The 115343-nt window shown below is 40.2% G+C and carries 90 protein-coding genes, 1 tRNA gene and 5 pseudogenes (2 of these 96 cut by a window edge); 56 read left to right on the top strand and 40 right to left on the bottom strand.

All coding sequences use genetic code 11. The features are described 5' to 3' along the window. The 4 genes from ACMX3D_RS30090 to ACMX3D_RS30075 form a co-directional block, all read left to right on the top strand. Positions 1-974, top strand: the 3' portion of a protein-coding gene (locus tag ACMX3D_RS30090; RefSeq protein ID WP_482749408.1) for a hypothetical protein. It extends 550 nt beyond the left edge of the window; the window shows 974 of its 1524 coding nt (coding positions 551-1524); the start codon falls outside the window, past its left edge; its stop codon occupies positions 972-974. Then, positions 971-1942: a hypothetical protein gene (locus tag ACMX3D_RS30085; protein ID WP_482749407.1), complete on the top strand. Its 972-nt coding sequence runs from the start codon at positions 971-973 to the stop codon at positions 1940-1942. The genes ACMX3D_RS30090 and ACMX3D_RS30085 overlap by 4 nt, the downstream gene beginning before the upstream one ends. Continuing rightward, a complete protein-coding gene (locus ACMX3D_RS30080; protein ID WP_482749406.1) occupies positions 1943-2914 on the top strand; it encodes a hypothetical protein in 972 nt (323 codons plus the stop codon). It abuts the gene before it with no gap. A gap of 555 nt (positions 2915-3469) precedes the next feature. After that, the gene (locus ACMX3D_RS30075; protein ID WP_482749405.1) at positions 3470-3793 is read left to right on the top strand and encodes a slr1957 family protein; all 324 of its coding nucleotides are present in this window, start codon (positions 3470-3472) and stop codon (positions 3791-3793) included. A 39-nt stretch (positions 3794-3832) separates the two neighbouring features. Here ACMX3D_RS30075 and ACMX3D_RS30070 read toward each other — a convergent pair whose 3' ends face one another. Then, on the bottom strand, positions 3833-5068 hold the full coding sequence (locus ACMX3D_RS30070) for a tetratricopeptide repeat protein (RefSeq protein ID WP_482749404.1): 1236 nt from the start codon (positions 5066-5068) through the stop codon (positions 3833-3835). A gap of 184 nt (positions 5069-5252) precedes the next feature. Between ACMX3D_RS30070 and ACMX3D_RS30065 the strand changes: the two genes are divergently transcribed. Further along, complete coding sequence (locus tag ACMX3D_RS30065) at positions 5253-5843, top strand: CpcT/CpeT family chromophore lyase (protein ID WP_482749403.1); 591 nt, start codon at positions 5253-5255, stop codon at positions 5841-5843. An 80-nt stretch (positions 5844-5923) separates the two neighbouring features. Here the strand turns inward: ACMX3D_RS30065 and cpdA are convergent, their stop codons facing one another. Next, a complete protein-coding gene (gene cpdA / locus ACMX3D_RS30060) occupies positions 5924-6721 on the bottom strand; it encodes a 3',5'-cyclic-AMP phosphodiesterase (RefSeq protein ID WP_482749402.1) in 798 nt (265 codons plus the stop codon). Between the two features lie 359 nt (positions 6722-7080). Between cpdA and ACMX3D_RS30055 the strand changes: the two genes are divergently transcribed. Next, positions 7081-7530 (top strand): protein tyrosine phosphatase family protein, encoded by a 450-nt coding sequence (locus ACMX3D_RS30055; protein WP_482749401.1) that lies wholly within the window; start codon positions 7081-7083, stop codon positions 7528-7530. 116 nt (positions 7531-7646) lie between these two features. After that, positions 7647-7922, top strand: coding sequence for a DUF5132 domain-containing protein (locus tag ACMX3D_RS30050; RefSeq protein WP_482749400.1), 276 nt, complete (start codon positions 7647-7649; stop codon positions 7920-7922). A gap of 43 nt (positions 7923-7965) precedes the next feature. Here the strand turns inward: ACMX3D_RS30050 and nblR are convergent, their stop codons facing one another. The 4 genes from nblR to petM all read right to left on the bottom strand — a co-directional run bounded on the left by nblR (position 7966) and on the right by petM (position 11172). Next, positions 7966-8652: a response regulator transcription factor NblR gene (gene nblR / locus ACMX3D_RS30045; protein WP_482749399.1), complete on the bottom strand. Its 687-nt coding sequence runs from the start codon at positions 8650-8652 to the stop codon at positions 7966-7968. A gap of 179 nt (positions 8653-8831) precedes the next feature. Further along, a complete protein-coding gene (locus ACMX3D_RS30040; RefSeq protein WP_482752459.1) occupies positions 8832-9749 on the bottom strand; it encodes an NAD(+) kinase in 918 nt (305 codons plus the stop codon). A gap of 167 nt (positions 9750-9916) precedes the next feature. Beyond that, positions 9917-10906: an SDR family oxidoreductase gene (locus ACMX3D_RS30035; protein ID WP_482749398.1), complete on the bottom strand. Its 990-nt coding sequence runs from the start codon at positions 10904-10906 to the stop codon at positions 9917-9919. 161 nt (positions 10907-11067) lie between these two features. Further along, positions 11068-11172 carry a cytochrome b6-f complex subunit PetM gene (petM, locus tag ACMX3D_RS30030; RefSeq protein WP_190703862.1) on the bottom strand — a complete coding sequence of 35 codons (105 nt, stop codon included), beginning with the start codon at positions 11170-11172 and terminating at the stop codon, positions 11068-11070. 292 nt (positions 11173-11464) lie between these two features. Between petM and pdxA the strand changes: the two genes are divergently transcribed. From pdxA to ACMX3D_RS30015, 3 genes are all read left to right on the top strand, one after another. Continuing rightward, a complete protein-coding gene (pdxA, locus tag ACMX3D_RS30025) occupies positions 11465-12559 on the top strand; it encodes a 4-hydroxythreonine-4-phosphate dehydrogenase PdxA (protein ID WP_482749397.1) in 1095 nt (364 codons plus the stop codon). Between the two features lie 72 nt (positions 12560-12631). Then, positions 12632-12705, top strand: a tRNA-Val gene (locus ACMX3D_RS30020). Positions 12706-13015: 310 nt separating this feature from the next. Then, on the top strand, positions 13016-14875 hold the full coding sequence (locus ACMX3D_RS30015) for a response regulator (RefSeq protein WP_482749396.1): 1860 nt from the start codon (positions 13016-13018) through the stop codon (positions 14873-14875). Here the strand turns inward: ACMX3D_RS30015 and ACMX3D_RS30010 are convergent. After that, complete coding sequence (locus tag ACMX3D_RS30010; RefSeq protein WP_482749395.1) at positions 14831-15049, bottom strand: hypothetical protein; 219 nt, start codon at positions 15047-15049, stop codon at positions 14831-14833. The two genes, ACMX3D_RS30015 and ACMX3D_RS30010, sit on opposite strands and share 45 nt — an antisense overlap. 279 nt (positions 15050-15328) lie before the next feature. Between ACMX3D_RS30010 and ACMX3D_RS30005 the strand changes: the two genes are divergently transcribed. The 8 genes from ACMX3D_RS30005 to ACMX3D_RS29970 all read left to right on the top strand — a co-directional run bounded on the left by ACMX3D_RS30005 (position 15329) and on the right by ACMX3D_RS29970 (position 28905). Beyond that, the gene (locus tag ACMX3D_RS30005) at positions 15329-15691 is read left to right on the top strand and encodes a PAS domain S-box protein (RefSeq protein WP_482749394.1); all 363 of its coding nucleotides are present in this window, start codon (positions 15329-15331) and stop codon (positions 15689-15691) included. Positions 15692-15968: 277 nt separating this feature from the next. Then, positions 15969-19544 carry a PAS domain S-box protein gene (locus ACMX3D_RS30000; protein WP_482749393.1) on the top strand — a complete coding sequence of 1192 codons (3576 nt, stop codon included), beginning with the start codon at positions 15969-15971 and terminating at the stop codon, positions 19542-19544. Beyond that, entirely contained in the window at positions 19537-21036 is a 1500-nt protein-coding gene (locus tag ACMX3D_RS29995) for an ATP-binding response regulator (protein WP_482749392.1), read from the top strand. The genes ACMX3D_RS30000 and ACMX3D_RS29995 overlap by 8 nt, the downstream gene beginning before the upstream one ends. Next, a complete protein-coding gene (locus tag ACMX3D_RS29990; protein ID WP_482749391.1) occupies positions 21033-21416 on the top strand; it encodes a response regulator in 384 nt (127 codons plus the stop codon). The genes ACMX3D_RS29995 and ACMX3D_RS29990 overlap by 4 nt, the downstream gene beginning before the upstream one ends. Before the next feature lie 569 nt (positions 21417-21985). Continuing rightward, a protein-coding gene (locus tag ACMX3D_RS29985) for an ISAzo13 family transposase (protein WP_482752268.1) occupies positions 21986-23211 on the top strand; the annotation gives its coding sequence in 2 pieces (ribosomal slippage) (positions 21986-22466 and positions 22466-23211; 1227 coding nt in all). Between the two features lie 213 nt (positions 23212-23424). After that, entirely contained in the window at positions 23425-24396 is a 972-nt protein-coding gene (locus ACMX3D_RS29980) for a CHAT domain-containing protein (protein WP_482749390.1), read from the top strand. Between the two features lie 14 nt (positions 24397-24410). Then, the gene (lepB, locus tag ACMX3D_RS29975; RefSeq protein ID WP_482749389.1) at positions 24411-26924 is read left to right on the top strand and encodes a signal peptidase I; all 2514 of its coding nucleotides are present in this window, start codon (positions 24411-24413) and stop codon (positions 26922-26924) included. A gap of 34 nt (positions 26925-26958) precedes the next feature. Continuing rightward, entirely contained in the window at positions 26959-28905 is a 1947-nt protein-coding gene (locus ACMX3D_RS29970) for a S8 family peptidase (RefSeq protein ID WP_482749388.1), read from the top strand. Between the two features lie 141 nt (positions 28906-29046). On the opposite strand, the gene ACMX3D_RS29965 is transcribed toward ACMX3D_RS29970, so the two are convergent. The 3 genes from ACMX3D_RS29965 to ACMX3D_RS29955 form a co-directional block, all read right to left on the bottom strand. Further along, on the bottom strand, positions 29047-30540 hold the full coding sequence (locus ACMX3D_RS29965) for an aldehyde dehydrogenase family protein (protein WP_482752458.1): 1494 nt from the start codon (positions 30538-30540) through the stop codon (positions 29047-29049). A 170-nt stretch (positions 30541-30710) separates the two neighbouring features. Then, positions 30711-31412 carry a cyclase family protein gene (locus ACMX3D_RS29960; protein ID WP_482749387.1) on the bottom strand — a complete coding sequence of 234 codons (702 nt, stop codon included), beginning with the start codon at positions 31410-31412 and terminating at the stop codon, positions 30711-30713. A 177-nt stretch (positions 31413-31589) separates the two neighbouring features. Further along, complete coding sequence (locus ACMX3D_RS29955) at positions 31590-33194, bottom strand: hypothetical protein (protein WP_482749386.1); 1605 nt, start codon at positions 33192-33194, stop codon at positions 31590-31592. A 456-nt stretch (positions 33195-33650) separates the two neighbouring features. On the opposite strand from ACMX3D_RS29955, the gene ACMX3D_RS29950 reads away from it, so the two are divergent. Further along, entirely contained in the window at positions 33651-35270 is a 1620-nt protein-coding gene (locus tag ACMX3D_RS29950) for an ArnT family glycosyltransferase (RefSeq protein WP_482749385.1), read from the top strand. A gap of 63 nt (positions 35271-35333) precedes the next feature. Here ACMX3D_RS29950 and ACMX3D_RS29945 read toward each other — a convergent pair whose 3' ends face one another. Next, a complete protein-coding gene (locus ACMX3D_RS29945) occupies positions 35334-35714 on the bottom strand; it encodes a hypothetical protein (RefSeq protein WP_482749384.1) in 381 nt (126 codons plus the stop codon). A gap of 754 nt (positions 35715-36468) precedes the next feature. Here ACMX3D_RS29945 and ACMX3D_RS29940 point away from each other — a divergent pair. Beyond that, positions 36469-38367 (top strand): chloride channel protein, encoded by a 1899-nt coding sequence (locus tag ACMX3D_RS29940; protein WP_482749383.1) that lies wholly within the window; start codon positions 36469-36471, stop codon positions 38365-38367. Between the two features lie 347 nt (positions 38368-38714). Here ACMX3D_RS29940 and ACMX3D_RS29935 read toward each other — a convergent pair whose 3' ends face one another. Continuing rightward, a complete protein-coding gene (locus tag ACMX3D_RS29935) occupies positions 38715-39128 on the bottom strand; it encodes an AbrB family transcriptional regulator (RefSeq protein ID WP_482749382.1) in 414 nt (137 codons plus the stop codon). A gap of 450 nt (positions 39129-39578) precedes the next feature. Here ACMX3D_RS29935 and ACMX3D_RS29930 point away from each other — a divergent pair, with 450 nt between their 5' ends. The 3 genes from ACMX3D_RS29930 to pyrR all read left to right on the top strand — a co-directional run bounded on the left by ACMX3D_RS29930 (position 39579) and on the right by pyrR (position 41812). Further along, complete coding sequence (locus ACMX3D_RS29930) at positions 39579-40022, top strand: Rrf2 family transcriptional regulator (RefSeq protein ID WP_482749381.1); 444 nt, start codon at positions 39579-39581, stop codon at positions 40020-40022. Between the two features lie 207 nt (positions 40023-40229). After that, entirely contained in the window at positions 40230-41198 is a 969-nt protein-coding gene (cbiB, locus tag ACMX3D_RS29925; RefSeq protein ID WP_482749380.1) for an adenosylcobinamide-phosphate synthase CbiB, read from the top strand. A gap of 77 nt (positions 41199-41275) precedes the next feature. Then, positions 41276-41812, top strand: a complete 537-nt coding sequence (pyrR, locus tag ACMX3D_RS29920) for a bifunctional pyr operon transcriptional regulator/uracil phosphoribosyltransferase PyrR (protein ID WP_482749379.1) — start codon at positions 41276-41278, stop codon at positions 41810-41812. A gap of 32 nt (positions 41813-41844) precedes the next feature. On the opposite strand, the pseudogene ACMX3D_RS29915 reads toward pyrR, so the two are convergent. The 8 genes and pseudogenes from ACMX3D_RS29915 to ACMX3D_RS29880 all read right to left on the bottom strand — a co-directional run. Further along, positions 41845-42177, bottom strand: a pseudogene (locus tag ACMX3D_RS29915) (response regulator); the annotation flags it as partial. 7 nt (positions 42178-42184) lie between these two features. Further along, positions 42185-42781, bottom strand: a complete 597-nt coding sequence (locus tag ACMX3D_RS29910; protein WP_482747408.1) for a transposase — start codon at positions 42779-42781, stop codon at positions 42185-42187. Beyond that, a complete protein-coding gene (locus tag ACMX3D_RS29905) occupies positions 42739-43131 on the bottom strand; it encodes a helix-turn-helix domain-containing protein (RefSeq protein WP_482747409.1) in 393 nt (130 codons plus the stop codon). The genes ACMX3D_RS29910 and ACMX3D_RS29905 overlap by 43 nt, the downstream gene beginning before the upstream one ends. 55 nt (positions 43132-43186) lie before the next feature. Further along, positions 43187-44755, bottom strand: a pseudogene (locus tag ACMX3D_RS29900) (hybrid sensor histidine kinase/response regulator); the annotation flags it as partial. Then, the gene (locus tag ACMX3D_RS29895) at positions 44721-45218 is read right to left on the bottom strand and encodes a response regulator (RefSeq protein ID WP_482749378.1); all 498 of its coding nucleotides are present in this window, start codon (positions 45216-45218) and stop codon (positions 44721-44723) included. The pseudogene ACMX3D_RS29900 and the gene ACMX3D_RS29895, both read right to left, overlap by 35 nt. A gap of 321 nt (positions 45219-45539) precedes the next feature. Further along, positions 45540-47993 (bottom strand): PAS domain-containing protein, encoded by a 2454-nt coding sequence (locus ACMX3D_RS29890; RefSeq protein WP_482749377.1) that lies wholly within the window; start codon positions 47991-47993, stop codon positions 45540-45542. A 65-nt stretch (positions 47994-48058) separates the two neighbouring features. Continuing rightward, positions 48059-50476 (bottom strand): hybrid sensor histidine kinase/response regulator, encoded by a 2418-nt coding sequence (locus ACMX3D_RS29885; RefSeq protein WP_482749376.1) that lies wholly within the window; start codon positions 50474-50476, stop codon positions 48059-48061. A gap of 10 nt (positions 50477-50486) precedes the next feature. Continuing rightward, a complete protein-coding gene (locus tag ACMX3D_RS29880) occupies positions 50487-50690 on the bottom strand; it encodes a hypothetical protein (RefSeq protein ID WP_482749375.1) in 204 nt (67 codons plus the stop codon). A gap of 627 nt (positions 50691-51317) precedes the next feature. Here ACMX3D_RS29880 and ACMX3D_RS29875 point away from each other — a divergent pair. Continuing rightward, entirely contained in the window at positions 51318-51803 is a 486-nt protein-coding gene (locus ACMX3D_RS29875) for a molybdenum cofactor biosynthesis protein MoaE (protein WP_482749374.1), read from the top strand. Further along, a complete protein-coding gene (locus ACMX3D_RS29870; protein WP_482749373.1) occupies positions 51772-51921 on the top strand; it encodes a hypothetical protein in 150 nt (49 codons plus the stop codon). Before ACMX3D_RS29875 ends, ACMX3D_RS29870 begins: the two co-directional genes overlap by 32 nt. 136 nt (positions 51922-52057) lie before the next feature. Here ACMX3D_RS29870 and nifX read toward each other — a convergent pair whose 3' ends face one another. Then, positions 52058-52459, bottom strand: a complete 402-nt coding sequence (gene nifX / locus ACMX3D_RS29865; RefSeq protein WP_482749372.1) for a nitrogen fixation protein NifX — start codon at positions 52457-52459, stop codon at positions 52058-52060. A 73-nt stretch (positions 52460-52532) separates the two neighbouring features. Further along, on the bottom strand, positions 52533-53900 hold the full coding sequence (gene nifE / locus ACMX3D_RS29860; protein ID WP_482749371.1) for a nitrogenase iron-molybdenum cofactor biosynthesis protein NifE: 1368 nt from the start codon (positions 53898-53900) through the stop codon (positions 52533-52535). 1075 nt (positions 53901-54975) lie between these two features. On the opposite strand from nifE, the pseudogene ACMX3D_RS29855 reads away from it, so the two are divergent. The 12 genes and pseudogenes from ACMX3D_RS29855 (at position 54976) to ACMX3D_RS29800 (ending at position 68619) form a co-directional block, all read left to right on the top strand. Further along, positions 54976-55442, top strand: a pseudogene (locus tag ACMX3D_RS29855) (TOBE domain-containing protein). A gap of 603 nt (positions 55443-56045) precedes the next feature. Continuing rightward, the gene (vnfD, locus tag ACMX3D_RS29850) at positions 56046-58079 is read left to right on the top strand and encodes a nitrogenase vanadium-iron protein, alpha chain (protein ID WP_482749370.1); all 2034 of its coding nucleotides are present in this window, start codon (positions 56046-56048) and stop codon (positions 58077-58079) included. A gap of 111 nt (positions 58080-58190) precedes the next feature. Further along, positions 58191-58551 (top strand): annotated as a pseudogene (locus ACMX3D_RS29845) (cytochrome c oxidase subunit II transmembrane domain-containing protein); the annotation flags it as partial. A 147-nt stretch (positions 58552-58698) separates the two neighbouring features. Then, positions 58699-60117: a cytochrome ubiquinol oxidase subunit I gene (locus ACMX3D_RS29840; RefSeq protein ID WP_482752457.1), complete on the top strand. Its 1419-nt coding sequence runs from the start codon at positions 58699-58701 to the stop codon at positions 60115-60117. A gap of 21 nt (positions 60118-60138) precedes the next feature. Then, positions 60139-61152 carry a cytochrome d ubiquinol oxidase subunit II gene (gene cydB / locus ACMX3D_RS29835; protein ID WP_482749369.1) on the top strand — a complete coding sequence of 338 codons (1014 nt, stop codon included), beginning with the start codon at positions 60139-60141 and terminating at the stop codon, positions 61150-61152. A gap of 97 nt (positions 61153-61249) precedes the next feature. After that, positions 61250-62077, top strand: a complete 828-nt coding sequence (gene nifH / locus ACMX3D_RS29830) for a nitrogenase iron protein (RefSeq protein ID WP_482749368.1) — start codon at positions 61250-61252, stop codon at positions 62075-62077. Positions 62078-62336: 259 nt separating this feature from the next. Then, positions 62337-62690, top strand: a complete 354-nt coding sequence (locus ACMX3D_RS29825) for a hypothetical protein (protein ID WP_482749367.1) — start codon at positions 62337-62339, stop codon at positions 62688-62690. Positions 62691-63062: 372 nt separating this feature from the next. Beyond that, the gene (locus ACMX3D_RS29820; protein ID WP_482749366.1) at positions 63063-64193 is read left to right on the top strand and encodes a substrate-binding domain-containing protein; all 1131 of its coding nucleotides are present in this window, start codon (positions 63063-63065) and stop codon (positions 64191-64193) included. Between the two features lie 180 nt (positions 64194-64373). Beyond that, on the top strand, positions 64374-65492 hold the full coding sequence (gene nifV, locus ACMX3D_RS29815) for a homocitrate synthase (protein WP_482749365.1): 1119 nt from the start codon (positions 64374-64376) through the stop codon (positions 65490-65492). A gap of 253 nt (positions 65493-65745) precedes the next feature. Beyond that, positions 65746-66627, top strand: coding sequence for an ABC transporter substrate-binding protein (locus ACMX3D_RS29810; RefSeq protein ID WP_482749364.1), 882 nt, complete (start codon positions 65746-65748; stop codon positions 66625-66627). Positions 66628-66769: 142 nt separating this feature from the next. Further along, positions 66770-67468: an ABC transporter permease gene (locus ACMX3D_RS29805; protein WP_482749363.1), complete on the top strand. Its 699-nt coding sequence runs from the start codon at positions 66770-66772 to the stop codon at positions 67466-67468. Continuing rightward, complete coding sequence (locus ACMX3D_RS29800; protein WP_482749362.1) at positions 67465-68619, top strand: ABC transporter ATP-binding protein; 1155 nt, start codon at positions 67465-67467, stop codon at positions 68617-68619. Before ACMX3D_RS29805 ends, ACMX3D_RS29800 begins: the two co-directional genes overlap by 4 nt. A gap of 24 nt (positions 68620-68643) precedes the next feature. On the opposite strand, the gene ACMX3D_RS29795 is transcribed toward ACMX3D_RS29800, so the two are convergent. Further along, positions 68644-69225 (bottom strand): TetR/AcrR family transcriptional regulator, encoded by a 582-nt coding sequence (locus ACMX3D_RS29795; RefSeq protein WP_482749361.1) that lies wholly within the window; start codon positions 69223-69225, stop codon positions 68644-68646. A gap of 165 nt (positions 69226-69390) precedes the next feature. Here ACMX3D_RS29795 and ACMX3D_RS29790 point away from each other — a divergent pair, with 165 nt between their 5' ends. From ACMX3D_RS29790 to ACMX3D_RS29750, 9 genes are all read left to right on the top strand, one after another. Next, positions 69391-70719, top strand: coding sequence for an IS701 family transposase (locus tag ACMX3D_RS29790; RefSeq protein ID WP_482749360.1), 1329 nt, complete (start codon positions 69391-69393; stop codon positions 70717-70719). A 104-nt stretch (positions 70720-70823) separates the two neighbouring features. Continuing rightward, positions 70824-71216, top strand: a complete 393-nt coding sequence (locus tag ACMX3D_RS29785) for a helix-turn-helix domain-containing protein (protein WP_482747409.1) — start codon at positions 70824-70826, stop codon at positions 71214-71216. After that, positions 71174-71770, top strand: a complete 597-nt coding sequence (locus ACMX3D_RS29780; protein WP_482747408.1) for a transposase — start codon at positions 71174-71176, stop codon at positions 71768-71770. The genes ACMX3D_RS29785 and ACMX3D_RS29780 overlap by 43 nt, the downstream gene beginning before the upstream one ends. Then, positions 71767-72387 (top strand): 2OG-Fe(II) oxygenase, encoded by a 621-nt coding sequence (locus ACMX3D_RS29775; protein ID WP_482749359.1) that lies wholly within the window; start codon positions 71767-71769, stop codon positions 72385-72387. The genes ACMX3D_RS29780 and ACMX3D_RS29775 overlap by 4 nt, the downstream gene beginning before the upstream one ends. A 297-nt stretch (positions 72388-72684) precedes the next feature. Then, positions 72685-73506 carry an NADPH-dependent oxidoreductase gene (locus ACMX3D_RS29770; protein ID WP_482749358.1) on the top strand — a complete coding sequence of 274 codons (822 nt, stop codon included), beginning with the start codon at positions 72685-72687 and terminating at the stop codon, positions 73504-73506. A 326-nt stretch (positions 73507-73832) separates the two neighbouring features. After that, entirely contained in the window at positions 73833-74831 is a 999-nt protein-coding gene (locus tag ACMX3D_RS29765; RefSeq protein WP_482749357.1) for a hypothetical protein, read from the top strand. A gap of 160 nt (positions 74832-74991) precedes the next feature. Beyond that, positions 74992-75252, top strand: a complete 261-nt coding sequence (locus ACMX3D_RS29760; RefSeq protein WP_482749356.1) for a hypothetical protein — start codon at positions 74992-74994, stop codon at positions 75250-75252. Next, complete coding sequence (locus ACMX3D_RS29755) at positions 75245-75670, top strand: pepsin/retropepsin-like aspartic protease family protein (RefSeq protein WP_482749355.1); 426 nt, start codon at positions 75245-75247, stop codon at positions 75668-75670. Before ACMX3D_RS29760 ends, ACMX3D_RS29755 begins: the two co-directional genes overlap by 8 nt. Before the next feature lie 3 nt (positions 75671-75673). Next, complete coding sequence (locus tag ACMX3D_RS29750; RefSeq protein WP_482749354.1) at positions 75674-75880, top strand: hypothetical protein; 207 nt, start codon at positions 75674-75676, stop codon at positions 75878-75880. Between the two features lie 41 nt (positions 75881-75921). On the opposite strand, the gene ACMX3D_RS29745 is transcribed toward ACMX3D_RS29750, so the two are convergent. From ACMX3D_RS29745 to ACMX3D_RS29725, 5 genes are all read right to left on the bottom strand, one after another. Beyond that, positions 75922-77322 (bottom strand): nitrogenase component 1, encoded by a 1401-nt coding sequence (locus tag ACMX3D_RS29745; protein ID WP_482749353.1) that lies wholly within the window; start codon positions 77320-77322, stop codon positions 75922-75924. A 45-nt stretch (positions 77323-77367) separates the two neighbouring features. Further along, complete coding sequence (locus ACMX3D_RS29740) at positions 77368-78897, bottom strand: nitrogenase component 1 (RefSeq protein WP_482749352.1); 1530 nt, start codon at positions 78895-78897, stop codon at positions 77368-77370. Positions 78898-79029: 132 nt separating this feature from the next. Next, positions 79030-80421 (bottom strand): V-containing nitrogenase subunit beta, encoded by a 1392-nt coding sequence (gene vnfK, locus ACMX3D_RS29735; protein WP_482749351.1) that lies wholly within the window; start codon positions 80419-80421, stop codon positions 79030-79032. Between the two features lie 224 nt (positions 80422-80645). After that, a complete protein-coding gene (gene vnfD, locus ACMX3D_RS29730) occupies positions 80646-82409 on the bottom strand; it encodes a nitrogenase vanadium-iron protein, alpha chain (protein ID WP_482749350.1) in 1764 nt (587 codons plus the stop codon). An 840-nt stretch (positions 82410-83249) separates the two neighbouring features. Beyond that, positions 83250-84047, bottom strand: coding sequence for a molybdate ABC transporter substrate-binding protein (locus ACMX3D_RS29725; protein WP_482749349.1), 798 nt, complete (start codon positions 84045-84047; stop codon positions 83250-83252). A gap of 56 nt (positions 84048-84103) precedes the next feature. On the opposite strand from ACMX3D_RS29725, the gene ACMX3D_RS29720 reads away from it, so the two are divergent. The 5 genes and pseudogenes from ACMX3D_RS29720 (at position 84104) to rppB (ending at position 88569) form a co-directional block, all read left to right on the top strand. Continuing rightward, positions 84104-84385 (top strand): hypothetical protein, encoded by a 282-nt coding sequence (locus ACMX3D_RS29720; protein WP_482749348.1) that lies wholly within the window; start codon positions 84104-84106, stop codon positions 84383-84385. A gap of 328 nt (positions 84386-84713) precedes the next feature. After that, positions 84714-84914: a hypothetical protein gene (locus ACMX3D_RS29715; protein WP_482749347.1), complete on the top strand. Its 201-nt coding sequence runs from the start codon at positions 84714-84716 to the stop codon at positions 84912-84914. 901 nt (positions 84915-85815) lie between these two features. Next, positions 85816-86037, top strand: a pseudogene (locus ACMX3D_RS29710) (helix-turn-helix transcriptional regulator); the annotation flags it as partial. Between the two features lie 463 nt (positions 86038-86500). Further along, positions 86501-87235, top strand: coding sequence for a two-component system response regulator RppA (rppA, locus tag ACMX3D_RS29705; protein WP_482749346.1), 735 nt, complete (start codon positions 86501-86503; stop codon positions 87233-87235). A gap of 5 nt (positions 87236-87240) precedes the next feature. Then, complete coding sequence (rppB, locus tag ACMX3D_RS29700; protein WP_482749345.1) at positions 87241-88569, top strand: two-component system sensor histidine kinase RppB; 1329 nt, start codon at positions 87241-87243, stop codon at positions 88567-88569. Positions 88570-88842: 273 nt separating this feature from the next. Here rppB and ACMX3D_RS29695 read toward each other — a convergent pair whose 3' ends face one another. Both ACMX3D_RS29695 and ACMX3D_RS29690 read right to left on the bottom strand, forming a co-directional pair. Next, positions 88843-91668, bottom strand: coding sequence for a beta strand repeat-containing protein (locus tag ACMX3D_RS29695; RefSeq protein ID WP_482749344.1), 2826 nt, complete (start codon positions 91666-91668; stop codon positions 88843-88845). 149 nt (positions 91669-91817) lie between these two features. Further along, positions 91818-94085, bottom strand: coding sequence for a cytochrome c family protein (locus ACMX3D_RS29690; protein ID WP_482749343.1), 2268 nt, complete (start codon positions 94083-94085; stop codon positions 91818-91820). A 1185-nt stretch (positions 94086-95270) separates the two neighbouring features. Between ACMX3D_RS29690 and ACMX3D_RS29685 the strand changes: the two genes are divergently transcribed. Continuing rightward, positions 95271-97862, top strand: coding sequence for a chloride channel protein (locus ACMX3D_RS29685; protein ID WP_482749342.1), 2592 nt, complete (start codon positions 95271-95273; stop codon positions 97860-97862). A 17-nt stretch (positions 97863-97879) separates the two neighbouring features. Here ACMX3D_RS29685 and ACMX3D_RS29680 read toward each other — a convergent pair whose 3' ends face one another. After that, a complete protein-coding gene (locus tag ACMX3D_RS29680; protein WP_482749341.1) occupies positions 97880-99274 on the bottom strand; it encodes a sensor histidine kinase in 1395 nt (464 codons plus the stop codon). Between the two features lie 433 nt (positions 99275-99707). Here ACMX3D_RS29680 and ACMX3D_RS29675 point away from each other — a divergent pair, with 433 nt between their 5' ends. The 3 genes from ACMX3D_RS29675 to ACMX3D_RS29665 all read left to right on the top strand — a co-directional run bounded on the left by ACMX3D_RS29675 (position 99708) and on the right by ACMX3D_RS29665 (position 104547). Further along, positions 99708-101633, top strand: a complete 1926-nt coding sequence (locus ACMX3D_RS29675) for a transglycosylase domain-containing protein (RefSeq protein WP_482752456.1) — start codon at positions 99708-99710, stop codon at positions 101631-101633. 140 nt (positions 101634-101773) lie between these two features. Then, the gene (locus tag ACMX3D_RS29670) at positions 101774-102475 is read left to right on the top strand and encodes a response regulator transcription factor (RefSeq protein WP_482749340.1); all 702 of its coding nucleotides are present in this window, start codon (positions 101774-101776) and stop codon (positions 102473-102475) included. A 674-nt stretch (positions 102476-103149) separates the two neighbouring features. Further along, a complete protein-coding gene (locus ACMX3D_RS29665) occupies positions 103150-104547 on the top strand; it encodes a glycosyltransferase (RefSeq protein ID WP_482749339.1) in 1398 nt (465 codons plus the stop codon). 281 nt (positions 104548-104828) lie between these two features. Here the strand turns inward: ACMX3D_RS29665 and ACMX3D_RS29660 are convergent, their stop codons facing one another. Together ACMX3D_RS29660 and ACMX3D_RS29655 are read right to left on the bottom strand one after the other, a co-directional pair. Next, positions 104829-105641 carry an alpha/beta hydrolase gene (locus ACMX3D_RS29660; protein WP_482749338.1) on the bottom strand — a complete coding sequence of 271 codons (813 nt, stop codon included), beginning with the start codon at positions 105639-105641 and terminating at the stop codon, positions 104829-104831. Between the two features lie 118 nt (positions 105642-105759). Beyond that, the gene (locus tag ACMX3D_RS29655) at positions 105760-106989 is read right to left on the bottom strand and encodes a zinc-dependent alcohol dehydrogenase (RefSeq protein ID WP_482749337.1); all 1230 of its coding nucleotides are present in this window, start codon (positions 106987-106989) and stop codon (positions 105760-105762) included. 407 nt (positions 106990-107396) lie between these two features. Here ACMX3D_RS29655 and ACMX3D_RS29650 point away from each other — a divergent pair, with 407 nt between their 5' ends. After that, entirely contained in the window at positions 107397-107543 is a 147-nt protein-coding gene (locus ACMX3D_RS29650) for a hypothetical protein (RefSeq protein WP_482749336.1), read from the top strand. 56 nt (positions 107544-107599) lie between these two features. On the opposite strand, the gene ACMX3D_RS29645 is transcribed toward ACMX3D_RS29650, so the two are convergent. The 7 genes from ACMX3D_RS29645 to ACMX3D_RS29615 all read right to left on the bottom strand — a co-directional run. After that, on the bottom strand, positions 107600-108040 hold the full coding sequence (locus tag ACMX3D_RS29645) for a cupin domain-containing protein (protein WP_482749335.1): 441 nt from the start codon (positions 108038-108040) through the stop codon (positions 107600-107602). A gap of 241 nt (positions 108041-108281) precedes the next feature. After that, the gene (locus ACMX3D_RS29640) at positions 108282-109256 is read right to left on the bottom strand and encodes a hypothetical protein (RefSeq protein ID WP_482749334.1); all 975 of its coding nucleotides are present in this window, start codon (positions 109254-109256) and stop codon (positions 108282-108284) included. Positions 109257-109365: 109 nt separating this feature from the next. Continuing rightward, a complete protein-coding gene (locus ACMX3D_RS29635) occupies positions 109366-110349 on the bottom strand; it encodes an SMP-30/gluconolactonase/LRE family protein (protein ID WP_482749333.1) in 984 nt (327 codons plus the stop codon). Between the two features lie 73 nt (positions 110350-110422). Next, positions 110423-112174, bottom strand: a complete 1752-nt coding sequence (locus tag ACMX3D_RS29630; RefSeq protein WP_482749332.1) for a thiamine pyrophosphate-dependent enzyme — start codon at positions 112172-112174, stop codon at positions 110423-110425. A 219-nt stretch (positions 112175-112393) separates the two neighbouring features. Next, positions 112394-113692 (bottom strand): L-fuconate dehydratase, encoded by a 1299-nt coding sequence (locus tag ACMX3D_RS29625; protein WP_482749331.1) that lies wholly within the window; start codon positions 113690-113692, stop codon positions 112394-112396. 162 nt (positions 113693-113854) lie between these two features. Further along, positions 113855-114553: a DUF4396 domain-containing protein gene (locus ACMX3D_RS29620; protein ID WP_482749330.1), complete on the bottom strand. Its 699-nt coding sequence runs from the start codon at positions 114551-114553 to the stop codon at positions 113855-113857. 82 nt (positions 114554-114635) lie between these two features. After that, positions 114636-115343, bottom strand: partial view of a glycoside hydrolase family 15 protein gene (locus ACMX3D_RS29615; RefSeq protein WP_482749329.1) — the 3' portion only. The gene runs 1686 nt beyond the window's last position; the window shows 708 of its 2394 coding nt (coding positions 1687-2394); the start codon falls outside the window, past its right edge — the gene reads right to left on this strand; its stop codon occupies positions 114636-114638.

The following is a 115343-nucleotide window of genomic DNA, read 5'->3' as shown; positions in this document are numbered from 1 at the left end:
CTAACCCTAGCTATCGAGTGCCTACTAATCCTCCAATTAGGCAAGTTGCGCCTGTGCCAATGCCTAAATCATCACCAAAACCTTTACCTCTAAAGACGAGTGTTAGAAATTTAACCCCGCTACCTTCAGTCAAAGCAACACCTAAAGACCCAATGCAGGAATGGTTAGCAGTAGCGAACGTAGGTAATTACTCTTCTGGTGATCCTAGCAATGACCAGTTCAACAATGAAGAACTGAATTTAGCAAATGCAAAAGTAGAGGGAGGCACAGGAATCAGACCAGTAAGTGCTGCTAATCAAAATCAAGATTTATCCCAACCACTACCAACTAATTACGATGGTAAGCAGGTTTTGGTAGGGACTCGTGCGGCGGGTATTATGGAAACTCCCATTGCTTGGATGGGTAGTAGTGTTAACGATCAGCAAAAACAAAACTGTTTAATTCGGTTATCGCAACCTTTAAAAGGTTCTGATGGTTCTGAGGTTTTACCCAAGGGGTCTTATGTTGTCGCTATTCTTAACCCAACTAATTCAGAAATAGCGCAGATGACGGCAGTTTCTGCACTGGTCAATGTTGATGGTAAAACTCAAGAAAAACAATTACCGCCAAATTCAATTTTGATATTAGGTAAAAGTGGCAAATTACTAAAAGCTGAATCTCGTAAAGGCGGAAGTAATTTAGGAAATTCGCTCATGGCATCACTGTTGTCTGGCTTATCAAAAGCAGCCGAAATTCAAAATAGAGCTAACAGCGAAACTTCTATTAGCTCAAATGGGGTAACTACGACCAGTACGAGCAATAGTGAAAAGAATTTAATAGCAGGTTTTACAGAAGGCAGCCTTAACGAGATTCTAGGGAGAATGAAAACTTCTAATGAACAGCAAATACAAGGTTTAGAAAGACAGCAACAAGTATTTGTAATTGAAGCAGGCAAGCAAGTACAAGTTTTTGTAAATCAATCGATATTGATATGAAGAGTTTAACTTTTTTATTAGCAACAGCATTAGCTATAAATGCAGGGCAGTTACTAGCATTACCAGCAGCGAGAAATGTTTATTCACGAGATGCCCAAGGCAATAGCTCTACAGGACTTGATTTAAAAGTTTGGCAGGGTTATGGACTAACGATAAACTTTATGTCCACTGGTGAGGTTATCAAGCAAGTTTGGCTGGGAGATCCAACTCATTTTTCTTTAACTTCCAATGGTAAGTTATGCCAGCAAGGGGTATCAAATGATGAAAGCTGTGGGGCTGGAGGAGCTACAGTTTTATTTTTGAGACAAATTAAACCAATTAACTTTCCGCATTTGACTTCCAGTAGTGATGGCAGTACTCAAATTACCGTTCTCACGAATAGTGCAGATGGTCAAAAACAATATCAATTTAGGTTAATTCCAGCTAAAGGTCAGCCATCTTATACAAGTTTAATTATTCAACCTGACTCTCAAAAACCGTTACCTGTTTTGAGGCAACCAACATTAACTACCGCCGGAGAAAGGGCAGAATTAGTAACTACAAAGCCAGTTTCTCAACAACCGACAGACCCCACTGTAACAAAAAAACCAGCAACAACAAAACTGATTTCTCAACGAAGAACAGTAGCGAAAAGGGAAGAAAGTACGAGAAGTAGCCAGGGAGACAAGTTATTAGACGGTAATTCTCTGCCTCCAAGTGCTATTGCTGTAAGTAATTCAAGTACTACTGTAGCTCTGTCTAAGCATACATTTGGGAGCAATTCAATTCCAAGAAACGATGCCAATGCTTTGGCTTATGGATTAGCAACAGCTGTTTCTAATCGAGAAATTAAGCCTTATTCAAGTACTTGGAAAAAGTTTCAAGATGCTATTCGATTACTACGACGAGGTAAAAGCCAAAATGAGGCAATTTCTCTATCTGGTGTACCATCTGCCTTATTTGAACAGTTAATAAACAGGGGTAGATAAATGCTGAAGCTGAAAAAATTATTGTTAGTAGCTTCAACAGCTTTGATAGCCGCTACATCAATCAAAACACAAGCTCAAACACCAACTGAGACTCGTACTTTAGCCGAATACGAGGTAAAAATTCCTGACTGGTCAAAGATAACTTGGAGTAACTTAGCACCAGTTCAACAGCCTGGATATCTCAATATTTCACCAGAGTTAGTTGATAGATTTGGGTATAATCCTTCCCGTTCTTGGTCGGCTGGACAAAAAATAGATTCTATAGTCATGTTGGGAGATGTGGAAGATGCTTTTAAAATGAGTTCTTTCAGCTTAAAAAATATATCTGCAATAGTAGCACTTGATTCTAAACTGACACTCAAAAATTTGGGATTGATACAGTGGCAAACTCCCAAAACCCTAGTTAAAGCAATTCCTGCATTAGGCAACCTTGATATTAGCCAAGTTCCGCCTATTTATGATTTATTTGCTCAAGTCGCTGATAGTAATATAACTCCTAATTCATTAGTTGCAGGTGCTACAAAATCAAATACAACTGATAAAAATTCTTTTAAAATTGCTGCAAGTGGTAAAATAGCCCAAATCTTACAATTTAATCCACAAGCCGCTAATACCCCATTAGGTAAGCTTGATTTAAGTCGATATCCTATCAACTCAGTGCCTGGGCTGACCCAAACACAATTAGCAAGATTTTCAGGCTGGCAGCAGAGTTTTATTAATCAGGTTCCGGGGCTAAATAACGTGCCATTTGATAAAATGCCTCAGCCCATTAATACAGAGTTTAGTGTAATTGGAATTGCATCTTTAGTATTAGGAACATCTGAAAATGGAGATACAACAGTCGGCTCAAACTATTTTATATCCGGCAGTATCAACCGTAGTAGTGCGACTATTCCTGTAGCTTGCGAAGCTCGTCAAGAATGCGCGTACATGGAATTGGGAGATTTAGTAGGACATATTTACATTTCTTGATTTTATGAATCGCATTTTGCGATATAAATATTCTTATTAACTAAAATTCAGAAGTCAGGAGTAAGAATTCAGGATGAATAAGTGCTGAAACACCTAGATAAATAAAAAAATTAGTTGTCTATATGGTGGTGGGCGGAAACCCACACTTTTTTGTTGAGACCTCTGCATTCTTCGTCAATATTATTCATCTATAAATAGAATTAGTTACATTTCTTTATTATGAATTTTCTGAGTAAAGTTTATTAACTTTTGCTGTTAACCGACATTATCGCCTGTTAGTCTTCTTATTAAGGTGAGTAGTCAGCGTTGCTTGAGCATATTGATTATCTGTCTTGAATGCTTGGCCAGCTGCACAAGAGGAGAATTAACTTTAGTTTCATAAATAGTTGCTTGGCTACTACAAGAAGGCAGGAGGAAGGCAAAAGTTCAAGAAGTTACAAAATAGGCTTTTTAGCCTTCTCTAACGGTCGGTTTATTTCTATTGCCACTTGCTAGTTAGAAAACTATCAGTTTATATTCAGCAACTACACAAAATTCACCAGCAGCATTAAACAAATGATGAAACATTATTCTCTGGAATGGATTGAGGCTTGGTGCCAAGAAAATGGCTGGACAGAATTGTTTGTCGAGCGACGTAATAATTATTGGGCATTTCCTCCAGGTGGAGTAATGCCGGAACCAATTCCATCTCATGTTTTGAGAGGAATTAAAGCAGCAAAAGGACTCACCATTGAAGAAAGAATTTGGTCGATGTCCGCAGTAATTGGCACGGTTGCAGCTGTCGTTAGCACCTTTATACTCAGATGTCCAATGCCTTTGGTTTTGGCCTTTGCCTTTAACGCTGTAACGGTAGCTCAATTTGAAATGGAAGATGTTTAATCAGAGTCAATGGTCAATAGTTAATGGTATGGAAGTTGACTATTGACCAGATTCTTTTGAGACTTTTTCAATTTGTTGCGTAAAGTAAGATTCCTCATGTTTCAGTTGTTGGGCGAGTTGTAAGCCTTGTTGAAACGCTGAGAGTGCTTGAGGATAATCTTTTTGTTGTAGGTAAATTTGCCCAATCTGATCATAAGCTTGCATCAAGCCATAATAGTTAGAAGTTTTTGCTTGTGTCTCTACAAGAATTTGGCTTGTTTGTAATGCTGCATCAATTTGTCCTTGAGAACGATATAAGGCAATTAACTTTTGTAAAGCTTCCGCAGCTAAGACAAATTGCTGTGATTCCCAAGCAGTTGTATAAGCTTGTTGATAGTTATTAAAAGCGTCTTGCAGCAGATTAGGATTTTCTTTTGCTAAAGTTTCATAATTACTTGCGATCGCTAATTTTAATTCTGGTAATTTGAGAATATCTTCTGGCTGGGTATACATTCGGGCTAACTTATTTAATGTATCGATAGCCTGTTGCGGTTGTTTGCTTTGCTGGTAAATATAAGCTAACTGTTTTAGATATGTTAGCTCACTAATGCGATCGCTGTTAGCAGAAGCTATCGTTAATAACTCTTGATATGTAGCGGCGGCTTTGGGATAATCGAACCAACTCAGATTTAGTTCTGCAATTGTCTGGAGAGTTGCTAACTCTGTGGTTGTATCTTTTTGCTGTCGCACCGCCGTTAAGATTTGATTGTAAACTTCTAAAGCATTTTTAGGCGATCGCACATTTTGATAAGCTTCACCTAAAGCCTGCAACAATTCTAAATTCACACCTTGTTGAGCAATTGTTTTTGGTGATAAAGCTTGTTTTTGAATTGCTTGCAATCGTTGAGTTATATAAAATATCTGTTGACGGTCATTTTGATTCCAAGCGATCGCACCTACCCTCGATAATGCTTGAACTTCAGGTATTGTACCCAAATAGCGCCGCAAGCGTAATTCGCGGTTCCAAATTTCAAACGCCTTAACACTATCTCCAGCTTGCAGAGTCGCCGCTGCTTGTTGATTTAAATCATCTAATGCAGTTGCTAGAGTTTGCTGTTCTTCCGCAGTTAACGGTTGTTTATTAGCAGAAGGCCGCACCAAGGGATCGGGTGTGGTAACTTCTAGAGGACTAGGGGGAAATTTATCTGCTTGGCTAGGATCTTTAGGTGCAGCTAATGTTAAAGAGCTATTTAGTAGAATACTGAAAGTTGCGATCGCACATAAGCGTCTGAGCATAACTACTTTACCGTACTGGAGTTAGATAAGAATTAGTGACTAGCTCCATAATGACGATATTTTTATCAAAATTCTCCAAGCACGAGGAGATTTTTCCTTCATAAAATTTCATACTTTAGCCTTCAGACTTCATACTTCATTAAAATACTCAAAGAGATTTTAAGCAACGCAAGATAATCTATAAATGACAAGCTCTACAGATATTACTACCTTAGCGCGGTGGATGGCGGCTGATTTTAGTAACCAAGCGCAAGCTTTTGAAAATCCGCCATTTTATGCACATATCCGTGTGTGTATGCGTCCCTTACCTTTGGACTTGTTATCAGGGGTAAGTTTTTTTGTGGAACAAGCTTATGACTATATGTTGAATGATCCTTATCGCTTGCGGGTGTTAAAGTTATTGGACGCAGGCGATCGCATCCACATTGAAAACTACACTGTTAAACAAGAAGAAAAATTTTACGGTGCATCCCGTAACTTAGAACGTCTCAAAACCCTAACAGCCGATGACTTAGAAAAATTACCAGGCTGTAACATGATTGTCGAGTGGACTGGTAATAGCTTCAAAGGTAGTGTAGAACCAGGGAAAGGCTGTATTGTGTTTCGCAAAGGCCAAAGAACATACTTAGACAGCGAATTTGAAATTGACGAAGAGAAATTTATCAGCCTTGACAGAGGACGCGACCCAGAAACCGATGAACATATCTGGGGTTCTGTCGCTGGGCCATTTTACTTTGTGCGGTGGGCTAGTTTTGCCGATGAAGTTAAGTGCTGAGTTGAAAGTGCTGAGTACTGAACGCCGAGTCACTAGGGATATTAGCTTTTTGACCATTGACTATTGACCATTGACCAAAGTCAATATCCTGTTGCTGCTAACTCCAGTGGATGAAAATAGGGAACTCTTTCCACAGATGTTTCCCAGATACCACTGGGGTATAGTTTCAACAAGCGGAAACCTGGTGCTTTTTGGTCAATAGCAAAAGTTGGACTATGGGAACGAAACTGAATACAAGTAGACGGTGTTCCTAAATAGGTAACTTTGCGACGTTGGTGTTGAAATTGTTGATGAATATGACCGAATAAAACTAATTTAACTTGTGGGTGGCGATCAATAACCGCAAAAAATTCTTCTGGGTTTTGGAGGCTGCTACTATCAAGCCATGCAGAATTCATTAAAAAAGGTGGATGATGCAGCGCTAACAATGTCGGGTTATTACCTAATTTTGCTAATTCCGAGTCCAACCAACTTAGAGTGTCAGTTGTCAGATGACCATGTACACATTCAGGTACAGCTGAATTCAGTAAAATAAAATTCCAATTACCGCGCTGGAAGGACTTTCGCCGGGAAATCATTCCTATATTAAGAATTTCATTCATAGCGATCGCACAGTCATGATTTCCTGGTACCCAGTAAGTAGGGATTTGCAATTGATTAACTATGCTTTGCAGATTTTCATAAGATTCGGAAGTACCATCCCCAGATAAGTCTCCCGTTAATAATAGTAAATCAATTTCCGATTTTAGCTCCTTTAATCGCTCCATCACTACCTTAAACGACTCAACTGTAGGCATTCCCAGCAGTTGATGTTTTTCTGAGGCAAACAGATGTATATCTGTTACCTGAGCAATTGATACGGGAGATATTTGGTTCATCTTCACTGCTCACACTATGCTGATCTCTGTACCCTGATTTGTGTTACGGACAGCACACTGACTTTAATTCAAGTAGCAAAACCAGCTTGATAGTCAATGTCTGCCATAGAATTCAATGTGCCAACTTACTTTGAAAATCAAAGCTTTAGCTCAAAAACAATTTGCCATACTTTAAGTAATCTTTATACTCAAAGCCGTTCATAAAAATACAATTTTAAACAAATTTTTTTTGCATCTATCATAAGATACAAATTTTATTTTTTGTAGTTTATAGCGCTCAAAAAAGACGGGAAGCTTGTTGTTCAGGAATGATTTAAAACTGCTATACTGCATAAAAACAATCGATATACCGTATTTTTATGAGTAATAGCAAAAAAGTTAGTAAAAATCTTAGTATTGCGGGACAATTAACTTCTGAGGAATTACAGCAGTTAGCACAAGCAGGTTTTAAATCGGTGCTAAATCTACGTTCCCCTGAAGAAGTAGGTTTTTTAAACGACGAACAGCAACAAGCAGAAGCAGCGGGACTAGAATACGCTAACGTCCCATTAAAGCCTTCACAAGCAAATCAGGAACTTACAGAGTTAGCCATTAAAAAGATTGAAAACTTACCTAAACCAATTTTGATTCATTGTGCAGCTGGAGCAAGAGCGGGTGGTATCGCTTTAATAGCGGCTGCTATTAGTGAAGGTTTAACTTATGAACAAATTACTCAAAGAGCTAGTGAACTTGGCATTAATTTAGAACAACCACATCTTAAGCAATTTTTATTAGATAAATATATTGGCGATCAAGTCGAAAAAGCGTAGTTCAATCATCGTCAGATAAAAGTTACATTACTTTGCAATCTGCGGCTTGTTTGCGTCAGTTTTAACAAAATAGAATTAAACTAAACTTAAGTAAAACAAGGTAGGTGAACACAATTATGTCAATAAAACTTTTACCAGACCTTGGAGATTTAGCCGAAGGACTAGGAATTACAGGGATTGTCGGAGTTGTGCTTGTGCCTGTATTCTTGCCAGTAATAGCTGGTGTTGGTAGACCATTAGCCAAAGCGGTTGTGAAAAAAGGAATCGTATTCTACGAAAAGAGCAAAGACGCGATCGCAGAAGTTAGCGAAACCTGGGATGATATCATCGCTGAAGCTAGGGCTGAAGTTGGCGAAGAACGCATGAAATCAGCTGAACCCAGAGAAACCTAGTACGAAACTCAGCGTAACTTTGCGTTTAAAAGTCAACCAGTTACTAAGACTCTCTTAGTACATATCCCACACCCCGCACAGTTTGAATGAGGCGTTTTTGACCTTCATCTTCAATTTTGAGGCGTAGGTAACGAATATACACCTCAATTACATTCGACTCACCCATAAAATCGTAACCCCAGACATTTTCTAGAATTTGTTCGCGGGTTAATACCTCACGGGGATGTTCCATCAAATATTTTAATAACTCAAACTCTTTCATTGTCAAATCAATTACCCGCCCATTGTGTATGGCGCGGCGGGTGGATATATCTAAAACTAAATCCCCAAAGCGTAACTGCTCTGTAGTATCTATATCAGGTTTTAAATAAAGGCGAATTAGCTTTAAAAATTCTTCTGGGCGGTAAGGTTTAAGAATGTAGTCATCCGCCCCCGCTTCGAGACAGGCTACACGGTCATCAACTGTATCTCTAGCCATTAAAACTAGCACAGGAGAACGCATTCCAGCGCTTCTGAGATTTTTACACAACGAAAGTCCTGATTCTCCTGCCAACATCCGGTCTAAAACAATTAAAGCAGGTTGACAATCACGACTGTATTGTAAACCACTGGCTGCATCGTGAGCCAAAATCGCATCATAACCTGCTTCTTGCAAATCAGAAGATAGCTGATTTGCAAGACTTTCATCAGTTTCAATCACTAAAACACAGGGACTGTGAGCAACTGTCATAAATTAAGTCAATAGTCAATAGTCAATGGTCAATGGTCAAGAGTCAAAAATCAATCTCTCTTTTTACTCAGCACTTTGCTGTAACTTTGTTTCCCAATTCTATTTATAAACCAGCAATTCAGGAAAAAAGCTGAAGAAACAATTTTGACTTTGGACTATGGACTATTGAACATTGACAATTAAGGTAACTCTACAGAGGTGGGTTTGGCTATGTGCGGTAGACCCCATCCGAGTTTTTCGCGTAAGATGCGGAAAAACTCTGGTGGTTGTAGACGAATAAATCGGACACTATATTGCGATCGCTCTAAATATACCCGATCTTCTGGGAAGACATAACATCCACCATTGCCATCTACCACCATCACCAAACGTGGGATATTGACAGGATAAATACTAACAGTCTCTGTATCTGGAAACACTAAAGCCCTAGAAGCCAGGGAATGGGGACAAATCGGTACTAACTGTAAAGCAGATATGCCAGGAGTCACTACCGGGCCGCCTGCACTGAGTGAATAAGCCGTAGAACCAGTAGGTGTAGAAACAATTACACCATCTGCTGCAATATCCACTGGTGCGTGCCGACCGATAGCAATTTCAAAATGACACATACAAGTCAATGGTTCCCGATGCAGCACCATTTCGTTCAAGCAAAGGGCTTCCCACAGTACCGACTCCCCGCGCAATACCTTCACAGTCAGCATTGCCCGTTCTTCTATTTCATAATCACCTGCCATTGCTTGTTCAATCGCTTGAGGCAGTTGATTAAGATAAGCCTCCGTCAAAAACCCCATATGACCAGTATTCACTGTTAACAGTGGAATACCAAGGGGCGCAACCTGACGAGACGCAGCTAAAACAGTGCCATCTCCCCCTAGTACAACAGCAAACTTCATGTCTGAGTCAAAACCAGGGGGTGTCAAACCGTCAATAGGAGTATGGCATACAGGACTTTCTGGATTAGAATAGCCCAATATCCCACCAATACTAGTTGTGACACATACATCCCAACCCGCAGCGGTGAGTTTCTCTTCTAGTTCGATAGCGACGCGACCCGCTACCGGTTTTAAATCATTGTAGATAATGCCTGCTTTCGGCACATTCAAATATCCAACTTTTGGCAATGCTTTGTACTATGTAATCCTTACATATTTTGGCCAACCCAGTCATTAGTCTGTGAGTAAAAGTCAAAAAGAAAGAAGGCAGAATGAATACATATTTATCACTCAGCACTTTTTACTCAGCACTATTGACCATTGACCATTGACTATTGACTATTGACCTTCTTAAACGGAGAACGTTTGTTTTTCTCCTTTTTGGTCTTGGTTTTTTCGTAATTTAGCTCCTTGAGCTTTTTCATAATTCTGCTGAAGTACTCTTGTAAGTAACTTTCGAGCGTAGTTGTGTCTTTGGGGTCTAAGTCAAAAACTTTGTATACTTCCGCCATTGGGGCATTTAATGGTCTGCCACTGGCCAAGACTTCTGTAAATGCCAGTCTGTCTGCCACATTCCATCCCCACTGAAAGAACCGGACAAAACGGCGCACAGTCCGCAATAAATTTAAAGGCATCCGTGTGACTTTTGCTTCTTTACCAGACAAGCGTTCACACAAACTGATGATTTCTTCTGCACTCCAAGCACGAGTCCCAACTACCGGGAAAGTTTGTTTTTCGGTTGCTGGCACACTCAAAGCCCGGACAGCAAATTTCGCAATGTCTTGAGTATCCATGTAGGCAATGGGTGATGAATCACCAGTTACCCAAACGGGTTGTCCTTCTAAAATTGGGATGCCATATTGACCGATTAACCCTTGCATGAAGCCAGCCAATCGTAAAACGGTATAGTTTAGTCCAGATTCAGCTAAAAATAGTTCTGTACACCGCTTAATTTCCATCAGCGGTACTTCTGGGTATTTATCGGCATCAATTATAGAAAAGAATATAAAACGCTCTACACCCGCAGCTTTGGCCGCTTGAATTAATGCTACTTGGCCTTCCCAGTCTACCTGTCTGATAGTCAAAGAATCAGTAGCACGGGATGTGGCCGCATCAATAACTGCGGTTACTCCTTCTAATGCACCTGCGAGGGTTTCGGGGTAACACAAATCTCCAACGGCGAGTTCTGCACCCCATTCTTTGAGAAATGCTGCTTTTTTGCTACTGCGGACAAGACAACGTACTTTATACCCCTCATCGATCGCACGACGAGCCACTTGTCTTCCCAAGGTGCCAGTGGCACCGACTATTAGTAATGTCATGAGGGTTGTATTAAATCTTAAAGTTTTATGAAAAGAATCTTAACAGAATTATATCTGTAAACAAAAGTTTACACTTTTCTTAGAAATTATTTAATACCAGAGAATTATTGAAACAGCGTTGTCCGTTGTCGGACACGCTATTTTTTCAGACTCCAGAGAGATTATTCTTCAGCACCCTGAATTTTCAGCAATAAAGCACCTATTGCCCAACCAACGAAAATTAAGCTAAAAGCCAGAAAAGCTGTACTGAAAATTTCGCCACCCATTTTTGTGTTTCTCCTTTGTGAATGGTTTGTCATAATTCTAAAGGCTAACCTTTAGATTTCCTATGTTTTAGGCTGTGTTGCAATTAGACTTGCTTGCTCAAATCTAATTTTTATCAGTCTTGTAGTTGAGGGGTGAAGTTTTACTTTGACCGAACACCCCAGCTAAACTGAATTTGCTCAACAGCTAATGTTGAATTAGACCTGTGTAAATAATTCTAAACTAGTTTGATGGTTAATCCCTAGTATTGAGGGATCAAGGGAAGCTCATAACAAATGTCGATAAAGTAGTGCTATGTACCAAAGCAAGCAAAATTCTCTAGTAAAACCACACAGAGAAAATCGTCCCCGCCTAGCGTTGACGTTAGGAGACCCCGCAGGAATCGGGCCAGAAGTAATTTTAAAAGCTTTGGCTGATTTGGAAGTTACTCAAAACTGTGATGTCACAGTGATAGGAAATGGGGATTTGCTGGTACAAACTTACGACCAGTTAAATTTGTCTGGCAATTTAGTAGCCTTGGCAAATCCCAATAGCTTAAAAGTTGTTGATGTGCAATTTCATCAAGATGTTAGAGGAGAGATTGTCACAGGTAATGGTGATGCGGTGAGTGGTGCAGCGAGTTTTGCTTACATGGAATATGCGATCGCTCAAACACTGGCTGGCGAGTTTGATGGTATAGTTACAGCGCCCATTGCTAAGTCAGCATGGAAAGCCGCAGGCTACAACTATCCAGGACAAACCGAACTGTTGGCAGAAAAAGCTGGTGTGGAGCGATATGGAATGTTATTTGTGGCGCGATCGCCTTACACTGGTTGGACACTCCGCACACTTTTAGCTACGACACATATTCCCCTGCGTCAAGTAGCAGATACACTTACACCGGAGTTATTGACCAAGAAACTTGATTTACTATTAGAGTGCTTGCAGCAAGATTTTGGTATCAGCAAACCGAGAATTGCGATCGCAGGTTTAAATCCTCACAGTGGTGAACAAGGACAACTAGGAACTGAAGAATTAGACTGGTTGATTCCTTGGCTGAAGGAGGAGCAAAAAAAGCGCCCTCATTTGCAGTTAGAAGGGCCAATTCCTCCAGATACAATGTGGGTAAAACCTGGTCAAGCTTGGTATGGTAATTCATCCATACAGAATCCAGCCGATGCTTACTTGGCACTTTACCACGACCAAGGCTTGATTCCTGTGAAACTCATGGCCTTTGACCGCGCTGTGAATACTTCTATTGGTTTACCATTTGTGCGGACTTCCCCCGACCACGGTACAGCATTTGATATTGCAGGTAAAGGAATTGCTGACTCTACCAGTATGAAAGCAGCCATACAATTGGCTGCTGAGTTAGCTAGTGCTAGAAAGCAAGATGAAATGGATACTTGATGATTTATAAAAAAAATTTAATACTTGACTAGTTTGATAAATCCGCGCTAACATAAACGATTGTGTGGTTAAGGACGTATAGCTCAGTTGGTTAGAGCGCTACGTTGACATCGTAGAGGTCACTGGTTCGAATCCAGTTACGTCCATTTTTAATATAGTGCTGAGTATAAATTGATGCTTGTAATTGTCAATTTGTATATTAAATTTCTGACTCGTAAATTAGTTTTACAAGTTATACAATAGCTTTCTAACTCAAAAATATAGTTTTTAGTTTGTAAAGCTCTTGCTTGCGTCAATTTTTAGGTTCATTACTAGCTATTTTAAACGCAGAGTAGCGCGGAGTAATGCGGAGTTGGGGAAAATAATACGGTCTAGGTATTAACTTGTGACTAAATATGTGGGCAAAGCGATCGCACATTATTAGAAGATTGTGAAGGGATAAATACAGCTTTTACCATGCGAATTTTGCTGATTGAAGATGACGAAGTGTTGCTCGGTGTATTGCTGCAATCTCTCACCAGCCAACACTACGTTGTAGATGCAGTCCAGGATGGTCAAAGTGGTTTGGAATATGCCCAAACAAGTAGTTACGACTTAATTTTGATGGATGTCGGGCTACCTGGACTCGATGGCATTACGTTGTGTCAACGCTTACGTGCTGAAGGTTACACCATCCCGATTTTGCTTATCACAGCGAAAGATGCTAGTAGCGATCGCATTCGAGGACTAGACGCAGGTGCAGACGATTATTTAATTAAACCCCTAGATTTAGCAGAACTGCAAGCACGTTTACGAGCTTTGCTGCGACGCGGCGAAGTTGTTCCTACCACTGTCTTACAAGTAGGTGATTTGTATTTAGATCCACGTAGTTGCGAAGTCAAATATGCTAACAAACTTCTAAAATTAACTCCTAAAGAATATACTCTGCTCGAAGTATTTATGCGAAATCCCTCACGGGTTTTTAGTCGCGGTCAACTCGTCGAGCATCTCTGGACATTTGAAGATTCTCCTTTAGAAGAAACTGTCAAAGCACACATTAAAGGACTGCGCCAAAAATTGAAAGCAGCCGGGGCTGTAGACTTAATCGAGAACGTTTATGGTTTGGGGTATCGATTGCGAACAATTGTAGAGGAACTAGAGAAAGCAGACGAACAAAGAGAAGTTTCAGCAGTCTCCATCCCTTCATCATCGATTGAGCAGGAATTTCAGCAAGGTATGGCTCAGTTGTGGCAGCAGTATCGGGGTTTGATGGTGCAGCGCTTACAAGCTCTACAAACAGCAGCAGAGGCAATCAATCAGCGAAAACTTACCCAGGAATTACGTCAAAATGCAAGGCAAGCAGCCCACAAATTAGCAGGCGTGTTGGGGATGTTTGATAAAGAAACTGGAACAGTTTTAGCACGAGAGATAGAAGAGATTTTGTTATCAGATGCGGCATTGTTGCCAGTTCAGGAACAACAATTTTTAGATTTGCTGCATCAATTAAGTGCAATACTCAATTTAGATGAAGCACCATCGCCCACAGACACCCCGCGACTTTTGTTAATTGATCCCGATGTGAATTTGGGTCAAGAATTACAGGAATTAGCCAAATCATCTAATATGAGTTGGCAGCAAGTAGCAACCTTAAAGTTAGGCAAAAAATGGCTGCAATCTCACTCAGCAGATTTAGTAGTATTGACAATAGATACTGCTAAACAACAAAAAAAAAGTCTGGCATTTTTAGCAGATTTGGCATCTCGAACACCACCCGTACAGACATTAGTGCTGGCTGCTGCTGATAATTTATTAGATCGAGTGGCGGTAGTGCGTGCAGGTGGACGAGGATTGCTGCACAAACCTGTAACAGCAGTGCAAGTTTGGGAGATGGCAAAGCAATTATTGCTAGTTACCCAGAAATCAACAATTAATGTATTAGTTGTAGATGATGACCCAGTATTTCTGGCCGCATTACGCCCCATGCTTGAATTTGAGGGAATTTCCGTGACAGCCTTAGATGATCCTTTGCGCTTTTGGGAAGTTTTGTGGTCTGTTGTTCCCGATTTGCTGATATTAGATGTAGATATGCCGCAAGTTAATGGTATTGAATTATGTCAAGCAATACGCATTGATCCTGATTGGCAGGGATTACCGATTTTGTTTCTTACCGCTCGTAGCGATCGCGCTACAATTCAACAGGTATTTTCTATTGGCGCAGATGATTATCTCAGCAAGCCAGTTGTAGCAGCAGAATTGCTCACCCGCATCACCAACCGTCTGGAACGTACCCGCTTACTGCAAAATCAAAAAGGCAAAAGTAAAAAGGCAAATTTTTAAAGGCATTGTTAATGCCACGCCTTGCATTGTTAATGCCACGCCCTGCATTGTTAATGCCACGCCTTGCATTGTTAATGCCATGCCCTGCATTGTTAATGCCACGCCCTGCATTGTTAATGCCATGCTCTGCATTGTTAATGCCACGCCTCGCATTGTTAATGCCACGCCTTGCAAAAATAGTTTTGCACTCTTGGGGGAAAGGGTAAAGGTAAAAGGGAAAGGGTTTTTTTTTATCCCTTTACCCTTTTCCCGACTTCTGCAAGAAGTCTAATGTATCGACTTGGAAAAAATATTTCAGATGTAGTCCAGTAGGGTGCGTTATGAACGATAGTTTTAACGCGTCGCAAATCTGGGAAGGTGCGTTAGGCTAACGCCATAACATCTTGCAACAGGATGAGAAATTCCCAAAACTAGATGTGTAGTCAATCATCAGCAGCCTAGCTCCTACTTATTATGACTGAAGCAGTAATAAAATCTCTTGCTGAGATAAAGCGAGAAACAGATGTGCCTGTTGTGATTACAGATCAACAAGGCTTCGTCACTTATGTCAATGATTGCTTTACCTTGGTTTTTGGCTGGAGTATGGCTGAGATTAACGGTCAAATCATTACAGTAGTGATTCCAGAGGGTTTCCATGCCCCACATCATCTTGGCTTTTCCCGCTTTCTCTCCACAGAAAGTTCTACAATTCTCAATCATCCAGTGCGTCTTGTAGGAATTACCAAAGATGGTCGAGAAATTGAAGCTGAGCATTTAATTATGGCAGAAAAACATCAGGAAGAATGGATTTTTATGGCCATGTTGCGTCCTCTTTAATGGAGGGAACAGGGAACGGGGAATAGGGAATAGGAAAATAATGTGTATAGTAAACGGCAAAACTTTCTGCGCCGCTTTTCTGCGGGCAATAATAAAGTAAGTTCGATGAATGCTTTTTTGACCTCACCCCCAGCCCCTCTCCTACAAGGAGAGGGGAGTAAAACACTCATTTTTTGTTGCTCCTTTGAGGAGAGGGAGAGGTCTGTCAAATTCACGTTAATAATAAATTTTTAATCAAATTTGAGATTATCCCTGCTTCTTAAACAGGAGTTTGCTGATGAGCATACATTTAACTGCTTTGGTCAAGCAATTACGGGCAATTTTAGGCAGAATGGAGGTTGTGCTAGGAGCGATCGCAGATGCAATTGTCTGGACGAATAGCGATGGCAAAATACAATGGTGCAATTCTGCTTTTGACAAACTTGTTAACCAATCACATATTCTAGTTCTTAATGCTAAGCTCAGCGACTTATTATGCCTGCGTCTAGCTGGTAAAATTGTAGCCCCAGAGTTTTATCCCAATATAAAAGTGCTAGAGGGAAAGTGTGAAGTTACAGAAGAATACGAATTTTATGAAAGCAGAAATCACTCTTTAAAAATTTTAGAAATATCCGGCAATTGTGTTGCACTTCCTGAAGGTGACAAATCTTCTGTACTAGTAATTCGAGATATCACGCAAGCAAAGCAGTGGGAAGCAGAACGCTCTTTAGCAGAACAAAAACAAGCAGAAACATTATCTCTTTTGCAAGCAACACTAGAGTCAACTGCTGATGGGATTTTAGTTATTAATCAAGATTGTAACGTATCGGTTTATAATCAAAAATTCCGGCAAATGTGGGCAATTCCCGAATCGTTATTGCAACCTGATAAAAACAATGAACGATTTATGTTGATGTCTGAACAAACGCAAGATCCTCAAGGGTTTATTGCCAGAGTCAAGCAACTTGTTTATGAATGCCCAGAACAAGCAGCTTTTGATTTAGTAGAGATGAAAGATGGACGGGTTTTTGAGCGTTACTCTCAACCTCAATGGAGAGGTAATAAAATTATTGGGCGTGTTTGGAGTTTTCGAGATATTACCGAACGCAAACAGGCCGAAGCAGCTTTGCTAAAAAGTGAGCAAAAATTTCGCCACCTGTTTGAGAACTCTCAATTTGGCATCTTGCGCTGTCGCGTTGAAGATGGACTAGTGTTAGATGCTAATCAACGCGTTGCTCAGCTATTAGGCTACAGTTGTGAAACCGAGTTAATTGGCAAAAAATTTACCACAGAGTTTTATGCCAACCCCAGCGATCGCCAGCGTGTATTAAAAGAACTGCTGCAAAAAGGTACACTCAATAACATCGAGCTACAGTTTAATCGGCTCGATGGCAAGTTGATTTGGGGTTTATTTTCTTTACGTTGGAATGTAGAAGATAATTGTGTAGAAGTAGTAGTTGCTGACATTAGCGATCGCAAACAAGCAGAAGAAGCTCTCCGTCGCAGTGAACAGAAATACCGCAACATTTTTGAAAACTTTCAAGTAGGGATTGCACGTATTCGTATAGAAGATGGTTTGTTTTTGGAAGCCAACCAACGCCAAGCCAAAATTTTAGGTTATAACTCTGCGGCTGATTTAGTTGGTAGGCAATTTACAACAGAGTTTTATGCTAACCCAAGCGATCGCCAAACACTATTAGCAGAATTAGAACAGCAAGGTGAAGTCCGTAACTTTGAAGTCCAAATCTGTCGTCGGGATCAATCTCTGGGTTGGGGGTTATTGTCCCTGAGACAAAATCATGAGGAAAGCTGTATAGATGCCGTAATTACAGATATTAGCGATCTCAAACAAGCCGAAGCCGCCCTTGAGCATCGGGCGAGGATGGACAACTTACTCACCAGCATTTCTCGCCAGTTTATCGACCAAGATGCAGACACCGCCATTAATTTTACACTGCAAGCGATCGCTGAATTTATGGGAGCTGAAAGCAGCTGCATCTTTGAATACTACGACCAACAACAGCAATTTCACCTGGCGTATGAGTGGCGTAATCCCAGCAGCAACTTGTTAGGCAACACCAGTGCATCTGAGCCGTTACCTTGGTTTTATGATCAAATTCTCAACGGTAATCCTATCCAAAGTTTACAAGCAAGTCGCATTGCAGAGATGCCATCAACAGCAAACACCGAGACAGAATTAATTAAATCGGTAGTGGCTGTTCCTATGATTTACGCTGGCAAAGTCGTAGGATTACTAGAATTAGATGCTATTAATCAATCTAAAACTTGGACTCCAGAAGAAATCAACTTACTGCAACGAGTAAGTGAACTAATCGCCATTGGGCGATCGCGGCATAAAGCCGAAATAGCACTCAGAATTGCCAAAGAAGCCGCCGAAACTGCCAACCGTTCAAAAAGTGCCTTCTTAGCCAACATGAGTCATGAACTGCGAACACCACTCAATGCAATTTTGGGTTTTGCCCAATTAATGGAACGAGACACCACCCTGAGTAAACGTCAGCGAGATTCTCTAGCCACAATTAACCGCAGTGGAGAACATCTGCTCAACTTAATTAATGATGTGCTAGAAATGTCCAAAATCGAAGCTGGACGCATTACGCTGAATCCTACAGCTTTTGATTTGTATGGGTTATTGCAAAACCTCCAAGAAATGTTTCGGGTACGCGCCGAGTCCAAAAAGTTGTCACTTTCATTTGAACTTGCTCCTAATTTGCCGCAATACATCTTCTCCGACGAAAGCAAACTGCGGCAAATTTTGATCAACTTATTGAGCAATGCCATCAAATTTACCAATATTGGGAAAGTTACATTGCGCGTCAAACTCGGTCAAGATGACAAGGAAACAGAAAAATATCAACCTATAAATGACCCAGATAATCATCAATTCTTCCTTGCATTTGAAATTGAAGATACAGGATTAGGCATTGCTGAAGAAGAATTAGATAATTTATTTCAGCCATTTGTTCAGACTGCCAGCAGTAAAAAAGTCAGAGAAGGAACCGGACTGGGGTTAACAATTAGCCGTCAATTTGTGCAATTAATGGGTGGGGATATTCGACTTCAAAGTGTATTGGGTCGTGGTTCAACTTTTTACTTTGATATCAAAATTGAACTAGCACAACCATTAGAAATTACACCACAAACACTACCACGCAAAGTAATTGCACTCACACCAAGTCAACCAGTTTATCGAATTCTCGTAGTTGATGACCGCAAGGACAATTGCGATTTATTAACGCAATTATTTAATACCATTGGTTTTGAAACTCTCGCCGCCGCTAACGGCCAAGAAGCGATCGCACTTTGGCAAGCATGGCATCCTCACCTAATTTGGATGGATATGCGAATGCCTGTCGTGGATGGATATACAGCAACACGAAAGATTCGAGCAATGGAGCAAGAAAACAAGGCAAAAATCTCAACCTCCAAACCCCGCACAGTAATTATCGCCCTCACCGCCAGCGCTTTTGAAGAACAAAGGTCGAATATTTTAGCGGCTGGTTGTGATGACCTCATCCGCAAACCTTTTCGAGAAGAAGTTCTATTTAGTAAAATCGCGGAATTTCTGGGAGTTAGTTACATTTATGCCCATGAACAAGAAAATCTTGACCAGATGCAATTCGCTACATCTGAATTAGCGATTCTCAAACCTCAAGACTTACAAATGATGCCAGAAGCATGGCGCAATGCTTTATATCAAGCAGCTGTTCAAGTAGACGCAGAAATAATTTTGCAGTTAATCGCCCAAATTCCCGAAACTCATTTAACTTTATCTCAAAGCCTGACTGACTTAGTAAATCGTTTTTGTTTTGATGAAATTATCGACCTAACTCAAGGTAAAGATAATGTATAGCCAGCCATTAGAGAATCCAAAAGCTAATATTTTAGTCATTGATGATACGCCAGAAAACTTGTATCTCTTAGCTTCTATGTTGACAGAACAAGGTTACAAAGTCAGAAGCGTTACTAAAGGTGCGGCTGGTTTGCGAGGAGCGCAAGCAGCGCCACCAGATCTGATTTTACTGGATATAAATATGCCAGAAATGAATGGTTATGAAGTTTGTCAATCTTTAAAAAATAATGCTGTTACCTGCGACATTCCGGTAATTTTTATCAGTGCTATGAACGATGTTTTCGATAAAGTCAAAGCTTTTACAGTTGGAGGCGTTGACTTTATTACTAAACCTTTTCAAGTTGAAGAAGTGCTGGCACGGGTAGAAAACCATCTGACAATTCGCAGTTTACAAAAACAACTACAATCACAAAATAATAGACTTAAACAAGAAATTATCGAACGCCAACAAGCCGAGGAAAAGTTTGCTAAAGCTTTTCGTTCTAGCCCTAGCCCAATTGCAATTACAACCTTAAATGAAGGATACTTTATTGAAGTAAATAACAGTTTTCTAAGAATTAGTAGTTATAGTTTAGAAGAAATTATTGGTCATTCGGTAGCTGAGTTGCAGCTGGGAATTACTCAAGAACAAAATGCTAATATCTGGCAAAAATTATTAGAAACAGGCTCATTACAAAATCAAGAAATCGAGTTACGTACTAAATCAGGTGAGTCCAGAATTGTTTTGTTATCTGCTGAATTGATTGAGTTAGAAGCGAAACAATGTGTATTAAATATTTTTCATGACATTACCGAACGCAAGCGGCTAGAAAACGAATTTATCTCTTTAGTAAGTCATGAATTGCGAACACCGCTAACTTCTGTCATTGGTTCACTCGACCTTTTAAGTACAGGAAAATTAGGAACATTAACTGTCAAAGGTCAGCAAATCCTAAACATTGCCACTAGCAACATCGAACGTCTAAATCGTCTAGTCAACGATATTCTAGACTTAGAGCGGATGAAATCGGGGAAAATTGCCATGCAGGCATTACCCTGTAACATTGGCGATTTGCTCATTCAAGCGGCAGAAGCGATGCAAGCAATGGCCGAGCGATCGCAAATTAATTTAATTGTTGAACCAACCACTGCCGAAATTTTTGCCGATCCCGATCGCATCCTGCAAACTCTGACAAATTTAATCGGCAATGCAATCAAGTTTTCCGAAGCGGGTAGTACTGTTTGGTTGCGGGCAAAATTGCCAGCCGATTACCTGCAAATTGAAGTAGAAGACCAAGGGCGAGGTATCCCGCAAGATAAACTACAGTCAATATTTGAGCGTTTTGGCCAAGTAGATGCCTCTGATTCTCGCAACAAAGGCGGCACAGGTTTAGGTTTAGCTATTTGCCGCAACATTGTAGAGCAACATCATGGCAAAATTTGGGCAGAAAGCATTTTAGGACAAGGTAGTACTTTTTATATCATTTTGCCATTATTAAACGGAGCATTATGAGTAAGTGTGTCTTAATTGTGGACGATGAAGAAGATGTTAGAGCGATCGCCCAAATGGGTTTGGAAATGTCCGTGAATTGGACAGTACTGAGTGCTAGTTCTGGCCAGGAAGCCCTGGCGATCGCTGCTAACAACCAACCGGATGTGATTTTATTAGACATGATGATGCCTGACATGGACGGTCGCGCCACACTCCAACAACTCAAAGCAAATCCTCTCACCAGTCAAATCCCAGTTATTTTAGTTACAGCCAAAGTTCAGCCCTTAGATCAAGAAAGTTTTGCCGAGTTAGATATCGCCGCCGTATTTGTCAAACCTTTCCGTCCACTCAAATTAGCTGAACAAATTATTGCCGCATTAGACACAGGCGATCGCACCTGAGAAAACCGATATTACACATTTTAAATAAAGTCTTTAAATTTACCCTAAAATCCTCAAGTTTAAAATACACTCTAAAAATAACTGGTATACATAGGAGTATCATCAGCAATTTGCTACCATGCCAAGCGATTAGTTAAAAGCGATCGCTCTATTTCGCCTTACAATTAAACTTTTAATCCTTATCAAACCACATTTGATATTTAATTTTTTTTCCATGAGTAAATCTTACTCATGCGGCTGTTAAATATTTTAGTATTTTCAGTTTTTTGAGTTTGGGAATTTTCCTCTCAAACTTTACAAATCTACTTATATGAAAAAAATCCTTATCTTGTTAGCCAATCCTCAAAACAAGAATATACTTCCTTTGGAATTGGATCGAGAACTGCGTCAAGTCGAACAAGCTTTAGAAAGGACATTATAGGGACTTCCAAGAAATAAAATCCCCAAAGCATAATAATGATAATCATTATAGGGGGGTAGGAAGTCACGGCAGCCATCGGCTGCCGTGACTTCCCTTTTTGTAGTAATTTCAATATATGGTTCGAGTTTTGGGGTGTGTTGGAGTGTCAATTGAATTAACTGACTCATTGAAAAGTTTGCTCAAGGAAACAGCTACTCAATTGAAAGGTGCAGCCAGACGACGTTTTCAAGCGCAGACTGTTATGGGATTAGGCTATGGAGGACAACTCATAGCTCAAAACGAGTTGGGATGGGATAGAAAAACCATTCGTAAAGGAATTAAAGAATTAACCAGTGGGATTACTTGCTTTGATAATTATTCAGCTAGGGGTCGATGGAAAGCAGAAGAACACTTACCTTCGTTGTTAGAAGATATTAAAAAATTAGTTGATTCACAGAGCCAAACCGACCCAAGTTTTAAAAGCCAGAGGTTATATACACGCCTAACAGCAAGCAAAGTCAGAAAACTATTAATTGAAAAGTGTGGCTATAGTGACGAACAGTTACCAACTGAAGAAACAATTCGTATCAAATTGAATGATTTAGGTTATAGACTCAATCGAGTAGCAAAAGTTTTACCTCAAAAAAAATTCCAGAAACAGACGCAATTTTTGAACAATTAGCAATAGTTAATCAATCCGCTCTGGATGATCCAAGTATCTTACGTCTTAGTCTGGATGCCAAAGCCCGTGTAGATATTGGCTGCTTTGACAGAGGAGGAAAAAACCGAGTTGTCACAGAAACAGAAGACCATAATTTTCATCCAAAAACTACCGTAACTCCTTACGGCATCTTCCTTCCAGAATTAGACGAACTATTTTTATACTTTACAGAGTCTAATGTAACGAGTGATTTTATTGTAGATGCTCTACAAGATTTTTGGAAGAGTGAGAGTTGGCGATTTCCCACAATAAAAACCCTGATTCTTAACCAGGATAATGGGACAGATAATAATTCTAGACGTACCCAGTTCATGAAACGTATAGTCGAGTTTGTTCATCAATATCAACTAAATATACGGTTAGCCTACTATCCACCCTATCACAGCAAATATAACCCCATTGAAAGAGTATGGGGGATATTAGAAAAGTCTTGGAATGGCAGCATTCTCGATGAAGTTGAAACTGCTTTAAATTTTGCAAAAAACATGACATGGAAAGGCAAACATCCTGTAGTAGTTAAATTAATAACTCAGACTTATGAAACAGGAGTTAAGCTAACCAATAAAGCTATGTCTGCTATTGAAGAACAAATAGAACGTCTGACTAACTCCACAAATGAAAAGTTTCCCAATTTAGGTAAATGGTTTGTTGATATTTGTTGTGGCAGCACTTAATTTCTCTGACTATTTTTAAAGCTTTCAGCTAAAAAAATATCAATATTAATGATGATAATGCACCTGACATTATTTACAGAGTGCAGACTTTTTTATGAGTGTTTTTAGGGGGTGAGAGGCGGTTGCCGTCGGCAACCGCCTCTCACCCCCCTCAGAATGATTATCATTATCTTATAGATATCAAATTATGATTTTTGCTGAGTAATTTATTTCTTGGAAGTCCCATATCATAGCTCGTTTGAAATATTGATTCGATGGGCAGCAAGAGTTGAAGACTTGCGCCGTGAGTTACTGCACGAAAAACCACAAATTGTCCATTTCTCAGGGCATGGAGCAGGCAAAGCAGGTCTAATTTTAGAAACAGAATCGCGGCAGCCACAATTCGTTAATAGCGAGGCATTAGCGGGACTGTTTGAGTTATGTAAAGAAAATGTTGAGTGTGTTTTGCTTAACGCATGTTATTCAGAAGAACAAGCGATCGCGATTCATCGCCACATTGATTATGTCATTGGCATGAACCAAGAAATTCTCGACCAAGCAGCAATTCAGTTTGCGATCGGGTTTTATGATGCACTGGCTGCTGGACGCTCATATAACGATGCTTATCAAGTCGGGTGCAATGCTATAGCTTTAAAAGATATCCAAAATTCAGCAGGCACATCAGAATCACTAACACCAGTACTAAAAGCAAGGCGACGAACAGTAAATCAAGCACAAATTTTAGATGATAGTCGTCTACCAAAAGTTGCTGGCACAGATAAAGTAAAATCTACACCTGTTCAATCTATTTCTATCAGTGGCGGCACAATATCCGGTCAAATTGCTCAAGCAGGTGGAAATGTCACTCAAACCCAGCACATTTATCAAGGCAATTCCGAAAAACAAATCAGTATAACAGAAGTAATCCAGTTAATTAGGGAAATGGAGTTGCTACTGCAAAGTTCAACATTACCTGATAATCAAAAAACTAAAACAATCACTCATTTAGCAGCAGCAAAAGAAGCAGTCAAAGAAGAAGAACCAGATAAAGATTATGCTGCTAAAAGTTTACAAAAAGCCACCAAACTTCTTAAAGAAAGTCCGGAAACAATTGCGGCTGGTAAAGAACTTTGGCAGCAAATCCAAGCGATTTTATCTCAATTGCTTCCCTGGTTAGGTGTTGCTTCACATTATTTCGGTTTTTGAGGAGAATTATTTAGGTGAATCAGCCTTCATCGCCTGAACCAAATCAAAGAACTAATATTAATGACTCTACTAATTCCGGTCAGATTGGTCAGGCTGGAAGAAATATTATTCAAATTCAATTTAACTGGCTAAAGAAAAATTCCGACAATAATTCCGCTGAAAAAGAGCGTTCAAATCGTCAAGCGTTGCTAAACAAAGTCCGTAATTATTGGATTAAAGGTGTAATGGAGCGATCATCGCTCTACAGCAAAATTAAAATTGAACTGGAATTAGAAGAACGATTGGATCTGATCGATTTGGTGTGGGAAACTCCAGAACATCTCAGCCAACTTTTGCCCCCAGGTATGCAGGCGATCGCTAAATTCGATGAGTTAGGAGTTGGTCGTACTCTTCTGATATTGGGTGAACCTGGTTCTGGTAAAACCACGACAATGCTAGAAATTGCCTGTGAATTAATCGCGCGTGCAGAGCAAGATTCTCAAGCACCAATTCCAGTTGTATTTAATCTTTCATCTTGGGTTTATGAGAAATGGAAATTGGTGGATTGGTTAATCAAAGAATTTGAAACTGGTATCTATAAAATCCCCAAAGTTACTAGCAAAAACTGGATTGAAAATCAACAATTACTGCTTTTATTGGATGGCTTAGATGAAGTTAGAGAAGATCTTCGAGAATCATGCGTACAAGCCATCAACCAATTTAGTCAAAAGTATGGGCGAACTGAAATCATTGTTTGTAGTCGTTTCAAAGCCTATCAAAACCTCTCTCAACACCTGCGGTTTCAAAGTTCTCTTCTCCTGCAACCTCTTAAGCCTGAACAAATTGAAAATTACCTGAATCAAGCAAAAGAAAAATTGTATGGAGTCGAGATAGCAATGCAAACTGACCCGGTGCTGCGAAAATTAGCACAAACGCCACTAATGTTAAGCATCATGGCATTGGCATATCAAGATGTGCCAGCTTCAGAGTTTTCTATGATGAATTTAGAAGAAAGGCAACAGCATCTTTGGGATAAGTATATTGATCGGATGTTTGAACGCAAACAAAGCGATCGCCTTTATTCCAGAAATCTGACTCTGCACTGGCTGAAGTTCCTGGCGCAGCGAATGATCCAAGAATCTCAAACCCAATTTCTGATTGAACGAATTAAGCCCAGTTGGCTGGAACCTGGAATGCAACGTCGGACATATCCTATTGCAGCTGGGTTAATTGCGGGATTGATCATTGAGTGGGTTTATGGATTACCTCTGGGTTTAATAGCCGGTCAACTAAGCTTTCACATGCTGATTGGATTAATGAGTGGTTTTCTAGCAGTAACTGCCAGCCTCAATTCAGAGATTCAGTTAATCACAGCTATCAGGCCTTCATGGTCTTTCAGAAAAGTATGGAAAGCTGCATTTCAAGGGTTTATTAGCAGTTTTCCGCTGGGAATAATCATGGTGTTTATTTTTACACCACTCGGTTTAGTTGTTAGCAGCCTACAATATTTTTTACTGCTGGGTTTGATTACTGGTTTAGCGATCGCAGTCATTAGTGCAATTTTGGTAGGATTAGTCGATTCCAAACAACTAGACACTGAACCCAATACTAATTTAAATAATTTTGCTGATTCCAATCAAGGAGTACGGCAATCAGCTAAAATATCTGGTTTATTTACTTTAGTTACTTTGACACTTATAATTCTACCACAAGCTATATTAGCCCAATTTTTTCTACCGCTTTCAGCACTTATAGGTTGTGTTAGTCTCTACGCTGGAGGCATGGCATATATACAACATTTAACTATCCGTCTGATGCTTTGGCAAACTGGTAATATTCCCTGGAACTATACTCATTTTCTTAATTATTCTACTGAGCAAATGTTTGTCCAAAAAACTGGAAGAAGTTATCAATTTATTCATAATCTGTTGCGTCAAAGAATTGCCTTAAATCAAGACTATAAAAAATCTATTATTTCAAATAAAAATCAAACAACTATAGTAAAAAATTCCTTAGTAAATATTTTTATTTTGGCTGTTTTATTACTTAGTTTACTCTTGCCTGTAACCATAAATACTTGGAAAGTACCACCTTCATTAGCAGAAATTTTGAGTCCAAGATTACATACAGGCGATCTACTAATCATTGATAGAGTTAGATATAATTTTGGAGAACTAAAGAGATGGGACATTATTTCATTTAAACCCACCAATGCAATGAAAGAAGATGGTTTTAAATATAGGCGAGATGTTAAACAAGTCTTGGGGATTCCTGGAGATAAGATAAAAATTAAGGATGGCAAGATTTATATCAATGAAGAAGTTTTACATAAATCCAATTTTGTTGCTTATACAAATTTTCTGCAATATATAAAAAATCATGATTCATTAATCACATTACCAAAAGATATGTATCTGGTTACTGTAAATATTACTAACGACCAAAATAAAAATGATAAATTCAATATCCATTTAATTCCTAAGACACAAATAGACGGGCTAGTTATATTTCGTTTTTGGCCAATCAATAAAATCGGTGAAGTTATTTGATAACCAATAATTAATATTAAATAATAATAGAAACATGAATAATAATTCAGAAAATCAGGAACTACAAGATGTTCAATCCGAAAAACTCCAACCTAGATTTCTAGGTTTTACAATTCAGTTTCCAGAGGATGAAGATAAACAAAATATTTTAGATGCAGTAGCACCCTATTTAGAATGTGTCAATTTTGATAAAAATAACAATCAGCATTATCTTTGGGATGAGTGCAATCCAGATTTACTAGATATTACAATCACAACTGATCCGGAGATAACGGTGGCAGAAGCATGGGACTTAACTTATTTATTACGCAGGCTCGAAAAAGTCAGCTATGTTGAACCAAGATTTGCACTCTTAGATCCAAGCGATCGCACTGGTTGTTCTTCGACTGATGCTGATACTGATGCTAAACAAAATCAATTTATTCTGAGGAAAAGAAATAAATTTTCTACATATATACAAAAACCTATATCTAAAAATTTACCCAAAGATTGTGAATGGCATCTAGAACAGTTACAAGTTAAAAAAGCTTGGCAAGAATTTTTTGGCAATGACAGCAATAAAGCTGGTCAAGGTATTGTAATTGCTCACCCAGATACAGGTTATTTATCTCATCCCGAACTAGATCCTAAGCTCCATCTTGATCAATTTACTAAGAATGAAAAAAATGAAAAACAGTATCAGTATATAGAGGGTGGGAGGGAACAAATCACCATAGAAGATGTAATCAATGGTGTCTCAGAAAATGAATTATTTCCCGTGGCTTTCTGGCATGGTACAGCAACAGCAAGTTTAATCGTTAGTCCTGAAGGACAACAAATCCAAGATGCAAAAGGTAAGAATTTTGTTACAGGCGTTGCTCCCGGCGCAACAGTAAAACCATATAGGTTAGGGCCTACTAGTTCAGATTTTGAAATTTTCTCTCCTAACCTAGCTCAAGCCATTAATGATGCAGCAAAGAAATCTGAACAGGAGAATATTCGGATAATTTCAATTAGTTTAGGAGGATATCCTACACTCTCTGTCCACAGAGCAATTATTAATGCCCAAAGAAAAGGAATTATCGTAGTAGCAGCTGCTGGTAATAAAGTACCATTTACAATTTGGCCTGCTGTATACGATAAAGTAATTGCTGTTGCATCTAGCACTTTTGATAGAACGATCGCCAAGCATTCTGCTATTGGTAGCCGAGTTGATGTGGCTGCGCCTGGTGAATTTGTATATGTTGCAGTTGCTACTAAAAGAGATGGGCAAATCTCTTACACTGTCAAACCCAGGATTGGTACTTCCTATGCAGCACCTTTAGTAGCTGGAATTGCAGCACTATGGTTATCTCATCACGGTTGGGATAAGCTAATAAAACTCTACAAAGTTCCTGCAAGAATTCCTTTAGTTTTTGATCAGCTTTTGCGCAAAACTTGTTCTAAACCTCCTGGATGGGACAAAACTAATTGGGGAGCAGGTATTGTTAATGCTTACGAGTTACTCAAGGCTGAACTACCAAAGCCAGATGACTTTTATATTCAAGAGCCGCTTGCTTATCGAGAAGTTGACCATGTTCGTTTAGATAGAGGTGGAGTTGAAACATTTATTCATCTGTTTGAGCAAACTCTCTCAGACCCATCGTTTTTTGAGGGAATTAGTGTTCAAATCTTAGGAGACTCTGTTCTCAAAAAACTAATTTTTAAATTAGATAATTCTAGTAAATCAGCACTTGCTCAGGAGATTAGGTCAGATGCTTTTCAATGGGTTATTAGTAAATTTTTAGGTGTGTCTGGTAAGGATTTAAGACAGTTTCTGCGGATATTTGGGCGAGAAATTGTGTTTTATCTGGGTACAGATTTTACGCTTTATCAACGTATGGAAAATGCCTTTAAACAAGCCGCTGGTTTACCCATTGATGATTTTCGAGATGATTTGAGTAGTGTGGTTCAGGCATTGAAGGATTGTTCATCAAACTACTTGAGTAATAACTTAAAGTAAAAGATTGCTCCAATCAATACCTTATACCCCAATACGTTTCAGTTAGGGTTATCTGATGAGAATATCAGGTTTGTAGAGACGCGAAATTTCGCGTCTCTACAGGTTTACTCAATCTCAACAACTAACCTTGGCGCGTCAGTTCTATCGGTTATCTATTTGAGCGCGTTGTAAACTGCCAGAAAAGTCAACATACACACTCTTCCATTCTGTGAACACATCTAAGGCTGTGGTTCCGGCTTCGCGGTGACCATTACCTGTTTGTTTAACACCACCAAAGGGCAAGTGTACCTCTGCGCCAATAGTTGGGCCATTAATGTAAGTTATCCCAGCTTCGATATCGCGCATGGCAGTAAAAGCACGGTTGATATCGCGGGTATAAACTGAAGAAGAAAGACCATAATTCGTATCGTTGAGAACAGCGATCGCTTCTTCAAATGAGTTAACTTCAATTAATGCCACCACAGGCCCGAATATCTCTTCACGGGCGACGCGCATATCAGGAGTAACGTTATCTAAAATAGTTGGTTGAAAGAAATTCCCCTGCTTTAGTTGCCGAACACTGGCAATTTCCCCACCAATTAAGATTTTTGCACCTTCCTCACGGGCAATATTCATATATTCATTTACCCGTTGCAGTTGCCTTTCATTGATTATCGGCCCAATTTCTGTATCTGGGTCATAACCAGCACCTAGGCGCAACTTACTGGTACGTTCATAAAGCATCGCAGTAAACTTTTCTTTGATGTCGCGGTGCAATATCAGGCGACTCGTAGCAGTACAACGTTGACCAGTTGTACCAAAAGCACCCCAAACAGCACCATCCAAAGCCAATGCTAAGTCTGCATCTTCCATTACAACTTGGGCATTTTTCCCACCCATTTCTAAACAGACACGCTTATGAGTGCGTCCGCAAGTAGCGCCCACAAAAGCACCCGTCTCGGAAGAACCAGTGAAAGAAACTAAATCAACATTAGGGTGTTCGACTAAAGCTTTACCGACTTCTTCACCAACACCATGCACTAAGTTAATCACACCCGGTGGTAAACCTGCGGCGGCGAAAATTTCTACAAGTTTGGTTGCACAGGCGGGGGTATCTTCCGCCGGTTTGAGGATGACTGTATTACCGCATACTAAAGCTGGCATAGCTTTCCAGCAAGGAATAGCTATAGGGAAGTTCCAAGGTGTAATTAAAGCACAAACACCGATAGGCATTCGTACCGTCATAGCAAATTTATTGGGCATTTCTGAAGGTGTTGTTAACCCAAACAGTCGCCGTCCTTCACCAGCACTATAAAAAGCACAGTCAATACCTTCTTGCACATCTCCCCTCGCTTCTGTTAGAGGTTTACCCATTTCCCGGCTGATTAATTGAGTGAGTTCTTCTTTGTGTTGGAGTAGTAATTCTCCCACACGAAAGATATATTCTGCTCTAGCTGGGGCGGGAACTTTCCGCCAACTGCGGTAAGCTTGACGGGCGGCGGCGACGGCTTTATCTACATCCTCAGCTTGAGAACGAGGAAAGGTAGCGACAACTTCACTTACCAAAGCTGGGTTACGACTTTCGAGAGTATTTCCTGTGGTAGCATCCGCCCACTGACCATTGATATAATTGCGACAATTTAGCAAAGTCATAATTATTAATTCGTAATTCGTAATTCGTAATTAAGATTTAGTTTGGAGAATGGCTCTAAGTTTGACTGATTTATCTGTGAGAGCAATCCAAAATCTAAGATTGTTTGATTTGTTATCTACGTTAACGTCAAGTTTGGAGAATGGGCGGAAGACGAGAAAGTTATACACAAAAGTTAAGGCACAAAAGCCAACACACCCACAGGCGAACCGGAGCCACCGCGTAATCTGAAAATTGCGATCGCTAATGTAGTACCTTTAGGAGGCAGTTGATCTAAATTGGTAAGATTCTCTAAAACAATGCCTTGCTGTGCCAACACTAGGCGGTTAGTAGTAAAACTATTATCCTGACCAGGGTCTACACCATGAGTATCAATTCCTACGCCTGCAATTTGCCGTTCGTTGAGTAAAAATTGCGTAGCATAGCTACTAAACCCCGGAAAATGCATAATTCCTTGAGCATCCTGGTTAAAAAAGGCGTTTCTATCCGACCACTTGTGCTGCCAACCTGTGTAAAGTAGCACTACGCTATCGCTGGCAATTGCACCATATTCTTCCTCCCAAGCCAGAATATCGGCAATAGTCAAAGCATAATCAGGATTATCACCTGCCACTTCGCAGATATCTATCACTACCGCCGATACAATTAGTGATTCAGCTGGATATTCATCAATGCCTGCACCAGTAGAATAAAAACTGTTAGGGGCGTTGATATGAGTTGCACTATGTTCCCCCAATGAAAAATACCGCAGATAATAACCATCATCTGGAATATCCGCCACTGTTGTAAATTCTACTGGGGGATCTCCTGGCCAGATGGGAATATTTCTGTCAATTATATGACTCAGGTGTATAACTCGTGAGTAAGTGATTTGCATAAAAGTGCAGAGCAACTTTCTTTGCTGGAATGTCAACTAACATAGCAAAGTGCTGAGTCAATCAATTTTGGATTTTAAATTTTAGATTTTAGATTAGGACAATCTTTCAATCTACAATCGGCAATTTAAAATCTAAAATTTCCCTGCACCCCCGCTTTTCTATCCCTTGCAAGGCCTCTAATAGGTACTGTTTCCTTCAGTAGTCTGTTCATGAGTAGAAGCTGCGGGTTTTTTGCCAGAATTACGCACATTCACAACTTTACTGAGTAAGTCGAACCAAAAAGGCGCACCCATTGAAATGGCAATTCCACTGATGAACCAGCCAGCAATCATTTTTAAATAGTTTTTGATGGTAAAGGATGTAGATTCTTTACTATCAATGGCTTTGGGAAGTTGCTGATTTAGGTTAACGTCGTTCCAGCCAATTGGTAGGGAAACTTCTGTCAAAACTTGGTCGGTTGCTTCTTTGAGTTGTTTTAAGTCTTGTGCTGTATTAGTTTCCACTATTTGCCCAGCATTATTCACAATAGCTGTGCGGATAGCTGTATCTTTTGACAATCTGCTGACAATGTGGAAGGTATCTGCATTGGCAATAATAGCGATCGCAAAACCAATCAACAACGCTACACCTTTAGCGTTACGCTTGTAAACACCAGAGGCTCGTTCCATTGAGTTATTGAAGGTTTGCTCAATTTCTCGGCGTAGTATATTTACGCCTTCTTCTGTTGACTTGGCTTTTAATTGAGCGCGTCTTGCTAATGTCGCCATGTTAACCACAACAGATGGCGGTAGTTTTTGACTGAACTGTTCTAATCTTTGACTGAGGTATTGGAATGTCTGGTATGCTTCGCTATCTTTATCTTGAAACTCGTTGATAAATTCTTTCTGAATTTCACTCCCAACGTTAATTAATTGCACAACTTCGTTAATATTCGGCCGCAAGCTTTTTAAACAGATTGTCTGTTCAATATCATCAAAAATCTCGTTTCTTAAAATTTTTAATCGCTGGAGGGCATTACTGATTAATTCATTTTCAGGCATATCAGCTTCAAAATAGCCAATATATCTATCTAAGCTCTTAGCCATACGACTCAGACTAGTAGATAAATCTATTTTCTCTTTTTGAAAATCAGCCAGAATATTTTTAAAACTCTCCTCAACAGTTTTGTTAAACTCTTCATGAGTATTTTCTAAAAACTGTCGTATATTATCATCAGTCTGTTCTACCCTTGCTTCTAACCTGGATAATATGCTTGTAATTTCCTCGATTTGCTGATGTGTAAAATTTATCAGTCTTGATTCTGTTAATTTTTGGACTAGCTTTGGTAAGCCTAATGTATCCATCAGCGTTGTCGCAAAAGTTTCCGCAGGTATATAAGAAGGCGCACTGTGTTTTTGCTTTCTCACATCATCTTTACCATTCCTGACATAGCCAAAAATACTTTTTGTTCTCTTATCTCCGGGAAGTGAAAATTTATTAAGAAGAGATGATAATAACCAAATAAACTTCCGAGGTAGGGTAGTTAAAAATCCTTTGGCTTCTTGGTTGACACTTTGGAGTAAGGGATGATTATATATGTCGTTTACTAATTGAATTACATTATCGTCGTCTGATTTGCTCACATCACCAGCTATCAGAATTTCGATAGATTTTTTTAAGTGAACAGCACGCCACTGCAATATTGTCGTAATTAATTCCTGTATTTCTGAGGCTAATAAACTTAATATTAAGTAAATAAATACTAATCCAATTGTTATATCTAGTATAAAAGGTAGACTCATCGACGGCTTCCTAACGAGTAATTAGCACACCAGGCTGGTAACAGTTGTATCATTTCTATCAATCGATGAGTGTTAAATAAAGTGAAAAAAAAACCGTAGCTTTCCGCAAAAAAATTATCGCTAATCAGAGAAAATTGAGTTAACCTTGGAATCTAGTAATTGTCAGGACAAATGTTGTGACAAGGTGCAACATTAGAGATGCGCTTTGGTCTCTATGCAATGAGAAGTGCTGAGTTGAAAGTGCTCAGGAGCCACTGCGTTGCGGAGGTTTCCTCCGTTGTAGCAAGTGGCGTTGCTGAGTTCAAAGACCGTTCACGTTAGCACTAATGATATAGGACAGCCCTCACTAGTCAGCGTGAAATTTAAATGCGTAACAGCCCAATGAGTACTTTTTCTTTACTCAGCACTCAGCACTAAGAAAGGTCAAACTAACAAGTAAAATGATGATCGTAGAATATGCAACAAGGAAGCTTTATTTGGGGTCATCGAGAAAAGCAGCATCGTGCGCTGGAAAAATGGATTGATCGCGCTTGGATAGTAGTGTTGCTGTTAGCAGCGGTGCTACTGTTTAGCATCAATCTAGGAGGCTTATCGCTGCGAGATTGGGATGAAGGAACTGTAGCACAAGTTTCCCGCGAAATCTGGAGTGCGCCAGCAGGTTCTCTGCGTTGGCTTTATCCTACCCTAGGAGGCGAACCGTACTATAACAAGCCACCTCTGACCCATTGGTTAATTGCTGGGACTTACTCTGTTGTCGGTGTGCATGAATGGACAACACGGTTGCCTGTAGCAATTTTGACGGCATTTTCTGTACCTTTGCTTTACTGCATTGGTCGAGAAATCTTTCGTCAACGTTGGGGTGCTGTTTACAGTGCGTTAATTTATCTAACAATGCTACCTGTGGTGCGTTATGGCAGACTAGCGATGTTGGATGGCGTAGCAGTCTGCTTGTTACTGGTGATGATGCTGTGTGTGTTGCGATCGCGCCGTGATTTGCGTTATTGCTTAGGAGTTGGGGTAAGTTTTGGCTTAATATGCCTAACTCAAGGATTTTTGGGCATATTTCTCGGTGCGATCGCCATGATATTTTTGTTTTGGGATACCCCCAGATTACTTACCAGTTACTATTTCTGGACAGCTATCCTGATTGGGATTTTGCCGGCTGTGGGTTGGTATGTCGCCCAACTGTGGCACTATGGTTATGCTTTTGTAGAAGTTGGCTTGCTAAATCAATCTCTCAACCGCGTGGAGACATTTTTTGTTAAAAATTCTCAAGCACCTTGGTATTACATTATCGAGCTTTTGAAGTGGACATGGCCGTGGTTACTGTTTGCACCGCAAACTGTGCGTTACACCTGGGAAAATCGCAACCTTAGTTGGGCAAAACTAGTCCAGGTATGGTGTGGGGTTTACTTGTTAAGTATTTCGTTGATGGATGCCAAGTTACCTTGGTACATATTACCAATTTACCCAGGTTTAGCTTTAGCGTTTGGGGCGCTGTTAGCCGAGACAGAAAACTCACCTTTACTGTCATCTTATCCCCGGAGTTGGGTAGCTGGCTTGTCTATACTTGCTGTTATGGCTTCTGCTAGTAGTATGTACTTCAGTTGGGGTATACCGCCTAAAACTGATTTACAACTGATTTTTGCCGCAGTCGCAATCACAATGATTTTGGCAGCTATTTTAGCAGAACGCGGTGACAGCCAATTTTTAAAGATTTTATTTTGGGGAAGTTATGTTTCGCTATTTTTATTAGTGAAATCTAATTATTGGGCTTGGGAATTATCAGAAGCTTATCCAGTCAAACCAGTCGCCACAATGATATCCCGTGCCAATCCTGCGGTGAAAAAGATTTATACATCTTTTCCTTACCATCGTTCTTCTTTAGATTTTTATAGCGATCGCAATATTATTCCCGCTACTGTGGGTGAACTGCAATATTATTGGCACTACAACAGCAACCCATACTTTTTACTCAATACCGCAGCGCTCCACAACCTGCAACTAGAATCAATGAAGGTTATTGATCAAGCTGAAGGCTGGAAACTAATTACCAAAGAAACTTCGCGTTTGTGAAGTATGAATTATGAAGTATGAAGTATGAAATTTTACACTTCATACTTCACACTTCATCCTTCCCTAATCTCGATTTCTCTCTTGAATTCTTTCGTTTTGAGGCAGCACTGACTCATCGTGGTTGGTGTTTTGCTGCGTTATGGCGATCGCACCTAATAAAACTGCACTACCCAATGCTAGAGCAAGCAAAGGACGCTTGAGGGGTAGAAAATCTCGGATAATTCTCGCAAAAGGGCTACTTTGACGGCGTAATGCCGAAGCCAGCATCATTTGCTTAAATGTAAACGGATCACGGACATAATGACCGCTACGACAGACGACTAATCTTTCCTGGCAATACGGACAAGTAAACAAACCTATGTAAGTTTTGATTGGTTTGGGTTTAGCATGTCTTTGGCAAATAGGGCAAGTAACATAATGATGATCAAATATGGGTGTATTCATTTACCTTGTCCGCCTAGTCCATCCACTCGCTCTATAAAAATAGTTATATTGAATTTCTGAGTAATACTTAGTAGGTTTCTCGTTGGGGGATGACGACATCAGCCCAACAATTTTGGATTTTGGATTTTTGATTTTGGATTGACTCCAACCACAAGGGTACGGGGTATGAACCAAAAAAATCTCCAATCTCAAATTGGCACAGTCAATCATCTGTTCCGTGTTCTACTAGGGATAACTCAATGGTCGCAACACGAGTATAGCTACATTTCAGTGAGGATGACTGCTGTTTGCTGCTCACTTATGGTACATCTACTCAATTCATTGATACTGTATTTTATCTAGATAAAATTGAAAAACTGCTCATTTGTACCATAACAGCGATCGCAGACCATTGAATATTAATTTTCTCATATGTAGCTGTTCTCCAAAAAAACTTTCAACCAACATATTTTTTTAATCAAAGCTTTATAAAAGGGAGTCAGAAAACAGAATTCAGAATCCTCTACCCACAAAAGGAGAGAGTTTTAAGTACGCAAGATATTGATAGTTTCGCCACAGTGCTTGCTATAACGCGCCACATTTGCGCTTAAGTATTTATTTTGTCTGCATACTGAATTCCGATTCCTGAGTTCTGAATTCTTCGTTATAAATCCAGGCAATCTAACTGACTTGTCTGGTTGATAAATAATGGCTCACAATGAGAAGTAACAGATAATAATTTAAATTTTTTCTTACATTTACCCCCCCTCTTTCCATGACTCTCTTGCCTCCCACCAACCTCAGGAAGGTAATGGAACAACCTGCACTTCCTACACCTTCCAGCCGTTTTACCCATCTCATTAACCGTTTTCAACCTTCCCCAGAAACCGTCGTGCTGTTTTTAGCCATACTGATTGGTGGTGGTACTGGTATGGGTGTAGTGACATTTCACTATTTAATCCAGCTAATTCACCATCTCATGCTGGAAGATTTAATGGGCGTAATTGGTACTTGGGGAGCCTGGACTTTAGCTTGTGTTCCCATTATGGGGGGATTAATTGTTGGGTTCATGCGCTGGCGCACTCAAGATTTTGGGCCTGGGTTGTCAACTTTAATTGCAGCCTCCCAAGGAACAGCAATTAAACGACCTTTAAGGCCAGTCACAAAAATGATTGCGGCATCTGTTTCTTTAGGAAGTGGTGCTTCTTTGGGGCCAGAAGGGCCGAGTGTCGAAATTGGCGCGAACTTCGGGATGTTGTTGTCTCTCATCCTCCAAGTCTCCCAAGAGCGCCAACGTTTACTTTTAAGCGCTGGTGCGGCGGCGGGTTTAGCAGCCGGATTTAATGCACCGATCGCTGGGGTATTTTTTGCTTTAGAAGTAGTTATGGGGGCAACATCTTTCGCAACTTCGGCGGTGAGTGTAGTGTTACTCGCCGCCGTTGTGGCCTCATTAATTGCCCAAATTGGCTTAGGAGCGCAACCTGCCTTTGCTTTACCTGTATACCAAGTCCGCAGCCCTTTTGAATTGCCTTTGTATCTAGGCTTAGGTTTGGGAGCCAGTCTGATTTCTTTGTCATACACAGAGTTAATTCGATTAGCCAAAGCTTGTTTTGCCGGCTCAGTTCCTGGTTTTAGATTTTTCAAACACATTCCGAAAGCAATTCATCCCATTATCGGTGGTGTGATTTTAGGGTTAGTGGCTTTGCAATTCCCGCAGATTTTAGGCATTGGTTATGGTACTGTCCAAGCCATGCTTCAAGATGTGGAGTTTTCATTAAACCTGCTGCTGGCGTTGCTGGTAGTCAAGTTGTTAATGACTGCAATTAGTGCGGGGAGTGGTTTCGTTGGGGGTTTATTTGCCCCAGCTATGTTTTTGGGTGCTTCTTTTGGCTCGGCTTATGCCAAAATTTTATGTCTCATAGCACCGGGAATTAACGCATACATGGCTGCACCGCCTGCCTATGCAATGGTGGGGATGGCGGCGGTACTGGCGGCTAGTGTGAGAGCGCCATTAACGGCAATTATCATGCTGTTTGAATTAACTCGTGATTACCGCATTGTTTTACCGTTAATGGCGGCGGTGGGTTTAAGTGTGTGGTTGATAGATCAAATTAAACCAAATGTTAACTCTAACTCGAAACTACAGCAATTTGGGTTAGCTGATTTGAAAGATGAGCAAGCAGAAATTGTGCAGGAAATTTTAGTGGAAGATGCTGTACTTTCCTGCCCAAAAAAATTGCCTGCAAGTTTAGGATTGTTAGAAGCTGCGATGGAAATGACCCGCGATCGCACCCGCAGTGCTTTAGTAATTAATGAAGCCGAGCAATTAGTCGGGATTATTTCTTTAGAAGACATTAATCGCGCTCTTGCTCGCTGGAAAAATTACCAAAACTCTGCTACAGAAATCAGCAGTGAATTATCCAATCAAACTCTCATGGATATCTGCACCACTGAAATTCTTTATGCTTGGCGGGATGAACCTTTATCTGAAGCTTTAGATCGCATGGCTTTGCGTGGTTTGCATCAGTTACCAGTGGTAGCTAGAGACAACCACGAGCGAATTTTGGGTTTATTAGAAAAAGAGCAAATCGCATTAACATGCAATTTGGCAGTCACCCGCAAAACACTCCACCAATATATTTTTAGTCAAAAGTCAATGGTCAATGGTCAATAGTCAATGGTCAATAGTCAATGGTCAATAGTCAATGGTCAATGGTCAATAGTCATTGGTCAATAGTCATTGGTCAATAGTCATTGGTCAATGGTCAATGGTCAATAGTCATTGGTCATTATTTCGACTGCAATTATTGACTGTGCCAATTTTAGATTTTGGATTTTGGATTTTGGATTTGTTTTTCAGTACAAGCCCCGCGCCGTTGTAAGCGAACTCGAAAATCATCAATTTAAAGTCCCCACGCTGTATCCTCTTGTGGGTACAGTCAATCTAAAATCGCAAATCTAAAATCCAAAATTGCTTGACTCTTGACTCTTGACTCTTGACTTTGGACTCTTGACTATTTATTAAGCTGTGGCTTCTATTTCCTCAAGACCTTCTCTGTCTTCTGGATCTACTTGACGCAAGCGAATGTGTTTCTTCCCTAAAGTGATCAAAAACTCATCACCTGGTTTGAGATTCATCTGTTTTGTATAAGCTGAACCAATCAGTAAGTTACCGTTGGATTGTACGCTAATACGATAGCTGGCACTGCGTCCACCACGTCCATTTGCATTGGGCGCACTATCTAACTGAATGCCTTCAGCATCAATGAGAGCATTCAAAAATTTCATCATATTGACACGCTCTATACCATTTTTGGTAACGGTATAGTAGCCGCACTGCTTAGCTTTTTCTTCTTTGCTAAGGTTCTCTAGCTCTTTGACTTTTCTGAGCAGATCTTCCCCGACTAGGGGTTCAATTTTTTTCTGTTTAGGCATCAACTTAGATGGAAAATGAATGGTTGAAGTAGTTGAATCGATTTTATTTTAGCTGAGGTTGAGTTGATAGGAACAAAATCCTTTAGTTTTTATATCAACCTAGCCAAGTATATTACAATCCTAGCCAGAATTGTTGCACAATTATCAATAATGTCAAGACAATCTATTATGTAGATATCGACAATGCTGGTGAATATATATAGTGAATGAAAAACTGCTAAACTATACTTGTTTAAGTTTTCTAAACTAAGGCGAAAAAGTTTATCTACTCAGTCAGCTTGCTTCTGGGAACACAAAATGATAAGTAAGCCTGATCTTTAGTCAATAGTCCATAGTCTACTGTCAAAGGCAAGAGTTATTTATTAGTAGTTTTTTAACTATTGACTATTGACTATTGACCATTGACCATTGACCATTGACTTTTGACTTTTGACTCTTGACTAAAAAATAATGAAACTAACTACCAAAGGACATTACAGTGTAAAGGCATTGCTAGATTTAAGCTTACAGCCAGATTATGGGCCTGTATCTGTCAGAGCGATCGCCCAACGTCAAGATATTCCTGCACCTTACCTGGAAAAATTACTCATAGAAATGCGCCGTTCAGGGTTAGTCAAATCAATTCGTGGCAGCATTGGCGGATATCAACTAGCAAGAGAACCCAGAGAAATATCCATCGGACAAATATTAGAAGCCGTAGGTGAAACCATTACCCATATTCCCGATCGCCACCCAACACCAATACAAGCAGAAGATTGGGTAACATACACTCTCTGGCAAAGACTCAATCAAAAACTTAAAGAAGCTTTATACAGTATTACATTGGCAGATCTTTATTACGATGCCCGCAGTTGGCAAGCATCTTTAGGGGAAGAAGCAAGTTTTGTCGTTTAGTCCATAGTCAACGGTCAATAGTAAATATTTGGTATTTTGATTTTTTCTATTGAACACTTCTATCCCATCATGAAATATAGACACGCAAGCAGCTTGCCACACGCTACCGCCCATAACAAAAATAAAGCAAACAAATGATTTTATAGTGAGAAAGGAGTAATGGCTATAACTCTTGACCATTGACTCTTGACCATTGACTCTTGACAAATGACATCCATCATAGTTCTCACCGTAGCTGCAATTTTAGATTTCTTAATAGGTGATCCTTGGGGTTGGCCTCATCCAGTACAAATGATGGGATGGGTAATTTCTCGTTTCACGAAATTGGCGTTACATATATGTCAAAATTCCATAACACAAAGAATTGCCGGAATTTTTCTGGGAATGATTTTAATCATTGGTAGTGGCTGCATAGGTTGGTTAATAATTCAACTTGCCAGATACTTACATCCACTATTAGCAATAGTCATAGAAAGTATTATCCTTGCCAGTTGTTTTGCATTGAAAAGTTTACGAAACGCTGCAACTGATGTTTTACAACCTTTAATAGCGGGAAATTTATCAGCGGCGCGTCAGGCTTTAAGTAATTATGTTGGTCGAGATACCCAAAATTTGTCAGAAGCAGAAATTTTGCGTGCTGTTTTAGAAACCGTCACCGAAAATGCTACCGATGGAGTTATGGCTCCACTTTTTTATGCCATTGTTGGTGCTTGTGTACCAAATTTGGGTGCAGTGCCTTTGGCTTTGGCATATAAAGCCAGCAGTACCCTCGATTCAATGGTGGGTTATAAGGAAGCACCTTACACTTATTTAGGCTGGTTTAGTGCCAGGTTAGAAGATTATTTAACTTGGTTACCTTGTCGGTTAACAGTGATGACCTTGGCATTATTGTCAGGTAAACCATTGCTGGTTTGGCGCATTTGTCGCAGAGATGCCATTTTAGACCCCAGTCCCAACTCTGGTTGGAGTGAATGTGCTTATGCGGCGATTTTAGGTGTGCAGATGGGAGGGACAAATTGGTATCGGGGCGTAGCCAAGGAAAAACCTTTGTTAGGAGATGCTATTTACCCGATTACGCCGACTAGTATTCATCAGGCGTTGCAATTAACTCGCTACTGTTTTTTATTGTGGTTAGGAATAGCGATCGCTATACTATTCTTGCTCCCAAACAGGTGATGATATAAGTAATAAGTCAATGGTCAATAGTCCATAGTTAGAATTGACCTTTGACTGTTGAGTATTGACCTTATCCTATGTGTGCAAAAGTAGTTGAAATTCTCTCATCAGAAGACCTACGGCGTACCTTAAACCGCCTAGCTTCCCAAATTGTCGAACGGACGCGTGATTTATCCCAACTGGTACTTATGGGTATTTATACCAGAGGAGTACCCTTAGCAGAATCATTGGCAAGGCAAATTGAGGCACTTGAAGGTGTAACCGTACCTGTGGGAGCCTTGGATATCACTTTTTATCGAGATGACCTTGACAAAATTGGGTTGCGGACTCCTGCCAAAACCAACATTCCTTTTGACTTGACTGGAAAAACTGTTGTCCTTGTCGATGATGTGATTTTCAAAGGTAGAACAATTCGTGCTGCTTTGAACGCTGTCACTGAGTATGGTAGACCAGAAATCATTCGTTTAGCTGTTTTAGTAGACCGGGGTCATCGAGAACTCCCAATTCAAGCCGATTTTGTTGGGAAACAATTACCCACAGCCAAAGAAGAAGTAGTCAAAGTTTACTTACAAGATTTAGACGGACGAGATGCAGTAGAGTTAATTGGAGATTAATCAACGAACAAATGACCATTGACTATTGACTTTTAATTATCACTTTTAATCACACTAATAGCTTCTAATAACTGATTAGCTGTGTAAGGTTTAGATAAAAAAGCTTTAATCCCGATACCATAAGCGGCATCCACCTTATCGCTAGAAGCCAGGCCACTGATGGCAATAATCTTGACATCAGGGTTAATTTTTTGCAGTGTGCGGATAGTGGTGAGACCATCCATAGACGGCATTACCATATCTGTCAATACTAGAGAGATTTCGTCTCGATGTTCAGCATATAAGGCTATGGCCTCAATACCGTCGCTGGCTGTGATGGCTTTGTAGTTATAACTTTCTAGAGATGTTTTGGTAATACAGCAGATTTGAGGTTCATGAGGTACAGTAGCAGCAATTAGTAAACCAATTTTTTAGATGCTTTGGATCAACTAGTTTCAGCGCAATTTTAATTAAACCATCAACGACAGATGCACTCTTGGGAGAAAATTGTTTCAGAAAAGCTTTTAATTGTGACCACCAATGTTCAATTGGATTGAATTCAGGAGAATAAGGAGATAGATAAAGAACACTTGCTCCCACTCCTTCAATCAAAAGCTGAATCTCTTCGACTTTATGAGCAGGTAGATTATCCATTACAACGACTGCACCAACCCATAATTGCGGAAGTAAAAAATGTTCTACAAAAACTTTATATGCATCTCCATCCATTGAGCCGTTTAAAGTCATCACCGCTAAAACTTTCTTTAAGCTAATTCCTCCGATTACACTTATTTTTGCTCCCCGGTAATATGGTTTAAAATTATACGCTCTAGTGCCGCGCTCGCTTCTTTGATGAGTCCTAGTTAAGCCAAGTAAAACACCCATTTCATCTATAAATACAAGGTTTTCTGGGTCTACTTGCTTTACTTTCTCCCAATACTCTATTCTCAGTTTTTGGACTCTTTCTGTTTTTCCTTGGCTGCTACGCAAAGTCTTTTTTTTCGAGTTAATTTTTGTTTTTGTAATGCACAACACATCACACTTGCACACACCCAAACGTTGTATTTTTCTCCAAAATATTCGCAATATTCCAATAAAGTTGCATCTGGGTAAATTTGAACCATTTCGGCTAATTCGCTCGCGAAATCATCTAGCCTACCCTTCATGGCTCCACCTTGCTTTTTGGGTTCTAGATGTCCTTGCACTCTATGAAGTTGGATTAGCTTTTGCACATAGCTTTTTGCTACACCAAATTGCACAGCAACCTTTCTTATTGAAGTACCACCCTTTTCGTAAGTATTTACTATTTTTTCTCGTAAATCGATTGAGTATGCTTTCATTTTAAGTCTTGATGCACCAATACTATGTGTACCTCATTTACCTCGAAAGTGCTGTATCTCGAATCGCAGCTTCATCATCAACAATTAAAATTAGTTCACCGTTACCGCGAGGAAATACTGGTTCTACTTCTTCTGAAGTTTCTGTGATTTGCTGTGCTGGTAAATATACTTTAAATTGACTACCTTTTCCTTCTTCACTGTAGACATTGATAAAACCACCGTGGTTTTTAACAATTCCGAGTACGGTCGAAAGTCCCAGTCCAGTACCTTTACCAAGTTCTTTAGTAGTAAAAAATGGCTCGAAGATGCGGTCTAATATTTCTGCTGAAATTCCAATACCTGTATCAATGACAGAAATTACAACATAAGGGCCAACTTTAGCGTCAATATGCATCTTGGCATAGTTTTCATCAATTAAGAGATTTTCGGCGGTAATTTTCAACATACCGCCATTGAGCATGGCATCACGAGCATTAACGCACAAATTCATCAGTACTTGGTGTAGTTGGGTAGCATCACCAGAGATTACCCATAAGTTTTGTGGTAGTCGAGTAGTAATTTCTATAGTTTTAGGAAAGGTTTCTTTAACAATATGCTGAATTTCGTTGATTAAATGCTTGAATTGCAACAGGGTACGTTCTCCCTCAATACCCCGCGTAAAAGATAATACTTGCTTGACCAAGTGCGCCCCACGTTTGGCATTGGTCGTTAATATTGGTAGTAGTCTGCGAGAACGCTCATCTTGTAACTGTGCTTCTAAAAGTTGGGCGGTCATCAAAATTGGTGCTAAGACATTATTCAGGTCGTGAGCGATACCACTGGCTAATGTGCCAATACTTTCTAATCTTTGCGCCCGCAGAAATTGCGCTTCTAGTTGTTGTTTTTGGGTAATATCAGTATTTACTACTAAAATTGCTTGCGGTTGGTGTGCAAAATCTCGCACGAGTGTCCAACGGCTTTCGACAATAATTTTTTTGTTGGTTGTTGTGGTTTGGTGTAATTCTCCTTGCCAGGAGCCATTTTTCATTAATAACCGTAACGCTTCTTGCAGGCGAGACAAGTTTTTTTCTTGCCACAGTTCTTGGGTTTTTTTACCAATTACTTCGTCTTTTGACCAGCCGTATAAAGTTTCAGCAGCTTTGTTCCAAAATAAAATTTTGTCATCTAAATCACGCACAAAAATTGCATCGGTGGCGACATCAAGTAATGCGGCTTGTTCGCGGATTTTTTGTTCTGTTTGTTTGCGTTCGATGGCGTAACGAATGGAACGCTCTAATAAAGGTGCTGTTAACTGACTTTTTTCTAAATAATCGGCTGCGCCGGCTTTCATTGCTTCGATGTCAATTTCTCTATCACCTTGACCTGTGAGCAAAATTATCGGTGCAGAACAGCCGTTAGCCACTGCTTCGCGTAAAAGTTCTAGTCCGTTGTGGATGCCTAAACGATAATCTACTAGATAGATATCATGTTGATTTTGGGCGATCGCATTTTTTGCATCTGCATAATTATCTACCCATGACAACTCGCAGCCAGCTACTTGAAATTCACCGAACCAATCACGAGTCAAAATATAATCATCTTCGTCATCGTCAATTAGCAGAACTCTGATTGGGTTTTTGTTCATTTCTTCCTCCGGCTACTGCTAGTGGTAATTCCACAATTTCAAACCAGTATTTCCCTAACGTTTTCATGAGTTCCACTAAGGCAGAAAATGTCATAGGTTTGACTATGTAAGAATTAGCACCCAAACTGTAAGTGTGATAAATATTTTCTTCTGCCTTTGAGGTTGTCAGGACAATAACAGGAATTGGTCGTAGTTCGGGGTCAGTTTTAATTTCTTTGAGTACCTCCAATCCGTCTTTTTTGGGCATATTCAAATCTAGTAAAATCAACCCAGGACGTGGAGCAAGGTTGCTATTTGCGTATTGACCACGCCGATAAAGATAATCCATCAATTCTTCACCATTACTCACTGTATGTAAATCGATTGGCAATTGACTGACTGTTATTGCCTCACGGATTAACAAACTGTCATCTTCATCATCATCAGCCATTAAGATGGTCACGGTTGCTTGCCGACCCTTCACTGTGTAATTTCTCCTGATAGATATAGTTATTAGTATGAATTAAAGCTTGAAAAAATTTTCATATTATCAATTCTGAATTCAGTTTGGAATATCAGGTCAAAATTTCCACCATCATTTGATCATAAACTGCTAAAGTTCTGGTTTAAAGCAGATATTTGCCTCCTGGTATTTATTCTTTAGCCTACCGCATTCATTCTAGTTTTTGGGTTTCAAGTTAGGAATTATGTAACTTTTTCGCTGAATTTCTCCTGATTCAAGGATATATTTGTTTAATAAAGCTTATTTTTGGGAGTTTTAGTAATCCCTCTCCAGAAAGAAAAATTATGTAGGAGAATTAATTGGCAAAGTGACAATAAATTTCGTGCCTTGGCCTGGGTTACTTTGAGCAGTAATTCTGCCAAAATGGCGTTCGGCAATTTTGCGGCAGATAGTTAGGCCAATACCTGTACCTTCGTATTCTCGGCGACCATGTAACCTTTGAAAAATTTGAAAGATGCGATCGCTATATTTCTGTTCAAATCCAATACCATTATCTTCGACAATAATTTGGCAAAACTCCAAACCAACAACTAATTGATTTGATTGATTGTTTAAATGTTGACTATAGATTTTGACTATAGGTGGCACTTGTGGACGGTGAAATTTCAAAGCATTACCAATCAGATTTTGCATTAATTGGCGCATTTGTAGCGGATCGGCGTTAATAGTGGGTAAATCTCCAATCTCTATGGTTGCGCCTGTTTGCTGTATTAACACTTCTAAATCCGACAATACCTCTTGGGTAATTTGAGTTAAATTCACTGATATGGAAGGTTGCGCTCTAGTTGTCACCCGTGAAAGTGTTAACAAACCTTCGATTAATGTCTGCATTCGCAAAACGGCATTCTGCATTCGCTCTAGATAATCATTTGCCGGTGCGGGTAAAGAGTCGCCACAGGTACTCATGAGGCGTTCGCTAAAGGTTTTAATTTTCCGTAGTGGTTCTTGTAAATCGTGGGAGGCGATGAAGGCAAATTGTTGCAGTTCTTCGTTAGAACGGCTGAGTTCTTGACGTTGACGAGTTTCGGTTTCTAAAATTTGGCTTTGGGCTAAAGCAATGCCGATTTGATCTGCTAGTTGTTGCAACAGTTCAATTTCCCAGTGATTCCATTGGCGGGGATGGGCGCACTGATGGGCTACTAGTAAGCCCCAGATTTGATTTTGCCGAAAAATTGGTACAGAAAGGTTAGCTTGGACAGCAAATTGTCGCAGTAGTTGAAGGTGAGGCGAAAGAATTTTGGCTTGCTCTTGGTCTACGTTACTAATAGCACTAACTGCTCCTTGATGGTATTTCAAAAGACAAAGCTCGCCAAAAGCTGGTTCTTGAATTTCTAGTCCCAAAGCCACTGGTAAACCGGGAACCACAGCTTCCTTCAGGGTAATGGCTGTGCCATTTGACCGCAGTCGCAAAATCAACACTCGGTCTGCATGAAGTAATTTTTGTACTTCCGTCACACTGGTTTGTAAAATTTCGTCAATTTGTAAAGACTGACGAATTTTTAAGGTGATATCAGCAAATAATTGCGATCGCAAGCTTTGCCATTGCAATTGCGCCTGTACCCGCTTGCGTTCTGTGATGTCCATCATTGCGCCAATCATCCTGATTGGTTTACCTGTCTGGTCATGGACAACATAAGCTCGATCCAAAAGGTAAGCATAGGAATTATCATGGCGACGAAAGCGGTATTCATTCGACCAGAATTGTTGACCACTTTCAATAGCAGCCCACATATCAGTATCAATTCTTTGTTTATCGTCTGGATGTATGCGTTCATACCACCAAGATAGATCAGCATTCAATTCTGCCAATGGATAACCAAACAGTGTTTTTACAGCTTGATTCCACCAAACTTGATTGGTTAGCAAATCCCAATCCCAGATCACATCATTAGTTGCACGGGTAACTATTTGAAAACGCTCTTCGCTTTGCCGTAGTTCGGCTTCTGCTTGTTTACGCTTAGTAATATCTATAACTATGCCAGGCATCCGCACAGGTTGCCCAGATGCATTCCGCAATACTACTCCTTTGCTGGCCATCCAGCGAATGCTACCATCCGGCAGTACAATGCGAAATTCCAGATCGTACTCGGCTTCTGTTTGAACAGCTTGCATAACTGAGTTATGGACAAAATCGCGGTCTTGGGGATGAACGTAGTTTAAAAAAGTTTCATACCTACCATCAAAAGTACCTTTTTCCAAGCCAAACAATGCTTCCTTGTTGTCTGACCAAGTAAATGTATTGTTGGTAATATCCCAGTCCCAAGTACCCATACGAGCGGCTTCTAGGGCAATATTAATTTGAGTTTCCCGTAGTTGCGCCTGTTCGGTTTGCTGCCGTAATTGCTTGATGGCGCGAGATGCTGCCAACAGATGACGGATTCTGTGCGATAGTACTACCCATTGAATTGGTTTAGTAATATAGTCGATCGCACCCACAGCAAAGGCTCGTTCTACTGCTGCTGGCTCGTAAGCAGCGGTAATCATTAAGACTGGTGTGTCTTGAATATGAGGAAGTGTTTGCAATTGAGCGCAGCAGGTAAATCCATCCATGACTGGCATAATGGCATCTAGTAGCACCAGATCTGGTTGTAAACAAGTGTAGGCAGTAATCGCTTCACAACCATTACTGGCTTCTACCACTTGATATCCGGCATATTCCATCAGTTCACGCAGTTGAATGCGTGTGATATCGTCATCATCGACAATCAGAATCAGAGCAGAATCTTGATTAGTCATGGGTGATTAGGAATGAGGCATGAATTTTTGCTCCTTGCTTGCCCTACTGTGAGTTTATTCATTTATCAGGCTTGATGCAGAATTTTATGCAGAATTTGCAGTAATTCTGGCGTTGTGTAGGGTTTGGGTAAAAAGGCAATTTGCGGAGATTCTGCATTAGTAGGTACTTGCTCACTAGTAGCTAGTCCACTGACAGCAATGATGGGGATTTGAGAGTTCATATTTTGTAATTTCCGAATGGTGGTGGCTCCATCCATATTGGGCATCATCATATCGATAATTACGGCACTAATTTTATTTTGATGCTGGATATAAATTGCGATCGCTTCCATACCATCACTCGCACAAATTGTTTGGTAATTATAATTTTCTAGAGAGGATGCAGTAATTTCCCGAATTGCTGTCTCGTCATCAACAATCAAAATCCATTGTCCTTGACCTTTGGGTATTTCTACATCTACCCCTGTCTCAGTGACATCTGTATTCACTGCTGGTAAGTAAACTTTAAATGTTGTGCCTTTGCCGATATAACTGGACACGGTAATAAAACCACCATGTCCTTTAATAATGCCCATGACTGTTGATAAACCTAGCCCTGTACCTTTACCAAATTCTTTTGTGGTAAAAAATGGTTCAAATATTCTATCTAATAAAGCACTATTAATACCAATGCCAGTATCACTAACTGTTAAGACAATATATGCACCAATTTGAGCATCCAGATGTATTTGGATATAATCTTCATCAATCAAGATATTTTCGGCTAATATGCTCAAAGTCCCGCCTGTGGGCATAGCATCACGGGCATTAACACATAAATTAATCAACACTTGATGTAATTGGGTGCTATCCCCGCAAACTGGCGCTAAATCTGGCTGAATTTCTGCAATAACTTCAATCGATTTGGGAAAAGTTTGTTGAATAATTTGCTGAATATCCCGAATCAGGTGCTTAACTTGAATTATGGTGCGATCGCCTTCAGTTCCCCGCACAAACGAAAGTACTTGTTTAACTAAATTAGCACCACGTTTGACATTAGTTTCGACAATAGATAATATCTGATGATGATTTTGCCCTGGCACTGGATTTTTCAATAACTGTACAGCCATTAAAATTGGCGATAAAACATTATTTAAATCGTGAGCAATGCCACTGGCAAGAGTGCCAATACTTTCCATCCGTTGGTTGCGTAAAAATTGCTTTTCTAGTTGTTTGCGCTGGGTAATATCAGTGTCTACAACTAAAATAGATTTTGCTTGATTGTGTTCATCGCGTACCAATGCCCAGCGACTTTCAACAATCACTTTTTTGCCAGAACGGTTTGTTTTATGCAATTCTCCTTGCCAACAACCATGTTCTAAAACTGTATTGCGAATTTCCAAGTATTGCGGCAAAGAAGAATAATTTAATAGTTGATTGGCATTTTGCCCAAGTGCTTCTTCCGTTGTCCAACCGTAAAGATGAGCAGCGCTTTGATTCCAAAGTAAAATTTTATCTGATAAATCTCGTAAAATAATTGCGTCTGTAGCTACATCTATTAATGCTGCTTGTTCGCGCAGTTGTTGTTCTGTTTGTTTCTGAGGGGAAATATCTTCTACTATATAGGCAAACTGCGATCGCCCAGATGAACTCCCGGCAATTACCGAGATGGTTGCTGACAAGTATTTTCTACCTTGAGGAGTATCATACACATCTTCAAACTTCACAGGTAATTGGGTTTTTTCTGCTTGGTAAAAGTAATGTCGCCACTGCTGTAAATAAGAATGTGCGATACCGAGTTTCTGTTCACAGCAATTTTGCATTGCTTTTGGGGTAAGTCCAAAAAACTCCGCCGCACTCTGGTTATCAGAAATATGCAAAATATCATTTTCGACTAATTCCACAATGCCCATCATCATCGGCGCACTATTGAAGAAACTGTGAAGGGTAGATTTACTTTCGTGCAGTGCTACTTGTGCTTGCTCATATTCTGTTTTGATATCGAATATTTCCGCCAAATTCCGCCGGATTTCTAATTGTTTGACTACCAAGCGACTAATAGCTTGCAGTGATTCTAGCTGTTTTATGCTCATTTGGCGTGGTATTGTGTCTACTACACACAAAGTACCAATCGCTTCTCCTCCGGGCGCAAATAAAGGCACACCAGCATAAAATCTGACATAAGGCTCTGATGTGACGACTACTTCTGTGGCAAACTGTGCATCTAACATAGTGTCAGGAATCAACAAAGTAGCTTTTTGCTCAATACAAAAGCGACAAAAGCCAATATCCACAGGCATTTGCTGAACATCTAACCCTACTTTAGCTTTGAACCATTGACGGTCAGCATCAATAAAATTAATTAAGGCTATAGGTGTGTCACAAATCTGTGCCGCTAAAGATACCAGATCATCAAATGCTTGTTCTGGTGCAGTATCCAGAATTTGATACTGCTGTAAAGCCTCTAGCCTTGCTACTTCATGTTGACACACTAAAGTTTTCATTACATTTTTCCTAAATATTTATTGAATTACTGCTTGCTCTATCATTGATTTGAGTTCTTGAAAGTCCTAATTTAATCTCTGGCATCATTATCAACAAGCTCAACAAATTGTCATCATGACCTTGATGCCAGATATGAATCCCAAAGAAAAATTGTAAAAGTGCTGATACTAAAGTGTTGTTGGCCATAAGTTTGGTTTTAGCTGCTATGTTCACTAACTTAAGCTTATTTGGTAACCCAAATAAAAAGTTACTACTGAATAAATTTGGTAGTGAACGCACTCTAGCCCAAGCAGACCAATCAGCGGAACTAAATAAAATACTCAGCAGATTTTATCATTTTAATTATAGTAATATTCCTTAAGAGGGATGACAAAACAAGTTCGATTTGAAGTAAATTTACCCCAAATTTCTGAAATTTCAGTCAGTATTCCGAGTCTGTCTTGATCAAGAGCTACCACACTCTTTTGTCCCAAAATTTACTAATACAAAGGAGACAAAGCATTTTGCCTCAGCGCAATATACTTAATAGTGGCTATGCTGACTTATAGGACTGATACACAAAAGTTAATTGTTGAGATTAGGGAGCCAGCATCCGTAACAAGCGCGACAGTCGCGTGACTGGCGTTGTCAGGGTTTTGCTGACTTACACCATTTCACGCAAATCCTGATACAAATTCATTGGTTGTTGACTCTTTCCCCCTGCCCCCTGCTCCCATGCGGCCTATTTGTATCACACTTAAAATGAAACGGTATTACACCGTACACCTGTCTCAACAGCGGATCTTTCTGTCTCGCTGCATCAGTCTTGACTTATACAAATTATTATTTATCAAATTTGTTATGACCAATACATTTACTGCGCCAGTTCAGCCAAGAATCGAAGATAGTTTTGCTATTACCTTTGCCCCATTATCCCTGGAGGAAATCTACGCCAAGGCTGATGATCCGGCTAACGGTGCTGTGGTGGTGATGAGTGGAATGGTACGCAATAATACTGATGGTCAAGCTGTCGTGGCTTTAGAATATCAAGCTTACGAACCAATGGCAATGCGGGTGTTTTGTCAAATTGCTGCTGATATCCGCTCGTTTTGGCCTGATGTCAATCGAGTCGTGATTCATCATCGCATTGGACGGTTACAAGTTGGAGAAATCAGCGTTTTAGTTGCAGTTGGCTGTCCCCATCGGAGTGAAGCTTTTGAAGCGTGTCGCTATGCTATTGATACCCTCAAACATAACGCGCCAATTTGGAAAAAAGAACACTGGCAAAATGGTTCTAGCACTTGGGTAAGTATTGGTGCTTGCGAACAGTCAGGACAAAATTGCTAAAATTCCCGAAGTGGTTGCCTATGCCCATGTTTCGTCTAGAGAACAGGCAGAAAATTCGGCAGCATTAGCTCAGCAAATAGCTCGTCTTCAGGAGTTAGCTGCTAAAAGTAACAGATAAAATTTTAACTCTATTTGAGCGGGACAATTCTATTAAAATAAGTCGAGTTGGAAGAAGATAAAACCCAAAGCCTTATCTTTAGAATCTCCTGCTAACCATACAGTGTAGCAGGAGAGAATGTCAAGAATAAATTGAACTACTCTTTATTACAAGAATATGCCAATTCATGGTTTTCTTGTAGTAAAGCTTTACGCAACAGAGGTGGCGCATCACCATTCAGGCTTTTGACTAACATATGCAAAATATCGGGAACTGTATCATATTCTTGCGCTCTGACAATAGTTATACCCTGCTTAATTAACTTATTGCCTGCTGGCTTACCAATAGCCTTAACATACAGAATTTTACAGTCAATAATTGCTTCCATTTTGGGTGTAATCTTATCTTCATGGGCAGCTTCTTCTAAGTCACCTTCAAAAACTAAAGTTTCAACAAATTCAAATCCATCTTTTGTTACTTCATAGACATCAATTTCTTTCGCAACACCAAAATGAGTGTTAATGTGAGTACCATCGCTAGTAGTAAAAGCTACTTTCATTGATTTGCTCCGTCAAAAATTAATTGTTGTTTGTAAGTTCATCAACTTTCATACCCCCACCCTCCACTGTTTGCTAATCCCAAGGATCAGGCTGTCTAATTTGCTCCCACACAGGACTATACAAAGCTTCATAAAATTCTTGTGCCATTGTTAGCATTCCTGCATAACCAGCATAGGCGTGATGGCGTTCATGGTTAACATCTAAAAAAGGAATCTTTGCTTTCAGTGCTGTATATTGATTACTGGCTCCAGCAACTAAAATATCGGCTTTTGTATCGTCTATTACTTGTAGTAAAGCCTTGGGGCTACCCTTGGCTAAAACCATGCCATTTTGACCAAGTAATTGCTTAATTTTGGCTTTTTCATCTTGTGTATTCTTTCTATCACTAGTAGCAACAACTTCCATCCCCAAGTTTTTTGCTGCTAAGATAATTGACCAACTCTTTACGCCACCACTATAAAGAACAATGCGCTTACCCTGTAGTTGAGAACGATAAAAAGTTAAGGCAATATTTAACGCTTCTGTTTCCTCAGCGATTAACCATTCAGTTCGTTCTTGTAGGTATTTATCACCTAATGCTGCGGCAATATTTCGCAAGCAACGATTAATATTTTCTACACCATAAAAAGATTCTTCAATGTAAGGAATTCCATAACGCTCCTGCATTTTCTGTGCCATTTGTAGTGATACATTTGAGCAAATTACTACATTTAATTTGGCACGATGAGCATAGCAAATTTCTTGATAATGAGCATCACCCGTAATTTTGCTCAGAACCCGAATACCTAATTTCTTGAGAAGTGGTAAAATATTCCAAATTTCACCAGCAACATTGTAGTCTCCAATAATATTAATATCGAATGGTGTAGTGAATTCTGGCTCCGCCGTTCCTACTACATATTCTAATAAAGCTTCGCCACCAATGCGATTTCCTAAATTCTTACTTCCAAGAAATCCAGGTGCATCTATATAAATAACTGGAATACCAACTTGATGTGCCGCGTGCTTACAAATAGTTTCTATATCATCACCAATCAAAGCAGTAACACAAGTAGCATAGACAAAAATAGCAGCAGGATTGTAGCGTTGAGCAATTTCCTGAATTGCCTTATCAAGTTTTTTTTCACCACCAAAAATAATATTATTCTCACCTAAATCAGTAGAAAAGCCCATTTGATATAGTTGAGAATTAGAAGATAAACTACCACGACTACCCCAAGGGTTGCGGGTACAACTAACAGGCCCGTGTACTAAATGAGCCACATCAGTAATTGGGCCAAGCGCAACCATCGCCCCTTCAAAAGGACAATTACCTTGGGCTACGCCTGGTTTGGGTGGTTTTTTACAAGGTTTAATTTTCTTGCTCTGCAATTTTTTGACGTTATATTCGCAGGCTATTTCGTTGAGTAATTGATTGATTTGTTCTTGTGTCTGTTTCATTGCTTTTTTCTTGTCAGATGATATGGGTGAAGAGGTAGTAATGCGGAAGTACAACAAGAAAAATTTAATTTATAAACAGCAGACTCACAATAAAAAGATATATTACAGTCTGCTTATTCACAAACTTTTATAGTGCTGGAGTCTGCTGGTTTAGAAGAGGAAAGATAGGGGAATAGAGAGTAAAAAGAGCAAGCACAATAACTCTACAAAAAGAAAGGAGTCGGATGGTTTACTTCATATCCCCTATCAGCAAAACACTATTACAGGCTAATTTACTTTGACCTAGTTGTAATTACTTTGATGTTGAGTAAATTTATTTGGGTTTAATACAGCACAGAACAAATAAACTCACCATCTAAAACAGCCTTGTAACTTCTTGATTGCAGCACGAATGAGGTAAGAAGTTTACTAAGACTGCGAGAACTAACTCAATAGCACCTCTAAGAAAAATAGCTAAGTCTTGTAGTTCTGAAGAAAGACTTGTTGCTGTTTTTATCCTTTAATGCAAGCATAGCATACATTTTGCTAATTTACTTGCTATTGGGATTTTTCTGCAAAAAATCGGAGATTTTGTAAAAATGCCTACCAAAATCCTTGTTTTGGCAAGTTAAATTAACATTATGCTAAAATAATTGCTAAATAAATATGCTGCGATCGCAAATACTCATTTCTAAAATGCGAGTTTCCTATCCTATCAGGACTTACTCGCAAAAATTGTATGTTGAGACCGCGTTTAAAGGTTTAGAGGTGTCAGGATTTTTGCTCTCCTACAACACCTTGATTTTTGGTATCACTGCGTAAGTTCTAAAATTACGAAGTCATTCATGATGTTAGTTGAGTGTTATGTAGTATTTTCTAGTCGGCTGATGTACAAATTTATCTGCGGTTAATTTATTTTTTCTTATAGGACTCATATTTGATTTCTGAAAAAAATCAGTACACCCAGATCAGGCTTCTTTCCTACTCCCTACTCCCCATTCCCTACTCCCTGCGTACACAACTAGATTCAGGAATCAAACCGTATTCCTATAGTTTTAATCACTATTCAAAATCAAAAAACCCTCCGAAACAATATATGCCAAGAAAAGACCAAGGTTGGATCACATTTCAAGCTTCGCAGGAAGAACGAGAACTTTTAGAAGAATTATGTAGAAAATCTCAACGTACCAAAACGGAAATCTTGCGGGAATTAGTTAGAGGTCTCAATAATTATTCTCCACACTTAAAGCAATCAAAATCAATTAGAAAGCAACCAAATAAATATACTCGGAACACCTTGGTCAAAGATATTGAAGTCAGTTCTCGTAACATCATTAAAGGAGTGATTACGCAAGTACTTCGTACAGATTTAAATACTGAAGTGATTTAAAAATATCTAATACATTACAGTTAATATCAGTCATCACTAATGCGCCCGCAGATGAATTAGGTTTAGATGAAGGAATAGAAGCTTATGCAGTGATTAACTCTAATAATATTGTCATTGTTAAAACAGAATCCATCAATGGAGGTAAATTGGAAGTGCCTACAATGCTTGTTTGAAAAAACAGTAAACAAGCCACAGAATTAGGAAAAAGCAAGCCACAAATAATTAATCGATAAACATCTATCTAGATTTTGTGTGCATTTGGATGAATATTTAGAAACTTATCAATCATGTTATTTCTCATGTTACTTTAGTGAAAACATGGGAAAATTTGTGTGTTGACCAAGAAAAAAATATTTATATATTTATTTTTGTCAACTGTTACTCTAGTTACTATTGCTCGGATTCAGAAATACTAATATTTAATTAGTTGAAGCATAAAGAATTGTTTTGTTAATTTTCTCCATCCTAATCATTTTGAATATCAATACTAAGGATTGCAAGAATCTAAATATTTTTATTTAGTAGCATTCCGCAATTAACATTAAATATCTAGTTTTTAATTCGTTTTGTTGTAATGTGGCTAAAAATTTAGCCATGATTCAGGCAATCTTGCTCATCTTTTGTTGATTGCTGGTCGAAGTTTATCTCCATTTTGAATTTTAGTTACTTACATCATGCACTGATACAAGTCAGTGTAGAACAGCAATTTTGTTATCAGATTTGGTGCGATCGCACCTGTTTTACCAATTTGCAAATCAGCAAAGGAGAATAAAGGAATGCCACTAAAACTATTAAAGTGCGACGAATCAATTCCCGAAAGAGAAAAACACGTATACATCAAAGAAAAAGGCGAAGACACCACCCAATTTCTCCCCCTATCCAACATCGAAACCATCCCCGGCTCACTCTCAGAACGTGGATGTAGCTACTGCGGCGCCAAACTCGTCATCGGTGGCGTACTCAAAGACACCATCCAAATGATACACGGCCCCATCGGTTGCGCCTACGACACCTGGCACACCAAACGCTACCCCAGCGACAACGGTAACTTTCAACTCAAATATGTCTGGTCATCAGACATGAAAGAATCCCACATCGTCTTCGGTGGCGAAAAACAACTCCGCAAATCCATCATCGAAGCCTTTGCGGAATTCCCCGACATCAAACGGATGATCGTCTACACCACCTGCGCCACCGCCTTAATTGGTGATGACATCAAAGCCGTCGTCAAAAGCGCCCAGCAAGAACTCGGTGACGTAGACATCTTCTGCGTCGAATGTCCTGGATTTGCAGGTGTGAGCCAATCCAAAGGACACCACGTCCTCAACATCGCCTGGATTAACGAAAAAGTCGGCACACTAGAGCCAGAAATCACCTCACCCTACACCATCAACGTCATCGGTGACTACAACATCCAAGGTGACACCTTCGTCCTAGAGAAGTACATGGAAAAAATGGGCATTCAAATCATCGCCCACTTCACCGGAAATGGTACTTATGACTCCTTGCGGGGGATGCACAGAGCGCAACTCAACGTTACCAACTGTGCGCGTTCGGCTGGTTATATCGCCAACGAACTCAAAAAGAGATATGGTATTCCGCGTCTAGACGTAGACACCTGGGGTTTTGACTATTGCCAAGAAGCATTACGGAAAATCGGTGCATTCTTCGGGATTGAAGACAGAGCCGAAGCTGTAATTGCAGAAGAAGTCGCCAAATACCAAGACAAAATGAATTGGTACAAGGAACGACTCACAGGCAAAAAAGTCTGTATTTGGACAGGTGGCCCCAGACTATGGCACTGGACAAAGGCTCTAGAAGATGACTTAGGAATGCAAGTAGTATCCATGTCCTCCAAGTTCGGACACCAAGAAGACTTTGAGAAGGTGATTGCCAGAGGTCAAGAAGGCACAATCTATATTGATGATGGTAATGAATTGGAGTTCTTTGAAGTTCTGGAGATGATTCGTCCTGATGTGGTGTTGACTGGGCCACGGGTGGGTGCGTTAGTTAAGAAGTTGCACTTGCCTTATGTCAATGGTCACGGTTATCACAATGGGCCATACATGGGCTTTGAGGGTGCTGTGAATATGGCCAGGGATTTGTACAATGCCATTTATTCTCCTTTGATGCAGCTTGCTGCTTTTGATGTTCGTGATGAGCAAATACAAGACGCAGAATTAAATTTACCCCGTGTATTTGAGCAGCAAAATCACATCACTGCGGACATCCAAACAACCGACGAAATCTTAATTAAAGAAGTAACAATCATGGAAATATCTAGTGAACCAAGTTATGGTGTCACAAACTTGTCTAATACCGAATACTTGAATTTAAATTTCACTCACAAAAATGGGAAAGTTATGGAAAGCAATCTAGAACAATTGAAATCTGTTGATATTACCTCTAGTGAAGTCATCACAGAAGCGAAAATTTTACCAGTTGAGTCTCAGTCATTACCAAGTAATCAAAAACAATCACCAGAATGGTTACAAATTCTCCGAGAATATTGGGGATTTTTCCGAAAAATTCCTCAGTTATTTGGTAAGTTTTATCAGGAAGTTAAACGAATAGTTGCTGGTATTGCTTTAACTATTGGGCTATTGTTTACAGTCAAGTTACTTTTGGTTTTACTGTATACAATCAATGACATTCCTTTTATCAATCTAGCTTTCGAGTTTGTGGGAATTGTTTATGTTGTCTGGTTTGTTTTGCGATATCTGCTGAAAGCTAATTCCCGCCGAGAATTAGCAACAAAAATTCAACAGGTGCAGCAAGAAGTTGTTTATGGAAAAGATTTAGAAGTCTGAAGTGTGAAATTAAGAGACTTAATGTCTTACCTCTAACCCCTTCCCTTGTTGGGAAGGGATGTAATATTTGCAGTACAAATTTATCTGTGTAGCTTGCAACAAGACGCTGCTATGAACATCAGAAATATCTTGAGTCTGAGTGCGATCGCACTGACATCAACTGTTGGTAGTCTGGGACTAGGACGAATAGCATATTATTGGCTACCTACTCAAGCCACAGCAGAATCACGCCTCATTGATGATGTAATTAGTTTCTTAATCACCATCGGCTCATTTATCTTTCTCGGAGTTATCGGAGTCCTGATTTATTCGTTAGTTTTGCATCGAGCCGATAACTCTGATATTACTGATGGTTCTCCTATTGAGGGAAATATCACCCTCGAAATTATCTGGACAGCAATTCCTATCTTCTTAGTGTTTTGGATTGCAGGTTATAGCTATCAAATCTATGAGGGTATGGGTATTCAAAGAAAAGAAACTTTTACACAATCCCATATCCTCACGGATGAACAAGCAACAGAAAATACTCCCCAAAATCAAGATGTAGCAACAGATAAGCATAATGTGTGAACAGTGGACTTAATTAAATAAATCAGAACTAAAAATTGGAGAATACATGATGAATTTTCTCTCAGATACGGTGATGCTATCGCGTCTTCAATTTGCCGTCACCAGCATCTTTCACATGTTTTGGCCTATCCTTACCATTGGGATGTCTTGGTATTTATTTGTTGTCGAGATTTTATGGCTAAAAACCAAAAATCCTACTTTTTATCACCATGCACGTTTTTGGTCAAAACTCTACATTCTCAATTTTGGCTTAGGTGTGGCTTCTGGTGTGGCGATTGAATTTGAATTTGGTGCAAACTGGGCTCCATTTTCTTTAGCTGTGGGTGATTTTTTAGGCAGTATTTTAGGCTTTGAAGGTACGATGGCCTTTATGCTAGAAGCTGCTTTTTTGGGGATTATGATTTATGGCTGGAATAAAATACCACCACTGATGCACCTCTTCGCAACGTTATGTGTAGCGGTTGGTGCTAGTCTCTCATCTTTCTGGATTATTGTTGCTAACTCTTGGATGCAAACACCAGCCGGTGGGGAAATGGTGGATGGTAAATTTCTGGTTCACAGTTATCTAGAAGCCATTTTTAACCCCGCAGCTTTGAATAGCTGGTTTCACATGATCTTGGCGATTCTAGAAACCGCTTTGTTTGTGATTGGTGGGATTAGTGCTTGGTACATTCTCAACAAGCATTATCAAGAGTTTTTTAGTAAGTCTTTCAAGATTGCGATCGCACTTGCTATTCTTGTCACACCCCTACAAATTGTCGTTGGTCACTTCAGTGGTGAGGAAGTATACCACAACCAACCCAGTAAATTAGCTGCGATCGAGGCTTTATGGGACACTGTACCCGCAGGTGAATCAGCACCTTGGAATGTGTTAGTTGCACCTAACGACAAAGAAAACAAGAACAATTGGTCACTCAGTGTCCCAAATGGTTTAAGTATGGTATTGGAAATGAAACCCAAACTTTCTGAACCTGTACTGGGTTTAAATGAGTGGAAACCAGAAGACCGACCCCATGCAGTTTCCCTGATATTCTATACCTTCCGCATCATGGTAGGTATTGCCTTCTTTTTCTTGGGCTTGATGGGTGTCAGCGTCGTCCAATGGTTGCGCGGTAAGCTGAGTGTGGAAAATATCACTACCCAAACTTGGTTAATGCGGGCGTGGATATTAGCTGCACCCTTGGGTTATGTCGCCGTCGAATCTGGTTGGATGGTACGAGAAGTTGGTAGACAACCTTGGATTGTGTATGGACAAATTCGCACAGCCGATGCTGTTTCTAATGTCCCAGCCAGCAACGTCTTAATTTCACTCCTGGGTTACACCAGTATCTATCTATTATTGTTGGGTTGCGCCTTATACTTTGGTCGTCGGATAGTTCTTCAAGGGCCAAACTTAGGTGTTCCTTTACCACATCAAAGTTTACAACACAGCAACACCATACAAATCAGCGAAACCGTACACAATTAATACCCAAAAAATACAACTCTCATGGAATCCGTAAGCACCACTCTACCACTACTTTGGTTTGGACTTGTTGCCCTGTTCCTCACCTTGTACTTAATTACCGATGGCTTTGATTTAGGCGTAGGAATTTTGACCCTAACTGCTGCTAACGAAGGACGACGGGGGATCATTATCAACACCCTCAGCACCGTTTGGGATGCTAATGAAACTTGGCTAGTATGTACAGGGGGTTTGTTGTATGGAGCTTTCCCCCTGGCTTACGCTACTATCGTTAATGCCCTCTACATTCCGATTACCTTGATGGTGATTGGGTTTATCTTCCGCGCCGTCGCCTTTGAATTTCGGGAACATTCCCTAGACAAAACCTTTTGGAATATTGGTTTTGGTGGAGGTAGTTTGTTAGTAGCTTTCTCTCAAGGATTAGTATTAGGCGGCGTAATTGCGGGAATTAAAGTTGATGCAGCCGGAAACTTTATTGGTGGGACTTGGGATTGGTTGAATTTACCATCAATATTAGTAGCATTAACAGTAGTTCAAGGCTATGTTTTGATTGGTTCAACTTATTTGATTGCGAAGACAGAAGGTGAATTAAAACGATATCACTACATCACCGCTAAATTTAGTGCCATCACCACATTTATTGGGGCAATGGCGTTAACAATTGCTACACCAATGTTTTACGAACAAGTCAAAGAAAGGCTATTTCACCAACCGGAATTAGTCATATTTGCGGCTATTCCCCTGTTAGCGACCGTTGCAGTAGGACTACTGATGAATAGTATCAATCAACGCCAAGAAATCATGCCTTTTGTTTGGACAATTGTGGTTTTCTTAATCACTATTTTGGCGTTGGCTTTCGTCGTATTTCCTTACATTATTCCTTTCCAAATCACAATCTATCAGGCTTCTTCCTCTTTGAGTTCCCAAGCCTTCATGATTGCTTTCATCGGGTTTTTTGTCCCGATTCTACTGTTCTACAACATCTATCTTTACCGAGTATTTAGAGGTAAGGTTGTTAGTCCTCATTATGGGGAGTAAAAACGCAGAGTCACGCTGAGGTAAGCGGAGGTACGCGGAGTTCTCTTACTCTCTGCGTCTCCGCGTGAAACAAATTCCTTTCGATCGGTGAACGTCTATGCGGAAGATTGCTATTTACGGTAAAGGGGGCATTGGTAAATCTACAACTATTCAAAATATGGTAGCTGGTTTAGTGGAAATAGAGCGTAAGGTGATGGTGGTTGGGTGCGACTCTAAGGCTGATTCTACCAGGCTGTTGTTAGGAGGATTACACCCAAAGATTGTTTTAGATACCTTACGTCAAGAATCAGGCGATTTGCATTTAGAAGATTTATGCAAAGAAGGCTGGGGTAAGACCTTTTGTGTGGAATCTGGCGGCCCTGAACCTGGGGTGGGATGTACAGGTAGGGGTGTAATTACATCCATTGGCTTGTTAGAACAACTGGGTGCTTACGATGAAAAACTCCAACTTGATTACACTTTTTATGATGGTTTGGGTAGTGTGGTGTGCGGTGGCTTTGTAATGCCGATGCGGGAAAGAAAGGCACAAGAAGTTTATATCGTTACTTCTGGCGAAATTATGGCTATGTACACCACTAACAATATCTGTCGGGGGATTCACAAATATGCGGTTATTGGCGGTGTGCGGCTGGGAGGCTTAATTTGCAACTCTCGCAATATTGAGCAAGAAGATGATTTAGTTCAGGCTTTTGCGGAACAATTAGGAACTCAAATGATTGCCTTTATTCCCAGAGACAACATCGTACAGCAAGCGGAATTTTATAGTCAGACGGTGATTGAGTATGCATCTCATTGCGAACAAGCACAGCATTACCGTCACTTAGCCAAAGCAATTGACCAAAACACAAATTTTGTCATTCCCAAACCTTTATCTGATGAACAGCTAGAAAAACTGTTGGTAAATTCGGGAGTTTTGAGCGTCTAAATATTTTCTCATATTCATAACGCGATGTACGACTTATTCTTGAAACCCCTCTCCAAACCTCTCCCCGAAGCGGAGAGAGGCTTTGAATCTTGCTCCCCTTCCCTATGAGGGAAGGGGTTGGGGGTTAGGTTTGAGAAAAATTTGCACACGGCGTATTCGGCGTATTCATAGTAATCCTCAATGATTTACAAACATCTCTCTCCCTTGTCTCTTGCCATCTTCCCTCACACCCACATATTCTAAATCAAGGAACATTTTGATGATGCTGACTGAAGAAACCTTAGTTGAAAAATTTACTACCTTAGTTAAAGAACGCTGTCCTGAACTAAATACTTTGCTGCCATATTGCCATGTCGAACTTGTCTACTCTTATTGGGGAAGACCGCAAAAACTTCTACAATATTTTGTGATTTTTGCTCCTCATCAAGTTTTTGCTACGGTTAATGGTTTTACCGGAACTTTTAGAAGTGTCGCTCAAGATATGGGAATAGCAAATGCTCTTTGTATGAATGCTACACGCATTATCCGCGATCGCTGTTCCACATTAAAGCAAAAAGACCCAGTACTATGGTTAGAACTCCAATTATTGGTATCACAGTATTTAGAACAGTAGGACTTATACATGAGTTCTTCTCCCCTAAAATCCTACACTCCTTTTCCTAAAAGAATAAAACTTACAAAAATCTGTAACTGCATATACATTACTGATAGAAAATCCAAGTATAAAAAGTTTTTCCCTTGGCAATTATTTTGGCAATATGTATGCTAAACTTGCGTTAAGGGGGAATAAAAACCAGTAAATCAATTGAAATCAAGTGCAACTTATTTGCCGCAGATATTAAAGATTCGGCAAGTAAGGCAATATGCGTGTAGTCATCCAAACGCAATCATCAGTCTTCTTAGATATGTACTAGAAGGCTGTGCTATTACCTAGGCAGTTTTAATTTGCCTGTGGTAGCTTCTTGTCACGGAGAGATAGAGTTTCATGAAGCTAGATGTCAATATCTGCAACAACCTCAAGTCAATCAGAACGCGTTTAGGAATGAGTCAGCAAGACTTGGCTAATATCGCTGGCGTAACTCGTCAGACTATTAGTGGTGTAGAATCTGGACAATATGCACCTTCTATTGCCATCACCCTGCGTTTAGCTAAAGCATTGGGTTGCCAAGTCGAAAACTTATTCTGGATAGAGGACGATTTACCCGAAGTTGAGGCGGTTCTTGCTAAACCAGTTCCCACTGGCAATCAACTGAGAGTTAGTTTAGCACGGGTTGGCGGTCAATGGATAGCTTACCCCCTCGTGGGCAAGGAAGCTTTTCGGATGGAAATGATCCCTGCTGACGGCAAAGCAGAGAGTCAGACACATACGAATAAAGTCCAAGTAAGCCTGCTTGATGATTTAGACAAACTGCAAAATACGGTTGTCATCGCCGGTTGTACGCCAGTCATTTCCTTTTTAGCCAGAGCGACTGAACGCTGGCACCCCCAGCTACGGGTTCATTATCACTTTGCTAATAGTATGGCAGCCTTGCGTAGTTTAAACCGGGGTGAGGTTCACATTGCAGGGATGCACTTGTACGACCCGCAAACAGGAGAACATAACATTCCTTTTGCGCGGGAAGTTTTAGGTGGTAGAAGTGCAGTTTTAATTACTTTGGGGATTTGGGAAGAAGGACTGGTAGTTGCACCAGGAAATCCAATGGAAATTCAATCCTTATCTGATTTGGTGAGACTCAAAGCGACAATCATTAACCGCGAACCAGGTTCTGGTAGTCGGATGCTTTTAGAACGCAAACTAAAAGAAGAAGAGGTATCAGCAACCGTAATTCCAGGATATGAACATATTGTTCATAGTCATCAAGATGTGGCTTTATCTATAGCCGCAGGTATCGCCGATGCTGGGGTGAGTACGGCTTCTGTGGCGGCGGCTTTTGGTTTGGGATTTATCCCCTTGCATCAAGCACGATATGACTTGGTGATTCTCAAAGAATACTTGGAAGAAGCACCAGTACAGCAATTTTTGAGTATCTTGGGACATCGCCTGGTGCAATCACAATTAGAGGTTCTAGGTGGTTATGACATCAGCGACATTGGCGAAGTTGTCGCAACTATTTAATCGGGATTGTGTGAGAAGTAGCGGGAAGTCCCAATCAAGGAATTTTCCCCTTCCCCTACACCCCTGTACCCTTTGGAAATCAAGAGGGTAAAGGGTTGGAGGCGATTTAATTTTTCTGGAAATGGTTTTGTTGTTTCATCGCGTTCTACTCAGAGTTAAACCATTGGTCATTTATTTACTATGAACAATCAGGTTATTTACATTAACGATACAACCTTGCGAGATGGAGAACAGGCGGCTGGTATAGCCTTTAATGTTGAAGAAAAAATTGCGATCGCCTCTCTACTCGATTCTATAGGTGTCCACGAATTAGAAGTTGGCATTCCCGCAATGGGACATGAAGAAGCAGAATCGATTACAAGGATTGCCAATCTCGGATTAAATGCCAAACTACTTGGCTGGAATCGGGCGAATTTGTCAGATATTCAAGCATCTATCGATTGTGGTTTGGATAGAGTTCATGTTTCTGTTCCCGTCTCCGATATTCAGATAGCCGCTAAATTCAAAGGACAACGACAGTTAGTCTTAGATAAACTACGAGATGCAATTAATTTTGCCTGCGATCGCGGTTTATCTGTCTCTGTTGGTGGTGAAGATTCTTCGAGAGCCGATGAATCCTTTCTCTTAGAACTTGCCCAATCTGCCCAAGAATGGGGCGCGTTTCGGTTTCGCTTCTGTGATACTGTAGGAATCCTCGACCCCACAACCACCTACAAAAAAGTTAGCCATCTAGTATCGCACCTATCAATTGTCATCGAAATGCACACACATGACGACTTTGGTATGGCCTTGGCGAACACCTTAGCCGGTGTGAAAGCTGGCGCAATATCTGTGAATACCACCGTCAATGGTATAGGTGAACGAGCCGGAAATGCACCTTTAGAAGAAGTAGTGATGGGACTCAAATATCTCTACGATATACCCACAGGAATTGATACCAAAAGACTCGTAGAAGTATCAAAATTAGTCTCCAAAGCTACTAATTTCCCTGTCCTTCCTTGGAAAGCGATCGTCGGTGAAAATACCTTTGCACACGAATCAGGGATTCATGCTCATGGCGTGCTGCAAAACCCCATCACCTATGAACCATTTGCACCAGAAGATGTAGGTTGGGAACGACGTTTAGTAGTAGGTAAACATTCCGGTCGTCATCTCCTACTCAGTGTCCTGCAACAACACGGTATTACCCTCGGTCAAGCCGAAATTCAATCAGTATTAGATGCAGTACGTCATCAATCAGTCAAAACTAAACGCAGCCTCACCGTTGAAGAACTACTAAGTTTAGTTCCCCAAAGATAATACTGTTTAACTTTAAGTCTGATACAAATAGACCGCAAGGGGGCAGGGAGCAGGGGGAAATTATCTCTCTAGACTGCAATTAATTCTGTAATTAATACTTCCTGAGTCAGGAAAAAGACTCAGCATTTCATAAACTTATCAACTATAAAAATTGCGTTTCTTTTTCTTCTTACCTTTGCGTCTTTGCGCCTTTGCGTGAGACAAATCCTATTCTCAATTAACAACGCTATCTGTGTAAATCCTGAGAGGTTATATGGTTCAAAGAAGATTCGTCATTGCAGCTTTAGCTTCTTGTTTAGCAATTGTAACTACTAACACTAGTAACTTATTAACACCACAAGCAAATGCTCAATCTGCGAGAAATCGTAATGTCATTGTCGCCATGACAACTAGCATCGAAGATAGTGGATTGCTTGATGATTTAGTCCCAGCATTTGAGAAAAAAACAGGCTATCGACTCAAAAAAGTTGCAGTAGGAACTGGACAAGCATTAGCTTTAGCAGAAAAAGGCGAAGTTGACGCACTATTTGTCAATTCACCCAAAGCCGAACGCAAAGTTTTACAAGGTGGTGCAGTGACTAATCGCCACTTGGTTATGCACAACGACTTTGTAATTGTGGGGCCAGGTAATCCTGATAAGGCGAAGATTCGAGGTAGCAAAAATGCTGTGCAAGCGTTTAATGCAATTGCCAAAAACCAAGCATTATTTGTATCAAGAGGTGATGATTCAGGTACAAATAAATTAGAAAAAGATTTATGGCAACAAGCTAATATTAACCCTGCTGGTATTTGGTATCAACAAACAGGGTCAGGAATGGCAAAAACTTTACAAGTTGCTAATCAAAAACTGGGATATACATTAGCAGATAGGGCAACATATATATTTCAGAAAAAGAATCTTAATTCCTTACAGGTATTGGTAGAAGGAGACAGGAAATTATTAAATCTCTACCATGTGATGCAAGTAAATCCGCAGAAATTCTCCAGAGTCAATAATGCAGGAGCTAAAGCATTTATTGATTTTGTTTTATCTTCTGAAGGACAGAGAATAATTGCTGCTCATGGTAGGCAAGAATTTGGACAGCCATTGTTTTTTGTTGATGGGGGTAAGAGTGAAAAGGATTATGGGTTTTAGCGATTAGGCCTGTTGCATCAATACTTTGGTGTTGCTGAAAATATTATTTAAAAGCTCACGCAAAGGCGCAAAGACGCAAAGGTAGAAAGATTAGTTTTGGGTGACTGCACGTTTCAAGATTTTTTCGATTCATAAGAGACTCGTGGATACAATCATTGATGGAGCAAATACGGCTCTAGAGTTATTAATTAGTGGCGATCGCAATGTTATCGAAGTCATGACGATGACATTGCTAGTATCTGGAACAGCGACAGTTATTAGTGTGCTGCTGGGTGTACCTTTGGGGTTGTGGTTGGCTTTAGAAGATTTCTTTGGGAAACCTGTATTAAACAGTGTCGTTAACTTCGGGATGGGATTACCGCCTGTGGTGGTTGGCTTGGTGGTGAGTCTATTTTTGTGGCGTTCTGGCCCTTTGGGTGATTTGGATTTAATGTACACAACCACAGCCATGATTATCGCTCAAACTATCATTGCTTTCCCCATAGTTGCGGGTTTTAGTTTTGCCGCCATCCTAAGTATTAATCCGAAACTACGTTGGCAATTATTATCAATGGGTGCAACACCTTGGCAAGCTCATTGGTTATTAATTAAGGAAGCAAAACTTGGCTTAATAGCTGCTATTATTGCGGGTTTTGGTCGCGTCATCTCGGAAGTTGGGGCTTCAATAATGGTGGGGGGAAATATCAAAGGACAGACGCGAGTTTTAACTACAGCTATTGTGACGGAGGTAGAAAAAGGTAACTTTGATGTGGCGATGGCGATCGCGTACATTCTCCTGTTCATCACCTACAGCATTGTTGTGTCGCTGACTATTTTGCAGCACGATAAAAAGATGTTATGAGTAAATTGCATAAGTTAAGGTCGTTTGTCAATTTAGAATCCCCTCCCACAAAATCACAGGAAAATCAGGAGGAAGTCAATCAATATATCCTGAATATGCGTCAGGTGAAAGTTGATAGCAAAAGCCGGAAAAATATCCTATCAATTGATAATTTCGCTGTGCGTCCAGGGGAACTAGTCGCCGTAGTTGGCCCTAATGGTGCGGGTAAAAGCACCCTGTTAAGAACCATCAATATGTTGCAGTCCTACCGTGGGGAAATGCAATTGTTTGGACAGGATGCTCGTCAAGTTAATCAAACAGCCTTGCGTCGTCGTTCTGCATTGGTGTTTCAAGAAACATTACTGTTGGATGACACGGTATTTAATAATGTTGCCAGAGTCTTACAGTTTCGCGGTGTACCAAAGCACCAAATTAAGCATAGGGTATATACTGCGCTGGAAACATTTGGTTGCGAACATTTAGCACATCGACAAGCCCGCGCACTTTCTGGTGGAGAAGGTAAGCGAGTGTGTATTGCTTGCGGGTTGGTAGCTGATCCAGAATTACTGTTATTAGATGAGCCTTCCGCTTATTTAGATGTGGCAATTCGCCCGCAAATCATCGAAAAAATTCACCAATGGGCGGAAGCTAGAGGGGCTGCGGTGATTTTAGTCAGCCATAACTTTACAGATATCTTGAATTTTGCCGATCGCGCGATCGCTTTATTTGACGGTGGAATTATCCAAGACGATAAGTTAGAAATGCTCATCCGCCGTCCAGCTAATCAGCAACTCGCCAGACTTGTCGGTATGGATAACGTCATTCCCTGCCAAATCGAACCAGAACACCGTGGTTATTTGATTAAATTAGCTAACACTATGGAGTTTTCATATTATGGCGAAATCAATGCACCCATCACAGCCTGTTGTCTATCCAGCGATGCTTTCCATATTGATGATCTCAGTTCCACAATTCCACCACAACCAGGTGCAGTCTCTATTCAAGGCAGGGTAGAACGGATTGTGCGCGGTGTAGGAACTTATACCATCAAGGTGAAGGTGGGAGAACAAACTTTAACGGCTAGAGTTCCTCGTAATGATGTGTCAGAGAATGTTTACCATCACAGCTTGATTAAGTTGGCGTTTCATCCGAGAGATGCACATTTTGTATGAGTGGGAGTTTTTTAAACGCAGAGTTTATGTTGATGCTGTTTGAATGAGAATTGATGCCGCCTTCTTCGCCTGTGATGCAGTTGACCAACTGCCTTCCATCATTGCAACAACGATCGCACCTTGTACGAGCAACAGCAATTGTCTGGCTAATTGTTCTGGTGATGTTAGGGCTGCGGCTTGAGCGAGAGTTTTGATGTAGTGGTAAATCGCTTGTTGATGTTCTAGTGCTACTCGATACCCAGGATGGTCAGGATTAGCTAATTCTACTGAGGCGTTAATAAATGCACAACCCCGAAAATCTGGACTTTCAAACCATTCTCTTAAAGCGTCAAAGATTGCCAAAAGTTGTTTAGCAGGCTCAGAGGTTTGTTGTTCAACAGTGGTTTTTAGCCAATTACACCATTTTTCATCCTCTTGTCGCAACCAAGCTTCAATCAAAGCATCTTTTGACTTGAAATGATTGTACAGCGACATTTTTGCTACACCAGATTCCGCAATGATTCTGTCAATACCAACATTGCGAATACCCTCCCGATAAAACAAATCTGATGCTGTTTGCAAAATGCGATCGTAGACAGATTTACGTTTCGTTTTCAGTTTAGTCATCTACCTTAGCCAAATCATGCTGAACCTTCAATCTATTCGTACCGCAGTCATCCAAAAAGTTCCGTATCATTGGGCTTTAATTAGAGACTTACCCCTCTTCTGTCACTTTCCGGGTATTCTGAATAAAAGAATCAAAAGAAAAACCTCTGGAAGGTAAGCAGAGCAATGGATGTAGAACTACAAATCCTAAAGCATTTGGCGAGAGATGCTCACCCAACAGTTGCCATCATAGATGAATATTGTGCAGAGTATAAAAACTTATTTAAAGAAGTAAGGAATTATGAGTGCTTCAAATGTTTACACATGGGGATAATATCAACGATAAAAAGAAAATCATTACCGGAAATAGCAAAGGTAGTAAGTATAAATTCAGCACAGTCATTACACCATTTTTTAGCAAATTCAGATTGGTCAGTAAATAACTTAAAACAACGAAGATTAAATAAATTGAAGAAACAATTAGATGGTCGGGCAATTACATTAGTAATAGATGAAACCGGAGATAGAAAAAAAGGTAAAAAGACAGATTATGTCGCTAGACAATATTTAGGAAGCGTGGGAAAGGTAGATAATGGAATAGTTTCAGTCAACGCCTATGGAGTTTACGCTAACATAACTTTTCCCTTAATTTTCAAAGTATTTAAACCAAAAGGAACACTAAAAGAGTCAGATAAATATAAAACTAAAATAGAGTTAGCATCAGAGATAATTACAGAATTAATGGAATCAGGCTTCAATATTGAATTAGTATTGGCTGATAGTTTGTATGGTGAAAGTAGCCAATTTATTAGAAAGGTAGCTGAATACAACTTAGGTTATGTAGTATCAATCAGAAGTAATCATGGAGTCTGGTTGCCTTCAGGACAAAGCGTTAGAGCGAATACGTGGTGTAAATTTAAAAGAACATTTAGCAATCATAAATCGGAGACTAGATACATTAGGGAAATAATTTATGGAAAAAAAAGAGCCATAACTTACTGGGAAATAACTACTGATCCAGAAACCATGCCGGAAAATTCTACCTCCTTTGTGATGACGAATCTGCAAGGGAATTTGAAAAAGATTTTAGGCGACTTATATGGATTAAGAACCTGGGTAGAATATGGGTTTCGACAGTGTAAACAGGAATTAGGCTGGACAGATTACCGTTTCACTAATTTCCAACACATTGAGAGATGGTGGGAGGTTATTTTTAGCGTTTATACGATGATTAGTTTAAATTCTCCAGTCTTCTTAGGCTTTAATCAATCTCGTCAACTTGAGACTGAAGCACAAGAAAATAGTGATGTTGATTTTTCTAATCATCCGCAATGGAACCATGAATCTGGATGGAAGAATACTTTAAATAATCTGCGTCTCATTATCCAACCACTTTTACTATTTTGGTTAATTTATCCCTGGTTAAGTATTTTCCCTAATTCACATTTGTTACTGGGATTCAATCATTTAATTGCCGCAATGAATCAATTTAAACCCTGTTATACTTCTGGATGATTTAGCTTCTTTACTACTTGCTTATTCCGGAAAGTGACAGAAGAGGGTTACAGCACTTTCGAGGTAAATGAGGTACACATAGTATTGGTGCATCAAGACTTAAAATGAAAGCATACTCAATCGATTTACGAGAAAAAATAGTAAATACTTACGAAAAGGGTGGTACTTCAATAAGAAAGGTTGCTGTGCAATTTGGTGTAGCAAAAAGCTATGTGCAAAAGCTAATCCAACTTCATAGAGTGCAAGGACATCTAGAACCCAAAAAGCAAGGTGGAGCCATGAAGGGTAGGCTAGATGATTTCGCGAGCGAATTAGCCGAAATGGTTCAAATTTACCCAGATGCAACTTTATTGGAATATTGCGAATATTTTGGAGAAAAATACAACGTTTGGGTGTGTGCAAGTGTGATGTGTTGTGCATTACAAAAACAAAAATTAACTCGAAAAAAAAGACTTTGCGTAGCAGCCAAGGAAAAACAGAAAGAGTCCAAAAACTGAGAATAGAGTATTGGGAGAAAGTAAAGCAAGTAGACCCAGAAAACCTTGTATTTATAGATGAAATGGGTGTTTTACTTGGCTTAACTAGGACTCATCAAAGAAGCGAGCGCGGCACTAGAGCGTATAATTTTAAACCATATTACCGGGGAGCAAAAATAAGTGTAATCGGAGGAATTAGCTTAAAGAAAGTTTTAGCGGTGATGACTTTAAACGGCTCAATGGATGGAGATGCATATAAAGTTTTTGTAGAACATTTTTTACTTCCGCAATTATGGGTTGGTGCAGTCGTTGTAATGGATAATCTACCTGCTCATAAAGTCGAAGAGATTCAGCTTTTGATTGAAGGAGTGGGAGCAAGTGTTCTTTATCTATCTCCTTATTCTCCTGAATTCAATCCAATTGAACATTGGTGGTCACAATTAAAAGCTTTTCTGAAACAATTTTCTCCCAAGAGTGCATCTGTCGTTGATGGTTTAATTAAAATTGCGCTGAAACTAGTTGATCCAAAGCATCTAAAAAATTGGTTTACTAATTGCTGCTACTGTACCTCATGAACCTCAAATCTGCTGTATTATCAAAAGAAGTAAGTCTAGAATTAACCGCCAGTTTTCCTAAACAAGATTTTTTCCTATCCACAGGAGAAAGTTACGGCTATTACTGGGGAAAGATAATTGCTTCTAGTCAAGATATTCCTTTACTGCTCAAATTTAAAGATGATCGCTGGCGACAACGACTTGCACAAGGAAAATTAACTTCTGATTTAAAACACCTCAGTCATGTATGGCGAAATTTAATAGAAGGACTCTGGACAAATGCTTATCGTCAAGCTTTAGGAGATATGACTGGCTTAGATTTGACCGATTGTATAATGGATATTGGATTTCGTCAATATAAATCGGGACATCAACATTTTCCCCATACAGATGAACCGAATAAAGTTTTAACTCATCTACTATTTTTCAATCAAGAATGGTCAGAAAATTGGGGCGGTTGTTTGCGGATTCTGAAAGACTCTGAACCGGATTCAGCTTTTCGAGATATTTTACCTTTGAGTCATTCTTCAGTTGTGATCGTACGTTCTGATAATTCTTGGCACATGGTAACTCCGGTTACTTCTCCGATGTCTGAAAGTCGGTTAGCTTTACGAGTAGCTTTTTTTCGGAATGTTTAGTGAATACATCCTAATTATTCTCTAGGAAAAATTGATGATGAATAGCAAAGTTTATCATTTCTCAAGACTTAGACAAATTATTCCTCTGCTGTTTGTTTTGCTTGTATTTATCTCTTTTGTGATGTCGGTAAGAGAAATATTAGCAATGGATATTTACTCTGATTATTATTCGTCAAATGAATTGGAGTCTTTGGCTAAGATTGTGTTTTTGTTTCCAGAGTAGTTGATAAACGCAGAGGGGCGCGGAGAGTTTTTGAGTGAGTTTTTGTAACTTTGAAATATTTGGAGTTTTTAATTATGACTAATCCTGTGGAAGTTTTGCGATCGCGCTACGGTGAAATTCCTTTTGATGTCAATATTCCTTGGAATGACTCTATCGGAACAATATTATCTCACCGTTCAGTCCGCTCTTATTTACCTGATCCTTTACCACTAGGAATTATCGAGTTATTAGTAGCTGCGGCTCAATCTGCACCTACTTCCGCAAATTTGCAAAGCTGGAGTGTGGTAGCGGTTGAAGATGAAGAACGCAAACAAGAACTATATCGTTTTTCCAATAATCAAGCCCATGTCAAGCAAGCTCCGGTATTCTTAGTATGGTTAGCCGATTTAGGACGTTTGGCTCAAATTGCTGACAGTCGTGGACTAGCTCATGTTGCGTTAGAATACACCGAACTTTTGGTAAAAGCTATAGTTGATGCTTCCATAGCAGCGCAAAATGTGACTGTAGTAGCTGAGTCCTTGGGTTTAGGAACAGTATACATAGGTGCAATCCGCAACCATACCCAAGAAGTAGCCACATTATTGAACTTACCGCCTTTCGTCTTCCCAGTATTTGGACAGTGTTTAGGCTTTCCTAATCCTGAAGTCCAACCAGCAGTAAAACCACGTTTACCCCAGCAAGCTATATTGCATCGTGAGACTTATAAATTAGCAGAACAAGAAGATGCGATCGCTCACTACAACGATATTATGAAACAGTTCTACACCGAACAAAACATGAACGTCGCTGGTGATTGGTCAGAACACTCCGCCGAGAGAATCGCCACGCTAGACTATCTCAAAGGCTGCAAGAATTTGCATGAGACTCTCAATAACTTCGGCTTCAAGTTATTGTAAATCAATACAATAGGAAATACTCGTTTTTGAAAAGTCTTGAGCGTGGGTTTCCTGCGCTCAACTTTTCACTATGTTTTTCTGCTTTGAAATAAATCAGGTGGAATGACACTTATGTAACAATGAGTTAAGCGATCGCTAACACTAGTTGGTAAGAGAACCCCATTGTGGATTTTTAAAGAGCTAAGATGCTTCACTTTGATGTTGCTTATTATGATCGAGAATAGTCAAAATTATTTGCACATACAATTTTTGCACAAGAGATAGCTAATCTCGTTGCTAATGGGTTTGATGTTGAACCGCTCGATCTACTGGCTGAATCTATGTTTATGGAGCAGAAAAATCAGCCAAACTGGGATAGCAGAGACAATCTTTTGAATCGTGCTTTTGGCAGGTTAGATGAATTTCTTGAGTACTACGATATTGAGGGCAGAACCTTAGTTGCTAAATTCTCTCCTCAAGAGATGGAGAACCATAGAATTGAACGTATAGGTGTAGGGGCAACTTTATATGCAATGGGTATAGTCCTCGGTACACACGCGGCAGATTGGGAGAAGATCAATATAGAAAATCATAAAAACCTAGATTTTCAAGTTGCTTCTACTGGAAGCAATTTTTTAATACTTGAGTGTAAGGCTTCTGTTGTTGAAGATGTAATGGAGAAAACATCCAGTATTTCAACTCATAAGCGTCGCATTAAAGAGAAAAAAAATGAGCAGAAACCCAAACATCCTTCTGATATTCTCATTGGAGCAATTGCAGCTATACCTCGCACTCACAGTAAACCGGCAAGAATTTGGTTAGTAGATCCACCCATATCCAGACCGTTTACATCGGCAAGTCGCTTTAAAGTAGTGGCTAGATATCGGTTCTATGAGCGATTAATTCGCTTAATTGGTCGTCCTTTTCTGCTAATTGCTTTAAACACAAGAATCTACGCTTTAGAAAATATTGAGAATATTGAAGTTTTAAGTGGTTTAACTTTAGTTGATATTAACGGCGAACCGTTTAGCACTCCTACTTCTTTTCTTAATAATCGGAGTAGAACTATAGAAGGTTCAATTGTGGGGATCGTTAAGCGTGGAACAGGGCGGCTAATGTTTATTGGTATGGATATAAGTGTTATCTATGTAGTGGTGCAGCAATCACATGAGGCACTTATAAGCTGGACATCAAGCATGGTAGGTCGCCGCCAAGTTCAGATAATGGTAAATCCGAGAGATTTAGAAGAAACACGAACCGAGATAGATCCCTCAAACTGGCAAAGTGTTACTTTTGACATTACAGTTAATTCATCCGGTCTTGTGCTTGGAACAGCAAACGTGTAGGTTAGTGCGATCGCTTATGACCGTAGCACTGTTTTTCTTTGTCAGCATTGACCAAAAGAGCGATCGCATTTAATACTGTGACTGTGGAAGCGATCGCCATACTGTTTATGCAAAATGTTACTGGGATAAACTAGAAGCTAGACCTTTTCAATTTTGTGGTATGTCACTCCAAGAAATCTTACCTACCATTAATCAGCTGTCTCATCAGGATAAATTACGCTTGATTCATTTTCTTCTACTTGAGGTAGCTAGAGAAGATGGGTGTACCTTGGAGCTTAATGATGAAGAAGTAACCAAACAAGCCCTTCTCAAGCAACTTGCATCAACTCAAGCAGTTGTATGGTCTCCTCAAGCCGATTCTGCCTCGGTTCAAGCCTTATCAAACCTTTTAGCTGAGGCTCAGTCAATAGCCAATGCTTGATAGTCAACGTTTTTCATTTACAGAGCGTACTGATAGCTTGGGACGCTCTGTAATCATGCCATATCTGCCCTTGACTCTCTCGTCTGGCAACTCTTCTGTTGAGGTGATGGCATTGCTTGATACTGGTGCGAGCGTTAATGTTTTACCTTATGATCTGGGCTTGCAGTTAGGGGCTGTTTGGGATGAGCAGACTGTCAAGGTTCAGTTAAGCGGTAATTTAGGTTTCAGTGAAGCGAGGGGGTTGGTACTTTCTGGTACAGTTGCTCAGTTTTCCCCTGTCTTGTTCGTTTTTGCATGGACTCAAGTAAAAGACGCACCCATCATTCTTGGTCACATGAATTTCTTTGCAGAATTTAACGTATGTTTTTATCGACACGAGTTAGCTTTTGAAGTCCAACCTAGATCCAAAGAAGGGTAAGTTATGCAGGACAAACTTCAAGAGCAACTTACAAGTGCTGATGCTGAGGTGATTTTAGGAAGATTGCCTGAGCGAATCCGTGCAGCCTTAATTGCGCGTGCTGCTGAAATTGAATATCCAATCGAAGCCGTAGTTGAGATGGCGATCGCAAGTTTTCTTGACTCAGAGGCGTTGGGTTTTGCAGATTGTAAACCAGGGCGAGGCCAGTAACGCGATCGCCCCCATGATTCCCGAAGAGCGATCGCCTGCTTCTAAGTCCAATGAATATGTTTGGAACGAAATGCTCTTTCCCAATCGTTAGCAATTACCTCCATCATGTTAATCATACCTTCATAGCCAAAATATGGTCTATCAAGATAAGTCTCTCTGTTAGTCGGACTAAATACATCAAAAGCAATTTTAATTCCCAATTCTTCCGCCATATATTTTTCCCATGCCGAGCCAATCACAGCATCAGTATCAACCCCAGCCAATGCTTGTTTAATCTGATACCCATCAGCAGAAAATACTACACGGGGAGAAATTCCCATACTTTTTAATTCTCGCTCCAAAATTGAACGAGATTCGCGCATTCCTGAACGGAACAACAACACCTCTGGAATCATTTCCAACTCTTCAAACAGCATTCTTACCAACCCAATACCCATCGTCCCATCCGCAGACACAGCAATTCTACAGTTGCGATATCGGGGAATAATCATCAATGCACGTTTGCGAAGCGTCTCGACAACTCTATTTTCACCTTCTTTGATGAGTGGTTCTACTCTTGTTTCGTCTATTTTGAAATGCGCCGCTAAAGCCTTCAACCAGCGTGTAGTATTCTGCACACCAATTGGTAAAGGTATATCATCCAGAATTAGCGGAATATCATGGGTTTGCTGCATTTTCCGCGCAAATTTATACCCCACATCATGACTGAGAACAATATTGGCGGTTGCGTTACCCGCTTGTTCCAGTTCTTCAAAGGAAGTACCATGAGAAATTACTGTCTGTACCTTAATTCTCAAAGATTTTAAAGTCTGCTTCACCCATTCCAAGTCAGCCCACCAGGTAGGATTAACATTGGCTTGGGGTGCAATAATATTCACAATTCTGGGTTTTTTACCGCCGCGCCGCTTCTTTCTTTTGTGGATGAAAGGAAGTAAAGCTTCTAAACCCATTTCCAAGCCATCGTAAGCATTACCGCGAAAACCACCAGCCAGCAGAGGTACAAGCTTGGCGTTGATTTCTGGCTGAATATTGTTGCATAGTCCTTGAATATCTTCGCCGATAATATCTGCGGCGCAAGTACCAACGACAAACATAACTTTCGGATTAAAAGATTGATCCGCCTCTCTAATCAAACCTTTGAGTTTGTCAGATGCACCCATGACAATATCTGACTCAAACAGGCGCGTACAACCGACTTTGCGCTTAGTAAAATCCACCTCGTGGTTATCATAGCCAGCCGCCACCGTAGAGGCGCAACCTTGAGGAGAGTGAATCACAATACTGACATCTTTAATCCCCGCCACCATATTAGCAATACCTTCTAACGCACAGCCGACAATTGGGTCTTTACTGTGGTCGCAATTATCAAAGGTTAGTGGTTCTGTGTGGGAGGGTATGACATTGAGTTTCTGGAAGTTTTCACTTGTTATTCCTGTCAGCATTTTCCTGTTCTCTTCTTTGCATATAAGGTACTATCGGTTGAATTATTACTCGTTAAAACATTTTCCCCGCTTCTTCCCTGCATATACAGTGCAATCTGGCAAGTCTTGGGCTAATTTGCCGGTGAGTGATTGAGCAGATGCTAAACCTGAGTTTTTCGGGAATACCATTTGCTTTGTTAGGGAACTGCGGGGTCTAAAACCATATTCAAGGGCAGTTTTAATACACTTAGCGACCTTTAAAGCTCCGCGATAGCCAAATCTAGGACGATTTAAGATGGCGTTTAAATCCACAACGGGAATATGGGGAAAACTCAAAGAAGAACCGAAGTAAACGACAGAATCAGCATCTAAACCACCGATAAATTCTAGTAATTCATCTTCAGTTTGTTTCATTGATTCATACTTACCAAAAGCTAAAGTCCCCTTGGTAATCAGAATTTCTGGGTCTAATCCCGTTTCTAATAGATAATCTACGCTGGTTTCTCGTGCTTCTGTACTCCAAGGATGGAAGTTATAAATAACAGCACGCATCCCAAAATCACGTTCCAACATATGGGCGATAGACAAGCACTTAATAGCATCATGTCCTTCGATAATGGCTAACTTACCTTCGATATATTTCTTGGCTTCTTCAAATTCTGTTTTAATGGCTGCATATTCCCGTTCCATCAGGGCTTCTGCTTGTGCTTCCATCTTTAAATATTTTGCTGCCCCGCGCAACCATTTTTCTGTAGCACTGATACCATAGGGCAGAATTGTGGAATTTAAAGGTGTACCGAATCTATCTGACATAGCTTTACCGATGGTATAGCCCAGATCCAAACATAAGGTACAGTTAACGGCTGCGCTTGGTGCTTGTTTGAGTTCTTCTAAGGTGCAGTCCCCTGCAATCACACTGTGAACTCTTGCACCCATTCCCTTAATGAGTCGTTTCAGTTCCTTGACATCTCCTTCTACTTCCGTCCTTTCTGGCCCCATCTTCGCGCCCACAATATTGACAGAATCAGCTAGTTGTGATTGGCGTTCTGGGGTGGGCGGCTCCATGAAGTCTACAATTTGGCGAAAGACAATATCAAAGCCACTGCGATACTCTCCTGCGAAGCCTTCGCAGTGTATCGTCATGATTTCTGCGTCGATTTCACTACGGGCTTTACCCACTACTTCGTCTACACAATCGCCAATAATCCCAGACGCGCAACTAGTAGCAACAACGATCGCATCAGGATGATATTTTTGATCTACTTCCAGAATCGCACCGCGTAATTCCTTTTCCCCACCAAAAATCACCGCTTTCTCATTCATATTAGTAGTAACAACAGGTTCATAAGGAGAACCACTGTTACGGCTATTGGTGAGTTTATACGCCCGCTTCACCCCATAAGCACAACCACTAGGCCCATGAGAAATCACGATCGCATCCTTAATCCCACTTAAAATCTTAGTTGCAGTCCAAAATTTACAAGGTCGAGTATGACTACCTTGTAAAGTGGTTTTAATCTTACCTTCTTTTGCCAGTTGATACAGTTCGCTTAAATGCCCGTAAAATACAACATTTGCATCTATCTTTGTTGCCATAATTCCTCTCTCCCATATTCTATAAAAACGCCAAGAGTCCTTACGGTGAGCGCAAAGGAACGCAGAAGAGGTGATGAGAAACTCTGCGTTCCTTTGCGTTATACTTCACGTACCTCTGCGTTTAGAAATTTCTTACCAAACGTTTAAGATCCACTCACGGTCATGCTTGTATTCCATGTCTGCAAACAAGGCATTAGCGATCGCATCTCCCAACCATTCCGCACCGCGATAACCAATCACAGGGTTTTTCCACAAACCTGCACGGTCAAAGGTGGGGAAACCTACGCGTACCATTGGAATTTGATTATCGATCGCAATATACCGACCTTTGGAGTGACCCAAAATCAAATCGATATCGCCTTTTTCTTTCACGCGGCTTTCCAGTTCCCACAAGTCAGCATTCCAGATAACATCAATGTCATACTCAGCGTGGTTTGCTCTCTTAGCTAACTCAGCTAGTCTAGGGTCTTTGGAAGCAGCTTGGTTATCATCACCCAACAACAGTAATACTGGCTCTAATTCAACTTCTAAGCAGAACTCAGCCAAGCCAATTACTAAATCGGGGTCGCCGTAAATAGCTACACGCTTGTTAGCAAAGTACATATGAGCTAAATCAGCCAAGGAGTCAATCGCTTTACCCCGTTCTACTACCAAGGATTCTGGGATTGGTTTACCGGTTAGTTTCTTGATATTTTGTAGCCAGATGTCAGTGTTTTTGATCCCAATGGGTGTAGGGCCAACGATCGCAGGAACGTCAAATTGCTCTTGTAAGAACTTAGCAGCGTTACCACCTTCATACTTGCACAGAGCGATCGTTCCTACAGCATTGGCAGAACCAGCAATATCTTCAATGGTGGTATTACCAAAAGTGAAGCTGTTTCTATCTGGCATGGTGGGAGCATTGAAGGTTTCGGTATCGAGTAAGATGTTACCTTCAACGCCCATTTCGCTGAGGATGTGCTTAACTTCAGTCACATCACCAGGGTTAACCCAACCAGTAATGATGTTTAACTTACCATTGGGTTCACCTTTTTTCGCCAAGTTAGTGATCAAGGAAGTGACACCAGCATCATATCCTGTTACCTGACTACCACGGTAACTAGGAGTATGTACAGGAATCAACTTCACTTCCCGATTTGGATACTCTTTCTTTAAGAATCTGTTGACTTTGTTGATTGTACCTTCTACGTCATCCCCGATGGTTTCAGTAGAACAAGTGGTGATGATAGGAATCAAACGCACATCAGGATAGCGTGCTACTATTGTTTTCACACCTTCTTCGATCCGTGGCATACCACCAAATACCGCACTAGCTTCATGGAGTGAAGAAGATGCAATATCAAAGTTTTCTTTCAAGTGTTGAGCAAAAATCAAGCGGACAAACATACTGCAACCTTGTCCACCATGCACCAAGGGGATACAATCTTTAACACCGATGGTTGCATATTCAGCACCCGCAGGCTGACAAGTAAAGATGGGATTGATTACCCCAGCACGTTCTTTCTTACTTACAGCTAAAGTCATCTAAATTGCCTCCAGAATAGGGTGAAATGTGGGGGAAATAGAACTCAGAACCGATATTTGAATCGAATTCCGCCTAAATTTTGCAGTTCTGAGTTCTATGTTGGTTATTGTCTAAGTTCGACTGGGGAGTGAGAAAATGTTGCTGAATTACAGTAGAGAAATTAAAAAACTACTATTCAACTTTTCTATGCGAGACTCATCCCATTCAGCAACATCCCATCTTTTTAGTAGAGAGAGTGGTGCAATTCACCGTTGAGAGAACCAGAAATAGCAATACCGACTAGATTTTGCTTAACTGATTCTAGTACAGACTTAACTTGCTCCTTATCCAACTCTTTGATCCAAGGTAAGTTGCGTTTGAGTTCAGACACCAAAATCTTCGCATCTGCATAATGCAGCTTGTCAGTCAGTGTTTCCTGAACTGATCTTTCTCCTCTTAAGAGTTCTGCGGCTTTCTGGATTACACCATTGATGTTCTCTTCTCTGTCCCATGCACGGGAGTGGAATTGCCACAAACAACGTTCTTGAATGTAGGTTGTGATATTTGTCACTTTTTCATTCAAGTGTTCAATTTCTTTTGTCTTGGCAGGTGCTTTAGGCGCATCATCACGAACATCAAAAGCAGCAAGCTGCATCAAAGGAGAATAAATGGCATTGTACAAATCCCTGGCCATATTCACAGCACCCTCAAAGCCCATGTATGGCCCATTGTGATAACCGTGACCATTGACATAAGGCAAGTGCAACTTCTTAACTAACGCACCCACCCGTGGCCCAGTCAACACCACATCAGGACGAATCATCTCCAGAACTTCAAAGAACTCCAATTCATTACCATCATCAATATAGATTGTGCCTTCTTGACCTCTGGCAATCACCTTCTCAAAGTCTTCTTGGTGTCCGAACTTGGAGGACATGGATACTACTTGCATTCCTAAGTCATCTTCTAGAGCCTTTGTCCAGTGCCATAGTCTGGGGCCACCTGTCCAAATACAGACTTTTTTGCCTGTGAGTCGTTCCTTGTACCAATTCATTTTGTCTTGGTATTTGGCGACTTCTTCTGCAATTACAGCTTCGGCTCTGTCTTCAATCCCGAAGAATGCACCGATTTTCCGTAATGCTTCTTGGCAATAGTCAAAACCCCAGGTGTCTACGTCTAGACGCGGAATACCATATCTCTTTTTGAGTTCGTTGGCGATATAACCAGCCGAACGCGCACAGTTGGTAACGTTGAGTTGCGCTCTGTGCATCCCCCGCAAGGAGTCATAAGTACCATTTCCGGTGAAGTGGGCGATGATTTGAATGCCCATTTTTTCCATGTACTTCTCTAGGACGAAGGTGTCACCTTGGATGTTGTAGTCACCGATGACGTTGATGGTGTAGGGTGAGGTGATTTCTGGCTCTAGTGTGCCGACTTTTTCGTTAATCCAGGCGATGTTGAGGACGTGGTGTCCTTTGGATTGGCTCACACCTGCAAATCCAGGACATTCGACGCAGAAGATGTCTACGTCACCGAGTTCTTGCTGGGCGCTTTTGACGACGGCTTTGATGTCATCACCAATTAAGGCGGTGGCGCAGGTGGTGTAGACGATCATCCGTTTGATGTCGGGGAATTCCGCAAAGGCTTCGATGATGGATTTGCGGAGTTGTTTTTCGCCACCGAAGACGATGTGGGATTCTTTCATGTCTGATGACCAGACATATTTGAGTTGAAAGTTACCGTTGTCGCTGGGGTAGCGTTTGGTGTGCCAGGTGTCGTAGGCGCAACCGATGGGGCCGTGTATCATTTGGATGGTGTCTTTGAGTACGCCACCGATGACGAGTTTGGCGCCGCAGTAGCTACATCCACGTTCTGAGAGTGAGCCGGGGATGGTTTCGATGTTGGATAGGGGGAGAAATTGGGTGGTGTCTTCGCCTTTTTCTTTGATGTATACGTGTTTTTCTCTTTCTGGAATTGATTCGTCGCACTTTAATAGTTTTAGTGGCATTCCTTTATTCTCCTTTGCTGATTTCTTTTTCTTTCTTCTTGCTTTTAATTGTTTGCCGCCTCAAGAAGAAGTCTTTTTCTTTTCTCTTCCTAAAGGTTAACAATTCTTCTAATTGTTAAACAGTATTTTGGATGACAAAAACGAAAAAAATATAAATAAAATGCGAGCATTTTTAATTTATAAAGACAGGTCTGTATATTAATAGTTTAACAATCAATATATTGGGTAATTAAACAAAATAAAATAGACAGAATATTCTATTTACAAGACATCTATTAGAGTGGGATAAATATATTTATCGGGAAGATATTATTTTCTATAAAGCCTTGCTATATAATGGTTGCAGCAATAACTTTGCTTCCAAATATTTAGAAAATTCAGGTTTTATCAGATAGATATTATTATCTTCTAGAACCAGGATTTATTATTCTGAATCGGTATGATTGGTAATTTCAATATTTATGATGTTTAGTTATAAATCAATACAGTTCAGTTAAGGCAACAACTTAGATTTGTGTAGGTTGGGTAGAGGAACGGAAACCAACATTCACGCATACTTTGTTGGGTTACGCTATCGCTACACCCAACCTACTATTCTCTTAACTGAAGCGTATTGAGTTATAAATAACAAAACAAAAAACCAAGCAACTGAAGTTGAAGTTTAGCTTGTACGCTAACTTATTACCTGTTGCACGTTCCCTTTACTTCTCCTATATGGAGTTGAAAAATAAGCAGAGACGTTATATTTAACATCTCTACAATGCAGATATTGAAGGTGATTTAAAAGATAAATTAGCCAACTTGACTACTTAGTTATACTTCTATCTTCCTTGTTCCTGTTCATCCCATCAAAGATGTATCAAACCCATATTTGGCTAATATTTCTTGTCCATCTGGAGAGAGTATATACATAGCTAAAATAACCGCAGCACTATATGAATTGTTGATAATAGTCATACCATAATTGACGCGAATGGCTAAATTTGTAGGTAACTCTACTATTTGTAAACTCGGTGCAGCTAAATGTGCTAAACGAGCATCGGTGTAATAGCTTAAAAAAATGTCTACTTGTTGTGTTTCTTGGATGAAATAAGCAAATTTATTTTTTTCGTCGGAGATGATAGGATAATTGCTGCCTCCGACTAAATGTAAAGCTTTACTATTTAATTTTTCAAAGCTCCCGACACGAAGTTTTTCAGCTTGGTGAAAGACTGCTTGGGCATAATCTTCAAAAAGGTCTGGTTTGGGTGCTGATATACCTAAGCGAATTTGAGGTGACAACATCAAATCTAGTAAGCTATCTGAGGTAACTGTGAGATCAGATTTGACGATCGCACAAATTCTATTTCTGACAAAGTTTGCCACAGGGCTACTTTTACTAGCTTGCATTAACACACGCGGATTGCAAACATCATCTGCAATAAAGATGTCAGCCGTTTCACCTTCTAAGATGCGTTCGCGCAGCACATCTGCATAATCAAACTCCAACTTTATCGGTATCTTGTATTTTCTGGTAAAAGCTTGAGCAACTTCCGAAAGAACGCCTTTTAAGCTATTGGCAGCATACAATCTGACTAGTAGGCGATCGTTATCGTCAAACAAAACCATGTTGTTAGTTAATTGCATAGATGATTCCATAGGTTAATACCACATATTAGGTAAACAAGCTGAGAGAGATTAACTAGTGAGAATTATTGAGTGATTTGATTTTTTGTGTGGTGATTACTAAGGCAATAATTCCTAGTAATTCCAACGGTATGAATGAAAACTTCAAGCTGAGACAAAAGCATAATAGTCCTAACAATATGATTGGTAGTTGCCAGATTAGATTAAGGATTATTAACCCAATCATCCAAAAAAGTATAGCCAGTCCTAGAATAATGAATGACAGTAAAAGCATAGCGATCGCCAATTATCTATATTTGCCAAAATCAGCCCAGTTGCAATTAACATTGCCACAAGACTCAATGATTTAGAAGTAGCTCAATAAACACAACTCATAAGTTGTGAGGATCGCAAATTCCCAACTTTTAGAGAAAATAAAGGGCAGATGGAGTGTAAAATATAAACTCCATCTGCGTCATGTTATTTACCAACAAGCAGCGTAGTAGCCACAAATCAAATTTATTAGCCAGATTCTCTCAAACACTTGGTTTTATTGTGATAAAACCTCACGCAATCAAGGCGGAATATTACATTTGAGAGGTGACACAAATTAATTTCTAGTTGTTATGTAGCAAAAACTTCCAGCTTTGTATTCGCCGCACTTCACACATCACAGGTTGCAGAAGTAATTGTATAAAAATGCGGTTGATTCCAATTGAATTGATGAACTGCAAGCAGGCTAAAGTTTTCCCCATACTTCAGACTATTACCGATCCAGTAACTCTACAATACCTCCAGAAACTTGCAGAGTCAGACCATCAGTTCATCAAAGAATTAGTTAACTTACAGGATTTGACTCTACTACAACAACCAGATACTACAATGCCGTACCTGTTATAGACTTGAGTTGTTTGCTTTACGCTTTTGATTCCTTATATGTCAAGAATAACATACATCTTGCAATTTTACTTGCGCTAGAAAAATTTTTTTCGCAGTTCAGTAATTTGACATTGTTATAAGTATATTTATTCATCTATAAAACACTGAGCAATTCTGCACAAATCTTGTCTCTTGAAACTTAGTGTAGGATGTGAAGGTGTAATAATTTTAACTTGTATTTCATTTCACAACTTGCACCTTTTAGCTAATCTTTAGCTGTGGAAGTTATTGCAAGCATCGCAGCACTTATTAGTGAAATAATTCCATATTTATTAATAGAAATAGACAGACTATTCTATCTAAAATCAGCAACATTAATAATTTGATTTTGGGCTTGGTCAGAAATATCTTATTTGAGGAATTGATGATATTTCATAACTCAAAAAATAAAAGTATGGTGCAATTATGAGCTTTGAGTTTTTCTGAGTGTGAACTAGTTGTAATCACAAATACCGTTTGTCAAAAATTTGATTAGCGCAAGTAAATTGGCAAGATGTATGATATTCTTGATTTAGGGGAATCTCAACCGTCAAATTACAACTCCTCATGTGCTTGCCAATTGAACATCAGCCCAGCCTAGTCATTAATTAGTGAAGGCTCAACGTTAATCGAAAAGGAGCAAAGCCGTCAAAGAATCGGTTTTTCGTTTGGCGAAGCTGTTTCTAAATGTCAAGCTGGACTGATTTTTCTATACATTACTTTTCTAGAAGAAATTAGTTTTCATCTGACTGTGATAAAGCAGGAATTTTGCATCTACTTGCTGTAGTTGTGAAAGTTTTGGCATTTTTGGTCACAAGATTACAGTTAATTTTTAAGTCTACAATGCAAAATTTAACTTGGTACAACGGAGAGATAAAACCTCATGAAAATGGATGTGAATCTATGCAACAATCTCAAATCAATTAGAACTCGCTTGGGTATGAGTCAGCAAGATTTGGCTGATATGGCTGGCGTAAGTCGTCAGAGTATTAGTGGTGTGGAATCAGGCGAACACGCTCCTTCTGTGGGGATGTCTCTGCGTTTAGCCAAGGCGCTGGGTTGCAAAGTGGAGGATTTATTTTGGTTTGAGGAAGAATTAGCAGATAATTTTGAACAGACAATCACGGACTCATCGGTTGGCGTGGAAGTTGGGAGCTTATCAGTCAACATTACAGTAAACGGAGTTGGCGATCGCGCAGACAATGAAGCGTTGTCAGAAATTGTGATGACATTGAAGCATATTTATGATATGCGAACTGGGATTGTACAAAACGGCTGCTGGAACTGTCTTGGTTATTTACTAAAGCTGTCAACTGGTCAGTTACCCCTAGAAAAGTGAAAGATATCTTTATTTGTTCAGTTTTGGTAGGGGCGATCGCAATTTTTTTACCCCTAAACTTAAGTAGACTTGCACAGATTGACGCGATCGCTCACTATATTACTTCAAGTTTTAGACGATTTTCAAAAATCAGGTGCTAATAGCATTGGATAATGCAATATATGTTTCGACTGCTGCGGGAAAATTTCATTCACAATATTGAAAGAAAGCTTTTAGCATTGGGTTTACTATGCGACTGATATTAGTTGAGGATGAAGCAGATTTAGGTGCAGCAATCAAACAAGTTCTCAGCCATGAGGCTTATGTAGTAGATTGGTTTCTCGATGGTACTCAAGCATGGCAATATCTCAAAAACGGCTCGACTGAGTACACATTAGCGATTTTTGATTGGATGTTGCCAGGAGTTTCTGGGATAGACTTGTGCAAGTGGTTACGCGCTCACCAATTAATTCTACCTGTGTTGATGCTTACTGCTAAAGACCGGATGGAAGAAAAAATTATTGGTCTAGATAGCGGTGCAGATGATTATTTAATTAAACCCTTTGATATGGCAGAATTGCTGGCAAGATTGCGAGCCTTACAAAGGCGGGCTTCTTACACAGGAGTAACGGTTACACCCCAAGTCCAACCCCGACGTTTACAAGTAGGTTGCCTGACACTTAATTACAACACTCATGAACTGACTCGCCAGTATACTAACGGTGAAAAGCAAGTATTAACTTTAACTATTAAGGAATTTCAATTGTTAGAATTTTTTATGCGACATCCCAACCAAATTATTAACCGCGACCAAATTATTAATCAACTTTGGGAAATTGGGGCAGCACCACTCAGTAATGTCGTAGCAGCACAAATTCGGTTATTGAGACGTAAATTAGGAGAAGAAGACAGCGAAGCTTTGATAGAAACTATTTATGGTGTAGGCTATCGTCTCAATATTCAGACTACAGAAATAGGCAGTTAATTTCTATGAAACGTAATCCTATTTTCTACCAGACTCGATTGAGATTAGCAGCTTGGTATACCCTGGTCATGGGTAGTATTTTAGGCCTATCTGGTTTAGGAGTTTATACTGTGGTTGCCCATACTTATTATGAAACTATAGACCAGGGATTACAATCAGTAGCAAAGGCACTGCGTAAAAGTATTGAACCTGCTTGGCAACAACCTGGACACTTACAACAACTTGCTAAAGAACTTTCCTTAGAATTATGTATAGCTTCTAAAAACTGTTGGACTAAAACAAATATTATTCAACAACCAATAAATGAAGTAGGTAATCAGGTTAATTACTATGTACGCTTATTGGATAGTTCAGAAAAAGTATTTGCAAGTACAGGTATACAATTTGATAACTTACAACCTACCTTGTCGTCACAACGCTGGCAAATCATCACTGATGCTTTTGGTACACGATACCGTCAAATCACTTTACCTTTGTATACTCAAAACCAAATTTCAGGTTATCTGCAAGTAGCACGTAGCATCACTGATTTAGAGCAACATATTGCTGATTTGAGATTAACTTTGATTTTGGGATTACCAATTTCGATGAGCTTTGTAGCTTTGTCTAGCTGGTGGTTAGCAGACAGGGCAATGCAACCTGTGTATCGTTCCTATCAACAGATGCAACAATTTACTGCTGATGCTGCCCACGAGTTCCGCACACCTTTAGCAGCAATGCACTCTACTATTGAGGCTGCTATCAAGTTACAGCCAGAACTCAAATCAAATCATGGAACTTTAGATGTTCTCAAACGGCAAAATCATCGCTTATCACAATTAGTTGGTGATTTGTTGTTGTTGACAAGGATAGATCAAAAACAAATAACAGCAGAAAATCAGCTTTGCTGTTTAAATGATTTAATTAGCGATTTAATTGAGGAGTTAGCATTTTTAGCAGTAGAAAATCAAGTAAATCTCTCTGGACAGATGCAGGTGACAAAAAAAGTTTATGTTCAGGGAAATGAAGAACAGCTTTATCGTTTAATTTCTAATTTAATTATCAATGCAATTCAAGCAACACCTAGTGGGGGAAAAGTCACCATTTTTTTAGAAGTTAATGAGCTTTACGCCATTATTAAGGTTCAAGATACAGGAATTGGTATTGCACTCGAACATCAACAGCGAATTTTTGATCGGTTCTATCGAGTGGATCGCGATCGCTCTCGTAGTTCTGGTGGTTCTGGTTTGGGTTTAGCCATTGCTTTAGCGATCGTCCAAGCACACAAAGGCAATATTTACGTTCAAAGTCAATCTGGTTTGGGTAGTACATTTATAGTCCGACTGCCTCTATAACCTTGTTTTGTTAATTGCGTGATTAGTATGGCAGGGGACAGGTGACAGGGTTAAAAGTCTTTTTCTGTCTACGTTTTATCATTTGCTGATGTCCTAGCTGTCTTGCCTATTGCTATATAATAAATTGTAAATTTTTGCATTGGTAGCTTATTGCAGACATCGCTTCCACAAATAATTAATAAATAAAAGGTCACGCTATTAACGTAACCTTGGTTTGCTGAACTATTTCAAATGTGCTAGATAACTAGCAAATAATTTATTTTGTGGAAACCTTTAAACAATCACAAAATTGCTGACATTCAGTGCAGGCGCACCAGATAGTTGTGCAAGTTGCACCTGTCTAAATCCACCAGCACTACCATCTTGGTCAAAATACAACGCGCCAGTAGTGTTGTTATAGATAAATCGCTGATCACTACTTGTTGCAGATGTTCCCAAAGTAAACTGACTAATCGAAAGCGAACCAGCTAACAACCCACCACCAAAACCAACCGCAGATATCTGAATAATGTCATTACTGATGCTGAAGTCAGTAATCGTATCAATTCCTTCATTAAAACCATTAAAGACAAAGGTATCTGCACCGCTACCGCCTGTGATCAGGTCATTACCTGCGCCACCAATGAGAACATCATTACCATTACCACCAATCAAGGTATCATTACCAGTACCGCCATCTAGGGTGTTATTTCCTAAAGCACCCTCCGCCGAAAGATAATCACTACCACTGCCACCATTCAGTTCATTAGTGCCACTAGAATTCTGCACAGTCAATATGTCGCTACCATTGCCTCCATTGAGGGTGTTATTTCCAGAAGAACTAATAGCAGCAAGATAGTCATTACCATTGTCACCACTCAGTATATTAGTGCCACTGGAACCATCCACAATTAATGTATCGTTACCATTTCTACCAATAAGGGTATTATTCCCAGATGAATCAACAGCGGAGAGAACATCATCAGCATTATCACCATTCAGCTGGTTATCACCTGTGGAATCATCGACGATTAATGTGTTACTGCCAGCACCACCATTGAGGGTGTTATTTCCAGACGAACCAACCGCAGAAAGATAATCATCATTACTGCCGCCATCCAGCAAGTTATCACCTGTGGAATAATCCACAATTAATGTATCATCACCAGCACCACCAATGAGGGTGTTCATACCTGAAGTAGCAATAGCATAAAGCTCATCATTACCGTTGTAACCATTCAGTAAGTTATTGCCTGTTGAATCATCTACAATTAGTCTGTCGTCACCAACTCCACCATCCAGGGTATTATCACCAGAAGTACCAATAGCGGAAAGTACATCATTACCTGCACCACCATTGATCCGATCATTGCCACCACTACCACCGGAGAGTGTATCGTTGCCATTGCTGCCGACAATGTTATCACTGTAGTCTGTGCCAATGATATTTAGACTTTCAATGTTGGTGTAGCCAACCCGATTGATACCTGCGGTAATTCTGCCAGTGTTTGTCGCACTATTAAAGGTTGAAGATATTGGTGCATCAGCATCACTGTAATCAACAGACAGATAATCTTCCCCATCTCCGCCATCGACTGTTTGAGTCGCTATGGTGGTGGGACTTGGTTGTTGCGGCACAATGTTGCTGATGTAGAAAAAGTCATCCCCTGCGCCACCATAGATGCTGTTATTTCCGGCGACACGTTCGGCATAAATCTCATCATTCCCATCACCACCGTCCACTAGGTTATTGCCTGTGGAGGTACTGATATCAATTATGTCATCGCCTTCACCTCCACTGATGGTGTTATTCCCAGTTGTAAAAGCAGCTAGTATGACATCATTTCCACCTTCACCTACGATGTTGTTGTCTCCATCACTGACATCAATACTGTCATCTAAACGTGCATTACTAATGGTGATGAAATCATCGAACTCTGTACCAATAATGTTCAGGCGTTCGATGTTGCTGTAACTCACCTCATTGCTTCCAGCTGTGATGCTGCCAGTGTTTGTCGCACTATTAAAGGTTGAAGATATTGGTGCATCAGCATCACTGTAATCAACAGACAGATAATCTTCCCCATCTCCGCCATCGACTGTTTGAGTCGCTATGGTGGTGGGACTTGGTTGTTGCGGCACAATGTTGCTGATGTAGAAAAAGTCATCCCCTGCGCCACCATAGATGCTGTTATTTCCGGCGACACGTTCGGCATAAATCTCATCATTCCCATCACCACCGTCCACTAGGTTATTGCCTGTGGAGGTACTGATATCAATTATGTCATCGCCTTCACCTCCACTGATGGTGTTATTCCCAGTTGTAAAAGCAGCTAGTATGACATCATTTCCACCTTCACCTACGATGTTGTTGTCTCCATCACTGACATCAATACTGTCATCTAAACGTGCATTACTAATGGTGATGAAATCATCGAACTCTGTACCAATAATGTTCAGGCGTTCGATGTTGCTGTAACTCACCTCATTGCTTCCGGCTGTGATGCTGCCAGTGTTTGTCGCACTATTAAAGGTTGAAGATATTGGTGCATCAGCATCACTGTAATCAACAGACAGATAATCTTCCCCATCTCCGCCATCGACTGTTTGAGTCGCTATGGTGGCAGGACTTGGTTGTTGTGGCACAATGTTGCTGATGTAGAAAAAGTCATCCCCTGCGCCACCATAGAGGCTGTTATTTCCGGCGACACGTTCGGCATAAATCTCATCATTCCCCTCACCACCGTCCACTAGGTTATTGCCTGTGGAGGTACTGATATCAATTATGTCATCTCCGTCTCCGCCACTCAGAACGTTATTTCCAACGGAAAAGATAGCTAGTAGGGTGTCATTATCATCACCACCTTCTAAAAGGTTATTTCCAGAAGAACGGGTAATATCTAAAAAATCATCTCCTGTGCCACCTGTGAGGATACTGTTCCCGGTGGAACTGGCAACAGCAGTGGCAGCATTGAGGCTATCATTTCCAGCACCACCATCTAAAATATCGTTGCCACCATTGCCCAACAGGGTATCATTCCCTGCAAAACCTCTGATAATATCATCGCCAGTTGTGCCAATGAGGTTATCATTACCGTTTGTACCATTAATATTCACCATAACTTTTACCTAAATAAATCGATGATTTACCTGAAAATTCTGTGTAATACGAGAAAGGAGAGGTGAGCATTGCTCATCTCTCCTTTGGTTATCAAAATGAACAATGATGAAATTCCGTTAGAGCTAGGAATATTTAGCAGTTGTCAAGTTTATAACTCTTTGAGGAATTCAATCATGGCTTGTTGGTCAGCGGGACTTAAAGAACGATAGCGACGAATGACTTCCTTCGCATCACTGCGGTGGGTTTTGGAAACTTCGCTATTGTAAGGAGGACAAATCACATCCGCTGGTGAAGGGCCATAAGAAATATTACCTACGGCTCCGCCAGGTGGTACTGGACATCCTGGGCCGGGTGCTGGTAAGTCGTGCAACTCAATAGCAGCACGAATAGCATCATCTAAAGTACGCACAACTAGTGGCGCATTGGTAACTTGACTGTTAGTGAATACAGTACCAGCAGGATTGCTGTTAACTGTGAGTCGGCTTAAGTACACACGAGCATCATGCAAGAATGGAGCGCCTATTCTACCCAAGCCCATTAGAGGTGGTGTGCGGAACTCGTCACCAAAAGCAGCTGCTTGTCCGTTTGCAAACACGTCGCCAGCGAGGTTCCGAGGAATATCAAAGGTATCAAAGACACGACCTTCTGCACTAGTAGCACCTTGCTCTTTGGAAAGATTTGCTCGATATTGTCGTTTGATGACCAGTGGATCACGAGGTAAGGAAGCCCAACGTTCTGCATCGATGACAGGTACGTTGTGGAGAAGTAGATCGGAGAAAATAGGAGCCCACTTATAGCTCAAATGTTGAGCAACAATCGCACCATCTCGTGTTGTGGTTGCTGGTGATTGCCCTGTTTTTTGAACTGGGATGTGGCAGGTGACGCAGCCAACCATAGAATCAGCTGTGTTGATTGCACGATCATCGTGGCCGTCGCCTCCTGCTGGCATTGGGCTTCCAACCATCCGATTAGCAAACGCTACCAAGTCGATACCGAAAAGCTGCGCTCCACGTTGAACTTGACCTTCAGGACTTTGTGGTGAACGAGACTTTGTGGGGTTTTTTAACACTGCCAAGAGTGTGTCACCAAATTCGGGAGGAGCCGTCATGCGAAGGAAGTTTCGTTCGCTGAGTGGGACGCTGAGGTGCGCTTCTAGTGTATCTGGGTACGGATCAACACAGCCCGGACGGCCGCGGTTGGTGGGAGATTCAGTAGGTTCATTCCGGTTGAGAATGCTGGTGAAACCGACTTCACCTTGAAGTCCACCAGCAACAAACTGGAGGATTTCTACACCGTTAGACCGCAAGCCGAAACGCCCTACACCACCAGAAAAAGCTGAACCGGCATCAATACTAGTTTGTGTAGGTGGTTGGATCATGTTGGGTTTCCCGGTAACACAGTCACCTGTACACCCAAAATAGGCGGCTGCACCGTTAAGGGATGAGGGTATACTGCGGGTATCAGAACCTTCATCCTGAAGGCTTACGATGTCCTGTGTGGGAATAGCTTCCATCAAACCACGACCGATGTATGGTGGGCCAGCAAACTCTACTACACCTCGGCGGAAACCAAGAGAGCTAAGTTTTGTTACCGGATCAACATTGGGTAGGTTCGGGTCTTCAGCAATTGTTGGGATGCGCTCAGGCAAACACTCTGGGATGGAAAAACGGGTGTGTTGAACAAAGCCACCGAGGCGAGGTGAAGCTCCGTTTCTCGCAACCCCATCAAGAGGATCGAATATGTTTGCTGTGGGGTTATAGTCACCGAAGGTTGTAAAAGCAGCTGTCCGCCCAGTGTTATTGATGGCATCAAGGTTATCAGCTGGTCTTCCACCACCAGTAGCTGGGTCGAGGGCTGTAAACTTGAAGTTTGTTGGTGTCGAACGTCCAGCGCGGGATACGTTAGAAACATCACGTACTACTTTGCTGTTAGGGGTTGCTTCTGCTGAATTCAAGTGACAACCTAAGCACATCTGCTGGTTGGCAATTGGCCCAGCACCTTCCGCTGCGAGGTGAGGTGTTGTAAAAAAGGCTAACCCTTCTACCAATGCGTCACGTTGTGCTGGAGTTGCAGAAGGATACACCAACCCATCAAGGTCTCTGAGACCAAGAGGGAAAGCTCCCACAACACCAAACTTTTTCCGGGGAACGCGTTCCACAGGAGTAAACAAGGTTCCAGGGGCAGGTTCCGCTACATCAAATACATTGTTGCTCACCTCGGCTTGCCGTTGAGCCAGTAATGTTGCATCATCCGGGACGTTAGAACCAATAGGAGCAGAGGAGAAGATACCAGCCAAACCGACTTCTGGGAAGAGAGCCGCCGAAGATATGGCAAGGACAAATGAACAACATACTATCAATAACAAAGTTGGAAGCTTACGCTTACGCGTAAACTTCAAGATGTTTCGCTCTCTCATAAGTTTCTAGATTTTCATAGGAAAGTTGTTTGTTACAAGGCTGTCAATCATCAACTAAGTGATGATTTGTACTGCCTCACTATCAGAAACATACACTAGTTCAACATAAATAAAAGATACAATATGTAACCAGTAAATTCTGCATGTCTTTACTAATAATTTAATAATTGCTTTATCTGCACTTGAAAATTTTACTGATGCTGAACTGAACAAACTCTCCTAATCTTGTATAAAGCAATCAGGTTAAGATTCTGCTCAAATATATGCGTATTAACCGAGTGTTAACTCACATTTTGTACTGCTTATCTAGTTAGTAGTGACGAAAGTATAAGATTTGTCCATTTTAAGGATTATCACTTTTATTGCCTGTAAATTTTATTGATTAGATTTTTATGAGCTGGATCATTGTTTGTATTTTGTGGCATAATTAAAGCTCGCATTAACTAAGTCAAAGGTGAGTGCTGGATAAAAAGCAATCACCTTTTTTTTCTGAAATACTTGCTACTACTATTCTGGTTAGTCTTCAATATCTGGAGTTTAGATTAGCATCAAATGTAATGACTATTTGCAAAGGCTCTGGATAGTAACATATATGTAACTAAAGCCTAGAATGTTTGCTGTGCAATAGTTTGAGCCATAACAGAATAGACTTTTTGGTGTAGACAAACTGCTAATAACATTAAGATGTGGTGGACTGGTTCAAAGCATTTGTAATATCAATGGCATCTGTATTCTGTCCCGAAATCCTACAAGACCACAGTTTTGAATGTTTATAGATGCGTAGGAAATTGAGATACTGTGGCAGCTTTTGATACGACATTCAACTTTGTAATTGATTACCTTAGCATCTAAGTCATATTTTAATAATCTACCTTGTCTTTAGGCAGAGAAGAATTTCATTTAAATTTCATTTTTATCGAAAAACAAATTGACAGATGTCAATAATACACTGCTATTTCATCTATCTATCTTTAGGCAGAAAAGAATTTCATTTAAATTTCATTTTTATCAAAAAAAATAAAGTAACAGATGTTAATAATGCACTGCTATTCCATATATCTACCTTTAGACAGAGAAGAATTTCATTTAAATTTCATTTTTTTAACAGCAGTTATTTATAAGGTAAACTGTAAAGAAATTTAGACATTTACAGACTTTCTCTTATGGCAAGTGATTGCTAAGAATATGTTAGTCAGAGGTAGAATTCTCTGGTTGAGGCTTTCCCGACAAATACTTCGACCTAAACGTTTAGCGTTTGCTGAAGCTTGCTTGATTGGTCTAGTTTCTGGTCTAGCAGCAGTTTTATTAGGACAAGCTGTGGACTGGGCAGGTGCGTGGCGAGTGCATGTTTCTTACCTGTGGCCGGCATACTTAGTGTTGCCAGGCATTGGACTGGTAGGCGGAATTTTAGCTGGTTGGTTAGTAGAGCGCTTCGCACCTGAAGCATCAGGTAGTGGAATGTCTGAAGTTAAAGCGGTGTTGGCTCGTGTACCGATGCCGTTAAATCTGCGGATTGCTTTGGTCAAGTTGGTTAGTGCTACATTAGTGCTGGGTTCTGGGATGCCTTTAGGACGAGAAGGGCCAACCGTACAGATTGGGGCAGCTTTGGCAAATCAACTGAGTAATTGGGTACCGACTTCTCCAGAGCATCGCCGTCAACTTATCGCCGCAGGGGCCGGAGCAGGGTTAGCGGCGGCTTTTAATGCACCAATCGCTGGCGTACTTTTTGTTGTAGAAGAATTACTGCAAGATGTATCAGGTATTACTCTTGGCACAGCTATTTTGGCTTCTTTTATCGCTTCAGTTATCTCTCGTCTCTATGGTAGTCACAGCCTGGATTTGAGTCATATCAATTTAGCATTTGGGCATACAACTTTCTTCGCTCAGGAAATCCCTTTCTACTTGATTTTGGGTGTACTGGCAGGACTATTAGGCATTTTGTTTAACAAGGGTGTTATTGCCAGTCTGGCAATTAATCAGCGTTTACTACATCTGAGTTTACCTTGGCGAATTGGAATTGTTGGGTTAGTTACTGGGATTACGATCGCTTTATTGCCTGTAACTTTTCGCAATAATGCTGGGCTGAGAGAAATTCTACTCATGGGTAGTGCTAATTGGTTATTTGCAGCGATCGCTCTTTTGGTTCAGTTTGTTCTAATTATTTTTACATACGGTTCGGGAGCGCCAGCGGGTTTACTAGTTCCCACCCTAGTGTTGGGATCAGCCCTTGGCTACTTAGTCGGAGCAACAGAACAAAGTCTCCTGGGAATGAGCGCCGCAACAACATACGCTCATGTAGGTATGGCGGCGTTTTTTAGTGCCGTCTCCAAAGTGCCAATTACCGCAGTCATCATTGTATTCGAGATGACTATGGATTTTAATTTGGTGTTACCACTGATGATTGTATCTGTGGTTGCCTATTTAGTAGCAGAAAAGATTGACCATAGGTCACTTTACGATCTGCTGCTGGAGTGGAAAGGCATTCACATCAGCAAAGAACCAAGTACCGAAGGGCTGTTAGCACAACTAACTGCCGCAGATGTGATGCAGCGGCGTGTCGAAACTTTATCTAGCCAAATGAGCATTGATGAAGCAGTGCAGGCATTTTCTCAATCTCACCATCGCAACTTCCCTGTTTTAGCGAATGATAAAGTTGTGGGCATTGTGACTCAAAAAGATTTAGTTAATCTTGGCTCTCAACACTCCGGCACAGATACAGCTGTTAGTGAGATTATGACACCAGAGCCAGTCACAACAAATCCCACTGCGACACTGGCTCACGTATTACACCTACTCAATCGTTATAACCTCAGCTGCTTACCTGTGACAGAAGGTCGAAAATTAGTAGGAATTATTACTCGTAGTGATATTATTCGTGTAGAAGCAGAGCGGTTGAGTGGCAAGACACAAGAGGTAGAACCTAAATCAGCCCCTTCTTATGTAATTTACCAAACTCATGCTCCAGCTACAGGTAAAGGAAGGTTACTAGTACCGCTTTCACATCCACAGACAGCCCAGACTTTACTGAAGATGGCAGTGGCGATCGCGAAAGAGCGCAATTACGAAATAGAATGCTTACAAGTAATTATTATTCCATCTAGCCGCATTCCATCTGAAACACCAGTAGAAACTACCAAAAGTCATCGTCTTTTGGACGAAGCAATATTATTAGGTCAGAAATGGCGTATTCCCATTCATACCCAGATTCGAGTTGCCCATAATGTTGGCAACGCAATTTTGGAGACCGTAAAAGAGCGACATATTGACTTGGTATTGATGGGTTGGAAAGGTAGTACATCAACTCCTGGTAGAGTTTTCAGCCGAGTAGTAGATACGATAATTCGACAAGTTCCTTGTGATGTTGTCTTAGCTAAATTGGATAATAAGAAAGCCTTTGACCGTTGGTTACTGCCAATTGCCGGTGGGCCTAACTCTCGGCAAGCAATTAAATTGTTACCTGCTCTTAGTTCTTTAAGTACATCTCCTAAAATCAAGCTATGCCAAGTTTTTCAGCCTAGCAATTTCATACCTGACACAAAATTTTTAGAAAAATCTCTTCACTTTCTCCAACGTCGAGTTAACGGTACGGTACTAGCTGCTTCAGTCACGTCCAATTCTGTTTCTGAGGCTGTCATTGAGTGTGCTGAACAAGACAACACTGATGTGATTGTTTTAGGTGCTAGTCGTGAAAGTTTATTACAACAGGCGATTCAAGGAAATATTCCCGAAAAGATTGCTCGCAATAGTAATTGCACAGTAATTATGGTCAAAACGTAATTACGAATTACTTAATTTCAATTTGCTTTGCTACTCTTGATTATTACTGTTCCCTGTTGTGGAAACTTTACTGTAAAAATAGTTCCGCCTCCTACCTGACTATCGACATAAATTTCTCCATCATGTATTTCTAAGCATTTTTTTACTACAGCCAGTCCTAGACCACTACCAACAATCTTGCCTACATTATTAGCACGATGAAAAGGTTCAAATAAATGCTGCTGAAATTCTACAGGAATGCCAATACCATTATCTTTAACTTGAAAAAATATAGCCTGTGGTTCACAACTCAGAATCAAAAAAATGCTTGCTTCTGGAGATGAATATTTCATTGCATTTGAAAGCAAATTAGTCAAGATAGAATATAGTAAGTTTTCATCTAACTTCGCATGAGTACAGTTACCTTGACTAACAAATTTAATTGTATGCTGTTGTCGATTAGCAAATTCAATATCTTCTATTAAATTAATACAAAATGCTTCTAAATCTATAAGCTTTGGATGAAATTCTAATTTCCCAGCTTCTGCTCTAGTCAAAGTTAGAATATCCGTTAGTAATTGGTTCATTGACCTAGCTGAAGATTGAATCCGATGCAAATTCTTGAGTTTTTTCTCTTCTGTCCACTGCTGATTACTTTGAGCCAATAATTGAGCCGAACCTAATATAATGCTCAAGGGTGTCCGAAATTCATGAGATACCATCGAAAAAAATTGCAACTTTAATTCACTAAGTTCTTTTTCTTGGGCTAAAGTCCGTTGAATAGCTTCGGCTTGCTGACGCTTGACTAATTGTTGATGCAGTAAAGCATAAACACTTAATAAAATGGCAAAACTCAAGAAAGTACCGAGGATTTCAATTAACATTCGGTTGTGAATATTATCTTGCGAATGTCTAACCGAAATTTGCAATAACTCTTCTTCCCTCGCTTGCATTTGAGTAAGTATTTGACGGATGAGACTACGATTTTGATTGCTTTGATTAACCAGAGGTGCTTGAACAGCAAAGCTTGATTTACCTACTTCTTTGAGATTTATAGACTGTTTAGATAGTTCAACTCTTTGAGTAATCAAAAATTTTAGCTTTGTTATTTGCTGTTGTTGATAGGAATCATCAGCAAGTTTTTGCTGTAAATTTTGAACTTTAGTATCTAGACTTTCCATTGCCTGATAATAACGTTTCAGTTCCGATTCCTCTCCATACAGAATATAGCCTCTGCGTCCGGCTTCTGCGTCAGTTAATGTAGCAAATATATCAGCAATATTTTTCATTACCTCATTTGTTTCTTTAACTCTATTACTACTTACAATTAACTGAGTAGCATTTTGGTAAGAAATAAGACTAACTATACTCATAAACAATAAGCATAAGCTAAAGCCAGAGGCAATCCATTTTCCTTCCAGCGATAATTTCATAAAAACATGAATTATTACTTCAAAAGTAATATTTTAGCCAAATAATTAGATTATAGTAAACATTTCTACAATCAAGATTTAGTTGAAAGTTACTTTTATTGCTAACCGATTTCTGCCCGATTTCTACCCGATACTTTAACTTATATTTACTATAATCATTAAAAGCAAAAATATAAATAATACCATTTTGTTTTAAATTAATAGTTTATCGTCATCTATTACGAATCTTAATATAGCAGTCTTAAATGAATTACAAACAAATCTACTCCCAACTCCCGGACTAAAGCAGTAATTTAGAAATCAAATAGGATTGCTATATATCAATTAACTCAAAAATGATTTTCATTAATTGTTTTTGTGAGTAATTAATATTTTTTTGAGAAATTATTTAAAATTTATAGATAAGTAAGGAGCTACAATTACTGTGTCTTCATTGAAAACGATTGAAAATCAACAATCACATATTCAGACTTTACCTAAGGTTGATTTTTTTAAAGAAATTGGTCAAGTAACTGGTGGCATACTTCTATCAATGACTATGCTATCAAGTTCTGTGATCGCTGGAGGACTAGTGGGTTTAGCGATTAGTTTTCGTAATTTGCCAGACGTTAGACAAATCCAACACTTTTCTCCGTCAGAAACTACTTATATCTATGATATTAAAGGCAAGCTTTTAACACGTATACATGGAGAAGCAAATCGACAAGTAGTGCCTTTAAACCAAATTTCTCCTAATTTAAAACGTGCTGTGTTAGCCAGCGAAGACAGCCACTTCTATGACCATCATGGTATTAATCCCGTCGGAATTGGACGTGCAGCTTTAACAAACTGGGCTGCTGGCGGTGTAAGAGAAGGTGGTTCTACAATCACCATGCAATTAGTAAAAAATCTATTTTTATCCCAGAAGCGTGCTTTGACTCGAAAAATTGCAGAAGCAGTATTAGCAATTCGACTAGAGCAAGTTCTGAGTAAAGATGAAATCTTAGAAATGTATCTAAATGAAGTTTATTGGGGCCATAATAATTATGGTGTTCAAACAGCAGCACGTACTTACTTTAAAAAATCAGCACAAAATTTAACTTTAGCCGAATCAGCGATGATGGCGGGTTTAATTCAAGCTCCAGAAGAATTTAGCCCGTTTGTAAACATGAAGCTGGCAAAACAAAAACAAAAAGAAGTTCTAGGAAGGATGTTGGAACTGAAATGGATTAGCCAGCAAGAGTATAATAATGCCCTCAAACAAAAAATTAAACTTGGCGAAATTAAGTCATTTCAAGGTAGTGCTTTGCCTTACGTTACCAATGCCGTCGCACAAGAACTAATTAAAAAGTTTGGGCGTGAAACACTGATTAAAGGAGGAATGCAGGTACAAACCACAGTAGATACTAGCTTCCAAATAATGGCAGAAACAACTGTTAAGAAGTGGCATCGTATTCTGGAAAGCCAAGGTTTAAGCAAAAATCAAATGGCTTTGGTGGCAATTGATCCGCGCACACATTTTATCAAGGCACTGGTGGGTGGTGTGGACGCAAAACAGAGCGAATTTAACAGAGCAACCCAAGCTCACCGTCAGCCAGGATCTTCCTTCAAACCGTTTGTTTACTATACTGCTTTTGCCAGTGGTAAATTTACGCCCAATACTACGATATTAGATACTCCAGTTAGCTACCGTGATGGTAATGGTTGGTATTATCCACGCAACTATGATAATACCTTCATGGGAGCAATACCAATTCGTACTGCCCTTGCCTTGTCGCGTAATATCCCTGCAATCAAGATTGGCAAAGCTGTAGGTATGAATAAAGTGATTGAAACTTGCCGTACTTTGGGAATTATGAGTCCGATGGAACCTGTCACTTCATTACCTTTAGGTGCAATTGGTGTCACACCACTAGAAATGGCTAGCGCTTATGCAACTTTGGCTAATTATGGCTGGCAATCACCTCCGACGATGATTGCTAGAATCACTGATAGTAGTGGCAATGTGTTAGTAGATAACACACCTAAACCACAGCTAGTTCTTGATCCTTGGGCATCAGCAACAACTTTAGACGTGATGCAAACAGTAGTTCAAGAAGGAACTGGTAGAGGTGCAGATATAGGCCGTCCAGTTGCTGGAAAAACGGGTACAACTTCCTCTGAAAAAGATATTTGGTTTATTGGTACTGTACCGCAGTTAACAACTGCGATCTGGGTAGGAAGGGACGACAATCGACAATTATCAGGCCACGCGACTGGCGGAGGTATGGTAGCTCCTGTTTGGCGAGATTTTATGCTGAAGGCACTTAAAAGTGTACCAGTAGAAAAGTTCCAGCCAGCAGCTAAATTTCCTCGACCTAAATTAAACCAGAAGTATTAATACCAGGCGTTGCAATTCAAGATCATCAATTGGGGTGGGAGTGGGGAGTCGGGAATAGAAATACTATTTCTGAGTGCAACCTAGTATAAGGTTAGGTATTGGGATGAATACTAATTGTTTAACTTACAAATCTTTGGGAAATGCGGATTTTGGTAGTTGAAGATGATATCCAGTTGGCAGAAATGCTGATGGAAGCCTTGAGCGATCGCCAATATGTGGTAGATGTAGCCCAAGATGGAGAACAAGCTTGGGATTTTATTAAGAGTTTAGAATATGACTTAGTAGTGTTAGATATTACCTTGCCCAAGCTGGACGGTGTGAGGTTTTGTCAAAGGTTGCGATCGCCTACGGTAGGGCTAAGTTTTTTACGTAACAGTACAATACCTATCCTCATGTTAACAGCACGCGACACCCTGGCTGACAAAGTTACTGGGTTGGATGCTGGGGCTGATGATTATATGGTCAAGCCTTTTGAAATGCCAGAGCTAATGGCTCGTGTTCGCGCATTATTACGCCGTAATAGTAGCACAGCATCTTTTCTTGACCTTAGCTGGGGTAGTTTGCGTTTAAATACTAATACTTATGAAGTAACTTATGCTGATCAGCCCTTACACCTAACACCCAAAGAATTTGCTCTTTTAGAACTAATGATTTCTAGCGGTCGGCGGGTACTAAGTCGAGCCGGAATTATTGAGCGCATTTGGTCACTAGATGATCCACCTAGCGAAGAAACCGTTAAGTCTCACATCAAGAGTTTACGGTACAAACTTAAAGATGCAGGTGCGCCTGATGAGTTTATTGAAACTGTTCATGGATTAGGCTATCGTCTCAAGCAATTTTAAACAACTACCCGATTTTTAACCGATTTCTTCCTGATACTTCCACACCTTATCTTTATACTTTGATATTTGTGGATTGATAAGCAATCTGCTCTGATTTTCCCACTCATATTTGACTTGTAATTTTCACAAGTCACTATTAAACTCACACTCAGAATAACTCCTTTGACACCACGTTTCTCTAAAACTAAGTGATTCACTTAGACTCACTTAGTTTAGAGAATTTTAATATTAATTAAATCTGCCCGATTTATACCCTATTTCTCCCCGTTAATTCAACTCCTAAAGTGTAATATCCAAAAAACAAGCAGTTTTGGAAATTAAAGTTTAACTTTAGGCAATAACCATGTCTTATTTTTCAGTTAATATTTCCAATATTGTTCTAACTTATGAGCAGTATCGCCAGCTAAAAACTTATGCTGCGGCTCATCAAATGTCAATACATAAATCAATCAAACTACTAATTAGTTCTCATCCCGAATATCAAATAAACCATAGAATAATAACTAAAGACTACCCATTTATATTTTCGAGAAGAGTTATCCACCTTTTATTTAATGTCAAATAATTGCTAAATTTGCATAAAAAACACATATTAAATTAAGCAAACAATGATTTTTTATTAGCAATCAATAAATACTCTTGATTCTTTGACTTTAGTGAAAACTTGAGAAAATATGACTCTAGCAATACCAAATTCTCAACCTACTTATGCCTTAATTTCAGTTCATGGCGATCCTACAGCTGAAGTTGGTAAAGAAGGCGCAGGTGGTCAAAATGTCTATGTGCGGGAATTAGGGTTAGCATTAGCAAAACGTGGCTGCCAAGTTGATATGTTTACCCGCAGAGAACATCCCAATCAACAAGAAATTGTAGAATTAGCACCAGGATGCCGCACAATTCGCCTGAATGCTGGCCCAACAGAATTTATTTCTAGAAACAATTTATTTGAATATTTGCCAGAATTTGTAGAAGCTTGGCTGAATTTTCAACAGCAAACGGGACGCAACTATGCACTGATTCATACTAATTATTGGCTATCTGGTTGGGTGGGTTTAGAACTGAAATCTCAATTGGGACTACCCCAAGTTCATACTTATCATTCCATAGGGGCAGTTAAATATCGCAATGTAGAAAATCCACCGCAGATTGCCGCAATTCGCCATTGTGTAGAAAGAGCAATTTTAGAGCAAGCAGATTATGTAATTTCCACCAGCCCCCAAGAGGTAGAAGATTTACGTCAGTTAATTTCACAATCTGGGAGGATTAAAGTCATTCCCTGCGGAATCAATACTGAACACTTTAGTTCTGTAAGTAAAAAAGTTGCTCGCCAACAATTAGGAATTGCTCCAGATGCCCAAATAATCTTATATGTAGGACGTTTTGACCCCCGCAAGGGAATAGAAACATTAGTAAAAGCCTGTGCCTGTTTGCCTAATGCTTTTCAACTCTATCTAGTTGGTGGAAGTCGTGAGGATGGTGCAGATTTTCAAGAACAACAACGCATTCAAGACTGGGTTGATAAACTAGGACTGAAAGCCGTTACAGTTTTTACTGGGCGAATTTCTCAAGCACTGTTACCTGCTTACTATGCCGCAGGGGATATCTGCGTCGTTCCAAGTTACTACGAACCTTTTGGGTTAGTGGCAATAGAAGCAATGGCAGCCGGAACACCTGTAATTGCCAGCGATGTAGGAGGGTTACAGCATACAGTGGTGCATGGTGAAACTGGGCTTTTAGTTTCTCCCCGTGATCCTAACGCCTTGAAAAGTGCTATTCGCTGTTTATTAGAAAATCCCGTACTGAAAGAAAGTTACGGTAATGCTGCACAGAAATGGGTGCAGTCTCGATTTAGCACTCAAGGAGTTGCTGCTCAAATTTATGAACTCTATCAATCTTTGACACTGGATACATTTGTTCAGGAAGTTATTCAAAACAAAAAGTTAACTCCTGACTTGGAAAAGCAAATTCAAACTTTATTGAAGTCCACAGCTTTGAAGTCTAGCGAAATTAAAGCTTTAGAAAAATTAATTGATTCCTTTTCTAATGATATTGTGCAGTGGGCAACTAGTTAAACACAAAATTAAATATTAAGTGGGAGCAAAATATTCTGTTTAAGTAGATGATAAGTCATCAACTACTTCTTAATATCATGTCCGGTTAGTTAGTTATAGCAGGGAACGGGGAACAGGCTTTAAAGTCGCTCAGTATCCATGTTTGATTTTTAGTCTTTGTCATTATCTATGCTTCGACTGCTATATAATTCCCACAATCATTGCACCTCACTCCCAACCCAAGCTACGCTTTGGCGGGGTGGGGTTTAGAGGTTTTAGTAAGTAATCAAGCGGACATGATATTAAATAAAATTAGTTGAAAACAAAATTTGATAAAGATTAACATCTGATTCAACTAAGCAGGCATGACCGCTATGAGGTAGTGTGATTATTTGAGAATTTGGGAAAATATGATTTAAACTGCGTGCTTCTGCTTCGGAAGGTAAAAGTCGGTCATCTCTACTAGCAATTAGTAAAACTGGTTGAGTAATTTGAGATAATTTTTTCTCGTCAATATCAAAATCTCTCATCAAAGCTAGTCGCTGATTAGCAGTTTTTTTTGGTGCAGAGCGTGTTGATTTTAAAAGAGCTTGACCAGCATTAGGTGAAATTCGCCTTAAATTAGCTAAAAAAGGCAAGGATATAAACGAAGAGATTTTATAAAAAAAATTAGGTGTGTAAGGAAACAATAGTGAACCTAGATTTAACCAAGGAACTCGATGAAATGAAGAGGCAGAATTAATTAAAATAATTTTTGTAAATAGTTGAGGAAATTTTTCTAATACTTTGAGAGCCAAGCATCCACCGAATGATTCACCACATAAATAAACAGGTAATGATTCACGACAAGTCACTTCTTGTCTACGCTGTACTTTTTCTATTTCTATCTGAGTTAAAGTTGCCACTTCCTCCGTCATTTCATCCCAATTTGTTAAATCATCAGGTGGAATCACAAAACAACGCACATTAAAAGCAGCTTCTAAACCTGCGGTTTGAATGTACATTAATTCTTTACCAGTTTCATCCATGCCTGGTAGAAATACAAAAAGTGGATAACTAAAGTTAGATGATTGAGTACTTAAAAAATATGGATGACTGCGACCTTTAGATAACATAGCTAAACTAACAAAGTAAAAACCATCAGCAAGTTAGGTAACTTGCTGGTCTAAAATTTTCAGTTCATAACACAGTCTTGACAAAGACTCTGACAAGCCAATCTGCTTTGATGGACTACTAAACGTTAGCTAAAGTTGCTCCTGGTAATAATTCTACCTTCACCCAACCTGGTTGCCGTTGGTCGAACGCCTTGTACGCATCAAGAACTGACATCAGCGGTTCGACTTGGGTTAAAACTTTTGTTGGATCTACTGTGCCGTTACGAACCAAATCCACCAAAGTCGGAATATACTTGCGGTGATTACAATTACCCATGTTAATAGTCAGATTTTTGTTCATCGCCGTGCCGATGGGGAAGAAATTATGGCTTGGGGGATAAACTCCAATAATTGAGAGCGTACCAGCTTTGGCTAATGCTTGAACCGCCCACTCTAAAACTTGAGAAGGAGCATTACCAGGATGCCAATTGCCATTTTGCGGATTGGTTTTCGGGGCAATTTGTTGTAACTGGTGCTGGAATTGTTGTGCTTCTTGCTGTGCTTTTTTAGCGGCTGGGCCACTATCAGGAGCATTCGCATCTACACCAACTGCATCAATCACTCTATCTACACCAATGCCTCCCGTCAGTTCACGGATCGCTTCAATCGGGTCTTCGGCATTATAATCGATGATCTCTGCACCTAAATCACGCGCCATTTCTAAACGCGAGGGAATTGTATCTACTGCAATAATGCGTCCTGCACCGAAAAGTCTAGCGCTGACAATAGCAAATTGCCCAACAGGGCCACAACCAAAAATGGCAACTGTATCTCCCGGTGTAATCTCTGCAATATCGGCTCCAAAGTATGCAGTAGGAAAGATATCGGATAACAGAATCGCTTGGTCGTCTGTAACTTCTTTTGGTAGCTTCACTAACCCCGCATTAGCATAAGGAATCCGAGCATATTCAGCTTGCAAACCATCGAAGGGGCCTGATGCTTCTGGGCCGCCAAAAAAAGCTGTCCCAGCGTTATGTCCGTGAGGATTGGCGTTATCACATTGAGCATGATATCCTGTACGGCAGTAAGAACAATAGCCACAGGCAATAGTAGAAGGAACAACAACGCGATCGCCTACCTTCAAATTCCTTACATTAGTACCAATTTCTTCAACAATACCAACACCTTCATGCCCCAGAATTGTACCAGGTTTCATCCCTGTGAATGTACCCCGAATCATGTGCAAATCTGTGCCGCAAATTGCACTAGAAGTCAGCCTGATAATGGCATCTGTTGACTCTTTAATTTTTGGTTCTGGGACATTATCTAAGCGAATATCTCCGATTCCGTGAAAAACTACTGCTTTCATGTTGAATGCTCCTGAATTATAAAGTTTGCATCTCAAAATAACCTAATAGTTGGGGAGTTTAGATACTACAATAAACCCCAGAATAACGACAGAATATTTATGCAAGAGAGTTTAAAAACTTGTACCTAAATTAAAATTTTTAATAGATAAAATATGAAAAAATTGAGTTTATTTTGATCCACATCAGATAAGCACTTAGAGACTATAGTATCGATATTGCTACAGTTTATGCTCGTCCTCTAGAAGGATATAAATTGTAGAGAGTGTAGATAGTTATCCCATGTGGAGAAACTTACAGCAATAGCAAACTTGTTAACAAGATGTGGTTGACTTGATGGGTTTCTCTGCAAAAAGAAATTTTAGAGAATCACGAACACTTCCAAATAACTTCTGCTGTAGTGTTTATCGTGTTGTGGATTTGGCGTTGTATTACAAGAGAAAGGATTCCGAAATTTGCCATTATTTATTTTGTCATTACAGCGATCGCAGCTGGCGCAATTACATACGGCGCTCACTATAGCGGGGAATTAGTGTATGAATACGGTGTGGAATAGTACAGCCTCCTGCATAAATAAAGGCAGAAGGCAGAAGAAATAAAATACTAGTAGGGCTATTCCATATTTGGTTTTTCGTCAAATTGAACCATCATCAAAACAGCTGGCTCATCACCCACTGTTCCAGACAAATGACCTTTATGGCCTTGCGTGTCTTCTTTCGTTCCCTGGTCTCCTCCAAAGGAAATTTCACCAGGCCCCATCTCTACTCGTTGACCATCCATAGTCTCTACAAACCAGTGTCCTGACAGCGGAACAATCCACTGAGGTTTCGGGTTTTCATGCCATTTTCCAACCCATCCTACTGGTAAAACGGTATACGTGATTGTAGCTCCATGCTGTTTCAATTTAGACATCCATTGAGGAGACGTATCTGGTGCTATACTTTTCTGGGTGAAATCCTCAATTTGACGACGTGATTGGTGGCTTATACCGTCTTTATCAGTCCAGACGTACCAGTACTCAAGTGTTGGTTTTTGTGATTGATTATTCTGCATAAACATTGCTCTGCGTAACTGTACAAAACTCTTCAATTTGTAGGTAGTAAGCACTCTAGTTAGTCCTTACTATCAACGCATTTACACCTCAAAATCAATGCTATATAGCAATCCGATTTGATTACTGAAAATCCTTGTGTTGGTAGGGCAAAGGGAACAGGGAACGGGCAACAGATAAGAGCAAAGTTAGATGTGTACTGATTTTTTCAAAAATCAAATATGAGTCCTATAGTCCATTAAGTTACTCACTTTTCTTCAAATGCCAATGTGGTTCAGCATTTGGAGCATCAGACCGATCAAGGGTAAATTCATATTCAGATGACTTAGTATCTTCAAGCACTTCTGGGTGAGTGTAAGTTACTTCTTTGCTAGTTGGTTGAATATGTTCAACAACATTCTTGAGAGTAGGTTTGACATCTGTAACTGTGTCTTTAACGGACTCTGCTAAATCTCGGACAGCAGGTTTGACCTCCTTAGATGTACTTGTGATAACTTCTACTATGGCAGGTTTAACATCTGCAACTGTTTCTTTAACGGAGTCTGCAACATCTCTAACAGTCGGTCTGATATCTTGTGTTGCACTCCTTACTCCCTCGACTACAGCAGGTTTACTTTCTTCAACTGTCTCCTTCACTGTATACGCTACATCCACTACAGCAGGTCTAACATCTTCCACCGTATCTTTAACAGAGTGGGCAATTTCTCTAAAAGCAGGTCTGGCTTCTTCTGCGATACCCTGAACTCCCTCGACAATTGTAGGTCTGAGTTCTTCCACTGTATCTTTAACAGAACTGGCTACATCCTTAATTGCAGGTCTGACATCTTGGGCTGTATCCTGAACAGCTTCACCGACACCTTCTACAGTTTCATTTACACTACTAACCACATCTTTAACTTTGTCACCGACACCTTCTACAGTTTCGGTAACACCCTCAGCGACGCTTTTGGCTGCATCGACTATCCCTTCTACAGTTTTATTAACAGCTTCAGATGTACCTTTACCAACCAAAGCACCAGCAACAGCACCAGCGACAGCACCAACAGTACCGCCAACTTTACGACCAACTATACCTCCAATTGCTGCTCCAGCTATCCCAGCACCTAAACCTGTGCTTGATGACTCATCGTGATGTTGCTCTTGATTTAAAGGTTGTGTACTTTCAGTCAAGTCAATAATTTCATCTTGCTTATTTAATGGTTGTTGATTCCCAGTCATGATAATTGACTCCTTGTTAAGTCTTTTGTGTTAAAAATAAAATTCAGCAGAGCCAGCCTGCACGAGTTAAAGGTAAAACAAGCATATATATCTACCTTTGAAATCCAAATTAAGATGATGCTATTGGTTGTTTGAGAGGGATAAAATAACCAGTTTGTAACGTCTGGATTTTGTAAAGACATTTACCAGCTGTGATATAGAGTACATGGCTTTCTTCTACCCGACCAAAGCCAACATTAGTTGGGATTTCTTGTGTAGGAATATAGACTAATTCTTTCCCTTCCGGTGAGTAAACACGTACACCTGGACGAGTTGTATCACGTACAGCTGCAAAGATATTGCCTGAGGTATCAACTGTCAAACCATCTGCGCCATTCTGGGGAGAATAATCAACTAATTTTTTTCTCTTTTTAGCTGTACCATCTGCTGCTAAATCATAAGCCACCAATGCCATTGGCCCTCGACGATGACTCATATCTTCTACCTTTGTCCGAAAGTCAAACAGACCATCATCGTAATCTGATACATACAAGGTCTTCTGATCTGGGGATACAGCTACACCATTTGGCTTGGCTAAATCTGAGATAATCTGATGCAGTGAACCATCAGGATCAATCCGATATACGCCGCACACGGGTTGTTCAATTGGCTCATATCCAAAGAATCTCGGATCGGTGAAATAAATTCGTCCTTTTTCGTCAATTACCAAGTCATTGGGAGAATTTAAGGGACGACCATTATGGACATTAGCAAGAATGACACTTTTACCCGTTTTCATATCTGTACGGGTAATGCGCCGTCCACCACAGTCTGCACCCTCCGCCACTACCATCCTTCCTTCAGAATCAAAAATTATTCCATTGGACATACCACTGGGGGAGCGAAAAATTTTAGTTGTGCCTGTTTTAGGATCGTGTTGCCAGATATGTCCCGCCTGCATATCTGTCCAATAGGTAACTGTTAAGTCACTGAAATACACCATACCGTCTGGTGCGATAGCCACACCTTCAGTAAGGCAACAACCCCCGTCAAAAACTTTTTCTAACTTGGCATTTGGCGGAATGATGGTTAGTTCACTTGTTTGAGTATTCATCACAATTCCTCCAAGAAACTCCCACCTTAACTGCTAACGCGGTTAAGGTGAGAGGGAGATGAGGAGCATCTTTCTAAATCAACTCCCTCACTTTATCTGACACAGCTGTGAGGATAATCTTTTCGCGGTTAGGCTCACCCCGAATCAGAGATTCGGTAAACTTAGCTGCTTGATTTAAGGTAATCTTAGGCGGCAAAGGTGGCTCATGGGGATCAACCACTGCCTCGATAATTACTGGCCCCGGTGTCGCCAGTGCTTGGTCAAGAATATCACCACAAGTTGCGGGGTCATCAATGGTAAAGCCGGTTGCACCGCAAGCACGGGCAAAGGCTGCATAATCCATTGGTTGCAGTTCACAGGCATATTCTGGATTGCCTAAAAATACCATCTGTTCCCACTTAATTTGACCCAAGCTGTTGTTCTTGATAATGACAATTTTGATGGGTAGTTGATATTTCACGCAGGTCATGAACTCTGCCATTAACATTGAGAAGCCACCATCCCCAACAAAAGCAACGCATTGTCTTTCAGGATAAGCGACTTGAGCTGCGATCGCATAAGGCAAGCCACAAGCCATTGAAGCCAAAATTCCCGATACTGAGTGCATTTGACCCCGTTTAGCGGGAATTTGTCGCGCCCACCAAGTTGTATTCGTACCGGAATCAGCAGAGACAATCGCAGTATCAGATAAACGTTTGCCCAACTCCCATGCCACTACTTGGGGTTTCATTGGCTTATCTTGACGCGTACCCCTTTCTTCCATTAACTTCCACCAGTCTTTCATCCCGGATTGAGCCTTTTCTAAAAAGCTTTTATCCTCTTTGGTTTCTACTAATGAAAGAATTGCTTGCAAGGTACGACGGCTATCACCAACTAACCCTACCTCAACGGGATAACGCAGCCCAATCCGCATCGGATCAATGTCAATCTGGACACCTCTTGCTTGTCCTGGCTTCGGTAGAAACTCCATATAAGGGAAGGATGTACCTACCATCAACAAAGTGTCACAGTCTTCCATTGCGTCTTGGGATGGCTTGGTTCCAGTTAACCCAATTCCACCTGTAGTATAGGGGCTAAAATCGGGTACAGCAGCTTTACCCAACATCGCTTTAATAATTGGTGCGCCTAGCTTTTCGGCTAGTTGTTCTAATTCATCTGTTGCCTTTAAAGCCCCGCGACCAGCAAAAATTACAATTTTTTTGCCAGCATTGAGAATGTCTACAGCACGCAGCAAATCTCGTTCGCCAGGTAGTTGAGCGCTACTACCTCTCACATCAGATGTATGATGAAGAACATTGTGCATCGAATGCTTTCTTGTTACCTTCTCGGTTTGAAAATCGATAGGGAAGGTGATATGAGCTACACCACGTTTAGAGATAGCCGCACGACAAGCTAAGTCTGCAATAGTCTCGATATGGTCAGACCCCATCACACGAGTGTTATAGACAGTAACATCCATAAACACTTTGTCAAGGTCTACGTCTTGCTGAGAGTGAGTATCAATCAAGTCATGGAAGTGTTGACCTGTAATTGCCAATACTGATTGACCATCCATCTTAGCGTCATAAAGACCATTAATTAGATGTAGTCCACCTGGCCCTGATGTTGCTAGACAGACACCCAACCTACCCGTGTATTTAGAGTAGGCACAAGCCATAAAAGCGGCTGCTTCTTCATGGCGCACCTGGATAAAGCGGATTTTATCTTGGCGTTGGCGTAATGCTTCCATTACCCCATTAATGCCATCACCTGGTATCCCAAAGATAGTATTAACACCCCAATCAATGAGGGTGTCAACGAGAACATCGGATGCTGTTGTCACCATTTTTAATTTCCGATACTTTACTGTTATTTAAATGCGGTATCGCATGTACATTAAGTTTGTGTAAGTGCAAAAATTATCCTGAATGCTTTTCTTTATGTTGAAATTGATTTTTCTCAACTACATCTGGCATTTGGAAGAGACTCATACCAATTTTGGATTGAGAATTTTAGATTTTAGATGAGATTGTTCAATCCGAAATCTAAAATTTTGCTACCTTCTTCATTGCCATGCTTTGCCGTTAGGATAGTCGTATTTATCTAAAGACTCAGGTTTCATTTGAATGCTAAAGCCGGGTTTGCTAGGCGGCAGATAATGACCGTTTTGAACTGTCACCGGATCTAAAAAGTTTTCGTGTAAGTGTGAGACGTATTCAATAAAACGATTTTCGAGAGTGCCACTGACACAGACGTAATCAAAGATAGACAGATGTTGGACGTATTCGGGTAGCCCGACTCCGCCGCCGTGAGGACAAATTGGTAAACCAAATTTTGCTGCAATCAATAGCACTGCGAGGACTTCATTTACACCACCCAACCGACAAGCATCAATCTGACAAAAGCGAATCCCACCAGAACGGATAAATTGTTTGAAAAGAATGCGATTTTGGCATTGTTCGCCAGTTGCTAAGTTGATTGGCGAAATCGCTTTGGCAATTTCTACATATCCTTGAACATCATCAGGGCTGGTTGGTTCTTCAATCCAAAATGGTTGATATTTCGCTAATTGTTGAATGTTTTCTATAGCTTCGCTGACTTCCCAAGCTTGATTAGCATCCATCATTAACTTGCAATCGTAGCCAATTTCTGAGCGAATGATTTCTGCACGTCGAAAGTCATCTTTTAAATCTCCACCAATCTTGATTTTGAAATTCCGCCAACCTTCGGCAAGGGCATCTCGACAGATAGAGCGCAGTTTATCATCAGAATAGCCTAACCAACCTGCGGCTGAGGTGTACGCTGGATAACCTGATCGCTCAATGTTTTGAATGCGATCGCTCCGTGTGGGAAACTTTTCCTTAAGAATTGATAGCGCCTCTTGTGGTGTTAAGGTGTCAGTAAGATAACGAAAGTCTACACAACCCACCAGTTCTTCGGGTGACATATCAGATAACAGCCTCCAGAGTGGCTTACCCTCAACTTTGGCGTAAAGATCCCAGACTGCATTCACTATCGCAGCTGTAGCTAGATGAATCACTCCTTTTTCCGGCCCCAGCCAGCGTAATTGGCTATCACTGGTAATATGTCGCCAGAATTCGCCCATATTTTTCGTAAAGGACTCTAGTGTTTGTCCTACAACCAAATGGCTTAAGTCTTTTTCAGCTAAGACACAGATATCATTACCTTCGCCGATGGTGAACGTCATACCGTGACCTTCTAAGCCATCTGGGTGATCTGTTTGCAAAATCACATAAGCGGCTGAGTAATCTGGCGCTTTATTCGTTGCGTCCGAACCTGTGAGAGTCCGGGAGGTGGGAAAACGAATATCGCGTGCTACTAGGTTAACAATTTTAGTAGGCATAAATTGATTAGGGCTAAATGAGTATTTATCAGTGGATTTTTATTTGTGGGGCGATCGCTTTTATTCGATATTGCTTGGTTGTAATCAAATGAGCAGGCCTAATTTGGAGGCTAGAGTGACAAATGAGGGATAATTTCATAGTTCTTTCCCAGTCCCAACCAATTACATAACTTCCTTAATTTTTTGACTAAGCAGCCACCAATTTACAGGGTAACTAGTTAGAAAACCACACACCATACCAATTTGCATCATGAACCAGAACACGGGATTGTTTGGGCGTAATGTTTCTGGAGTGAAAAGAATAAATAGTGCGATCGCCATCCAGCCATACATTCCAACTTGCCAAGCTGTTAATGAGAGGGTATCCGCTTTCACCGCAGCTTTCAAACCCTCACCCATAGAAAGTTCTCGCATCGGTTTGATGGTGAAATATTGAAAAGCAATGCCAAAAATGAACGCGACAATATAATCTAATACCCACGTGCCAATTACATGACTACCAAAGATAACAATTGGCACGAAAAATACAAACCATTCGGCAATAATATCTCCTAAAGTACAACCACTACCACAATGAGTTGATCCAATACCAACACTTTGCCAGAATGGTTTTTTCTTATTTGGAGGTTCTTCGTCTCGTTCTTTAGCTCTTTGAACTCGTTGCTTGGTACTTAATCGTCCTACTTTGTAATAAGCATAAAGTCCCAATGGCCCTGACCATAAAGCTGTAACTGGCCAAACTATTTGCATAATCCACATATTTTGTGGATTTTTATTAAAGATATCAAGCGCAATTATCAAAGAGCAAATCCCAGCAGTAATTAATGAAATAATTGCTAGATTGTAAAGCCATTGGGGCATACTAGGATTCTCCTCTAAACAAAAACTATTGAGTTATTTAAGTGACTAGAAAACATCCAAACCAGGTATGATAATCTCATGGCTAATCAACTGCAACTGTATAATTACGTTCTTCCCATTTGTTGCTCTCAATCCAAAAAAAGGTAAATTTAATTGAATTTCTCTGATAATCAGAAGCAGATATATCTACAAAATTCACTCCTAGTTTTGTGGAAGTAGAAGGTGTATCTTGTGTAGTCTGCCAATCATCTTGTGACCAGTGTAATTGAAAAGCTACTAAAGCTTGAATGCGTAAGGCATTACCTTTTTTAACTTTGCTTACTTGACGATTAAACTTCCAAATTTCTAATGATTTACATTGCTTTCTTTGACCTAAATAACGATTCGCTACCTCTGGAATAAAATCAAAAACCTGACCGTCATGATTTGAGCGCAGCAATTTGATATACTCGGCGTGCGCCCACATTAAAGGCATGGCTGAACCTGTAGGTTTGCCTAAATATAGATGCACATTAGGTTTATCTGCTTCATCCCAAACTTGTTCTGGAAGCAAACAAGTATCAAAAGCAAATCCTTCGAGTGCTTTAATATATGTTTGGGCATCGCCGCCAGCCGCTAATTCATAGTGTCCCCGTTCTCCTGTCAAGAGAGGCCAAGCCCGTCCCTGACCCCAACCTGTATAGGGGCTGCCGTCTTCTTGCTGTCCGTAGCCGTCATGATTGTAACGATGCCAACAAGGCCCAAAAGGTGTATCGACTTTCAAGACTGCATCAATTACTTTGACTGAATC

The organism is Anabaena sp. TISTR 8404, assembly GCF_056847745.1.
Note: the sequence above shows the minus strand (reverse complement) of the source record. Positions and strands in the feature narration are given on the sequence as shown.

What these genes read in the sequence shown, in the direction of transcription:
- ACMX3D_RS29885 (WP_482749376.1), bottom strand. Translation starts at nt 50,476, where the DNA reads ATGAAAACTTTAGTGTGTCAACATGAAGTAGCAAGGCTAGAGGCTTTA.
- ACMX3D_RS29950 (WP_482749385.1), top strand. Translation starts at nt 33,651, where the DNA reads ATGCAACAAGGAAGCTTTATTTGGGGTCATCGAGAAAAGCAGCATCGT.
- ACMX3D_RS29765 (WP_482749357.1), top strand. Translation starts at nt 73,833, where the DNA reads ATGGAGCAGAAAAATCAGCCAAACTGGGATAGCAGAGACAATCTTTTG.
- ACMX3D_RS29810 (WP_482749364.1), top strand. Translation starts at nt 65,746, where the DNA reads ATGGTTCAAAGAAGATTCGTCATTGCAGCTTTAGCTTCTTGTTTAGCA.
- ACMX3D_RS29960 (WP_482749387.1), bottom strand. Translation starts at nt 31,412, where the DNA reads ATGCAAATCACTTACTCACGAGTTATACACCTGAGTCATATAATTGAC.
- ACMX3D_RS29745 (WP_482749353.1), bottom strand. Translation starts at nt 77,322, where the DNA reads ATGCTGACAGGAATAACAAGTGAAAACTTCCAGAAACTCAATGTCATA.
- ACMX3D_RS29790 (WP_482749360.1), top strand. Translation starts at nt 69,391, where the DNA reads ATGGATGTAGAACTACAAATCCTAAAGCATTTGGCGAGAGATGCTCAC.
- ACMX3D_RS29660 (WP_482749338.1), bottom strand. Translation starts at nt 105,641, where the DNA reads ATGTTATCTAAAGGTCGCAGTCATCCATATTTTTTAAGTACTCAATCA.
- ACMX3D_RS29690 (WP_482749343.1), bottom strand. Translation starts at nt 94,085, where the DNA reads ATGAGAGAGCGAAACATCTTGAAGTTTACGCGTAAGCGTAAGCTTCCA.
- ACMX3D_RS29785 (WP_482747409.1), top strand. Translation starts at nt 70,824, where the DNA reads ATGAAAGCATACTCAATCGATTTACGAGAAAAAATAGTAAATACTTAC.
- ACMX3D_RS29625 (WP_482749331.1), bottom strand. Translation starts at nt 113,692, where the DNA reads ATGCCTACTAAAATTGTTAACCTAGTAGCACGCGATATTCGTTTTCCC.
- ACMX3D_RS30065 (WP_482749403.1), top strand. Translation starts at nt 5,253, where the DNA reads ATGACAAGCTCTACAGATATTACTACCTTAGCGCGGTGGATGGCGGCT.
- ACMX3D_RS29630 (WP_482749332.1), bottom strand. Translation starts at nt 112,174, where the DNA reads ATGGTGACAACAGCATCCGATGTTCTCGTTGACACCCTCATTGATTGG.
- ACMX3D_RS30075 (WP_482749405.1), top strand. Translation starts at nt 3,470, where the DNA reads ATGATGAAACATTATTCTCTGGAATGGATTGAGGCTTGGTGCCAAGAA.
- ACMX3D_RS29875 (WP_482749374.1), top strand. Translation starts at nt 51,318, where the DNA reads ATGACCAATACATTTACTGCGCCAGTTCAGCCAAGAATCGAAGATAGT.
- ACMX3D_RS30000 (WP_482749393.1), top strand. Translation starts at nt 15,969, where the DNA reads ATGAGCATACATTTAACTGCTTTGGTCAAGCAATTACGGGCAATTTTA.
- ACMX3D_RS29890 (WP_482749377.1), bottom strand. Translation starts at nt 47,993, where the DNA reads ATGACTAATCAAGATTCTGCTCTGATTCTGATTGTCGATGATGACGAT.
- pyrR (WP_482749379.1), top strand. Translation starts at nt 41,276, where the DNA reads ATGTGTGCAAAAGTAGTTGAAATTCTCTCATCAGAAGACCTACGGCGT.
- cpdA (WP_482749402.1), bottom strand. Translation starts at nt 6,721, where the DNA reads ATGAACCAAATATCTCCCGTATCAATTGCTCAGGTAACAGATATACAT.
- vnfD (WP_482749370.1), top strand. Translation starts at nt 56,046, where the DNA reads ATGCCACTAAAACTATTAAAGTGCGACGAATCAATTCCCGAAAGAGAA.
- ACMX3D_RS29645 (WP_482749335.1), bottom strand. Translation starts at nt 108,040, where the DNA reads ATGCAGAATAATCAATCACAAAAACCAACACTTGAGTACTGGTACGTC.
- pdxA (WP_482749397.1), top strand. Translation starts at nt 11,465, where the DNA reads ATGTACCAAAGCAAGCAAAATTCTCTAGTAAAACCACACAGAGAAAAT.
- ACMX3D_RS29715 (WP_482749347.1), top strand. Translation starts at nt 84,714, where the DNA reads ATGCGGTTGATTCCAATTGAATTGATGAACTGCAAGCAGGCTAAAGTT.
- ACMX3D_RS29725 (WP_482749349.1), bottom strand. Translation starts at nt 84,047, where the DNA reads ATGGAATCATCTATGCAATTAACTAACAACATGGTTTTGTTTGACGAT.
- petM (WP_190703862.1), bottom strand. Translation starts at nt 11,172, where the DNA reads ATGGGTGGCGAAATTTTCAGTACAGCTTTTCTGGCTTTTAGCTTAATT.
- ACMX3D_RS30085 (WP_482749407.1), top strand. Translation starts at nt 971, where the DNA reads ATGAAGAGTTTAACTTTTTTATTAGCAACAGCATTAGCTATAAATGCA.
- ACMX3D_RS29970 (WP_482749388.1), top strand. Translation starts at nt 26,959, where the DNA reads ATGAATAATAATTCAGAAAATCAGGAACTACAAGATGTTCAATCCGAA.
- ACMX3D_RS29655 (WP_482749337.1), bottom strand. Translation starts at nt 106,989, where the DNA reads ATGAAAGCAGTAGTTTTTCACGGAATCGGAGATATTCGCTTAGATAAT.
- rppB (WP_482749345.1), top strand. Translation starts at nt 87,241, where the DNA reads ATGAAACGTAATCCTATTTTCTACCAGACTCGATTGAGATTAGCAGCT.
- ACMX3D_RS30070 (WP_482749404.1), bottom strand. Translation starts at nt 5,068, where the DNA reads ATGCTCAGACGCTTATGTGCGATCGCAACTTTCAGTATTCTACTAAAT.
- ACMX3D_RS29760 (WP_482749356.1), top strand. Translation starts at nt 74,992, where the DNA reads ATGTCACTCCAAGAAATCTTACCTACCATTAATCAGCTGTCTCATCAG.
- ACMX3D_RS30055 (WP_482749401.1), top strand. Translation starts at nt 7,081, where the DNA reads ATGAGTAATAGCAAAAAAGTTAGTAAAAATCTTAGTATTGCGGGACAA.
- nifE (WP_482749371.1), bottom strand. Translation starts at nt 53,900, where the DNA reads ATGAAACAGACACAAGAACAAATCAATCAATTACTCAACGAAATAGCC.
- vnfK (WP_482749351.1), bottom strand. Translation starts at nt 80,421, where the DNA reads ATGACTTTAGCTGTAAGTAAGAAAGAACGTGCTGGGGTAATCAATCCC.
- ACMX3D_RS29820 (WP_482749366.1), top strand. Translation starts at nt 63,063, where the DNA reads ATGAAGCTAGATGTCAATATCTGCAACAACCTCAAGTCAATCAGAACG.
- ACMX3D_RS29800 (WP_482749362.1), top strand. Translation starts at nt 67,465, where the DNA reads ATGAGTAAATTGCATAAGTTAAGGTCGTTTGTCAATTTAGAATCCCCT.
- ACMX3D_RS29990 (WP_482749391.1), top strand. Translation starts at nt 21,033, where the DNA reads ATGAGTAAGTGTGTCTTAATTGTGGACGATGAAGAAGATGTTAGAGCG.
- ACMX3D_RS29770 (WP_482749358.1), top strand. Translation starts at nt 72,685, where the DNA reads ATGACTAATCCTGTGGAAGTTTTGCGATCGCGCTACGGTGAAATTCCT.
- ACMX3D_RS29955 (WP_482749386.1), bottom strand. Translation starts at nt 33,194, where the DNA reads ATGAGTCTACCTTTTATACTAGATATAACAATTGGATTAGTATTTATT.
- ACMX3D_RS29680 (WP_482749341.1), bottom strand. Translation starts at nt 99,274, where the DNA reads ATGAAATTATCGCTGGAAGGAAAATGGATTGCCTCTGGCTTTAGCTTA.
- ACMX3D_RS29995 (WP_482749392.1), top strand. Translation starts at nt 19,537, where the DNA reads ATGTATAGCCAGCCATTAGAGAATCCAAAAGCTAATATTTTAGTCATT.
- ACMX3D_RS29665 (WP_482749339.1), top strand. Translation starts at nt 103,150, where the DNA reads ATGACTCTAGCAATACCAAATTCTCAACCTACTTATGCCTTAATTTCA.
- vnfD (WP_482749350.1), bottom strand. Translation starts at nt 82,409, where the DNA reads ATGCCACTAAAACTATTAAAGTGCGACGAATCAATTCCAGAAAGAGAA.
- cydB (WP_482749369.1), top strand. Translation starts at nt 60,139, where the DNA reads ATGGAATCCGTAAGCACCACTCTACCACTACTTTGGTTTGGACTTGTT.
- ACMX3D_RS29825 (WP_482749367.1), top strand. Translation starts at nt 62,337, where the DNA reads ATGATGCTGACTGAAGAAACCTTAGTTGAAAAATTTACTACCTTAGTT.
- ACMX3D_RS30035 (WP_482749398.1), bottom strand. Translation starts at nt 10,906, where the DNA reads ATGACATTACTAATAGTCGGTGCCACTGGCACCTTGGGAAGACAAGTG.
- ACMX3D_RS29635 (WP_482749333.1), bottom strand. Translation starts at nt 110,349, where the DNA reads ATGAATACTCAAACAAGTGAACTAACCATCATTCCGCCAAATGCCAAG.
- ACMX3D_RS29775 (WP_482749359.1), top strand. Translation starts at nt 71,767, where the DNA reads ATGAACCTCAAATCTGCTGTATTATCAAAAGAAGTAAGTCTAGAATTA.
- ACMX3D_RS29840 (WP_482752457.1), top strand. Translation starts at nt 58,699, where the DNA reads ATGAATTTTCTCTCAGATACGGTGATGCTATCGCGTCTTCAATTTGCC.
- ACMX3D_RS29905 (WP_482747409.1), bottom strand. Translation starts at nt 43,131, where the DNA reads ATGAAAGCATACTCAATCGATTTACGAGAAAAAATAGTAAATACTTAC.
- ACMX3D_RS30080 (WP_482749406.1), top strand. Translation starts at nt 1,943, where the DNA reads ATGCTGAAGCTGAAAAAATTATTGTTAGTAGCTTCAACAGCTTTGATA.
- ACMX3D_RS29695 (WP_482749344.1), bottom strand. Translation starts at nt 91,668, where the DNA reads ATGGTGAATATTAATGGTACAAACGGTAATGATAACCTCATTGGCACA.
- ACMX3D_RS29795 (WP_482749361.1), bottom strand. Translation starts at nt 69,225, where the DNA reads ATGACTAAACTGAAAACGAAACGTAAATCTGTCTACGATCGCATTTTG.
- ACMX3D_RS29685 (WP_482749342.1), top strand. Translation starts at nt 95,271, where the DNA reads ATGTTAGTCAGAGGTAGAATTCTCTGGTTGAGGCTTTCCCGACAAATA.
- ACMX3D_RS29755 (WP_482749355.1), top strand. Translation starts at nt 75,245, where the DNA reads ATGCTTGATAGTCAACGTTTTTCATTTACAGAGCGTACTGATAGCTTG.
- ACMX3D_RS29930 (WP_482749381.1), top strand. Translation starts at nt 39,579, where the DNA reads ATGAAACTAACTACCAAAGGACATTACAGTGTAAAGGCATTGCTAGAT.
- ACMX3D_RS30050 (WP_482749400.1), top strand. Translation starts at nt 7,647, where the DNA reads ATGTCAATAAAACTTTTACCAGACCTTGGAGATTTAGCCGAAGGACTA.
- nblR (WP_482749399.1), bottom strand. Translation starts at nt 8,652, where the DNA reads ATGACAGTTGCTCACAGTCCCTGTGTTTTAGTGATTGAAACTGATGAA.
- ACMX3D_RS29940 (WP_482749383.1), top strand. Translation starts at nt 36,469, where the DNA reads ATGACTCTCTTGCCTCCCACCAACCTCAGGAAGGTAATGGAACAACCT.
- ACMX3D_RS29620 (WP_482749330.1), bottom strand. Translation starts at nt 114,553, where the DNA reads ATGCCCCAATGGCTTTACAATCTAGCAATTATTTCATTAATTACTGCT.
- ACMX3D_RS30005 (WP_482749394.1), top strand. Translation starts at nt 15,329, where the DNA reads ATGACTGAAGCAGTAATAAAATCTCTTGCTGAGATAAAGCGAGAAACA.
- ACMX3D_RS30015 (WP_482749396.1), top strand. Translation starts at nt 13,016, where the DNA reads ATGCGAATTTTGCTGATTGAAGATGACGAAGTGTTGCTCGGTGTATTG.
- ACMX3D_RS29640 (WP_482749334.1), bottom strand. Translation starts at nt 109,256, where the DNA reads ATGACTGGGAATCAACAACCATTAAATAAGCAAGATGAAATTATTGAC.
- rppA (WP_482749346.1), top strand. Translation starts at nt 86,501, where the DNA reads ATGCGACTGATATTAGTTGAGGATGAAGCAGATTTAGGTGCAGCAATC.
- cbiB (WP_482749380.1), top strand. Translation starts at nt 40,230, where the DNA reads ATGACATCCATCATAGTTCTCACCGTAGCTGCAATTTTAGATTTCTTA.
- nifV (WP_482749365.1), top strand. Translation starts at nt 64,374, where the DNA reads ATGAACAATCAGGTTATTTACATTAACGATACAACCTTGCGAGATGGA.
- ACMX3D_RS29740 (WP_482749352.1), bottom strand. Translation starts at nt 78,897, where the DNA reads ATGGCAACAAAGATAGATGCAAATGTTGTATTTTACGGGCATTTAAGC.
- nifX (WP_482749372.1), bottom strand. Translation starts at nt 52,459, where the DNA reads ATGAAAGTAGCTTTTACTACTAGCGATGGTACTCACATTAACACTCAT.
- ACMX3D_RS29945 (WP_482749384.1), bottom strand. Translation starts at nt 35,714, where the DNA reads ATGAATACACCCATATTTGATCATCATTATGTTACTTGCCCTATTTGC.
- nifH (WP_482749368.1), top strand. Translation starts at nt 61,250, where the DNA reads ATGCGGAAGATTGCTATTTACGGTAAAGGGGGCATTGGTAAATCTACA.
- ACMX3D_RS29935 (WP_482749382.1), bottom strand. Translation starts at nt 39,128, where the DNA reads ATGCCTAAACAGAAAAAAATTGAACCCCTAGTCGGGGAAGATCTGCTC.
- ACMX3D_RS29750 (WP_482749354.1), top strand. Translation starts at nt 75,674, where the DNA reads ATGCAGGACAAACTTCAAGAGCAACTTACAAGTGCTGATGCTGAGGTG.
- ACMX3D_RS29670 (WP_482749340.1), top strand. Translation starts at nt 101,774, where the DNA reads ATGCGGATTTTGGTAGTTGAAGATGATATCCAGTTGGCAGAAATGCTG.